The following is a 115031-nucleotide window of genomic DNA, read 5'->3' on the forward strand; positions in this document are numbered from 1 at the left end:
GACCTCGGCCTGCCGGACGACTACGGCCCGGCCGACAACAGCAACGAGCACTGGACCCTGATGGCCCAGAGCCGGCTCGGCGCCAAGAACGACGCCGGCATCGGCGAGCGCGGTGGCGACCTGGGCGCGTGGAACAAGCTCCAGTTGGGCTGGCTCGACTACGAGGTGGTCGTGGCGGGCCAGAAGCGCACGCTCAACCTGGGCCCGCAGGAGTACAACTCGAAGGACGCGCAGGCCGTGGTGGTGGTGCTGCCCCAACGGGAGTACACGTTCAACTACGGCGCACCGTACGAGGGCTCGAAGCAGTACTTCTCCGGGAACGAGGACGACCTCAACAGAAGCATGACGAGGACGTTCGACCTCACCGGGAAGACTTCGGCTGCGCTGTCCCTGAAGGGCAAGTACGCCATCGAGCAGGGCTTCGACTACCTCTACTTCGAGGGCTCGACGGACGGCGGGCAGACCTGGACCGACCTGGACGGCACGGTCAACGGCCGGCCGATGGGCCGGGACGGGGCCGACCGACCGGCCCTCGACGGCAGCAGCAACGGCGCCTGGGCGGACATCAACATCCCGCTGAACGCTCTCGCCGGCAAGGTCGCGCAGGTTCGCCTGCACTACGTGACCGACGGTGGCGTCTCCGAGGGCGGCTTCTTCGGTGACGCGATCACCGTGACGGCCGACGGCCAGCCGATCTTCAGCGACGGCGCCGAGACCGCGGACGCGGGCTGGGACCTCGGTGGCTGGGAGGTCGTCGGCGCGACCTACACCCGGCTGTTCGACAACTTCTACATCGCCGGCAACCGGTCGTACGTCTCGTACGACAAGTACCTGAAGACCGGCCCGTACTTCTTCGGCTACGCGAACACCCGCCCGGACTGGGTGGACCACTACGCGTACCAGGAGGGCCTGCTCATCTCGTACTGGAACACCCGCTGGCCGGACAACAACACTGTCGCCCACCCCGGCGAGGGCCGAAACCTGTACATCGACGCGCACCCGCGCCCGATCTACAACCTCTCCGGCCAGCCGTGGCGGGCCCGGGTCCAGGTGTACGACGCGCCGTTCAGCCTCAAGAAGGCCGACTCGTTCACGCTGCACCTGAACAGCCAGCCGAGCTACATCCGGGGCCAGGCCGCCGAGCCGCTGTTCGACGACACCAAGAAGTACTTCTACGAGGAGCTGCCGAACCACGGCGTCAAGCTCCCCGCGGCCGGTGTCAAGATCAAGGTTCTGGAGCAGGACGGCACTGCCATGAAGATCCGCGTTTCCTGATCCGGCAACGGTGACGACGGCGGCGGCGCCCGGGAATCCCCGGGCGCCGTCGTCGTTCCCGTTTCCGGCACGCCGGTCGCAACCCGTCGCCGTTCCGGCACGCCGGTCGCAACCCGTCGCCACGCCGCAGCGGCGGGGCGGGAACCGCCAGCGGCCCTCGCGCCGTCCAAGGACCGTGCCGAAACTTCCGCGCAGCGTTCTCGTCCTGCTCCCGGTGCTGGCGCTCACCGCGTGCGGCGGGGCCGGTGGCGTGACCCGCGACGGCCCGGCCACCCCTTCCGCCACCGGCGCCGCCCCGGTCAGCTCCGCTCCCCCTGACACGGTCGTCACCCCGACGCCCACCGCGAGCACCCCGCCGCCGGCCGCAACCCGTTCGCCCGCCCGGCCGCCGCTGTCGAGCACCACCCTGCCGACGCCGCGGCCGCCGGTCGTGAAGCCGAGCCCGCCCACCGACCTCGTGACCCGGCACGTCAGCGGGTTCGTGACCCGCGGCGGCGACGGGCCCTGCTACGGGATGGTCGCGGAGGACGGCACCGAGTACGCGCTGCACGGCCCGGACGTCGGTGAGCTACGCACCGGCTCCTTCGTCACGCTCCGCCTCACCACGCTGCAGGCACGCATCGACTGCGGTCCGGGCGTCCCCATGAGCATCGTCACCGACTGACCGACCCCTTTCCGGCCCGCTCACGGGGCGGCTGGGACCGGCACGATGTGCCGGGGTCCTAGGCTGAGGCACATGACCGACCAGCACGGCGGGCCCGTCGACGAGTCCTGCGTCCTCACCGAGGGCCCGTGGACGCACCGGTTCGTGGGCGCGAACGGCAGCCGGTTCCACGTGGTCGAGGCGGGCGCCGGACCCATGGTGCTCTTCCTCCACGGCTTTCCCGAGCACTGGTGGGCGTGGCACGAGCTGCTGCCGGCCGTCGCCGACGCCGGTTTCCGGGCGGTCGCGGTCGACCTGCGCGGCTACGGCGCCAGCGACAAGCCGCCCCGGGGGTACGACGGCTATACGCTCGCCGCCGACGTCGCCGGGCTGATCCGGGCCCTCGGCGAGCGCTCCGCCACCCTCGTCGGCACCGGGGCCGGCGGCATGGTCGCCTGGACGGTCGCCTCGTTCCACCCGCAGCTCGTACGCCGGCTTGTCGTGCTCGGCGCACCGCACCCGCTGCGCCTGCGCGCCGCCATCTTCGCCGACCCGCGCGGGCAGTTCGCCGCGTCCACGCCCGCACTGAAGTTCCAGATGCCCCGGTACGAGCACGTGCTGACCCGCGACGGGGCCACGGCCGTGGAGGAGCTGCTGCGCCGCTGGGGCGGGCCGGACTGGGTGGCCGGCCCCGACTTCCCCGAGTACGCCCGGCGCTGCCGGGAGGCGATGCGGATCCCGCAGGCCGCGTTCTGCGCCCTGGAGGGCTACCGGTGGGCGTTCCGGTCGGTGCTGCGGCTGCACGGCTACCGCTTCGTCAAACTCATGCAGAAGCCGCTGGTCACCCCGACCCTGCAACTGCACGGCGCCGCCGACCTCGCCTCCCTGCCGCGCACCGCGCAGGGTTCCGGCCGGTACGTGGTCGCACCGTACGAGTGGCGGCTGCTGGACGGCGTGGGGCACTTCCCGCACGTCGAGGCGCCCGAGGTCGTGCTCGGCGAGGTCCTGCGCTGGACGAAGTCCTGACCGGTCGCGGATTCGGCGTCAGATGCGCTGCTCGCGCAGGTCGGTCACCTCGGCGGCCGGCGCCCACCCCTGGTAGACGCCGAACTCGAACGCCTCCAGGCGCATCGCCTGCGCGACCGGCCACCGCCCGCCGGTGTACTCCACCCGCAGCCAGCCGTCGTGCTCCCCGAGCACGATGAACGGCTGCCCCTGCCAGGTGCAGGTCGTCCGCACGTACGCCAGGTCCTCGACCTCACCGGCCGGCAGCACCCGCACGTACCGGCCGGGCCGGACCTCCTCGAAACCCTCACCGGGCTCCGGCTGGTAGAGGCGCACGTCGTCGCCGTCGGGGCTGGCCTGGTACTCCCGGCCGCGCCAGCGGGCCACGTACCCGTCGCGCATCACGGCGTCTCCACCTCCCGCCAGCGGGGCGCGTCGGTGTCCAGGATCGCGATGACCCGCTCGGTGCCGTCCGCGCCGATCCGCCAGAGCTGGGCGCCATGCGGCAGCCGCGCGCTGTCCACCTTGAACTCCGCCACGACGTCGCTGCTCTCGCCGGGTGCGAAGCCGTTGCCGCGGAACGGCGGCCGCTCGATGACCCAGCCCTCCATGGCCCGCATGGCCGCCTCGTTCTGTCCGCCGTAGGGGATCCGGTAGAGGCTCGGCCGGTACGCCGGCCAGCGCAGGACGTAGATCTCGTCGGCGTCGCGCGAGAAGGGTGAGTCGGGGTGGTTGAGGCCCAGCGCGTCGTACAACTGGGCGGGCGTGTTCAGGTGGGCCAGTTCGTTGGCGCGGTGCACGAAGCCGGAGACCCGGTCGTAGCCGCGCTCCAGGTAGTAGGCGAGCTGGCTGGGCGCCACCGCCTTTTGCATGACGACCGGCCGCGTCGGGTCGACGGGCTTCGCCGCCGGGCGCGTACGCTCGGCCGGCTCAGCCGCCGCGGACGCCTCGTCGGTCTCGTCGTCGCCCAGACCCACGTCGGCGGCCCAGTTGGCGAGACCGACGATCTGTTCGCCGGGTAGTTTCGCGCCGACGGGCGTACCGGGGTTGACGCTGAACGACCACGAACTGTCCGGCCAGCGGCGGATCAGCTGGACGAACTTGACCCGTACCGTCTCGACCTCGCCGTCGACGTGGTCGGCGAGCCGCTCCGGCGAGGTGTAGACGACGACGAAGGTCTCGCCGTCCACCTCCTCGGTACGCCACACGAAGCCCGGGTCACCCGGCCGGCTGCCCGGCGACGACTCGGCCGCCACCGGCAGCAGCACACGGGCCAGCAGCAAGGTGGAGAGGAAGCTGTCGGTGCTTGCCGCCCCGACCGCTCCCAGCAGGTCCTCCTCGACCGCGTTGGCCGGCTGGAATTTCACGGCGGCGTCCGCGGCGTCCGCGTTGCCGCTGGCCAGGGCGTCCGCGTTGCCGCCGGCCAGGGCGTCCGCGCTGCCGGTGGCCGAGGCGCCCGCGGCGGGTGCGCCTCCCGTGGCGTCACGGCCGACGGTGCCCGCGAACGGGCCGGGGGCTTCCACCGGGTCGTCCGTCGGAGCGGCCGGCGACCGGCTCGACCGGGGATTCCAGAAGTCCGGCCCGGCACTTCCGTCGCGACCCGTCCCGGCGCTGCCGCCGGTCTCCGTCCCGGCGCCGCTGGCGGCGTGCGCTCCGGCGCCGCCGGTGACGTTCGCCCCGTTGGCGGCGTCCGGTCCCCCGCCCTCGGTGAAGATCCCGCCGCTGCCGGCGTCGCCTCCGAGGCCGCCGGTGAGGTGTGCGTCGGTGCGGGCGTCCGGTCCGACACCGCCGGGAGCGGTGCCCGTGCCCGGTGCGCTCCCCGCGCCGCCGGTGAAGAAGGCGCTGCCGGCGTCGTGCGGGCCGCTCGGCCGGGATCCACCCCACAGGTCGCCGCCGGCCGGTCCGGTCCCGGCGCCCGCGCCCGCCGCGCCACCGGTCGGGGGCTGGTCCCAACGGCTGCCCGCGTCCGCCGGCGCGGAGTCGTCCCAGCTTCCGGCGGGACGCGTCCCGAACGCGCCCGCGCCGAAGCGGTCCGGAACGGGCTCGTCGTCAGGCGGATCGAGGAGGTCCCGGGATTCGACGATCGTGCCCTCGATGACGATGGGCGTGAAGCCGCGGCGGGGCTCCGGCGGGCCGGACACCGGCTCGGCGACCGACGGCGGCAGCTCCTCGACCAGATCCTCGGGGTGGGTGCGGTAGCCGTGCCGAAGCGGCTGGGTCACCTCGTCGTCCGGGCCGGGACTCGGCCGGCCGGGTGAGGTGAACAGCGGGCCCGTCACGCCGAAGGCCCGGGTGGGTTCGTCGGCGTGCGGCCCGGGGCGCCGGGAGGGCAGCGGCTGCGTCGCGTCGACGCCGGGAGCCGCGGTGGGGCCCGGCCACGCCGGGTCGGCGGGTGGCCGCGGCGCGGGGGTGGGCTCGCGGTCGGGGGCGAGGAACGCCTGCGTGGGCTCGTTGTCCTGGCCGCGCCGGGGGAACGGCTGGCCGCCCAGGCCGAACCGGGACGGCGGTGTGGCCCGATCACCGGGCCGCAGCGGCCCGCGGGCGGAGGTCGACCCGCGACCGGACGCCGGTTCGAAGAAGGAGCGGCGGGCCGACTCCCCGCCCTCGCCCGTGGAACCGGCCTCGCGGCCGGCCATGGTCCGACCGTTTCCGGTGCTCGCGCGGCCGGTCTCCTCGACCGGGCCGCGACGCGCCGACGGCGGCCGGCCCGTGAACGCCGGCGGCGCGGACCGCGCGGCCCCGCGCACCTGCTCCGTCCCGGCGCGCCGGTCGATCGCGTCGCGCCCCTGCTCCGCGCCGGTGCGCCGGTCGGTGGCCTCGCGCCCCGTCGCCGGTGGAGCCGCGTCGGCGATCGACGACGGCCATCCGCTGGGCGCCGACTCGCCGGGCCGGCGGGGCAACGCGGCCGGCGTCGTGGGTGCCGGGCCCCTGGTCGCGGGCCCGTTCGCGTCGGTACCGAGCGGGGCTCCGGCGGCCGGACCGCCGCCACCGAACGCGGCACGGCCGGGCAGCCCGGAGAGCGGGCCGGTCTCCGGACGGCCGGCGGCCGGCGGGGCCTCCCGGCCCGACCCGCTGGCGCGGGCCCGGGCCAGTGACTCGGCACGTTCCAGGCGGGCGCGGGCGCCCAGCGTACGGCCGGGCAGCCGCACGTCGCCCCGGGAGAGCTGGGCCACGAACCAGGCGGGTAGATAGCCCTCCACGGGCAGGCCGGGGTTGACCGCGAGCCACCACTCCGGGTTCGGCCAGCCGGCGGCCAGGTCGGCGTACGGGACGCGGCGGTTGCTGCCGGCATGCTCGCCGAGACACGTCCGCAACGCGGTGGCGGAGGTGAACGCGAGCACGTGGGTGCGGCCGCCGCTGGTCCAGGTGCCCCACCCACCCGGTGCCTGGGCGCTCGCCTGCGCGACCGGGAGGAGGAGATCGGTGCGAGCCAGGATCCGGAAGTATCGCTCCTGGTCCTGGGCGCGTAGCGCGTCCCGCATGGCCGCCTCGGCCTCCGTGGCCGGCTCCCATTCGGTCACGGCCACCTCTCCTCCCGAGAACAGGCCATAGGCATCGCCTACAACCTACAAGGTAGTAACAAGATCACAATGGCAGCCCGGCGGCGGGCCGCCGGGGCGCCGCGGAGGGCGATAACATCCCGTCCCGGAGCCGACACGATACGGAGGCGGTCGATGTCCCGGTCGACGACGCGCCCGTTCCTCGCGACTCTGACCGCCGTTCTGCTGACCGGCGCGCCCGTCGCACTCGCACCGTCGGCCGGACCCGCGTTCGGCGCGCCGACCGGCGTGGCGGCGCAGGGGCAGGCCCTCGCGGCTCGCGGCGCACTCCGGGCGGCACCGGCCTGCCCCACACCCCTCGCTCCGGTCCGGACGGTCACGGCCACACCGTGGCCGCAGCAGCGGTACGCCCCCGAACGGCTGGCGCCGCTGGCCACCGGGGTCGGGGTCACGGTGGCGGTGGTCGACTCCGGCGTCGACCGGGACCATCCACAGCTCACCGGGCGCGTGCTCGACGGCACGGACCTGCTCGACGACGACGGCGACGGTACGCGGGACTGCGCCGGTCACGGCACCGGCGTGGCGAGCATCATCGCGGCGGCACCCCGGCCCGGCGTCGGGTTCCGCGGCCTGGCGCCGGGCGCCCGGATCCTGCCGGTGCGGGTGAGCGAACAGCAGGTGGTGGAGGGACGGGAGTCGGGGCGTACGGTCAGCGCCGCCGACTTCGCGCGGGCGATCCGCTGGGCGGTGGACCGGGGCGCCGACGTGCTGAACCTGTCCGTCGTGTTGTACACGGACAACCCGGCCGTGCGGTCGGCGGTGGACTACGCCGTGGCACGCGACGTGGTCGTGGTGGCCGCCGCCGGCAACCTGCACGAGGCCGGCGACCCGCGCCCCTACCCCGCCGCGTACGACGGGGTGCTCGGCGTGGGCGCGGTCACCGCACAGGGCATCCGGGCCGCCTTCTCCCAGACCGGCCCGTACGTCGACCTGGTCGCCCCCGGCAGCGACGTGTTGATGGCCGCACCCGGCCAGGGCCACCACCGCGCCGAGGGGACCAGTTACGCCGCACCGTTCGTTGCCGCCACGGCGGCGCTGCTGCGCGAGTACCGGCCCGAACTGACGGCCGCCCAGGTGATCGAGCGCATCACGGCCAGCGCCGATCCGGCCCCGGGCGGTGGGTACGGCGCGGGGGTGCTCAACCCGTACCGTGCGGTCGCCGAGACCGCCGGTGGCACGACCGGACGGACCCGCCCGGTGGCCGCCCTGGCCGACGAGTCGCCGAGCCCATCCCTGCTGGCGCGGCAGGCCCGGCGGGCGGCCGCCCGGGACCGGGCCCTGGTCGTGGCGGCGGCCGTCGCGGCGGTCGTCGTCGCGGTCGTGCTCGTCGCGCTGGTGGCACCCCACGGCGCTCGCCGGCGCTGGCGGCCGGGCGACCAGGACTGACCCGGGCCGGGCGACCACGGCCGACCACGGCCAGGCGACCCGGACCGACCACGGTCGGGCGGTCCGGGATGGTCTCGGCCAGGCCGGCAAACGGCCGGACCCTCGCGGCGGCACGCCGGTGACGCCGGCCCGGGACGAGCCGGCGTCACCGTCGGCGTGGCTCGCCGCCGGGCGCGACCGTGGCCACGCAGCGCGCGGCGGCAGGATCACTGGAACAGGCCGACGTTCTTCTTCTCGGTGTCGAGATAGTCGGCGGCGGAGTCGTCGACCGCGAGCTTGATGTCGCGCAGCATCGCCTGCAGGTCCTGCGAGGCGGCGCGCCACCGCGACTGCCGCTGCTCGTACGCCTGCTGGGCGTCGCCGGTCCAGCTGCTCACCAGCGGCGCGGCGTCGCGCTCCAACTGGCCGAGTTGCGAGTCGAGCGTGTTCAGCGCCTTCTGGATGTCCACGCTGGCCTGTTGCAGCGCGGCGAAGTTGACGACCAGTACACCGTTGTCCACCTGCGGAATCCCTCCCCTGGATCGATCGGTCAGAGTGGCAGCTGGATGCCGCCGCGGTTGGTGCCGGCGACGCGGCCGGCCGCCTCGGAGTCGGAGACGTCGTACTGGTGCCCGGCCGTGCGGATCGCCCCCGCGGTCTCCCGCAGGGCTCGCTGCAACGCCGCCTGATCCTGCGCCCACTGCTGCTTGACCTGCTCGAACGACCGCCCACCGGCGCCGCGCCAGGCCTGCTGCAACACCTCCAGCTCGGCCATCAGGCTGCTGAGCATCGACTGCAGGGACTGGTCCACCTGCTCGAACTTCGCGGCGGTCTGCTGCATCACCGCGGCTTCCGCCTGGGTCTGGGACACTCCGGACCTCACCTCGTTTCCTCGGTCGTGGCTGGCCGTCGGCGCGCCCACCCTGGGGAACGCGCCGCTCGCGCCCCGGGATGTCGCGCACGGCGGGCGCGGGGGTCAGCGGAACTCGTGGCTGACGGTAGCCGTCCGGTTGCAGTTCTGCTACCCCGCTCCGCTCCCCTGTGGACAACGCGGACGCCGCCGTTCGCTTACGATGTGCGGCAGCGACGTAGCGGGCAGTGACCGGCGGGGAGGCGCGGTGACGGCGACCAGCACCGTCGACCCGCGTACTGCGGGTCACGGCCACGCACCCGCCAGCCATGACGACTCCGGCCACGGTCCCGGCGCGGCGCCGGCCACGTCCCTGCGCGGCGGCCAGCCGGCCACACCGTCCCGCTGGGCCACCGTCACCCGCCGGCCGGCCCGGGTCCGGGCGGGTCAGATCGTCGCCGCGCAACTGGCGGTCGCGCTGCCCCTCGCCGCCCTCGGCCGCGGCGCCGGGCCCCTCACGGGTGCCCTGGTGGCGGCCGTGCTGCTGTTGGCACTTGCCTGGGTGCGGTTCCGGGGCCGGTGGCTCTTCGAGTGGTCGGGCACCCACCTGGCGTACCTCTCCCGGCGGCGTGCCCTGCCCGCGGAGGCCGGCGACGCGGCGCTGCTCGACCTGGTCGCCCCGGGCGCCGTGGTGCTCCCGTCGGACCTCGCCGGGGTGCCGGCCGCCGTCCTGGACGACGCCACGGGCGTCACGGCCCTGCTGGAGGTCGGCGATCCGGATGAGCTGCTCGGGGACGCGCCCCGCACGCTGCCGACCCCCGCAGCCCTGCTGTCGGCGGCCACATCGGACGGCCCGCCGGTGCGTGTCCAGGTCGTGCTCTCCGCCTCGCCGGCGCCCGCGCCGGAGGTGGGCGGCGCGGTCGGCACGTCGTACCGGCAGCTGACCGACGGCCGGCTGGCCGCGCGGGAGCGGGCGGTCCTGGCCGTACGCGTGCTACGCGTCGACGGATGGGCGCCGGACGAACTGCGGCAGGCCCTGTCCGGCGCGGTACGCCGGGTCGTTCGGCGGCTACGGCCGCTCGGCGTACGCCCGCTCGGCGCGGCCGCGGCGCTGCGGGTCCTCGCGGAGGTCGCCCACCACGACGCCGCGCCCATGCGGGAACACTGGGCGGCGGTGCGTACCGGCGGCTCGTGGCAGGCCACCTTCCAGCTGGACCGGTGGCCGGACGTGCGCGGCGACGGCGGGCGTGGCCTGGTGTCCCGACTGCTCGCGTTGCCGGCCACCGCGACGACCGTGGCGCTCTGCGCCGGCCCCGATCCGGGGTCGGCCACCCTGACCGTACGCCTCGCGGCCGGCTCGCCCGGTGCGCTCGTGCTGGCGACCCGGGCGTTGCACACCCTGGTCGAGGGCCTGGGCGCGGAGGTCCGCCGGCTGGACGGCGCGCACGGGCCGGGCCTCGCCGCGACGGTGCCGCTGGCCCTGGAGGGCCCCCCGCCCCGTCCGCAGGCCGCGGCGGAGGCCCTCGACCTGCCCCTCGGCGGCGCCGGGCTGCTGCTCGGCGCGAACCGGCACGGCACCGCGCTGGCCGTCCGGCTGTTCCGGCCGGAGGGCACCCGCGCACTGCTCGTGGGCGGGGTGCGGCTCGCCCAGCTCGTGGCGCTGCGTGCCATGGCGCTCGGGGCGCGGGTGGTGGTGCGGACGGCCCGCCCGCGCACCTGGGAGCCGTTCGTACGGGGCGTGGGAGCGCCGGGCGGGACGATCCCGCTGCTCCCGCCGGGTCGACCGGTGCCCGACGCGACGGCCACGCCACTGCGGCCACTGCTGCTGGTGGTCGACGTGGGGCCGGTGCCGGCCGACCCGGCGCCGGATCCGCCGTGGTCGTCGACGCTCGTCGTTCGCGACGGCCTCACCCCCTCCGACGTGGACGCGCTGGGTCGGGCCGATCTCGCGGTGCTGCAGCCGCTCACGGCGGGCGAGGCCGCGCTCGCCGGGACGGCGCTGGGGCTGGGCGACTCGGCGGAGTGGCTGACCCGGATCCGGGACGACATGGTGGCCGTCGTCAACCGGCGCGCACTGCGCTGGGCGCTGCTCTCCCTCTCGTCCGTCGAGGCGCACCTCGTGGGCCGTCCGTCCCGCCACTGACGGCCACCCACACACACCGGCCGCCGTCCACGCAGGGCTGCCCGCCTCACCGGCGGCCGCCGTCCCGCATGGACGGCCGGCACGGTCGACCCGGGGTGACCGCGCGCGCACCGCACGGTGACGGTCGAGGGGTCGAGGAAACTGGTCGATCTTCGCGCCTTCCGCGTGTCGACGGGGCGTGGCACGATCCCGGCCATGGATTTCCTGAAGGGCCTGCTGATCCGGCTTGCCACCACGGCCGTCGCCTTCTGGTTGGCCACCCTGCTGATCCCGGGCATCAGCCTTGAATCGGACTCCGCCGTCCAGACGGTCACCACCCTGATCCTGGTGGCCGCGATCTTCGGCGTGGTCAACGCGGTGCTCCAGCCGATCATCAAGACGGTGGGCTGCGGCCTGTACCTGCTGACCCTCGGCCTCATCGCGCTGGTGGTCAACGGGCTGCTCTTCCTGCTCACCAGCTGGATCGCCGGCCAGGCCGGGCTGCCGTTCCACGTGGACGGTTTCTGGCCGTCCGCCGTGCTGGGCGCGCTCTTCGTGGGCATCGTCACCTGGATCCTCGGGGCCGTCCTCGACCGCGACTGACCACCGGGCAGCTGCGTTCACCGGCGGCCGGCGGCGCGCCCGCCGGTGAACGCCCGCCGATGACGCCGGCCGGTGAGCGCCGGATGAGCCCGGCCGCCGGCCGGCGCGGCGGTGACCAGAGTCCGGGAATTGGCCGGCGCGGCGGGTGGGGGGCGGGACTAGCGTCGCAGGGGTGTTCACCCTGACCCGCGCCGACGGTTACCTGCTCACCACCGATCCGGCCCAGCTCGACCTGGATCGGGTGCACCACTGGCTCAGCACCGACGCGTACTGGGCGCTCGGGCGTGAGCGGGAGACGGTGGAGCGCGCCTTCGCCGGCTCGATCCCGTTCGGCGTCTACCGCCCCGCCGACGGACGCCAGGTCGCGGTCGCCCGGGTGGTCACCGACCGGGCGACCTTCGCGTGGCTGTGCGACGTCTACGTCGACCCGGCCGAGCGCGGCCACGGGATCGGCACCTGGCTCGCCGGGGCGGTGCGGGACCATCTCGCGGACCTCGGCGTGCGGCGGATCCTGCTGGCCACCAACGACGCGCACGGGGTGTACGCGAAGGTCGGCTTCACGCCGGTGCACCCGGAGCGGTGGATGGAGCTGGACCGGCGGAACACGCCCGTGACCCAGGTCACCGGAAAGGAACAAAACGGGGTTACACCCCTTACGGTGGAGGCGTGACTCCGCTTCGCCTGGGATACCTCTACGGCTTCGGCGCGTACCTGCTCTGGGGCTTCTTCCCGCTCTACCTCAAGCTGCTGCGCCCGGCCGGGCCTCTGGAGATCCTGGCCCACCGGATCGTCTGGTCGGTGGTCTTCGTGGCGCTGCTGCTCGCTGCGATGCGCAGCATCGGCTTCCTGCGGGCGCTCGCCCGGCGCCCCCGGGCGCTGGCCGGCATCGCCGTCGCCGCGGCCCTGATCGCCGTCAACTGGGGCACCTACATCTACGGGGTCAACTCCGACCGGGTCGTGGAGACGGCGCTCGGCTACTTCATCAACCCGCTGGTCGTCGTGCTGCTCGGCGTGACGGTGCTGCGCGAGCGGCTGCGGCCCGCGCAGTGGGCGGCGCTGGGCGTCGGCGGTCTCGCCGTCGCGGTGCTCACCGTCGACTACGGCCGGCTGCCGTACCTGGCGCTCACCCTCGCGCTGAGCTTCGGCGGGTACGGCCTGGTCAAGAAGCGGCTCGGCCTGCCCGCCGCGGAGGGCCTCTTCGTCGAGTCGGCGGTGCTGGCGCTGCCGGCGCTGGGCTACCTCGGCTGGCTGACCTTGAACGGCGACGCCGCCTTCGGGCACGTCTCGGCCGGGCACACCGTCCTGCTCGTCCTGGCCGGCGCGGCCACCGCGATCCCGCTGCTGCTCTTCGCCGGCGCGGCCAACCGGCTGCCGCTCACCAACCTCGGCATGATCCAGTACCTGGCACCGATCCTCCAGCTGGCCTGCGGCGTGCTCATCTTCCACGAGCCGATGCCGCCGGCACGGCTGGCCGGTTTCGCGCTGGTCTGGGTCGCCCTGATCGTCTTCACGGTCGACGCCGTCCGGCACACCCGCCGCACCCGAGCAACAGCCCGCGCCAAGACCCAGACCCCCGCCCTGGCCCCCCAGTAACCCCGCGCGCCGGGCCCTCGGCGGGAGAGGGACTACGGGACCTCGTACGTCAGGACGGGGGTTCCGTCGGCGCGGAGCAGTTCCAGGCGTACCAGCTCGGCGTCGGTGAAGCGGGTCGCGCCGCTGAACCGTACGTCGTCGCCGGGCGCGGCCAGCCACGAGCCGATCTGCTCCGTGGCGCCGTCCGGACCGTGCGCCACCAGCCGGAAGGTGTACGCCTTGCGGTAGCCGCTGCGCGGCTCGTACCCGCAGTGCATGGTCACCTCGGTGCCCCAGTCGGTGCCGGTCAGGCCGATCTCGGCGTGCACCGGCACCGTGCCGGCCACCGGCTGCATGGTCACCATCCGCACCGGCTCGGCGGGCGGGACGCCCTTCCCGGGCAGCAGCACGGCGATGCCGAAGCCGGCCAGCACGGCCAGTCCCGCCGCGGCGAGCGTGGTGAGCGCGTACCGGCGGCGGTTGGCCGCGCGCTCGCGGCGGCGGCGGTCGCGGGCCTCGTCGATCAGGGTCGGCAGCGAGGGCCCCGAGGTGGGTACGAGGAACTGTTCGAGGCCGGCCGGGTCGAGCCGGCCGAGCAGCCCGGGCAGGACGGCGATCTCGGCCACCGCCTCGCGGCACTCGGCGCAGCCGGCCAGGTGCCGCTCGTACGCGGCCCGCTCGGCGGGGGCGAGCGCGCCCAGCACGTACGCGCCGTCGTCGTGCGCGAACTCGCACCGTGTCATCCCGTCACCCCCATCTCGGCCAGGACCAACCGTAGTGAGCGCAGCGCGTAGTGCGTCCGGGACTTCACGGTGCCCGGCGGCACGCCCAGCCGCGAGGCCGCCTCGGTCACCGACCGTCCCTGGTAGAAGCACTCGATGAGCACCTCACGGTGGGTCGGGCTGAGCCGGTTCAGCGCCTCGGCGACGGTCCACGCCTCCACCGCCCGCTCGGCCTCGTCCACGGCCTCGGGCGGTTCCGGCAGCTCGTCCGTGAAGACCTCGCCGACCCGCGTCGACCGCCGCCGCCAGGCGTCGATGGCCAGGTTGCGGGCGGTCGTGAAGAGCCACGCGCGCACCGAGCCGCGTCGCGGGTCGAGCGCCTCGGGGTGCCGCCAGGCCCGCAGCAGGGTCTCCTGCACCAGGTCCTCGGCCCGCTGCCGGTCGCCGTTGACCAGCCGCAGGGCGTGCGCGTACAGCGCCTCCGCGTGCTCGTCGTGCAGCGCGCGGAGCAGTTGGGCGTCGTGGTCGGTGATGGCCCTCTCCTCGCTCCTCCCGCCCTCGGCGGGATCCGGCGGTGCGTCCGCCCGTGAATACGTGCGGTCACGCCGAACGGTTCAGCCCGAGGTCAACGTGGGTGCCCGGCCGGCGGTTCCGGCGATCTGTTCATGCGTGGTTCACATTGACGCCGACGATCGCTCACCACGTCCTCCTAGCGTCCGGCGGGTACGCGCGCGGACGCGTCGTCCGTGTGCCCAATCCCCTGTCAGGAAGGCATCCCCCCATGAGCGACCGTCCCCGGCTGCTCCCGTTGCTGGGCGCCACGCGCCACGGCAGCCGTGACGCCATGACCTGTCTCTACCGCTGCGGCAACGCCTGCGACCACCCGGTTCCGAACACCTCCGACAACGCGTACTTCGGGGACGTGGTGGACGCGGAGGTCTCGCGCCGCGGTGTCGTCCGGGCCGGCGCCGTCGGCGCGCTGGTGCTGGGCTTCGGCGGCGCGGCCGCCGGCGCGCTGGCCGGCGCGGCGCCCGCCTCGGCCGCCGGCGAGACCCCGGTGGTGCCCGAGGCCGCCAGTTTCGGACGCCCGTCCCAGGGTGTCGGCAACGGCGCGCTGACCTTCAAGCCGATCCCGCCGAACAAGCTCGACACCCTCGTGGTGCCGAACGGGTACGACCACGCCGTCGTGATCAAGTGGGGCGACCCGGTCGTGCCGGGCGCGCCGGAGTTCGACCTGCACCGGCAGACCGCGGCCGCGCAGTCGAAGCAGTTCGGCTACAACAACGACTTCGTGGGCGTGCTGCCGCTGGACAAGCAGGGCAAGCGGGCGCTGCTCGTGGTCAACCACGAGTACACCAACGAGGACCTCATGTTCCCGGGCTTCCCGGGCCTCGACAACCTCTCGGTCGAGCAGCTGCGGGTGGCGATGGCCGCGCACGGCATGTCGGTCGTGGAGCTGGAGCGGGTCGGGGGCACCGGCCAGTGGCGGCCCGTCGACAACGGCCGGCGGCCGTACAACCGGCGCGTCACGGCCCTCGCCACCAAGTTCGACCTGACCGGCCCGGCCGCCGGCTCGGCCTGGTTGAAGACCGCGGCCGACCCGAAGGGCCGTACCGTCATCGGCACGCTCAACAACTGCGCCGGCGGCGTGACCCCGTGGGGGACGGTGCTCTCCGGCGAGGAGAACTTCAACCAGTACTTCGTGGGCGGCGACGGCGCCCCGGCCGAGCTGAAGCCGAAGCTGGAGCGGTACGGCATCCCCACCACGACCCGCTACCCGAGCGGCAGCCGGAAGTGGGACCGCGCCGACGAGCGGTTCGACCTCGCCAAGCACCCGAACGAGGCGCACCGGTTCGGCTGGATCGTCGAGATCGACCCGTTCGACCCGGAGGCCCGCCCCCGCAAGCACACCGCGCTGGGCCGGGTCAAGCACGAGGGCGCGAACGTCATCATCGCGAAGGACGGGCACGTCGTCGCGTACATGGGTGACGACGAGCGGTTCGACTACCTCTACAAGTTCGTGTCGGACAAGAAGTTCATGAAGGGCAACTCCTGGGCTGCCCGTAAGCACAACCTGACCCTGCTGGAGTCCGGCACCCTGTACGTCGCGAAGCTGGACGAGACCAGCGCCGGCGAGATCGACGGCTCGGGCAGGCTCCCCTCGGACGGCGCGTTCAACGGCCGGGGCCGCTGGATCAAGCTGGTGAGCGGCAACCGCTCGTACGTCGAGGGCATGACCGCCGCGGACGTGCTGACCTTCACCCGCCTCGCCGGTGACAAGGTCGGCGCGACCAAGATGGACCGGCCGGAGGACGTCGAGCCCAACCTGCTCACCGGCAAGGTGTACGTGGCGCTGACCAACAACACCAACCGGGGTGTCGGCAGCAACCCGAAGGCGGACGAGGCCAACCCGCGCAACGCCAACAAGCACGGGCAGATCCTCGAGCTGGTGGAGGACCGCCACGACAACACGGCGGAGAGCTTCACCTGGTCGCTGCCGATCGTCTGCGGCGACCCGACCGACCCGTCGACCTACTTCGCCGGGTACGACAAGACCCAGGTCTCCCCGATCTCCTGCCCGGACAACGTCGCCTTCGACGCCACGGGCAACCTCTGGATCTCCACCGACGGCAACGCGCTGGGCAGCAACGACGGCCTCTTCGCGACGGCGCTGGAGGGCCCGGAGCGGGGTCACCTCAAGCAGTTCCTGACCGTGCCGCTCGGCGCGGAGACCTGCGGCCCGTTCATCACCGGCGACAACCGGTCGGTCTTCGTGGCCGTGCAGCACCCCGGCGAGATCACCGGCGCGTCGGTGGAGAAGCCGGCGTCGAACTGGCCCGACGGCGACTACGCCAAGCCGGGCGTGGTGGTCACCTGGCGTCTCGACGGCGGCCCGGTGGGCAGCTGACGTTCCTCCGGCGGTTCGACGCTGGACCGCCACCGCGGGGCCCTCTCCCACCCGGGGAGAGGGCCTCGTGGCGTACGGGCTCAGTGCTCGGCGGCCATGCTGTCGGCGATCGCCCGGGCCGCCGTGAGCAGCTTGGCGCGCACCACGCGCGCCGACGTCATCATCTCCCCGGCGGGAAGCGCGCAGGCGAGCACGAGCCGGCGTTCCATGTCCTTGTCGGGGCTCACCAGCACCGCGGCGCACGCCACCCCCTGGCGGAACTGCCCGAGCTCCAGCTGCATGCCCCGCCGGTCACCGGCGGCCAGGTCGGTCTCGAACGCCTCGGAGGTCGTCAGCGTGGCGCTGGTGAAGGGGCGCATGCCGTACTCCCTCAGGTAGCGGAAGCGCTGTTCGGCGGTGAGCGTGGCGAGCAGGGCCTTGCCGAGCGCCGTGGCGTGCGCTCCCTCGTCGAAACCCGGGACCAGGTCCTCCAGGTACGGTGAGCGCGCGCCCTCGGCGACCGCGGTGACCGCCACCTGGCCACCCACGAACCGGCCCAGGTAGTGGCTGTAGCCGGTGTCGGCGGCGGCCCGGCGCAGGGTCTCACCCACCGCGGCCGGCCCACGGAACGCGGTCACCAGCTCCCGGTAGCGGTCGGCGACCTCCAGCCCCACGATGTACGTGCCGTCCTCGCGGCGGATGACGTAGCCCTCGTACGCCAGCGTGCGCACCAGGTGGTAGGTGGTGGCAACGGTCAGCTCGCACCGCCGGGCGATCTGCTTCACGGTCAGGCCCTTCGGGGCGCGACCGACCGACTCGAGCACTCGTAGCGCGCGGGAGACGCTGCGGATCAGATCCGAAGGTTCCGCCAGGGGGTCGCGCACAACCACCTCCGCCGCCGGGGACTTACACCATATGAAATCCAGAGCCGGTGCGAAACGCCTGTTCGGGTCGAGGATGCCAGATCGTCATCAACCGTTCGTGCCCCGACGGACACGATCCGTGGTCCTCCGAGGGCTGGCGTAGGTTTGCGGGACGATGACCGACACCGCCACCACCCCCCTCACCGGCGCCGCGCCGAGCCGACCGGTCCGCGCCAGCGCCAGCGCCATCGCCGTCACGATCGCCTGCGTCCTGCCCGTCTTCCTGGTCGGCGGTCTCGCCGTCCAACTCGGCGACGACCTCGGTTTCTCGCCCGCCGGGCTGGGCCTCGCCGTGTCCGTCTACTTCGGTGTGGGCGCGCTGGCGTCGGTGCCGTCCGGCGCTCTCGCCGAGCGGTACGGGCCCGCAGTGGTGGCCCGCGCCGGCGTCCTGCTCTCCGCCGCCTGCCTGCTGGCCGTGGCCGGGCTGGCCCGCTCGTATCCCGTCCTGCTCGGGCTGCTGGCGGTCAGCGGCGTCGCGAACGCCCTCGGCCAGCTCGCCAGCAACGCCACGCTGGCCCGGCACGTCCCACCGCACCGGCAGGGCCTGTCGTTCGGGGTGAAGCAGGCGGCCATCCCGGTCTCGACGCTGCTGGCCGGGGCGGCGGTGCCGACCATCGCTTTGACCGCGGGCTGGCGCTGGGCCTTCGTGGCGGCCGCCGCGGCCGCACTGGCCACCCTCCCGGCCGTACCCCGGCGGGAGGCCGTGGCGGTGCGCGGGGCGGGCCGCGCGCGGGCCGGTCGCGGCACCGGGCCTCTCGTGGTGATCGGCGTGGCCGCGACGCTGGCCGCGGGCGCCGCCAACGCGTTGGGCACGTTCGTGGTCGACTCGGCCGTCGGGCGGGGGCTCCCGCCGGGGCTGGCCGGCCTCACGCTGACCCTCGGCAGCGCTGTCTGCGTCGCGGCGCGGGTCGGGTCCGGGTGGCTCGCCGACCGCCGCTCCGGCGGTCACGTGGCCGTCATCGCGGGCATGCTGGTGGTCGGCGCCGCCGGGCTGGGGCTGCTCGCGGTGGCCGGGCCGGTGGCCCTGGTGGCCGGCGTGGTGCTCGGCTTCGGCCTCGGCTGGGCCTGGCCGGGGATCCTGAACTTCGCGGTGGTCCGGCTGCACCCGCAGGCGCCGGCCGCCGCCACCTCGATCACCCAGACCGGGGTGTACGCGGGCGGCTGCATCGGCCCGCTCGGCCTCGGCGCGATCGCCGGCCGGGCCGGCTACCCGGCCATGTGGGGCACCGCGGCGGTGTCGATGCTCCTGGCCGCGGCCCTCATGCTGACCGGCAGCCGCCTCCTGACCCGCTCCTGACCCCCGGCGCGGCCTCCCGCCGGCCCCGCGCAGGCCTCCCGCCGGCCCCGCGTGGTGATCAAGAGGTTTGCGTCAGCGGGGCGCCGATTTCTGACGCAAAGCTCTTGATCAACTGAACGAGCGGGCGCAGCGGGGCGGGCGCGCGCCGGGCGGCCTCAGCTGGTGCGGTCGGCTATGTAGTCGCAGAGGGATTCCAGGGCGCGGCGCGCCGGGTTCTCCGGCAGCGGCGCGAGCTGGGCCCGGGCCTCCTCGGCGTAGCTGCGCACGGTCTCCCGGGCGCGCTTCAGGGCCGGGCTCTCCCGCAGCAGGCCGAGCGCCTCCGCGTGCAGGTCATCGTCGGTCAGGGCACCGGCGGCGAGGATCTCGCGGAGCCGCACCGAGGCCGCGTCGGAGTCGTCGCCGGCCTGGGCGTAGAGCACCGGCAGGGTCGGCACGCCCTCGCGCAGGTCGGTGCCGGGCGTCTTGCCCGACTGGGCGGACTCGCTGGCGATGTCCAGCAGGTCGTCGGAGAGCTGGAACGCCACGCCGATCGTCTCGCCGTAGCCCGCGAGGGCCTCGACGTGCTCCGGCGCCGCGCCGCCGAACAGACCGCCGAACCGGGCCGAGGTGGCGATCAGCGAGCCGGTCTTGCCGCCGATCACCTGGAGGTAGTGCGCCACCGGGTCCTCGCCGGGGCGCGGGCCGACGGTCTCGGCGATCTGGCCGTGCACCAACCGCGAAAAGGTACGCGCCTGGAGGCGTACGGCCTCGGTGCCGAGGTCGGCCGCGATGTCGGCGGCACGCGCGAAGAGGTAGTCGCCGACCAGGATGGCCACCGAGTTGGTCCACCGGGAGTTGGCGCTCTGCGCGCCCCGGCGCACGGCCGCCTCGTCCATGACGTCGTCGTGGTAGAGCGTCGCCAGGTGGGTGAGCTCCATCACCACCGCGGCCGGGACGACCGGGGGTGCCATCGGGTCGCCGAACTGGGCGCCGAGCGCCACCAGCAGCGGGCGGAACCGCTTGCCACCGGCCTCGACGAGGTGCCGGGCGGCCTCGGTGACGAACGGGTCGGCGCTGGCCACACTGGCCCGCAGCTCGACCTCGACCGCGTCGAGCACGGCCAGCACGGACGCTTCGAGGCGCGGATCGGCCAGATAGAGGCCGAGCGCCTCGAACTGACCCGTGTGCTGCCGGCTCCGACGGCCGCCGGAGCCGGTGGCACCTGTACGCTCGCCAGCCGGATTCACCACGCCTCAACCATGCCACACCCGTTCGACCAGTTCCGGGCGGGGGATGCGTGCCGGCCTCCGCCGTCGCGCACCGATCGAGCGGGGCGGATACGCCGGGGGGCCGGCACGCCGTGGCGTACCGGCCCCCGTCGGCCCGGGACCGTCATCTGACGAATTCGGCGGCCCCTGTGGCCAGGTCGAGCAGCGGGGCGGGGGCGATGCCGAGGACCAGCGTGGCCACCACCCCGATCATCAGCGCGGCCGAGGTGAGCGCACCCGGCACCGCCACGGTCGGGGTCGACTCGCCCGGCTCGGAGAGCCACATCATGACGACGACGCGCAGGTACGGGAACGCCAGCACCATGCTGGTCAGCACGCCGGCGACCACCAGCCACGCCCTCCCCTCGGCCAGCGCTGGGCCGAAGACCGCGAACTTGCTGGTGAAGCCGCTGGTCAGCGGGATACCGGCGAAGGCCAGCAGGATGAACGTGAACAGCGCCGCGTAGAACGGCGACCGGCGGCCCAGCCCCGCCCAACGGGACAGGTGGGTGGCCTCCCCGTCGCCGTCGCGGACCAGGGTCACCACGGCGAACGCGGCGAGCACCGAGAAGCCGTACGCCACCAGGTAGAACATCGTGCCGGAGAGGCCGTCCTTGGAGGGGGCGAGCACGCCGACCAACAGGTAACCGGCGTTGGCGATCGACGAGTACGCCAGCAGCCGCTTGATGTCCGTCTGGGTGACCGCCAGCACGGCGCCGACCAGCATGGTCAGCACCGCCACGACACCGAGCACCGGGGTGAAGTCCCAGTTGGCGCTGGCGAACGCCACGTGGAAGACCCGGAGCAGGGCGCCGAACGCGGCGACCTTGGTGCAGGCGGCCATGAAGCCGGTGACCGGCGTCGGGGCGCCCTGGTAGACGTCCGGCGTCCAGACGTGGAACGGCGCCGCGGCGGCCTTGAACAGCAGGCCGATGGCGAGCAGCGCCATCCCGGCGAACAGCAGCACCCGGCTGGCCGGGGACTCGGTCACGGCGGCGTTGATGGTGGCGAAGTCGACGCCGGACGAGCGGCCGGGAACACCGGCGGTGAACCCGTAGATCAGCGCCACGCCGAAGAGGAAGAACGCCGAGGCGTACGCGCCGAGCATGAAGTACTTCAGCGCCGCCTCCTGGCTCAGCAGCCGCCGGCGGCGGGCCAGCGCGCAGAGCAGGTAGAGCGGCAGCGAGAAGACCTCGAGCGCGATGAACATGGTCAGCAGGTCGTTCGCCGCCACGAAGATCAGCATGCCGCCGATCGCGAACGTGGTCAGCGGGTACACCTCGGTGGCCCCGCTGGCGCCCTCGGCCTGCCGCCGGTCGTCGGCCGACTCGGCGGTGACCGCGGCCTGGGCGACGAACGCCCCGCCGCGCTCCAGCGCGCGCTCGCCGATGAGCAGCAGGGCCATCGCGGCGAGCACGAGGATCGCGCCCTGGAGGAAGAGCGTGGGACCGTCCACGGCGATCGCCGTGCCGGCGGTGATCAGCCGGTCGTCGGCGTTGAGCACGACCATGGTGAGCGCGGCGAGCACCGCGAGCAGCGCCAGCGTGAGCTGCGCCAGGTGCCGCGAGCGCCGCGGGACGAACGCCTCGACCAGCACCCCGACCAGCGCGGCGCCCAACATGATCAGGATCGGGGCGACCGCCGCGTAGTCGATCGACGGCAGCTTGAGTTCACTCATTTTGCGGCCTCCTGGACGGTGCCCACCGAGGGAGCGGGGTCGGTCCTGCCGATGTCGTCCATGGTCGCCTGGACGGCGGGGTTGATCACGTCCGTGACCGGCTTCGGGTAGAAGCCGAGCAGCACGATCAGCGCGATCAGTGGCGCGACCACGACCTTCTCGCGCAGGTTGAGGTCACGGCGCATCCCGTCGACCTCGGTGAGCGCCGGGTTGAGCGTGCCCTGGGTGGTGCGCTGCACCATCCACAGCACGTACGCGGCGGCGAGGATGATGCCGACGGTGGCGATCACGGCGACCGGCTTGTTCACCGTGAAGGAGCCGATCAGCACCAGGAACTCCGAGACGAAGGGCGCGGTGCCGGGCAGCGCCAGGGAGGCCAGACCGGCGAAGAAGAGCACGCCGGCCAGCACCGGGAGGAGCTTGCCGGCCCCGCCGAAGTCGGTGATCAGGGCCGAGCCGCGGCGCGCGATGAGCATGCCCACGACCAGGAAGAGCAGACCGGTCGCGAGGCCGTGGTTGACCATGTAGAGCACCGCGCCGGTGCCGGCCTGGGTGGTGAAGGCGAAGATGCCCACGCCGATGAACCCGAAGTGGGCGATCGAGGTGTACGACACCAGCCGCTTGAGGTCGTTCTGCCCGACCGCGAGCAGCGCCGCGTAGATGATGCCGATCAGCCCGAGCGCGAGCGCCCACGGCGCGAACCACTTGGCCGCGTCGGGGAAGAGCGGCAGGCAGTACCGAAGGATGCCGAAGGTGCCGACCTTGTCGAGCACACCGACCAGCAGCGCGGCCGCGCCCGCCGGAGCGGCGCCACCGGCGTCCGGCAGCCAGGTGTGGAACGGGAAGAACGGCGCCTTGATCGCGAAGGCGAGGAAGAAGCCGAGGAACAGCCAGCGCTCGGTGCCGGTGGAGATGTCCACCTGGGAGAGAGCCTGCCAGTCGAAGGTCTTCCCGCCGACCACCCAGAGGCCGATCACCGCGGCGAGCATGAAGAGCCCACCCACCAGCGAGTACAGGAAGAACTTGACGGCCGCGTACTGCCGCTGGTGGCCGCCGTAGCTGCCGATGAGGAAGTACATCGGCACCAGCATGACCTCGAAGAACACGTAGAACAGGAAGACGTCGGCGGCGGCGAAGACGCCGATCATCGTGCATTCGAGGACGAGCAGCAGCGCGAAGTAGACCGGCACGGACCGCTTCGACGACTCGGCGTCGTGCCAGGACGCGAGGATCACCAGCGGCACGAGCACCGCGATGAGCATCAGCATGACCAGCGCGATGCCGTCGGCCGCGAACGTGAAGTGGACGCCCCAGTTCGGGATCCACGGGTACGACTCCCGGAACTGGAAGCGGTCACCGCCGACCTTGAAGGTGATCCACATCAGCACCGAGAGCACCAGCACGAGCAGCGACCAGACGAACGCCACCTGCTTGGCCAGCTCCGGCCGGTGGCGCGGCAGGAGGGCCACCACCAGGGCGCCCACCAGCGGCGCCACGGTGAGCACCGAGAGGAACGGGAAGTTGGACATTATGCGGCCTTACCTCCGTCGTCACTGCGTGGTCCGCCGGCGGGGGCGGCCGGGAAGAGGTCGATCACGCCAGCCACCCCGCCTGTACGGCCAGGAACGCCGCCACCACGAGCAGCGCGCCGGTCAGGATCGAGGTCGCGTACGACCGGACGAAGCCGGTCTGCAGCCGCCGGAGCCGGCCCGAGCCCCCGCCCACCGCGGCGGCCAGGCCGTTGACCAGCCCGTCGACGCCCCGGTTGTCGAGGAACACCAGCGCCCGGGTGAGGAAGATGCCCGGCTTCTCGAAGACCGTCTCGTTGAAGGCGTCCGTGTAGAGGTTGCGGCGGGCGGCGGTGACCAGCACCCCGGCCGGCTGCGGCGCGGTGGCCGTGCCGTTGCGGAACAGGAACCAGGCCAACCCGGCGCCGAGCACGGTGACCACCAGCGACAGGGTGGTGATGACGCCGTGCGACAGGACCGCCTCGTGTCCTTCCTCCTGACCGCCCAGGCCGGCGGTGGCCTCCAGCCAGTCCGGCACGGAGGTGGAGAGCAGGAAGCCCGCCCCGACCGAGCCGATGGCCAGCAGGATCAGCGGGATGGTCATGAGGGCCGGCGACTCGTGCGGGTGCTCGATGTCCTCGGTCCAGCGCTTCGGCCCGTGGAAGGTGAGCACGAAGAGGCGGGTCATGTAGAACGCGGTCAGCCCGGCGCCGACCAGCGCGGCCCCGCCGAACAGCCAGGCCGTCCAGTCCTCCCGCTCGAACGCGGCCACGATGATCGGCTCCTTGGAGAAGAAGCCGGAGAACGGGAACATGCCGATGATGGCGAGCCAGCCCATCATGAACGTGATCCAGGTGACCTTCATGTACTTCGACAGCCCGCCGAAGCGACGGATGTCGACCTGGTCGTGCATCCCGTGCATCACGGAGCCGGCGCCGAGGAACATGTTGGCCTTGAAGAAGCCGTGCGCCAGCAGGTGCACGATGGCCAGCGCGTACGCGGCGCCGCCCAGGCCCACGCCGAGGAACATGTAGCCGATCTGGCTGACCGTCGACCAGGCCAGCACCCGCTTGATGTCGTCCTTGGCCGCGCCGATGATGCAGCCGATCAGCAGGGTGAGCGCACCGACGCTGACCACCACGAGCTGGAGCGTCGTGTTGGCCGAGAAGATCGGGTTCGACCGGGCGATCAGGTAGACGCCGGCCGTGACCATGGTGGCCGCGTGGATGAGGGCCGAGACCGGGGTCGGGCCCTCCATGGCGTCCGGCAGCCACGCCTGGAGCGGGAACTGACCGGACTTGCCGGTCGCGCCGAGCAGCAGGAGCAGGCCGAGCACCAGCACGGTGCCGCCGGCCAGCCCGCCGACGCCGGAGAAGACCTCGTCGTACTGGGTGGTGCCGAGCGTGGCGAACATGATGAAGATCGCGATGGCGAGGCCGGCGTCGCCGACCCGGTTCATCAGGAACGCCTTCTTGCCGGCGGTGGCGGCGCTCGGCCGCTCGTACCAGAACGAGATCAGCAGGTACGACGCCAGACCGACGCCCTCCCAGCCGACGTAGAGCATCACGTAGTTGTTGCCGAGCACCAGCAGCAGCATGGCGGCGACGAACAGGTTGAAGTAGCCGAAGAACCGCCGGCGACCCGCGTCGTGCGCCATGTACTCGACCGCGTAGAGGTGGATCAGGAAGCCCACCCCGGTGATCAGCAGGACGAAGACGGCGGCCAGCGGGTCGAAGAGCAGCCCGAAGTCCACCCGCAGCCCGCCGACCGAGATGAAGTCCCAGAGGCTCAGCTCGACGGACTTGTTCTCCAGACCGCGTAGCTGGAAGAACGAGGCGAGGCCGAGCACGAACGACACGCCGATCGCGGCCACCCCGAGCCAGTGCCCCCAGCGGTCGGCCCGCCGGCCGAGCAGCAGCAGGATCGCCGCGCTGACCAGCGGGATCGCCACCAGCAGCCAGACGCTGCTGAGCAGACCGTCCGCCGCCGCGTAGGTGACGGCCCCCGCCGGCTCCGCCGGGGCGTTCGTCAGAATCTCTCCCACCGCAGGCCCCTCTTAGTACTTGAGCAGGTTGGCGTCGTCGACGCTCGCCGAGCGCCGGGTCCGGAAGATCGCCATGATGATCGCGAGCCCGACCACGACCTCGGCCGCGGCCACCACCATCACGAAGAACGCCATGATCTGGCCGTTGAGGTCACCGTTGATCCGGCTGAAGGTGACCAGCGCCAGGTTGGCCGCGTTGAGCATCAGCTCGACGCACATGAACAGCACGATCGCGTTGCGGCGGACGAGCACGCCCGAGGCGCCGATGGTGAACAGCACCGCCGCGAGGACCAGGTAGTACTCAGGAGTCACTTGTCCGTACCCTTCGGCGAGACCTCCTGCGCGGTCAGTTCCCGGACCGGCAGGATGTCGGGCGTGCTCCGCTCGGTGAGCCGGCCGTCCGGCAGCCGGGCGGGCGTGGCCACCGAACTGGAGGTGGCGAAGACACCCGGGCCGGGCTTCGGACCCGGGTAGTTGCCCGGCGCGAAGCGGGCGTTCATGGTGGCGATCTGGTCCATCTTGTCCTGCTTGCGGCGCTCGATGTGCGCCAGCACCATCGCGCCGACCGCCGCCGTGATGAGCAGCGCGGACGTCAGCTCGAAGGCGAAGACGTACTTGGTGAACAGCAGCCGGGCGATGCCCTGGACGTTCCCCTCGGCGTTGGCCTGGTCCAGGCCGACCGCCGTGACGCCCTTCAGCGCGCGGTAGATGCCGGTGCCCACCAGGCCGGCGAAGCCGAGGCCGAGCAGGATCGCGGCGGCCCGCTGGCCGCGCAGCGTCTCGATGAGCGAGTCGGACGCGTCCCGCCCGACCAGCATCAGCACGAACAGGAAGAGCATCATGATCGCGCCGGTGTAGACGATGATCTGCACCATGCCGATGAACGGCCCGGCCTGGAGCACGTAGAACACGCCCAGGCAGAGCATCGTGAGCACCAGCCAGAGCGCCGAGTGGACGGCGTTGCGGGCGGCCACCATCCCGATCGCGCCGATCAGCGCGAGCGGGGCGAGGATCCAGAAGGTGACCTGTTCGCCGCCGGACACCCCGCCCGCCGCGGCGAGCACGGTCTGCGTGGTCATGCCGGCTCTCCCTTGCCTGCTGCGGCGCGCTGGGCGTGCTGCTCGGCGCCCGGGAAGGTCACACCGGGGTGCTCCTCCACCTGGTACCGGCCCGGGCTGTTGGCCGCGTGCTCCGCGCCGGCCGAGGTGCCCGGGTTGGTCAGCCCGCCGACGTAGTAGTCCTTCTCGCTGTCGCCCAGCCGCATCGGGTGCGGCGGCTGCTCCATGCCCGGCAGCAGCGGCGCGAGCAGCTGCTCCTTCGTGAAGATCAGGTCCTGCCGGTTGTCCCGGGCCAGCTCGTACTCGTTGCTCATGGTCAGCGAGCGCGTCGGGCAGGCCTCGATGCAGAGCCCGCAGAAAATGCAGCGGGCGTAGTTGATCTGGTAGATGCTGGCGTACCGCTCACCCGGGGAGAAGCGGTTCTCCTCGGTGTTGTCGCCACCCTCCACGTAGATCGCGTCCGCCGGGCAGGCCCAGGCGCACAGCTCACACCCGATGCACTTCTCGAGCCCGTCCGGGTGCCGGTTGAGGATGTGCCGCCCGTGGTAGCGCGGCGCCGAGACCGGCGGCTTGAACGGGTAGTCGGTGGTGACGACCTTCCTGAACATGTGCGAGAAGGTGACCCCGAAGCCCTTGAACGTTCCGGTGATCGCGCCCACGTCACACCTCCCTGGACTCGGGGCCGGCGGCGATGTTGGCCGGCTCCCGCTCGGCGACCACGCGCCTGGTGCGCGGGCTCGGTGGAACCTGAAGGTCCATCGGCGGCAGCGGGAAGCTGCCGTGCGGACGGTTGTTGACCCGCTCCTGGAGGCTGGGCTGCGGCTGCGGCTTGCGGCTCGGCCAGAAGAGCGTGGCGAGCAGCAGGACGCCAGCGCCGATCGCGGTCCAGAGCAGGCGGGACCGGGTGTCGAAGTGGTCGATCGAGCGCAGGCCGCTCAGCACCAGGATCCAGACCAGGTTGATCGGCAGCAGCACCTTCCAGCCGAGCCGCATGAACTGGTCGTAGCGCAGCCGGGGCAGCGTGCCGCGCAGCCACACGAAGACGAAGACCAGCGTGATCACCTTGCCGAAGAACCAGAGCAGCGGCCACCAACCGGAGTTGGCGCCCTCCCAGAGGGTGATCGGCCAGGGCGCCCGCCAGCCGCCGAGGAACAGCGTGGTGGTGACCGCCGACATGGTCACCATCGACACGTACTCGGAGAGCATGAAGAGCGCGAACTTCAGCGAGCTGTACTCGGTCATGAAGCCCGCCACCAGCTCGGACTCCGCCTCGGGCAGGTCGAACGGCGCCCGGTTGGTCTCACCGACGGTGGCGATGAAGAAGATGATGAAGCTCGGCAGCAGCAGGATGGCGTACCAGCCCGGTGCCGGGATGTCCGTGCCGAACACGGTGAGCTGGGTGGCGTCGCCCTGCGCGGCCACGATCCCGCTGGTGCTCATCGTGCCCGCGGTCATGAAGACCGCCACGATGCTCAGCCCCATCGCGACCTCGTACGAGATCATCTGGGCGCTGGAGCGCAGGCCGCCCAGCAGCGGGTAGGTGGACCCGGACGCCCAGCCGCCGAGCACGATGCCGTAGATGCCCATCGACGAGCAGGCCAGCAGCACCAGCACCGCCACCGACACGTCGGTGACCTGCAACGGCGTCCAGTGGCCGAAGATGCTCACCATCGGCCCGAACGGCACCACCGACAGCGCGGTGACCGCACAGATCACCGAGATGGTCGGGGCGAAGAAGTAGACCACCTTGTCCGCGGTCCGCGGGAGGATGTCCTCCTTGAAGGCCATCTTCAGGCCGTCCGCGAGGGTCTGCAGCAGACCCAGCGGGCCGACCTGGTTGGGGCCGGGCCGCACCGCCATGCGGGCCACGACCCGGCGCTCGAACCAGACGCCGAGCAGCGTGGCGAGCACCGCGAGGACGAAGGCGAACAGCACCTTGCCGACGACCAGCCACCACGGATCCTTGCCGAAGTCGGCCAGCGTCGGGTCCTGGGCCAGGTAGATCACTGGACACCCCCAGTGTTGAGGAGCGGGCCCGGGCGGCCGGCGGCGTCGGCGGCCACCGGGGCGGCCGAGATCCGCACCACCGTGCCGGAGCTCGCGCCGAGGCTGCGCCGGATGGTCGAGCCGGGCGAGTTGGTCGGCAGCCAGACGACGCCATCCGGCATCTCGGTGATGGCCGCCGGCAGGGTGATCCCGCCGCGGTCGGTGCCGACGGTGACCGGGTCGCCGTCCGCGACGCCCAGCGCCTCGGCCGTGCCCTTGCCCAGCCGGACCACCGGCGTGCGGGCGGTGCCGGCCAGGTGCTCGTCGCCCTCGGTGAGGCGGCCCAGGTCGATCAGCTGGTGCCAGGTCGCGAGCACCGCCTCGCCGGCGCCCGGCTGCGGGACCGCGGTCGGCTCCACCATGGGGGCGCCGGGCCGGGTGGTCCGGGTGGGCGGCAGGCCGCCCAGCTCGCGGCGGACGCTGAGCACGTCGCCGGTGCCGAGCCGCACGTCGAGCTGCGCGGCGAGGGCGTCCAGCACGCGACCGTCGGTCATCGCGCCGGTGTTCAGCACCGCCTCGAAGGTGCGCAGCCGGCCCTCCCAGTCCAGGAAGCTGCCGGCCTTCTCGTCCACCGGGGCGACCGGGAAGACCACGTTCGCCCGGCGGGTCACCGCGCTGGCACGCAGCTCGATGCTCACCAGGAACGGCACCGTGTCGAGGGCCTTCTCGGCCAGTCGCGGGTCGGCCAGGTCGGCCGGGTCGACACCGGCCACGACCAGGGCGCCGAGCTGGCCGGCGGCGGCCGCCGCCACGATGCCGTCGGTGTCGCGGCCGGTCTGGCTCGGGATCACCCCGGCCGGGATGTCCCACGCCTCGCCCAGCTCCGCGCGGGCGGCCGGCTCGTTGACGAGGCGGCCACCGGGCAGCAGGTTCGGCAGGCAGCCGGCGTCGACCGCGCCGCGGTCACCCGCGCGCCGCGGCACCCAGGCGAGCTTCGCGCCCGTACGCCGTGCGACGTCCGCGGCGGCGGAGAGGCCGCCCGGCACCTCGGCCAGACGCTCGCCGACGATCAGGATGGCGCCCTCGGCGCTCAGCGCCTCGGCGACCGTGGCGTGCTCGGCGAGCACGCTGGCCTCCTCGCCCGGCACCACCCGGGCGAGCTTCGCGCCGAGCTTCTCCAGGCCGCGGGTGGCGAACGGGGCGATCGCGTACACCGTGAGGCTCTTCTTCAGGTACGCCTTGCGCAGCCGCAGGAAGAGGATCGGGCACTCCTCCTCCGGCTCCAGCCCGACCAGCACCACCGCGGGCGCCTTCTCGACGTCCGCGTACGTGACGTCGGTGATCCCGGCTACCGAGCTGGCCAGGAAGTCGGACTCCTCGCGGGAGACCGGCCGGGCCCGGAAGTCGATGTCGTTGGTGTTGAGCGCCACCCGCGCGAACTTCGCGTACGCGTAGGCGTCCTCGACGGTCAGCCGCCCGCCGGTGAGGACCGCGGCGCCCTGCCCGTTGTCCCGCGCGGCGCGCAGCCCCTCGGCGGCCACGGTGAGCGCCTCGCTCCAGGACGCCTCCCGCAGCTCGCCCGTACGCTCGTCGCGGACCAGCGGAGTGGTGAGCCGGTCGGTGGCGCGGGTGTACTGGAAGCCCCAGCGACCCTTGTCGCAGTTCCACTCCTCGTTCACCGCGGGCTCGTCGCCGGCCAGCCGGCGCAGCACCTTGCCCCGCCGCCAGTCGGTGCGCTGGGCGCAGCCCGCCGAGCAGTGCTCGCAGACGCTCGGGCTGGAGACCAGGTCGAACGGGCGGGCCCGGAACCGGTACTGGGCGCCGGTCAGCGCACCCACCGGGCAGATCTGCACGGTGTTGCCGGAGAAGTAGGAGTTGAACGGCACGTCACCGGCGTCGCCCTCCTCGCCGTACGCGTCGTCCCGGTAGATGTTGATCTCCTCGGCGGACGACCGGTTCATCAGGTCGATGAACTTGTCGCCGGCGATCTCCTCGGAGAACCGGGTGCACCGCTGGCAGAGCACGCAGCGCTCCCGGTCGAGCAGCACCTGGCTGCTGATCGGAAGCGGCTTCGGGTACTCCCGCTTGTGCTCGTGGAACCGGGAGTCGGTGCGCCCGGTGGACATGGCCTGGTTCTGCAGCGGGCACTCGCCGCCCTTGTCGCACATCGGGCAGTCGAGCGGGTGGTTGAGCAGCAGCAGCTCCATGACCCCCTCCTGCGCCTTCTTGGCGACCGGGGAGGAGAGCTGGGTGCGCACCACCATGCCGTCGGCGACGGCCTGGGTGCAGGAGGCGACCGGCTTGCGCTGCCCCTCCACCTCGACCAGACACTGCCGGCAGGCGCCGGCCGGGGCCAGCAGCGGGTGGTCGCAGAACCGGGGGATCTCGATGCCCATCTGCTCGGCGACCCGGATCAGCAGCGCCCCCTTCGGGGCGGTGACCTCGACGCCGTCGATGGTGAGCGTGACGGTTTCCGGGGCCTTGACGACGTCGGTCATTAATGGGCTCCCACCAACTGCTTGTCGGACAGCTTCGGCGCGGTGCGCCCCTCGATGTAGTCGAGGTAGTCCTGCTTGAAGTACTGCAGGGACGAGGTCACCGGGCTGGTCGCGCCGTCTCCCAGACCGCAGAACGACCGGCCCAGGATGTTGTCGCAGGTGTCGAGCAAGGTGTCCAGGTCCTCGTAGGTGCCCTGGCCGGAGAGGATCCGCTGGTACACCCGGACCATCCAGTAGTTGCCCTCCCGGCACGGGGTGCACTTGCCGCACGACTCGTGGTGGTAGAACTCCAGCCACCGGTAGGTCGCGTAGACCGGGCAGTCCTGGTCGGAGAAGATCTGGGTCGCCGTCGTGCCGAGGATCGAACCCGCCGCGGCCACCGACTCGAAGTCCAGCGGCACGTCCAGGTGCTCGGCGGTGAGCAGCGGCGTCGACGAGCCGCCCGGCGTCCAGAACTTCAGGTTGTGCCCGGGCTGCATCCCGCCGGCCAGTTCGAGCAGCTCCCGCAGCGTGATGCCCATCGAGCACTCGTACTGGCCGGGGTTGGCGATCCGGCCGGAGAGCGAGTAGATCATCGGCCCGGACGACTTCTCCGTGCCCATCGTCTTCCACCAGGCGGCGCCGCCCAGCACGATGTACGGCACGCTCGCGATGGTGCCGACGTTGTTGACCACCGTCGGGCTCGCGTACAGGCCGTGGGTCGCCGGGAACGGCGGGCGGAGGCGGGGCTGACCCCGGAAGCCCTCCAGCGAGTCGAGCAGCGCCGTCTCCTCGCCGCAGATGTACGCCCCGGCGCCCGAGTGCACCACCAGCTCCAGGTCGAAGCCGGAGCCGAGGATGTTGCGGCCGAGGTAGCCCTTGGCGTACGCCTCCTGCACCGCGTTGCGCAGCCGGCGGGCCGCGTGCACGGCCTCACCGCGGATGTAGATGTACGCCCGGTTGGCGCGGATCGCGTACGAGGCGATGATGACGCCCTCGACCAGCGAGTGCGGGTCGTGCGTCATCAGCGGCAGGTCCTTGCAGGTGCCCGGCTCGCCCTCGTCGGCGTTCACCACGAGGTAGTGCGGCTTGCCGTCGCCCTGCGGGATGAAGCCCCACTTGAGACCGGTGGGGAAGCCCGCCCCGCCGCGACCGCGCAGCCCGGAGTCCTTGACCAGCTGGATCAGGTCGTCCGGGTGGGCCTTGAGCGCCTTGCGCAGCGCCGCGTAGCCGTCCAGCTTCTCGTAGGTGCCGATCCGCCAGGCGTCCGGCGACAGCCAGCGCTTGGTGAGCACCGGCGTGAGCTTGGCCAGGGTCTCCGGCCGAGGAGTGGTCACTTCTGGACCCCCGTTTCGTTCGCGCCCGTCGAGCCCGCGCCACTGGCGCCCGCCCCGGCCTCCGCTTGCTTGAGGTTGCGCTCCTGCGCCCCGGCCTCGTCGCCGGCGGGCTTGCCGTCACCGGCCGGCGGGTTGGCGGCCGCACCGGCGGCCTCCGCCTCCTGCGCGTCCCGGGGCGCCGGCGGCACCGCGTCCGACGGCACCTTCGTCCCGGGGGCGTCCGGCACGGCGGTCGCCGCGTCCGGCTGCCGGGTCTCGGCGGTACGCACCTGCGGCGACTTGTCGTCGGGTGCCTTCACGTCCGGCGCGGTGCTGCCGGTGGCCTGCTCCGGCCGGGCCGGCTCGGTCCCGGGCGGCGTGCCCGTCGGGGCGGACGCCCCGTCGCCGCCCTTCACCGGGGCCGTCGGGGCCTGCTTCGCGGCGGCCTCGGCCTTCGCCTTCTCGGCCGCCTCCGCCCTGGCCTTCGCCTCGGCGGCGGCCTTGTCGGCGTCCGCCTTGCTGCGGATCGGGGTGTTCGGGTCGAAGCCCGGCACCGAGATGTTGTGCTGCTGCGCGAGGAGCAGGCCGCGGAGGCTCGCCTCGCCCGGCCCGCCGTCGGCGACCGCTCCCTCACGTTCGTCGGCGAAGCCGGCGAGCTGGACGGCCATCTCCTTGAGCGTGCAGAGCCGGGCGCCCCGGGTCGGCATCGGCCGGCCACCCGCGCGCAGCTCGTCCACCACGCCGACCGCGGTCTGCGGGTCGACCTTGTCGAAGAAGTCGTAGTTGACCGTCATGACCGGGCCGTAGTCGCAGGCGGCCAGGCACTCGGCGTGTTCGAGGGTGATCGTCCCGTCGGCGGTGGTCTCGTCGTGCCCCACGCCGAGGTGCTCGACGAGGGTGTCGTAGACCTCCTGGCCGCCGAGCACGTTGCACATCGTGTTGGTGCAGACGCTGACCAGGAAGTCACCGGTCGGCTTGCGCTTGTACATGGTGTAGAACGTGGCGACCGCGCCCACCTGGGCCTTGTTCAACCCCAGCACCTCGGCGCAGAACTCCACGCCGGCCGGGGAGACGTAGCCCTCCTCGGCCTGCACCAGGTGCAGCAGCGGCAGCAGCGCCGAGCGGGACCGGTCAGCCGGGTAGCGGGCGACGATCTCCCGCGCCCGGGCCCGGGTCTCTTCGGTAAAGACGTTCATCAGAGCCGCCCTCCGTTCGCGACTGCGGGGCTCGCAAGCTCACTCCTCGCGCTCACCGGTCACAACCTCCCATTACCGGGTCCAGCGAGGCGCCACCGGCGATCACGTCGGCGATCAGGCCGCCCTCGGCCATCGCCGGGAGGGCCTGGAGGTTAATGAAGCTCGGCTCCCGGTAGTGCACCCGGTACGGGCGGGTGCCACCGTCGGAGACCGCGTGCACGCCCAGCTCGCCGCGGGGCGACTCGATGCCGACGTACACCTGGCCCGGCGGGACCCGGAAGCCCTCGGTGACCAGCTTGAAGTGGTGGATCAGCGACTCCATCGACTGACCCATGATCTTGGCCACGTGCTCGAGCGAGTTGCCCATACCGTCGACGCCGATGGCCAGCTGGGCCGGCCAGGCGATCTTCCGGTCGGCGACCATCACCGGGCCGGGCTTGGCCAGGCGGTCCACCGCCTGCTCGACGAGCTTCAGCGACTCGCGGATCTCGGCGAGCCGGACCAGGTAGCGGCCCCACACGTCGCCGTCGGTGTGCGTCGGGACGTCGAACTCGTACGTCTCGTAGCCGCAGTACGGCATGGTCTTGCGCAGGTCCCAGGCGAGGCCGGCGGACCGCAGTACCGGGCCGGTCACGCCGAGCGCCAGGCAGCCGGTGACGTCGAGCACGGCGACCTTCTTGGTCCGCTCGATCCAGATCGGCTGGCCGGACAGGAGGTCCTCGTACTCCTTGAGCCGCTTCGGCATCAGCTTGAGGAACTCGCGGATCTTGATGATCGCGTCGTCCGGCACGTCCTGCGCCACGCCGCCGGGACGGACGTACGCGTGGTTCATCCGCAGGCCGGTGACCAGCTCGAAGATCTCGAGGATGTACTCCCGCTCGCGGAAGCCGTACAGCATCATGTTGATCGCGCCGAGTTCCATGCCCGTGGTGGCGAGCCACACCAGGTGCGAGGAGATCCGGTTGAGCTCCATCATGAGCACCCGGATGGTGGTGGCCCGCTCGGTCACGTCGTCGGAGATGCCGAGCAGCTTCTCCACGGCGAGCGAGTACGCGGTCTCGTTGAACAGCGGCGAGAGGTAGTCCATCCGGGTCACGAACGTGCTGCCCTGGACCCAGTTGCGGTACTCGAGGTTCTTCTCGATGCCGGTGTGCAGGTAGCCGATGACCGAGCGGGCCTCGCGGACCGTCTCGCCCTCCAGCTCCAGGATCAGCCGCAGCACGCCGTGGGTGGACGGGTGCTGGGGACCCATGTTCACGACGATCCGCTCGTCGTTGATCGGGTCGGTGCCGGAGACGACCGTGTCCCAGTCGCCACCCGTGACGGTGAAGACCTTGCCCTCGGTGGTCTCGCGCTCGGTCGCGTAGTTGGACGTGGTCACTGGTAGGACCTCCTACGGTCCGGCGGGGGAATTTCCGCACCCTTGTACTCGACGGGAACGCCGCCGAGCGGGTAGTCCTTGCGCTGCGGGTGCCCCTCCCAGTCGTCCGGCATGAGGATCCGGGTCAGGTTGGGGTGGCCGTCGAAGACGATGCCGAACATGTCGTACGCCTCGCGCTCCTGCCAGTCGGCCGTCGGGTAGACCGCCGTGACGCTGGGCAGGTGGGGGTTCTCGGCGGGGACCGCGGTCTCCAGCCGGACCCGGCGGCGGTACGTCATCGAGGTGAGCTGGTAGACGACGTGCAGCCGGCGCTCGTCCGCGCCGAGGTAGTCCACCCCGGACACCGACGAGCAGAGCTCGAAGCGCAGCGCCAGGTCGTCGCGCATCACCTGGCAGACCTCGGCGATCCGCTCCGGGCGTACGTGCAGCGTCAGCTCGCCGCGGTCGACCACGACCTTCTCGATGGCGTCGGCGAAGCCCGGGTACGCCTCTTCGAGCGCGTCGTGGACCTCGTCGAAGTAGCCACCGAACGGCCGCGCCGCCGACTCCACGGACCGGCGCGGGCGGACCAGGCCGCCGTAGCCGGAGACGTCACCCGAGCCCTGGTTGCCGAACATGCCGCGACCGGCGGGGCTCGACGGCGGGTGCTCGGCGGGCGCCCCGCTGCTGGCCCCGGCCGGGGTCACGGGGACCGGCACGCCGCCGTCGTTCGGCTTGTCGTGAGGTGCGGTCACTTCTTCATGCCCCCGTACTGCTGAAGATGGTTCTGGGCCTTCATCCAGTTCTCGATCCGCAGCTGCTCCTCGCGACCCTCGCGGACGGCCTTCGTCCACTCGGCACGGCGGGCCTTGTCACTGCGGTACGACGACGGCATCGAGCCGTAGGGGACGACCGGGACGTCGCCGCGCTCCTTGCGCGCCTCGAGCATCTTGCGGCCGTTCGGGCCGAGCGGCTCGTGCATGATCTTCTCGCGGAGCTTGAGGATCGCGTCGATGAGCATCTCCGGCCGGGGCGGGCAGCCGGGCAGGTACATGTCGACCGGCACCACGTGGTCGACACCCTGCACGATCGCGTAGTTGTTGAACATCCCGCCGCTGCTCGCGCAGACGCCCATCGACAGCACCCAGCGGGGCTCGGCCATCTGGTCGTAGATCTGGCGCAGCACCGGCGCCATCTTCTGGCTGACCCGGCCGGCCACGATCATCAGATCCGCCTGCCGGGGCGAGGCGCGGAAGACCTCCATGCCCCAGCGGCCCATGTCGTAGTGCGGGCCACCGGCCGCCATCATCTCGATGGCGCAGCAGGCCAGGCCGAAGGTCGCCCCCCAGAAGGACGACTTCCGAGACCAGTTGACCAGCTTCTCCACCGAGGTGAGCAGGACGCCGGCGGGGAGCTTCTCCTCGATGCCCATCTGACGTTCCTTCCTCAGTCCCAGTCCAGGCCGCCGCGCCGCCACACGTAGGCGTACGCGACGAAGACCGCGACGATGAACAGGACCATCTCCACGAAGCCGAAGATCGGCAGGGCGTCGAACGAGACCGCCCAGGGGTACAGGAAGATGATCTCGATGTCGAAGACGATGAAGAGCATCGCCGTCAGGTAGAACTTGATCGGGAACCGCCCGCCGCCGACCGGCTGGGGGCTGGGCTCGATGCCGCACTCGTACGCCTCGAGTTTGGCCTTGTTGTAACGCCGGGGACCGGCGAAGCGGGCGGCGGCCACGGAGAACAGCGCGAACGCCGCGGCGAGGGCGAACAGCCCGATGATGGGTGCGTAAGGCGAGAGCGACATCTTCTTCTCCTGCTCGTCCTTCCCTGCCCTCGTGCTTGACGAAAATCACACTATTCACGTCCCCCGCGGTGGCTGCCGCCGGGGGCGGGTCTGTCGGTGGCCCGTTCCCGTCGCCGGTCACGAACCCCCTGCTCACACGGCTGGCGCCACCTTCGTCATCGCGTTGATGACCCGGTCCATCGCGTCTCCACCGCGCGGATCGGTCAGGTTGGCCAGCAGCTTGAGCACGAAGCGCATCAGCGTCGGGTGCGGCATGCCGTGCTTGGTCGCCATCCGCATCACCTCCGGACGGCCGATCAGCTTCACGAAGATGCCGCCGAGCCGGTAGTAGCCGCCGAAGCGCGCCTTCAGCTCGGCCGGGTAGGCGTGCAGCGCCCGCTCGCGGTCGGCGCCGGCCGGCCGGGCCAGCGCCTGCACGGCGATCTCGGCGGCCAGTTCGCCGGACTCCATGGCGTACGCGATGCCCTCGCCGTTGAACGGGTTCACCATCCCGCCGGAGTCGCCGACCAGCAGCACGCCCCGGGTGTAGTGCGGGACCCGGTTGAAGCCCATCGGCAGCGCGGCGCCGAGGATCGGGCCGTCCGCGTTCGCCTCGTCGGTCATCCCCCAGTCCGCCGGCGTGTTGGCGAGCCAGTCGGTGAGCAGCCGCCGGTAGTTGGTCTTCCCGAACGCGGACGACGAGTTGAGGACGCCGAGGCCGACGTTCACCCGGCCGTCGCCGAGCCCGAAGATCCAGCCGTAGCCGGGCAGCAGGTTGTCGCCGCCCTCCTTGCTGCGCAGCTCGAGCCACGACTCCAGGTAGTCGTCGTCGTGCTTGGCCGGCGAGCGGTAGTAGCGCCGCACGGCCACGCCGATCGGCCGGTCCTCCCGCTTGGCGAGGCCGAGCGCGAGCGGGAACCGGCCGGAGACGCCGTCGGCCGCCACGACCAGCGGGGCGTGGAAGGTCCCCAGGGCCTTCTCCTCGCCGACCTCGGCCTGCACGCCGGTCACCCGGCCGTCGTCGTCGAGCACCGGCCCGGTGACGTTCACGCCGGTGCGCAGCACGGCGCCGGCGGCCACGGCCCGCTCGGCGAGCAGCTGGTCGAAGTCCAGGCGGGTGCGGACGAGCCCGTAGTTGGGGAAGCTCGCGAGGTCGGGCCAGTCCAGTTCGAGCCGGACGCCACCACCGATGACGCGCAGCCCCCGGTTGTGCAGCCAGCCCGCCTCGGGCGAGGTGTCGACGCCCATCCGGATGAGCTGGCGTACGGCCCGCGGGGTCAACCCGTCGCCGCAGACCTTCTCCCGCGGGAACTCGGTCTTCTCCAGCAGCAGCACCCGCGCCCCGTGGCGGGCGAGGTGGTACGCGGTCGCCGAGCCACCGGGACCGGCGCCCACGACGATCACGTCGGCGTCGTGCTCCACCGCGGTCATCCGCGCCTCCTCCCGCATGCTCGTGAAATGCTTCACAAGCCAGACGCTGGGAGTCTATGACCGACGTCTCAACCCCGCCCGACCAGGGGTACCTAAGTTGCGTCTGTGACGGCTGGGGCGCTGTTCGGGGCGTCGGGTGTCAGGCGTGGCTGGGTGCGTCCAGGCCGGCGTCGACGCGGATCGTCTCGGGCAGATGCTCGCGCAACGCACCGCCGGCTGCCCGGTCCAGGGCGGCGAGCACCTCGGCCACCACCTGACGGACGTCGGCCGGATCGGCACCGGCCAGCTCCCGCAGCTGCGCGATGAGTTCGGCCGCGTCGTCGTCGGTGGCGTCCACCCGGTCCGCCGGCTCTGGTCCCGTCATGGGGGCGAGCCTACGGCGCAAAGTGGACGAAAGTCGGAAATTCACGAAATAGGGTTGACCGGCACCGGACCGTCACAGGTGACCGAATCCGGCGCGTCGGGAGGCGGCCGGTGTCGGCGGTCCGGTGTGGATCTGGTCTAGTCGCGGACCGCCCGGTGCAGCGCGACCACGCCACCGGTGAGGTTGCGCCAGGCGACGCTCCGCCAGCCGGTCGCGCCGATCCGCCCGGCGAGCGCCCGCTGGTCCGGCCAGGCCCGGATCGACTCGGCGAGGTAGACGTACGCCTCGGGATTGCTGGAGACCGCGCGGGCCACGGCCGGCAGGGACCGCATGAGGTACGACAGGTAGACCGTGCGGAAGGCCGGGTTGACCGGGGTGCTGAACTCGCAGACGACGAGCCGGCCGCCGGGCCGGGTGACCCGGGCCAGTTCCCGCAGGGCGGCGTCGGTGTCGGTGACGTTCCGCAGTGCGAACGAGATCGTGACCGCGTCGAAGCTCGCGTCGGCGAAGGGCAGTCGCAGCGCGTCCCCCGCCAGCAGCGGCACGCTGGGACGGGTGCTCTTGCCGGCGTACAGCATGCCGAGCGACAGGTCGGCGCCGACCGCGTACGCCCCCGACTGGGCCAGTTCCTCGGTGGAGACCCCGGTGCCGGCGCCCACGTCGAGCACCCGCTCGCCCGGCCGCAGCCCGAGCGCCGCCCGGGTGGCCCGCCGCCAGGAGCGGTCCTGCCCGAAGGAGAGGACCGTGTTCGTCAGGTCGTAGCGCGCCGCAACGCCATCGAACATCGCGGCGACCTCGTGCGGCTGCTTGTCCAGGCTGGCGCGCTGGCCCTGCGGGGTGCGACTCACCCCTCCACTCTGCCAGCCGGCCGGCTCTGGTCCGGCGGTGGGTCCGCGTACGGCGGGGGCGGGGCGGCCCGGCCGCCCCGCCCCCGCCACGCGTCGGCGTCAGTCGGTCGACGTCTCGTCGGCCGGCGCCACCAGCACGACCCGGCGCCGCCGCGAGATCAGCAGCAGGACGCCGCCGGCCAGCAGGACGGCCGCACCGATCCCGCCGATCAGGCCGACCTGCACGCCGGTCACCGGAAGGCCACCGTCGCCGTCGCCCGCGCCGCCACCGCCGGTGCCCGGCGTGGCCGTGGCGGTCGGCGTGGCCGTGGCGGTCGGCGTCGGGGTCGCGGTCGGTTCGCCGGTCGGCGTGACCGTCGGCGTCGGGGTGGGCGTCGGCTGGGCCGACAGGTCCACGAAGACGTCGAACTGGGCGGTGTTGTCGACCGGGTCGGTCTCGGTGAACGTCCTGCGCTGGGTGCCGCTGGCGATCTGCGGAGCCTCCTCCGCCGGTCCCGCGGCGCCGTCGAGCCCGCCCGCCCAGAGGATCCCGGGGCGGAGCACCGGCTCGGTGACGTCCGCGCCGACCGTCACCCGCACGTCGTCGGTGTAGTACTGCCCCTTCGGCAGCACGGCGCCGGAGTCCTCGCAGTACGCCTGCGCGAGACCGTCCACGAGCTCCGGGTCGGCGAGGACGCAGGTCTCCGGCAGGTGGGCGAACGTCACGCCGCGCGGCAGGGTGATGCCGTACGCGATCCCGGTCGCCTTGCGGCTGCCGTCGTTGTAGATCGCCCAGTCGACCGGCACCGTCTCGCCGCGCGGGACGGGCTTCAGGTCCGGCTCGTCGACGACCGCGCCGTTGACCACCACGTTGGCCTGCACGTCCTGCACCCACGTCGTCAGGTCGTAACCGGGCTTCGCGACGATGACCCGGTGGTCGACCGAGTCGCCCGTGGCGTTGGCGGCGGTGATCGTCACCGTCATGGTGCCGGCCTCGCCGCGCTTCCCGGTCGAGAAGACCGGGATGCCGAAGTCCTCGGTCGTGCCCGCGGCGAGATCGCCGAGGACGCAGGTGAAGGACTTCTTCTTCACCTCGCAGCCGTCCGGCGCCACGACACCGACCCGCTTGCGGTCGAGCTCGGACGTGTTCACCGTGACGGTCACGTCCCTGGCGTCGACGCCGCTGGTGTTGGCGACCTGGAACTTGAACGGCTTGGCCGTGGCCTGCTTGACGCCCTTGGCCACCTCGTAGCTCAACGGGATGAGCTGCAGCGTCGCCCGGTCCTCCGCGTGAGCGGGAGCGGCGACCGTGCCCAGGCCCGCCGTCGCGAGTAGAGCCACGGCGCCGAAGCGGGCCAGGGTGGAGCGGTGGAACGGTTTCATCGGTCCCCCGGGGTAGGGAAGGAAGAATGCGTTCATGGACCGGGCGGACGTTAGCGGAGGTCGATGGCCGACGCCAGTAGTGGGCTGCGGATGTCGTCCCTTCGTACCGGCCCGGACAGACAGTGCGGGCGGGATGGCATGACCATCCCGCCCGCACCGCCCTGCGTTATGTGAACGGCCCTCACGGGCCGATGGAGGACGTCTCAGGCCGTCGGCCGCTCGTCCGAGGGAACCACGACCACCACCCGGCGCCGGCGCGCGACCAGCACCATCACACCACCGCGAGCAGCACCGCGATACTGATTCCGCCGCTGAGGCCGGCCTGGGGGCCGGTGTACGAGGCGGCACGTTATCCGCCGCGGACCATCTCCGCCATCCCGTACGTAGACGTTTTCGGCGCACACTCGGTCCGCCGGCCGGCCAGGGCCGCCGGGCGTACGCCTGGGACCCGCCCGGCCGGACGGGCGACCCGGGCCTGCGTCAGCTCGCCTCGACCAGCGGCAGCGAACGGCCCGCACCGCCGCCCGGCATCGCGATCGACGAGAAGTGCGACACGACCCGCTCGTCGGTCGGGTCGTCCGCCGGCGTCCAGTGCACCGCGAGCCGGTGGTAGAGGGTGTCCCGCTGGGCCGGGATCCGGCCGGCCGTACGGATCATGCCGATCAGCTCGTGCAGGTTGGACCGGTGCCGCGCGCCCGCGGAGGAGATGACGTTCTCCTCCAGCATGATGGAGCCGAGGTCGTCCACGCCCATGTGCAGCGCGAGCTGGCCCACGTCCTTGCCGGTCGTCAGCCAGGACGCCTGCAGGTGCGGGACGGTCTCGAAGAAGAGCCGGGCCACCGCGATCAGGCGCAGGTACTCCATCGTGGTCGCCTGCGTACGCCCCTTGAGGTGGTTGTTCTCGGGCTGGTACGTCCACGGGATGAAGGCCCGGAACCCGCCGGTGCGGTCCTGCACGTCGCGGATCATCCGCAGGTGCTCGATGCGCTCGGCGTTGGTCTCGCCGGTGCCCATCATCATGGTGGCGGTCGACTCGAGGCCCTGCCGGTGCGCCAGCTCCATGACCTCCAGCCACCGCTCGCCGGACTCCTTGAGCGGGGCGATGGCCTTGCGCGGCCGCTCGGGCAGCATCTCGGCGCCCGCCCCGGCGATCGAGTCCAGGCCGGCCGCCTTGATCCGGGCGATGGCCTCGTCCAGGCTCACGCCCGAGACCTTAGCCATGTGCAGGATCTCGCTCGGGCCGATGGAGTGGATGGCGAGCTGCGGGTACGCCTTCTTGACGGAGGAGAACAACTCCTCGTAGTACTCCACCCCGTAGTCCGGGTGGTGCCCACCCTGGAGCATCACCTGGGTGGCGCCCAGCTCGACCGCCTCACCGCAGCGGCGCAGGATCTCCTCGGTCGGGTGCGTCCAGCCCTCGCGGTGCTTCGGAGCGCGGTAGAAGGCGCAGAACTTGCACGCCGTCACGCAGACGTTGGTGTAGTTGATGTTGCGGTCGATCAGGTACGTGACGATGTTGTCGGGGTAGCGCCGGCGTCGTACCGCGTCGGCCGCCTCACCGAGGGGGTGGAACGGGGCGTCGGTGTAGAGGAGCAGGGCCTCCTCGGGCGTGATCCGCCCGCCGTCCGCACCGCGCTGCAGAATGTCGTCGATCTCCCGGCTCACCGTCACGCCTCCGAGCCTACGTCCCCGGGCGGCCCGCCCGGACCGGGTGCCCCGCGCCGTGTCACGCATCCCACGCCCCTCTCCCCCGCGATCTTGCACTTTCTGCCCCTCTTTTGTCCCGAACTGCACCAAAGGCCGGGGCACAAACTGCAAGATCGCGGGGAGAAGGGGGGCGGGGCGGTTACGCGTCGTAGTCCACTGTCAGGGTGTCGGTCGTGGGGCTGGACTGGCAGGTCAGGACGTAGCCGGCCGCGATCTCGTCGGGCTCCAGCGCGTAGTTGCGGGCCATCGTGACCTCGCCGTCCACCACCTTCGCCTTGCAGGTCGAGCAGACCCCGCCCTTGCAGGCGTACGGCAGCTCACCCCGGACCTTCAGCGCGGCGTCCAGCACCCGCTCGTCCCGGCGCATCGTGAAGCTCGACGACCGCCCGTCGAGCACGATGGTCACCTCGGCCCCGGCCCCGGAGTCCTCGGCCGCGCGGCGCGGCGGCTCGGGTGGCGCGTCGACGTGGAACAGCTCGGTGTGCACCGCGCCCTCCGGGACGCCGCGCCCGTCGAGCACCCCGCGGACGTCCAGCACCATGCCGTACGGGCCACAGAGGAACCACTCCTCGATGTGCTCCCCCGGCACGATCGTCTCCAGCAACCGGGTCAGCCGGTCGGCGTCGATCCGCCCCGAGAGCAGCGGCGACTCGCCCTGCTCCCGTGAGAGGACGTGCACGAGGTGCAGCCGGGTGGGGTACCGGTCCTTCAGGTCGGCCAGCTCCTCGGCGAACATCACCGTGTTCGCGCGGCGGTTGCCGTACACCAGGGTGAACGTGCTGGCCGGCTCGACGGCGAGTGCGGTCGCGACCAGCGCGAGCACCGGCGTGATGCCGGAACCCGCGACCACCGCACCGTAGTGGCGGGCCCGGGCCGGGTCGAACGCCGTGGTGAAGTGCCCCAGCGGCGGCAGCACCTCGACGGTGTCGCCGTCGCGCAGGGCGCCGCAGGCGAAGGCGGAGAACGCGCCGCCGGGCACCTCCCGCACGCCGATCCGCAACCGGCCGTGCCGGGCCAGTTCGTCCGGCGTGGAGCAGATGGAGTACGACCGGCGGACGTCCGTGCCGTCGTCGGCGACGCGCCGGACGGTGAGGTGCTGCCCGGCACGGAACGCGAACGTCTCCCGCAGATCCTCGGGCACGGCGAACGTGATGGCCACCGCGTCGTCGGTGAGCCGGTCCACGCGGGCGACCGGCAGGGGGTGGAAGACCGGCCGGCGACGGACCGGCCGCTTGATGGTGACTGTCACAGCGCCTTCAGGTGGTCGAAGGGTTCGGAGCAGGAGCGGCACCGCCAGAGCGCCTTGCACGCGGTGGAACCGAAGCGGCTGAGCTGCTCCGTCTCCGGCGAGCCGCACCGCGGGCAGCGCACCGCGAGGGTCAACGCGACGACGCCCGGCGCACCTACGGGCGACGGCGGGGCGATGCCGGCGGCCGCGAGCTTCGCCCGCCCGGACTCGGAGATCCAGTCGGTGCTCCAGGCCGGGTGGTGGACCGTGCGGATCTCCGCCTCCGGGTGGCCGGCCGCGGCCAGGGCCCGCCGGATGTCGGCACGGATCACGTCCATCGCCGGGCAGCCCGTGTACGTGGGGGTGATGGTGACCACCACCCGGCCGCTGGCCGGGTCCTCGTCGACCGCCCGCAGGATGCCCAGCTCGTCGATGGTGAGCACCCGGATCTCCGGGTCCACCACCGCCGCCACAGCCGTCCTCGGGTCCGTCACCACGCCACCCTTCCGTTCGCGACTGCCGGGCTCCGCTTCGCTGCGCTCCTCGCGCTCACCACGCCGCTCCGGGGTGGGCGCGGTGCAGCACCTGCATCTCGGCCAGCAGGTACGACAGGTGCTCGGTGTGCACGCCGTCCCGCCCACCGGCCGGCGCCCAGGACGTCTCCGGCGGGGTGAGCGTGGCCTCGGCGAGCACGTCCGCCACGGTCGCGTCGAACTCCGGCCGCAGCGTGGCCGGGTCGATGGGGGCGGCCGGGTCGGGCGCGAAGAGTTCGGCCACGTACGGCCAGACCTGGTCGACCGCCGCCTGCATCCGGCGGTGCGACTCCTCGGTGCCGTCGCCGAGCCGCTTCACCCAGAGCGAGCTGTGGTCCAGGTGGTACGCCGACTCCTTGCGTGCCTTCGCGCCGATGGCGGCCAGCCGCTCGTCGGCGCAACCGGCCAGCGCGGTGTAGAGCGGCAGTTGGTACGCGGACAGGACGAGCAGCTTCGCCATGGTCACCGCGAAGTCGCCGTTGGGCAGCTCGACCAGGAGGCAGTTGCGGAACTCCCGGTCACCGCGCAGGTACGCGAGCGCGTCCTCGTCCCGGCCGGCGCCCTCCAGCTCGCCCGCGTACGTGAGCAGCAGCCGGGCCGCGCCGAGCTGGTCGAGGGCGATGTTGGCCAGGGCCACGTCCTCCTCCATCTCCGGCGCGCGGGTCGTCCACTCGGCCAGCCGCTGCGCCGCGATGAGCGCGTCGTCGCCCAGCCGGAGCGCGAACTCGAAGGGGCCGTTCACAGGTGCGCCACCCCGTCCGGCACCTCGTAGAAGGTGGGATGGCGGTAGACCTTGTCGGCCGCCGGGTCGAAGAAGGCGTCCTTCTCGTCGGGGCTGGACGCGGTGATCGCGCCGGCCGGCACCACCCAGATCGAGACGCCCTCCTGCCGGCGGGTGTAGAGGTCGCGGGCGTTGCGCAGGGCCAGCTCGGCGTCGGGGGCGTGCAGGCTCCCGACGTGGGTGTGCGACAACCCGCGCCGGGCCCGCACGAAGACCTCCCACAGAGGGCTGTGTTCCTGGCTCATGCCGCGACCGTCTCCTTCTTCTCCGCCCGCTTGGCGGCGTACGCCGCGGCGGCCTCGCGTACCCAGGCGCCGTCGGCGTGGGCCCGGCGCCGGTGCTCCATCCGCTGCCGGTTGCACGGCCCGTCGCCGGAGATCACCCGCATCAGCTCGTCGTAGTCGGGCTGGGTGTAGTCGTACGCCTGCCGCTCCTCGTTCCAGCGCAGGCCCTCGTCGGGGATCGTGAGGCCCAGGACCTCGGCCTGCTGCACGCACATGTCGACGAAGCGCTGGCGCAGCTCGTCGTTCGAGAAGCGCTTGATCTTCCAGGCCATGGACTGGGCCGAGTGCGTCGACTCGCCGTCCGGCGGGCCGAACATCGCGAGCGACGGGTACCACCAGCGGTCGACCGCGTCCTGCGCCATCGCCTTCTGCTCCGGGGTGCCGTGCGACAGCGTGTGCAGGATCTCGTAGCCCTGCCGCTGGTGGAACGACTCCTCCTTGCAGACGCGGATCATGGCCCGCGCGTACGGCCCGTACGAGCACCGGCACAGCGGCACCTGGTTGACGATCGCGGCGCCGTCCACCAACCAGCCGATGGCGCCGACGTCGGCCCAGGTGAGCGTCGGGTAGTTGAAGATCGAGCTGTACTTCTGCCGGCCGCTGAGCAGCAGGTCGACGAGCTCGTCCCGACTCACCCCGAGGGTCTCGGCCGCGGCGTAGAGGTAGAGGCCGTGGCCGGCCTCGTCCTGGACCTTCGCGAGCAGGATCGCCTTGCGCTTGAGCGAGGGCGCCCGGCTGATCCAGTTGCCCTCCGGCTGCATGCCGATGATCTCGGAGTGGGCGTGCTGGGCGATCTGCCGGATCAGCGTCTTGCGGTACGCCTCCGGCATCCAGTCGCGGGGCTCGATCTTCTGGTCCGCCTCGACGACCCCGGCGAAATACGCCGCCAGGTCGTCGTCCGGCGCGGGGCCGCCGCGGCGCTGTCGGGCCGCCGCCTCCCGCAGTGCGGCTTCCGCCGCCTCGACCTCGCCGAGCAGGCCGCCGCCGGGTGCCTCCTCCGGGGCGCCGAAGTCGTTGCCATACATGGGGTCAAGTGTTACAGCTTGCTCCCCAAGAAACCAGAGGGTGTAACAGGAATGCGACGTCGCCTTCCGTACCGCATCGCCGGTTCGCCGGTTCCGGGTCCCTCTCGGACACCTATGACCTGAGTCACGCCGCAAAGATGAACCCCCGCAGAAGCCCCATAACGGCTTGATATCCCGCCTTCATGGCAACTTGCCAGCCAGCGGGTTCTGGCATACGCCACATTCGGACGTAGACTTTCCGCGTCACACCGATCGGCTGCTGGCGATCGCCGCCACCACTCGGGCCGTCGACCCCCGGCCCCGGCGACGAGCCGGTCCGTTCCTGGCAACAAGCCCGGTCCCCCCGGCCTGACATCTGGAGCTCACCCACTCATGCGTTCCCGCGTGACCATGGTGCTCGCCGTCGTGGCGGTTCTCCTCGGTGGCGTCCTGCTGGTCCCCGCCGCGTACGCCCGGCTCTCGGCCGGCGACGACGCGGGGAACGGCGGTGGCGGCGGAGGCAGCAGCGTCGCCGCGCCCGCACCCACCCCGCCGCCCCCGCCGACCCTCGCCGCGGGCCCGGTCTCGGTGAACTTCACCGGAGAGTTCTTCTCCTGGGCCCTCATGGACCGGAAGACCGGGGCGATCTCCGGGTCGAAGAACATGGCGTCGACCAGCTCCACCGAGTCGATGATCAAGGCCTGGATCGTGAGCGACTACCTGCGCCAACTCGGCGACAAGGAGCCTCCGGAGTCCATGCTGAAGGCGGCCAGTCTCGCCATCCGGGACAGCAATGACAAGGCGGCCAACCAGGTCTACTCCGCCGCCGGCGGCTCGTACCGGATTCCCGCCGGTACGCAGCCCGGGCCGGTGATCAAGCGAGCCATCTCCATCTGCGGCCTCACCGACACCAAGCGCGGCGACGTGAAGCCCTACGAGGGTTACTGGAGCTTCACCCGGATGTCCCCCCGCGACGCCGTCCGACTCGGCGACTGCATCGCCGACGGCAAGGCGGCCGGGAAGAAGTGGACCAAGTGGGTGCTGGACGAGATGAGCAAGGTCCGCGGCAGCGTGAAGGACCAGCAGACGACGTCCGGCGGTGGCAAGTGGGGGATCATCGACGGCCTGCCGGCGTCGATCAAGGCGCAGGGACCGGTCAGCATCAAGAACGGCTGGACCATGCTCAACTACGACGGTAACTGGCACGTGAACTGCCTCGCCGTCACCGGCAAGTGGAGCCTCGCCGTGATGATGCGCTACCCGCAGAAGAATGGCCTCTCCTACGGCGCGAAGGTCTGCGCCAGCGTGGCCACCCAGCTCGTGACCCCGCAGCCCGGCGCCGCCCTCAAGGTGCCGCAGCAGCCGGTCGGGAAGCTCTGATGGCTGGTGCCCGTCGTAGCGGCGAGGCCTCGCCCCTGCGGCTGATCGCCATCGCGGTGATCCTCATCGGACTGGTCCTGGTGTCGCTGCGCCTGCTGCCGGGCTCCCCGTTCCAGTCGGAGGCCGCGGCCCGGTGGGGCGCAGGCGCGGGCCAGGAGGACAGGTCCACCAACGCCCCCAGCGACCGCAGCAGCCGGCCGTCGGCGCAGCCGAGCCCCAGCCCGTCCCTGGAACCGCTGCCGTTCGCCGCCAAGGACCTCGACCTGGACATCGAGGGGTGGTACAGCTGGTCCGTCCTGGACCGGCGTACCGGCGCGATCATCGGCTCGGACAACATGGACGAGACCAGCACCACCGCCTCGATGATCAAGTCCTGGATCGTGGCCGACTACCTCCGCCGGGCCGACGAGAACGGCCAGACGCCGAGCGACGCCAAGCTGGCCGACGCCACCAGGATCATCCGGGACAGCGACAACACCCGGGCCGAGCAGTTCTACAACAACGTGGGCCGGTCCGCGTCGATCAAGCGGCTCATCTCGATGTGCGGCCTCACCGACAGCAAGGTCGCGCCCGACGGCGGCTGGAGCCGCACCGCCCTCTCGCCCCGCGACACGGCGCGGATGGCCAACTGCATCGCCGAGGGCAAGGCCGCCGGCCCGAAGTGGACCAAGTGGCTCCTCAACGAGATGCGCCTGGTCCGGGGCGCGGGTGACTTCGGCATCCGGAAGGCGTTCCCGGCCGCCGAGCAGAAGCAGATCGCCATCAAGAACGGGTGGATCGACCGGACCAAGGAGCAGGAGATGCACATCAACTGCCTGGCGATCGGGGACACCTGGACGATGGGCGTGATGGTGCGCTACCCGATCGACATGGGCTACGAGTACGGCATGAAGAACTGCCAGAAGATCACCGAGGCGCTGCTCCGCCCCGGCGTCTGATCGACTCCGCTCCCGTCCGGCCGGCTCGCGGTCGGGCCGGACGCGGCGGCGGGCTCAGCCGGCGAAGAACGCCGGCCCGCCCTCCGGCAGCGCCGGGGCCTCGCCGAGGGCCGCGGCCCGCCGGGCGAACTCCCGCAGACCGGCCACCTGCCGCTCGCCCAGGGAGAAGTCGAGGGTACGGAAGTACGTGGCGAGGGTGTCCGCGTCGAACGGCTCCCACCGGGCGCCGGCCTCGGCCACCTGGTCCAGCTCCGAGAGGCAGAGGTCGCGCGAGCGCAGGAACGCCTCGTGCACCTCCTTCACCACGCCCGGGTGGGCGGCGGCGAAGTCCCGGCGTACGGCCCAGACGGCGAAGACCATCGGCAGGCCCGTCCAGTCGCGCCACGCCTGCCCGAGGTCGGTGACCTCGAGGCCTTGGCGCGGCGCCTCGTACAGGGCGCGCAGGGCCACGTCGCCGATGACCACGGCGGCGTCCGCCTCCAGCAGCATCTGGTTCAGCTCGGGCGGGCAGCGGAAGTACTCCGGGCTCACGCCGTACCGCTCCTTGAGCAGCAGCTGCGCGAGCAGCACCCCGGTACGCGAGGTGGAGCCGAGGGCGACCCGCGCCCTGTCCAGGTCGGCCAGCGGCCGGGTCGAGACGATGTTGACCGAGAGCACCGGGCCGTCGCTCCCGACCGCCAGGTCGGGCAGGAGCAGCAGCTCGTCGGCGTGCCGCAGGTACTCGAGCTGCGAGATCGGCCCGATGTCGAGGTCGCCGGCGACCAGCGCGGAGTTCAGGCGGTCCGGCGTGTCCTTGTGCAGGTCCACGTCGATGAGCGCCCCGGATCGCATGAGCCCCCAGTAGATCGGCAGGCAGTTCAGGAACTGGATGTGTCCGACCCGAGGGCGGGCGATGCGATCAGCCATGCCCTGACCGTATCCCCGCCCCCGGGTGCCGGCTCAGCGGCCCGGCGCGGGAGTGGCCAAGCCCGCACCCGGCGTCCGTGCCGCCCCGGCGCGCTCCTCCGGGTCGGGCGGCTCCGCGCCGCTCCCGGCCGCGGTGAGGCCGCCGCGCTCCGCGCGCGCCGCCCGGGCGACGGGTACGGCCAGCACGGCGACCGCGACCACGCCGGCGATCCCGGCGGCGGCCACCAGTGGCCGGGGGGCGAACAGTTCGAGCAGGAACCCGCCAGCCAGGTAGCCCACCATCGACGCGCCCTGCACCGCGCCCACGAACACCGCGAACGCGCGACCGCGGGACGCCTCGGGCACCCGGCGGGCCATCAGCACGTTGCCGAAGACGTTCTCGCCTCCGTTGCAGATGCCCCCGGCGAGCCAGATCGGCACCACCAACGCCGCCGACGGCACGGCCGCCGACGCCAGGACCGCCACGCAGCATCCACCGAGCAGGGCGAGACTGGCGCCGGCCATCGCGCCGTCGCGGCGCAGCCGCCCGGCCAGGCGCGCGAAAAGCCACGCCCCGGCCAGGACGCCGAGCGTCCAGGCGCCGGTGACCAGCCCGTACATCGTCGTGGTGCTGTGCAGCGTCTCGCGGATGAAGAAGACCTCCACGACGTTGATGGCACCGACCGCGCCGACCACCCCGGCCACCCCGACGACCGTGGCGAGCAGCAGCGGATCCCGGCGCAGCCGCCAGCCGGTCGAGGCGGGACCGCCGCCGGAGGGGCTGGCCGCCACCCGCCGGCCGCCGCCCCGCCGGGTACGGATCAGGAGCCCGGCCCCCACGAGGGCGAGGTAGCTGGCCGCGTCGATCAGCAACGGGAGGCGCACCCCGAACCCGCCGACCAGCACGCCGGCGAGGGCCGGGCCGGCGAGCGCGCCGAGCGTGCCGGCCGACTGTTGCAGGGCGCTGGCGCGGGGCAGGTCCTCCGGCCGGACCATGGCGGGGACCAGGGCGGCGAGCACGGGTTGGGTCACGGCCAGGCCGGTGGCCAGGAGACCGACGAGGACGATCACCAGCGCCGGCTGCCCGGTGTGTGCGAGCGCCAGGCAGATGCCGGCCTGCGCGAGACCGACAACCACCAGCAGGGTGCGGCTGTCCACCCGGTCGGCGAGCCGCCCGGTGAGCGGGACCAGCACCACCAGCGGCAGGGTCGCGGCCATCAGCAGGCCGGAGACCGCCAGGCCGCCGGCGCCCGCGCTCTGGAGCGCGAGGGTCAGCGCGCTCGCGGCGAGGAAGTCGCCGCAGCTGGAGACGCCTCGCGCCATCGTGACGAGCCAGACGTCCGACCAGCGCGACCGAGCAGTTGTGAAGGACATACTTCGAAAGTAATCCTTCACAACTGCCGGAGGCAACCCCCTACTCCAAGGGCAGCGCCTTGTAGTGGACGGAGACCGTCCGCGCGCCCGCCGGCGGGTCGGTGCGCGTCCGCTTCCGGTAGGGCTCCAGCAGCCGGTCCACCGCGTCGTTCAGCTCGGCGAGCTCCTCCGCGGTGATCAGCAGTTGGCTGTCGAAGAGCCGCGCCGCGTCGTACCACTCGGGCGGCTCCGCCGACGCGCGTCGCAACCAGGCCCGGCTGCGGTCCAGCTCCCGGGCCAGCCACGCCTCGACGAGGGCGGTCTGCGCCGCCACCGCGTCCGGCTCGGCGTCGCGCCCGGCGTCCACCGACCAACTGGAGCTGACCGCGCGCCAGATGCGCTCGCGCGCGTCGCCCCGGCTCGGCGCCGGCTCGACGAGGCCGGCCTTGGCCAGCTCGCGCAGGTGGTAGCTCGTGGCGCTCGGCGACTGGCCGACGATCTCGGCGCATTCGGTGGCCGTCGCGCCCTCCGGGAGCGAGCTGAGGTGTTCCATGATCGTGAGTCGGGCCGGATGAGCCAGCGCCCGCATCACCTGCGGGTCGCTGATCCTCACCCCACGCCGCTCGGCACGCGGCTCGGTCATACCTCCATGATCCCGGCCCACCACCGGCCCTGTCACCGACCCCGACGCCACGTCCCCGCAGGCAAGATCGACACAGGATCGAGGAAGGTGCAGTGACGCGCACGCCCCCGGTGGGGGCGCGCACGGAAATTCCGTGGCCCGGCGCGCGGCGGGCGGCGTAGGGTGGACGACCGCGCGCGTCGCCGCGCGCCATCCTGCCTACGGGCACAGCCGACACCGCGTCGACGGAGCGCCGGGCGGCCCAGGTCAACCGATCACACGAAACGCACCGGAAGGTCGCCTCGGATGACCCTTGCTGCCCAGACCTCGCACGATCCCGCCGAGCCGGACGCGCTCGACGAGGAACTCGCCGCCGAACGTACCCACCTCGAATCGTCCCGGGCCGCCCTGCGCGTGATGCGCGAACGCGCCCAGGCCCTCTTCGCCACGGGCGACAAGGTCGCCGGTGACGCCTACACCGCCGAGCAACTGGGTCGCCACATGGCACGGCGGGTCAAGGAACTGGCCGACGACCCCACCACGCCCCTGTTCTTCGGCCGGCTGGACTTCGGTGACGCCGATCCGGACCATGCGGGCCGCCGGTACCACGTCGGGCGGCGGCACGTCACCGACGAGGCGGGCGAGCCGATGGTGCTGGACTGGCGGGCGCCGGTCTCCCGGTCGTTCTACCGGGCCAGCGCCCGCGATCCGCAGGGCGTGGCGGTGCGCCGCCGCTTCGGTTTCAGCGCTGGGGTGCTGACCAGCTTCGAGGACGAGCGCCTCGACCGGGGCGAGGAGCTGGGTACGGCCAGCCGCATCCTGACCGCCGAGATCGAGCGCCCCCGCGTCGGGCCGATGCGGGACATCGTGGCGACGATCCAGCCGGAGCAGGACGAACTGGTCCGGGCCGACCTCGCGGACTCGATCTGCGTCCAGGGGGCGCCGGGCACCGGTAAGACGGCCGTCGGGCTGCACCGCGCCGCGTACCTGCTCTACGTGCACCGGGAACGGCTGCGCCGCGCCGGCGTGCTCATCGTCGGCCCGAACCGCGCCTTCCTGTCGTACATCGCCGCGGTGCTGCCCGCGCTCGGCGAGGTGGAGGTCGACCAGTCCACGGTGGAGGACCTGGTCGCGGGGGTGCCGGTGCGGGCGGTCGAGGATCCGGGCACGGCCGCGCTGAAGCACGACGTACGGATGGCGGAGGTGCTGCGCCGCGCGGTCGAGGTCCACATCGGTGAGCCCACCGAGCCGATCATGGTGTCGGACGGCTCGTTCCGCTGGCGCATCGGCCTGGACCCGCTGCACCGGGTCGTCGAGGAGACCCGGCGCGAGGGACTGCCGTACGGCACGGGCCGGGAGCGGGTCCGGGCCCGGGTGGTGAGCCTGTTGCAACGGCAGGCCGAGGCGCGCCGCGCCGAGTCGCCGGGCGACGCCTGGCTGCGGCGGATGGCGAAGTCCCGGCCGGTGACCGCCTTCCTCGACGCGGTCTGGCCGGCGCTCACCCCCGAGGGGCTGGTGCACACCCTGCTGAGCGACCCGGCCGTGCTCGCCACGGCGGCCGACGGCCTGCTGAGCCCCGAGGAGCAGGCGCTGCTCCAGGGCCGGTCGACCGGGGGCGCTACCGGCACGAAGCTCGGCCGCACCCCGAAGGCGACCCGGTGGACGGCGGCCGACGCGGTGCTCATCGACGAGGCGTCGGGCCTGCTCGAGCGGCCCGCAGGGTACGGCCACGTCGTGGTGGACGAGGCCCAGGACCTGTCCCCCATGCAGTGCCGGGCCATCGCGCGCCGCAGCGAGCACGGGTCCATCACCCTCCTCGGCGACCTCGCCCAGGGCACCGCGCCGTGGGCGGCCACCGACTGGCGGGAGACCCTCGCACACCTGGGCAAGCCGGACGCCGCGGTGGTCCCGCTGACCGTCGGGTTCCGGGTGCCGGCCGCGGTGGTGGCGTTCGCGAACCGGCTGCTGCCGGCGCTCGCCGTGGACGTACCCCCGGCCGAGTCGCTGCGCCGCGACGGTGGCCTGGACGTGCGTACCGTGACCGACCTGACCACCGCGACGGTGGCCGAGGTGCGGGCGGCGCTCGCGCACGACGGCTCGGTCGGTGTGATCGCCGCGGACGACGCCGTGGACGGCCTGCGGGCGGCGCTCGCCGCGGCCGGCGTGCCGACCGCGACCGCCGACGACGTGGGCGCCGCGGAGCGGGTCACGGTGGTCCCCGCGACGCTGGTCAAGGGCCTGGAGTACGACCACGTGGTGGTGGTCGAGCCGGCGGCGATCGTGGCCGCCGAGCCCCGGGGCCTGCACCGGCTGTACGTGGTGCTCACCCGCGCGGTGTCCCGCCTCGCGGTGCTGCACACCGCTCCGCTGCCCGCACCGCTCGGCTGAGCGGGGGCCGCGAGGGCTGGCTCCGGGGTCCTACCGTGATGCCGGCACAGCCGTTGCCGGCTGGCGTCCGTCGAGACCGCCGGAGCCACCCGAAGGAGCAGCCATGATCCTCGCCCGGGCCGTGCAGGCCAGCCGCCGGTACGGCGACGTCCTCGCCCTCGACCGGGTCGACGTCGAGGTACGGGCCGGCGAGCTGGTCGGCCTGCTCGGGCCCAACGGCGCCGGCAAGAGCACCCTCATGAACCTGTTCGTGGGGTTGCGCCGGCCCACCTCCGGCCGGGTCGAGCTGTTCGACGGTGACCCGCGCGACCCGGCGTCCCGGCGGCAGATCGGCGTGACCCCGCAGGAGACCGGTCTGCCGGGCACGCTGCGGGTCGGCGAGGTGGTGGACTTCGTCTCCGCCCACTACCCGGCCCCGATCCCCCGTGACGAACTGCTCGACCGGTTCGGCCTGGCCGACCAGGCCCGGCGGCAGACCGGCGGTCTCTCCGGCGGCCAGCGGCGTCGGCTCGCGGTGGCGCTGGCGTTCGTGGGCCGTCCCCGGCTCGTGCTGCTCGACGAGCCGACGACCGGCCTGGACGTGGAGGCGCGCCACACGCTCTGGGAGGCCATCCGCGCGTTCCACGCCGACGGGGGCACCGTGCTGCTCAGCAGCCACTACCTCGAGGAGGTGGAGGCGCTGGCCAACCGGGTGGTGGTGATCGGCCACGGTCGGGTGCTCGCCGACGACACCGTGGACGCGATCCGGGCCGTGGTCGGCGTCCGCCGGGTCAGCCTCGTGGCCGACGACCTGCCCGCGCTGCCCGGCGTGGTGCGGGCCGAACGGGTCGACGGTCGTACGCACCTGCTCACGACCGACGCCGACCAGCTCGTCCGGGACCTGGTCACCGCCGGGGTGTCCTTCTCCGGGCTGGAGGTGCGCCCCACGTCGCTGGAGGAGGCGTTCCTCGCCATCACCGCCGAACAGCAGGAGCCGAGCGGCACGGCCGGCGGCGACGGCACGCGGACGGGTAGGCCCGGCGGTTCGCCCGTCGCTCCTCGGCCGGCCGGCGCCGACGGCACACCGACCACCGCCGCCACGGGCGGCCGACCGACCACCGCCTGAGGAGGCGACAGCCGTGCAGCTCGCCCTGGTACACACGCGCTACCAGCTGCTGGAGATCATCCGCATTCCGGTCGCCGTCGTCGGCAGCGCGTTCTTCCCGGCCGCCGCGATGCTCTTCTTCGTGGTCCCGTTCGCGGGGAAGGACCCCGTGGGCGCCACCTACGCCACGGCCGCGATGGTGACGTTCTCGGTGATGAGCAGCAACATCTTCCAGTACGGCATCGGGGTCGCCGAGGACCGTGACCAGCCCTGGAACCCGTACACCCGGACCCTGCCGGCCGGGCCGGCGCCCCGGTTCGCCGGCCGCGTGCTCGCGGGCCTGGTGCTCACCTACCTGTCGCTGATCCCCGTGGTGGTCATCGGCGCGACGCTGACCGCGGCGGAAATCAGCCTCGCCGCGTTCCTCCTGGCCGCGGCCACCGTCGCCGTGGTGGCCGTGCCGTTCACGCTGATGGGGCTCGCCATCGGATACTCGCTGCCCAGCAAGGCGGCGATCGTGGTGGCCCAGGTCGTCTTCTTCCCGCTCGCCTTCGGCGGCGGGCTGCTCTCCGCACCGGACGAGGCGCCCGGGTTCATCGAGGTGATCGCGCCCTACCTGCCGACCCGGGGCGCCGTCGAGCTGATGTGGGCGGCCGTCGGCGACTATCCGGTGCGGCCGCTGTCGCTCGTGATGCTCGTGGTCTGGGTCGTGGTGCTGGCGGCGCTGGCCGGGTGGGCGTACCGGCGTGACGAGGGTCGCCGGTTCAGCTGACGATTCGTCCGTTTCCGCCCCGTACGTCGGCGGGACGGTGCCAGGATTCCCGGCAGGGGGCCGATCGAGGCCACCCGGAGCCGAGAGGGGTCGCCGTGAGCACCGTCCCGCCCGGTACGCCCTGCTGGGCCGACCTGGCCACGCCCGACCTGGACGACGCCCGGCGCTTCTACCCGGAGCTGTTCGGCTGGACGGGCCGGGTGGCGCCGGAGCCGGAGGCGGGCGGCTACACCGTCTTCCTGCTGGGTGGGCGCGCGGTGGCCGGGGTCGGTCCGCCGGCCATCCCGGACCAGGTGCCGATCTGGTCGACGTACATCGCCACGGACGACGCCGACCTGGTCGCGGGCCGGGTGGAGCGGGCCGGCGGGCAGGTGGTGGTGCCGCCGTTCGAGGTGTTCGACCGGGGGCGGATGGCCGTCTTCGCCGATCCGGCGGGCGCGTCGTTCAGCGTCTGGCAACCGATGGCCATGGCCGGCGGCGAGGTGTTCAACGTGCCGGGCGCGATGAGCTGGAACGAGCTGGTCACCCCCGACCCGGAGGGGGCCAAGGTCTTCTACGAGCTGGTCTTCGGCTGGCAGCCGGACGAGCAGGAGGTCGGCTCGATGACGTACACCGGCTGGCGGTTGGGGGCCCGGATCGTGGCGGGGATGATGCCCCCGCTGGCCGACGACTTCCCGGACGACCTGCCGGCGTACTGGACGGTCTACTTCGCGGTCGCCGACGCGGACGCGGCCGCGGCCCGGGCCGCGGAGCTGGGCGGGACGATCCTGGTGCCGCCGCGGGACGTGCCGGCGGGCCGGTTCGCCGCCCTGCGCGACCCCCAGGGCGCCCTGTTCTCGGTGATCGACCTGGGCGACGCCGCCGCCTGAGCCCCCCGCGATCTTGCACTTTCGGCCCCGGCAAAAGGGGCGTACCAGCCCGAAACAAGGGCAGAAACTGCAAGATCGCGGGGGTCAGGGGGTGCGGCGGACCGGGACCACCAAGGGGCCGTGGTCGCCGTCGACCACCCGCACGCTGGCCCGGTAGTGCTCGGCGAGCAGCCGCTCGGTGAGCACCTCCCGGGGCGTCCCGGCGGCGACCACCCGGCCGGCGGCGAGCAGCACCATCCGGTCGGCGTACTCGCCCGCGATGGAGAGGTCGTGCATGGTGGCCAGCACGGTCAGCCCGTGCTCGCCGCGCAGCCGGTCGACGAGGTCCAGCACCTCCTGCTGGTGCCCGATGTCGAGGGCGCTGGTCGGCTCGTCGAGCAGCAGGAGCGTGGCCCCCTGGGCGAGCGCCCGCGCCAGGAAGACCCGCTGCCGTTCGCCACCGGAGAGGGTGGCCAGCTCCCGGCGGGAGAAACCCCCGAGGTCCAACCGCTCCAGCACCTCGTGGACGACGGCCAGGTCGGTGGCCGACTCCCGGCCGAGCGCCGGGATGTACGGGGTACGGCCGAGCAGCACGTAGTCCAGTACGGACATGCCCGCCGGCACCACCGGGGACTGGGCCACGGTCGCCACCACCCGGGCGCGCTCGCGGCGGCGCAGCGCGGCGATCGGCGTACCGAAGAGGGTGACGGCGCCCGGCGCGGGCAGCAGGCCGCCGACGGCGCGCAGCAGGGTCGACTTGCCGGCGCCGTTCGGGCCGATCACCGTGACCCACTCGCCGGCGGCCACCGTGAGGTCCACACCGGCGAGGATCGGCGTGCCGCCGAGCGCGACGCGCAGGTCGCGCACCTGGACGGCGGGCGCGGCGCTCACGTGAGCACCCGCCGGGCGGTGCGCAGGACCAGGATGAAGAACGGGCCGCCGAGCAGCGCGGTCACCACGCCGATCGGGATCTCGGCCGGCGCGGCGGCGGTACGGGCCACCACGTCGGTGAGCGCCAGGAAGGCGGCGCCGAAGAGCAGGGACAGCGGCAGGATCACCCGGTAGCTCGACCCGGCGAGCAGCCGTACGGTGTGCGGCACGATGATGCCCACGAAGCCGATCAGCCCGGTGGCGGAGACCGCCGCGGCGGTGCCCAGCGAGGCGGCCGCGATCAGCAGGTAGCGGGAGCGCTGCGGGTGCAGCCCGAGGCTCGTGGCCTCGTCGTCGCCGACGGACAGCACGTCCAGCTCGCGGCCGTGCAGCAGGACCACGACGGTGGTGAGGACGGCGTACGGCAGGACGAGCAGCACGTCGTGCCAGCCCGCGGTGGCCAGCCGGCCGAGCAGCCACGAGTAGACGGCCTGGATGCTGTCGGAGTGGCGTTGCAGCAGGTACGTCTGGCCGGCGGAGAGGAACGCCGAGACCGCCACCCCGGCGAGGATGAGCATGGCCGGTGAACGGCCCCGGCCACCCGCGGCGCCCAGCGCGTAGGTCATGCCCACGGCGCCGAGCGACCCGACGAACGCGGCGAGCGGGATGGTCACCGGCAGCCCGGTGAGCGCGCCCTCGGTGCCGACGCCGCCGAGGGCGATCACGGCGGTCACCGCGAGCCCCGCGCCGGCGGCCACGCCGAGCAGGTACGGGTCGGCCAGCGGGTTGCGGAACACGCCCTGGTAGCACCCGCCGGCCAGGGCGAGCATGCCACCGACCAGCAGGCCGAGCACCACGCGGGGCAGCCGCAGCTCGGTCACGATGGCGACCTCGCGCTCGCTGAGCCCGCTGTCGAGGTGGACGCCGGGCAGCAGGTTGAGCAGTTCGGCGGCCACGCTGCCCGGCGGGAGGGTGACCGGGCCGAGCGACACCCCGACCACCAGCGCGACGAGCACCGCGGCCACCCCGGCGGCCAGCCAGACCGGACGCAGGCCGGCCGGCCGGGACGCGGGTGGCACCCCGGCCGGCCGGGCGGACCGCGCCGCGGGAGTCACGGGAAGGAGCCTGGTCACGGACGGGCCGTCACGCGGGCACCTTCGCGACCGCGTCCACGATGGCCCGCAGCAGGTCGACCACGCGCGGCCCCCAGCGGGAGGCGATGTCGTCGTCGAGCGCCACCACCTGGTTGTTCTTCACGGCGGTGATCCCGGACCAGCCGCTGCGGGCCTTGACCGTGTCGGCGCTCTGCTGGCAGCACTTGGTGTCGGCCAGGAAGACGAAGTCCGGGTCGGCCTTGACGATGACCTCCTGGGAGAGCTGCGGGTAGCCCCCGTTCTTGCCGTCGGCGTCCGCCGGGTCGGCGATGTTCTCCAGGCCGGCGAGCGCGTAGAGCGAGCCGATGAAGGTCTTGCTGGTCGCGCTGTACAGCTCCGGGCCCAGCTCGTGGTAGTAGGTGAGCTTCTCGGGCCGCTGCGGCAGGTCCTTCACGAGCTTGTCGATGTCGTCGCGCATCCGCTTGGTCACGTCGGCCGCCTCCGTGGCGTGGCCGGTGAGCGTGCCCAGGTCGGTGATCTGCCGGTACGAGTCGTCCAGCGTGGTCGCGGCGGGGGTGAGGTACACGGGGATCTTCAGCTTGCCGAGCTGGTCGACGATCTTGTTGCGGTCGTCGGAGATCACCACCAGGTCGGGGTTCTTGGCGGCGATCGCCTCGGCGTTCGGCTGGAAGCCGGACAGGTCGCTCTTCGGCGCCTCGGCCGGGTAGTTCGAGTTGTCGTCGACGGCCACCACCTGCGGGCCGGCGCCGATGGCGAAGATCATCTCGGTGGCGCTCGGTGAGAGCGAGACGATCTTCTCCGGGCGCTTGTCGAGGGTGACGGCGCCGACCGTGGCCGGGAAGGCGGCCGCCGACGAGCCGCTGCCGGCCGCGGGCGTGTCGTCGGCCTTCTCGGCGCAGGCACCGAGGGTGAGCGCGGCGACCGCCAGGGTCGCGGCGAAGAGCCGGGGGGTACGTCTGGACATCGGTCCTCCTGTCGGTCGAGGAGCGTGGTGCTTCGCCGACAGGAACACTGCGCCCGTCCGCGAGGCGCCCTTCCTCGAGAGCGCGGGTCGCGACCGATCCGCAGGCGACCTGGCTCATCCCCGCCGACGAGGCGGCGGGGCATCACAGTTGCGGGACAGCGCCGGGGTCACACCGGCTTCGCTGCGGAACGGTCGGTAAGACGGTAGCGCACCACCTGGGCGGGACCGAGAGCCGAAAACGCCCATCGAGGCCAGACGATGATCCGGCCCGCGACGGCACGGGCCGGATCGTTCGTTGCTACCGGTATGTCCGGTCCAGCCTGGGTGGTGGGGCCCCGCCGGGGGCGTGCGGGGCCCCACCGGCTCAGGAGGACGTGATGGTGACGTTGTCCACAGCCGCCTCGACGAGGCTCGCGCCCGAGGCGTCCGCCGCCTGCACCAGGATCCGGATCGACTGGCCCGCGTACGGGGTGAGGTTGAGGTTCGAGACCGTCCAGGCGCCGTTGCGGTTGGTCGCCGCGCCGGCCTGGTTGAGCAGGGTGGTGGTGCCGCCGCTGTGCACCACGCTCACCCGGAAGTAGTCGGCCGACGACGCGTTCGAGCCGTGGGCCAGGTACCAGGCGAGCGAGAGCGTGAGCGTGCCGCTGGCGGGCAGCGTCACCGCGGGCGACTGGGCGGTGGTGACGCCGCCGTCGAGGTCGTAGTCACCCGCCGCGGTACCGGCCAGCCGGCCGGTGACCAGGTCGTTGCTCCCGGCGTACGGGGTGAGCTGCTTCGCCCCGCTGGACGTGGTCGCCTGCGCGGCGCCCCGCTCCCACACCCCGAGGGTCGCCGTGTCGGTGCCGGCCGGGTTGACCGTCCACCCGGTGGCCGTCTCGAAGGTGTCCGACCACACCGTGGTGCCGCCGCCACCGCCGCAGTACTGCGCCTGCTTGCCGATGGCCCGGTACGGGCAGTCGGCGTACTCGCTGAGCATCAGCACCGCCTCCCGGTTGCGGGAGGTCTGCGCCGGGATCACCTCGTCGGGCGGGTAGAAGCCGCCGCCGCTGGCCGAGCCCGGGTACATCTCGAAGGTGTACGCCCAGATGCCGTGCGCCGCCCACATCCAGTCGATGCTGGTGCCGTCGGCGATGTAGAGGTCGCTGGACTGCTCCGGCGTGTAGCCGTTGGTGGCCGCCATCTGCTGGCCGATGGTGGCGAACGTGTTGTACTGGTCCGCGCTCATCCCGGTCGGCGTGTTGGCGGTCGTGTAGCCGAAGGGCCAGAGCACGAGCTGCGAGTACGTGTGGAAGTCGATGTTGGCCTTGATCTGCTGGACGCCGCCGACCACCCGGCTGTTCACGAAGTTGCGCAGCGCCTGCGTCTCGGGGGCCGAGAACGCCGACGGGCCGCGGTAGGTCTCCGACGACGTGGAGCCCGACGAGCCGCCGCAGCAGCCCCACTGGTAGCCCCAGTTCCGGTTGAGGTCGGTGCCGACGTACGACGAGCCGCTGTTCGGCTGCCGGTTCTTCCGCCAGGACCGGTACGACCCGGTGGCGATGTCGTACTCGCTGCCGTCGGGGTTCACCGTCGGCACGATCCAGATCTCCCGGCCGTTGACGATGTTGGTGATCCGCGAGTCGCTGCCGTAGCCGTCGGTGAAGAGGTTCAGCAGGTAGATCGCCATCTCCACGGTGAGGTGCTCACGGGCGTGCTGCTGGGCGTTGAAGAGGATCTCCGGCTCGTTCTCGTCGGTGCCCACGTTGTCGGAGATCTTCACCGCCATCAGGTCCCGGCCCTCGTAGGAGCTGCCGATGCTCAGCTTGCGGGCGATCGACGGGTGGTCGGCCACGACCTGGTTCACCACCGCCGTCAGCTCGGCGTAGTCGTGGTAGTTCGAGTCGGCGGGCGGGAAGGCGAGGGTGCCCACGTCCCCGGCGCCCTCCGGTGCGGCCGGTGGGGCGGCGACCCGCTCCAGCCGGAAGCCGAGCCGGGCGATCGCCGCGGCCTCGGCCGACGTGGCCGAGACGTGCAGCACGCCGTGCTCGCTGTAGTCGATGGCCGCGCCGGTGCGGGCCACCGCGTTGCGGTCGGCGAGGGCGCGGGGGCCGAGGACCCGGTACTCGGCGGCGGCGGAGCCGCCGGGTTCCGGGGCCGGCCGTGCGGAGACCGGCCCGGTGGCGACGGTGACGAGTCCCAGCCCAGCGGCGACGGCGAGCGCCAGGGCACGACGGAGACGGACGGGTGTGCGGAAGGCCATGGACAACCTCCTCGGAGGGCGGGAGATCCCGCTCGGTGGAGGACACTTCACCACCCGTCACATGGTCATATCAATATGGATCGTTGCCTATTCCATGCCAAGCGGATCATCATCCCGGCAAGGATTTTCCATCCATCTAGATATGGCGAAACTTCTCTCCGAGCGGGAGACTGACCGGCAACCGCCCTACCTCTCCACACCCGCGGAGCACCCATGGCCAGATCCCGCCTGAGCGTGGTCGCCCTCGCCGGCGTCACCGCGCTCACCCTCCTCAGCACCGCGCTACCCGCGAACGCGGCCGCGCCGGCCGCGGTCGATCGCGCGGCCGCCGTCCTGCCGATCACCCACGACGAGCAGATCACCTTCCACGACTGGTCCCGGTACCCGGACTGGCGCCGCGGCAGCCACGACGGCACCCGCGCGGTCCCCGGCGCCCGCCCCGGCATCACCCTGGCCCGCCCCACCGGCACCATCGACTACACCGACCCGCACACCGGGGTCACCCGCACCTGGGAGCGCGCCACCTGGACCTCGCCGGTCACCGCGGTCGGTTTCGACGCGACGGAGCTGGTCGCGTCGTGGAACGCCGAGACCCCGGCGGGCACCTGGATCCAGGTCGAGCTCCAGGGCAGCTACAACACCGGCGAAAAGACCAAGTGGTACGTGATGGGCCGCTGGGCCTCGGGTGACGAGGACATCAAGCGGACCAGCGTCAACCGGCAGGGCGACCCGTGGTCGACCATCCTGACCGACACGTTCAGCATCGACGACCCGGCCGCCGGGGTGCTGCTGCGGTCGTACCAGCTCCGGCTCACCCTCTACCGCGCGCCCGGGCAGACCGCCGCGCCCGTGGTGCACACGCTCGGCGCCATGAGCTCGAACGTGCCCGACCGGTTCACCGTGACGCCGAGCGCCGGGCACATCGCCTGGGGCGTCGAGCTGCCGGTGCCGCGCTACTCGCAGAACGTGCACGCCGGGCACTACCCGGAGTACGACGGCGGTGGCGAGGCCTGGTGCTCCCCCACGTCGACCGAGATGGTCGTCGAGTACTGGGGTCGGGGGCCGTCGGCGGCCGACACGGCGTGGGTGGACCCGACCTACCCGGACCCGACCGTCAACCACGCGGCCCGGATGACCTATGACTACGCGTACGACGGCGCCGGCAACTGGCCCTTCAACACCGCGTACGCCGCCAGCTTCCCCGGCCTGGAGGGCCGGGTGACCCGGCTGCACTCCCTGGACGAGCTGGAGCGCTTCATCGCCGCCGGCATCCCGGTGGTGACCAGCCAGTCCTTCCTCGCCAGCGAACTGGACGGGGCGAACTACGGCACCTCGGGGCACCTGTTCGTGGTGGTCGGCTTCACGGCCGACGGTGACGTGATCGTCAACGACCCGGCCTCGTCGAGCAACGACGTGGTGCGCAACGTCTACCAGCGGGAGCAGTTCGAGCAGATCTGGCTGCGGACCAAGCGGATCAACGCCAGCGGCGGGGTGTCCGGCGGCTCCGGCGGCATCGCGTACCTGATCAAGCCGGTCAACAAGCCGTGGCCGCAGGTGCCCGGCTCAACCAACTGGTGAGCTGAACGACCCACGCCCCGGCCGTCCCTCGGACGGCCGGGGCGTGCTCGTCGACAGGCGTCAGCGTGACGGGTCGGAGTCCCGAGGCGTTTCCGACCGCTCGGTCTGGTCCTCGCCGGCCAGCGCAGAGCGGAGACGCTCCTTCTCGTCGCGCCGGCGCTGCGCGGCGCCGGCCATCTCCTCGGCCATCTCGTCCCGCCAGCCCTTCAGCAGGAAGAACGAGAGCGCGGCCGAGAACACCAGCGCCAGCATCAGCTTCAGGAACACGTTCATGTCGATCAGCCAGAGGGCCGCCAGCACGACGACGAACAGCCCGATCCGGCCCAGCGTGTACTTGACCGCCGCGCTCACCCGCACCACTCCGTTCCCGCGCCACCGGTAAGCCCGGCGCGCCCCTCAGCCCGCCCGGCGGGCCGTCCGGCCCCTCCGGTGGGCATCTCAGCCCGTCCGGCGGGCCAGCCAGCGCACACCGGGAAACCACACCACCGCGTACACGACGGTGAAGGTGGCCGCCGCCAGCGCGCCCGTCAGCAGCGACGGCAACCCCGCGGCCAGGCCGGCCACCAGCAGCCCGGTGACCACGGCGACCGCGAGGGCGCCCACCGCCGCCACCACCCGGGCCGCGCCGAACTCCCAGGCGCGGAAGTCCTCCCAGAACAGCCAGGCCGGGAGGATCACCGCGAGCCAGCCGTTGGCCCGCCCGAAGTCACCCGCACCGAACGACGCGAACGCCCAGTCGAACAGCAGGAGGGCGAGCACGCCGATCAGCCAGCCGGCGAGACTCACCCCGAGCAGGTCGCCCAGGGTGAGCACCCGCCCCTCGGCGTCGCGCCGGGGAAAGCCGCTCTGCTGCTCAGTCATCGCCCAACAGGGTACGCGAGGCGCCCGTCACCTCCCGCACGCAGGACCGGCCGGCCCGGACCCGGCGGCCCGGACCCGGCGGCCCGTGCCCACCCCCGCGGGGGTCAGGCCCAGACCTGCTGCGGCTCGGCCCGCCGCTGCGCCAGCGTCGGCGGGGCGTCGTACTCGCGCACCACGTTGTACCGGGTGTCCCGCTCGACGGGGCGGAAACCGGCGTCCCAGATGAGGTCGAGCAGATCCTCGCGGTGCATGGTGCTCGGCGTGCCGTACGCGTCCGCGTCGTGCGTGATCTTGTATTCGACGACCGAGCCGTCCAGGTCGTCCGCACCGAAGTTCAGCGAGAGCTGGGCGACCGAGAGGCCGTGCATCACCCAGAAGCACTTCACGTGCGGCACGTTGTCGAAGAGCAGCCGGGACACCGCGAAGGTCTTCAGCGACTCGGCCGGCGAGGCCATCGTCGTCCGGGCCTGGATCCGGTTGCGGATCTTGCCGTCCGCGGAGTCGACGAAGTCGTGCTGGTAGCGCAGCGGGATGAACACCGCGAAGCCCCCGGTCTCGTCCTGGAGCTCCCGCAGCCGCAGCACGTGGTCGACGCGGTGCCGCGGCTCCTCGATGTGGCCGTACAGCATCGTGGCCGGCGTCTTCATGCCCTTGCGGTGCGCCAGCGCGTGGATCCGCGACCAGTCCTCCCAGTGGCAGTCGTGGTCGACGATGTGCTGGCGGACCTCCCAGTCGAAGATCTCCGCGCCGCCGCCGGTCAGCGACTCGAGGCCCGCGTCCATCAGCTCGTCGAGGATCTCGTCGGCGGACAGGCCGCTGATCTTCTCGAACCACTGCACCTCGGTCGCCGTGAAGCACTTGAGCTTGACGTTCGGCAGCGCCGCCTTCAGCTCGCGCAGCACCTTGGGGTAGTAACGCCAGGGCAGGGTGGGGTGCAGGCCGTTGACGATGTGCAGCTCGGTGAGCTGCTCGTCCTCCATCTCCTTGGCCTTGCGCACCGCCTCGTCGATCCGCATCGTGTAGGCGTCCTTCTCGCCCGGCTTGCGCTGGAACGAGCAGTACGCGCAGGACGCGGAGCACACGTTGGTCAGGTTCAGGTGCCGGTTGACGTTGAACATCACGCGGTCGCCGTTGAGCTCGGTGCGCCGGTGGTGCGCGAGCCGCCCCAGCCAGGCCAGGTCGTCGCTCTCGTAGAGCGCGATCCCGTCCTCCCGGGTCAGCCGCTCACCGGCGTACACCTTCGCTTCGAGCTCACGCTTGAGTCCGGCGTCCATGGCACGTCCCTTCCACCTGCGGTCCCGGTCGAGCGTACGTCGGGAGGCCGGCGGGACCGGCGGCACGGTCGCCGGGCGCGACCCGGTTCACCACATTCTCAGCCAGCCGTTACCCGGCCACGCATCGACAATGTTGCCCCGGCTGAGGTAAGACAGGATGGGGCGCGCGACACACTGGTAGCGTCCCACGGGCCGCGTCCCACCGGGCGCGGCGACTGTCTGCCGGGGCGGGGAGCGGAATGGTCTACAGCGGGCGCGGGCGACGGCATCGACGACGGAGCCCGGTGGTCTCGCCGGTCCTGCGTCCGAAGCTCTGGGCCGCCCTGCTCGGCGCGATCGCGGCCGCGGTGCTGGCCACCCCGGTCTACGCCGACCCCGCGCCGCCGGCCGCCGTGCCGGACACCGGTTCCCGGCCCACCGTCACGGGCTCGCTCACGCTGCCGGGCGCGCCGGCCACCGGCGTCACGCCGACCCCGGGCGTCCCGGTCGGCAACCTCGGCACCGGGCCGCTGGCCAGCCAGATCTACGCCGCGGAAGCCCAGGTCGGTCTGCTCGGCGACACGTTGCTCCAACTCAGACAGAAACGCACCGACGCCGAGGCCCAGCTCACCGCGGCCGACCAGGGTCTGCGGCTCGCACGCGACACTCTGGTCCGCGCACAGGAGCAAGCCGACCAGGCCGCCGCCGACGAGATCAAGGCCGCCGCGGCGCTGCCGCCGGGCGCGCTCGCCGACGACATCCAGGGGCTGAGCCGGCTCCAGCGGATCACCCGCGGCGAGAAGATCGAGGGGTTCACCACCGCCGCGGCCGGCGAGCTGTCCCGGGCGCGGACCGCCGAGCAGAACGCCTACCAGGCGTACGCGGACGCCGAGACCGCCCTGCGCACCGCACGGGAGCAGTTCGACGCGGGCGAGAAGGCGCTGCACGCCGAGGAGGCGAAGCTTCTCAAGCTGCGCAAGGACAACGCGGCGCAGCTCGTCGAGATCGAGCGCCAGCAGGAGGCCGCCGAACAGCGGATCGGCGCCGGCTACGTGCAGGGGCAGAGCGCCAACGGGCTCTCGGCCCACCCGCGCGCGCTTGCCGCCGTCCGCTACGCCCTCGACCAGCTGGGCGACCCGTACCTGTGGGCCGCCGAGGGGCCCAACCGGTTCGACTGCTCCGGTCTCATGTGGGCGGCCTACCGCTCCAAGGGCGCCGACTACTTCGACCTGCCGCGGGTCTCCCGCGACCAGTACTACGCGACGCGCAGCCGCACCGTGGACCGCACCGCCCTCCTCCCCGGCGACCTGCTCTTCTTCGCCTCGGGCAGCAGCTGGACGTCGATCCACCACGTCGGCATGTACATCGGCAACGGCAAGATGGTGCACGCCCCGACCACCGGCGACGTCGTGAAGATCTCGACGGTGTCGTGGTCCCGGCTCTACGCCGCCACCCGCGTCATCGGGGCGGTGCCGGGCCCGTCGACCACGCCCAGCCCCACCCCGAAGCCCACCGGCTCGCCCACTCCGACGACGCCGCCGACCACCAAGCCGCCGACGACGCCGCCCACCACGAAGCCGCCGACGACGCCGCCACCGACCACCAAGCCGCCGACGACGCCGCCGCCGACCACGACCCCGCCCACGACGACGCCGCCGACCACCAACCCGCCGACCACGCCGCCGCCGACGACGACGCCGCCGACCACCAACCCGCCGACCAGCACCCCGGACACGTCGCCCACGACGTCCCCCTCGACCACGGGCAGCGCGGAGACGAGCGAGAGCGCGTCGGCGGATGGCTCGGCGTCCGCGAGCGCCGGTAACTGACCCGCAAGCCGGCACTCGGCTGTGCGTCCGGGCCGGAATGTGGCACCGTGACACCCAGGCACGCCCGGTCCGCGGCCGGGTAGGGGTGTGAGCGTGGTGCGGAGGGCGGACATGGCCGAGCAGAAGGTTCCGGCGGAAACGAGCGACCCCGGCACCACGTCCGTGGACCCGACCGACGCCCCACCCACCGCCGTGGCCGCCGCCGACCGTAGGCAGGACGGGCTGGCCACGACCGGCGACGACCACGCCACCAGCGCCCCGGAATCCGCAGCCGGCACCTCGGCCGACAGCCTCGCGGGCGCGAGCGACGCCACCGACACCCCGGAATCCGCCGCCAGGACGTCGACCGACGGCGCGACCGACGCCCCGGAATCCGCGGCCGGCACCTCGGTCGACAGCCTCGCGGGCCCGGCCGGGGCCGCGGGGTCCCGGGCCGGTACGCCGGCCGACCCCGCCGAGGCGCCGACGTCCACGGCCGGGGCCGCGACCGCCGGTCCGGCGACCGCGACTGACGGCGCTGCCGACGGTGGCGCGGGCGACGGAGGCGGGTCGACGCCGGGGTCGACCGGCGGCGGGACCGCGACTCCCGCGAGCCCGGTCCGAGCCCGCGCCAGCGTCGCCGCCCCCGCCGCCGCGACGCCGTCGGCTGGGGCCAGTCCCAGCTACCGGGCCGTGGTCTCGGCGACCGCCGCGGCGGGCCTGCCGACCCAACGGGACGGATCCGGAACGCCGGCCCGCGCCAGCGCCGTCGTACCCGGGGCCAGCCCGGTCACGGCCGGCGAGGCCGCGGCCGCCGGGGCCCGCGCGAGCGCCGTCGTACCCGGAACGAGCCCCGTCACGGCCGGCGAGGCGAGGGCGACCGGCGGCACCCGTTCCCCGGCGGTGTACCGCTCCGGGCCGGTCAACCCGGAGCCTCCCGAGCCGGCACAGCCCCCGGAGCCGGCGCAGCCGCCGAAACCGCCGAAGCCACCCGTACCGGAACCGGAGCCGGAGCCGGCCCCGACACCGGTGCCCGGGCCCACCCCGCCCTCACCCGCTCCCCCGTCGCCGGAGCCGACGCCGCCGGCCCCCGGTCCGTACCCGCCGGGGCCACGTCCGGCGCCGCCTCCGGGGCCGGTGCCGCCCCTGCCGGGGCCGCCGGTACCGCCGCCGGGCCCACCCGTGCCCCCGCCACCGCCTCCGCCCGGTCCGATGCCGGCACCGCCGTTCCCACCGCCGCCGGCCACCTCACCCGCACCGGCCGCCCGCAGCGCGGCACCCGTGTCGGCCCCGCCCGGACGCGCCGCCGTACCGGTGTCCGCACCCCCTGGACAGGCCGCCCGGCCGCTGTCGGCGGCGCCGGAGCCGACCGTGCCCGGCTGGGCTCCCGTGGGTCCCGCCGAGCCGGGTTCCGGCGGCACCCTGGCCGCTTTTTGGTCGGGTGGGCCGTCCAGCGCGTCGTCGCCGGCGACCGGCGGGACGCCGGCCGGAGGGCGCGCGGGCCGGTACGACGGCGGCCCCGACCTGGCCGGGACGGTCTACGGCGGCGGCGAGGGTGCGGGCTTCACGACCGTGGCGCTGCCGAGCGCGGTGGAGACCTCCGGCTCGCTGACCGGTCACATCCTCGCCCAGGGCTGGGCCGAGACGCCGGCCGCCGAGCGCTCCCGCACGGCCCGGGTGGTGATCGTGCTGGCCGCCGCCCTGGGCCTGCTCGTGCTGATCAGCGTGCTGCTCGTCCTGCTCGCCGGCGACGCGGTGAGCGGCCTGATCAACAACGTCCTGAGCACCTAACCCCCCGGCCCCCTCCGCCCGCCGCCCCCGCACCGGTCACCGAGTTGATCAAGAGGTTTGCGTCAGATTCCGCGCCGAAACCGACGCAAACCTCTTGATCACCGGTCGAGGGCAGATCACCGGACGAGGGTGGGGGTGGGGGCGGTGGGGAGGCCCGGGGTGGGGGTGAGTCGGCCCACTACGGTTCGCGGCCGGATGGCGGCTCGCGGCAACCGCCGTACACTGGTAACGATCATTTGACCTGGCGCGCCTCCCGCGCGCTCATGGGCGGTCTTGCGGGCGATTCCCGCGGCAGCGTGCCGCGGCGGGCCATCGCGAAGATGCGCCCCGCTTGAAAGGCACTTCTTGACCATCTCTGCTGACCCCAGCACGTTCCCGTCCGCCTTCGACCCGGAGCACCACGCGCCGGAGCACCACGCCCCGGAGCACCACGCCCCGGCCCAGGACCCGGCCGCCACCGCCGCCGGCGACCACGCCACCACGGACACCAGCACCACCGCCGGCGACGCCACCCCGGCCAGCGACACCACCACCGCCGACGCCACCGCTGCCGTCGACGCCAGCCCGGCCGGCGACGCCACCCCGGCCCTCGACACGCCGGACTTCGCCGCGCTCGGCCTGCCCCAGCCGCTGGTCCGCGCGCTCGCCCGGCAGGGCATCACCGCGCCGTTCGAGATCCAGCGCGCGACCGTGCCGGACGCGCTCGCCGGCCGGGACGTGCTCGGCCGGGGCCAGACCGGCTCCGGCAAGACCCTTGCCTTCGGGCTGCCGCTGCTCGCCCGGGTCGCCGCCGGCGAGCGGGCCCGCCCGCTGCACCCGCGTGCCCTCGTCCTGGTGCCGACCCGCGAGCTGGCCATGCAGGTCAACGACGCCCTGCTGCCGCTGGGCAAGGCGGTCGGCGTCTTCCTCAAGACCGCCGTGGGCGGGGTGCCGTACGACCGGCAGATCGACGCGCTGCGCCGTGGCGTGGAGATCGTCGTGGCCACCCCGGGGCGGCTCGGCGACCTCATCGACCGGGGCGTGTGCAACCTCGACGACGTCGAGGTCACGGTGCTCGACGAGGCCGACCAGATGGCCGACATGGGCTTCCTGCCCGAGGTCACGGAGCTGCTCGCGAAGACCCCCGCGGGTGGGCAGCGGCTGCTCTTCTCGGCCACCCTGGACGGTGACGTCGATGCCCTGGTGAAGCGGTTCATGACCGACCCGGTCACGCACTCCACCGCCCCGCCGACCGCCGCCGTGTCCACCATGGACCACCACGTGCTGCTCATCCCGCCGCGCGACAAGTTCTCCGTGGTGGCGTCGATCGCCGCCCGGGACGGCCGCACGATGGTCTTCGCCCGTACGCAGCTCGGCGTGGACCGGCTGGTCAACCAGCTGGCCGCGGTGGGCGTACGGGCGGGTGGCCTGCACGGCGGCAAGACCCAGCGGATGCGTACCCGCACGCTCGCCGAGTTCCGCGAGGGACGGACGAACGTGCTGGTCGCCACCGACGTGGCCGCCCGTGGCATCCACGTGGACGGTGTGTCGCTGGTGCTGCACGTCGACCCGCCGAAGGACCCCAAGGACTACCTGCACCGTGCCGGCCGCACCGCGCGGGCCGGCGAGTCCGGGGCGGTCGCCACGCTGGTGCTGCCCAAGCAGCGCCGAACCACGCTCGCCATGCTGGAGAAGGCCGGTGTCGAGCCGGCGGAGACCCGGGTCCGGGTCGGTGATTCGGCACTGGCCGAACTGACCGGTGCCCGCGAGCCGAGCGGCGTGCCGGTCCGGGACGAGCCGCCGGCACCGCGCCGTTCCGGCGACCGGCCCGGCGGCCCGCGCCGCTACGGCGACCGGCCGACGGGCGAGCGCCACGGCGACCGGGGCCCCGGCGAGCGCCGCTTCGGTGGCCGCGACGACCGCCGCCACGGGGACCGGCCGCACGACGACCGCCGCCACGGTGACGGGCCGCGCGACGAGCGCCGCTTCGGCGACCGGCCGGCGGGCGACCGCCGCTACGGCGACCGGCCGGCGGGCGACCGCCGCTACGGCGACCGGCCGGCGGGCGACCGCCGCTACGGCGACCAGCCCCGCGACGAGCGCCGCTACGGTGACCGGCCGGCCGGCGAGCGGCGGTTCACCGACCACGGCGGTGACGGCCGCGGTGAGCGTCGGGGCGGCTTCCGCCCCGAGGGTCGGGGGCGCGAGGACCGGCCCCGCGACGAGCGCCGGGGCTTCGGCGGGCGGTCGCCCGCGCGTACGCACTGACGCCCTGGTCATCGACGTGACCGACGCCGCCGCGGAGCCCGCGCTCCGCGGCGGCGTTTCCGCATGCGCTGCCGTCGTCGATCCGGTCGCGTAACGTCCGGCTCATGCCGAGCATGCCGAAGTCGCTGTTCTGGAGCCGGACCGACACCGCGGGCGCCGAGCACGCCCTTCTCGACGACGGTCAGGGGCTCGCGGCCCGGGGCACGATGCTCGCCGTCGACCCGATCCCGTGGACCGGCCGCTACCAGGTGACCACCGCACCGGACTGGACGACCAGCCGTGTCGAGGTCGAGGTGGAGGGGGCGGGGTGGCTGCGCAGCGTACGCCTGGAACGGGCGGCCGACCGGTGGCGGGTGACCACCGCCGAGCAGGGTGACCTGGATGCGGCGCTGGCCGCGGCCGGGCACCGGCCGGCAGGGTTGCCCGGCACCGACGACCCGGACCGGCTCGGCGACGCGCTCGACGTCGACCTGGGCGGCTCGCCGCTGTTCAACGCGCTGCCGGTGCGCCGGCTCGGGCTGACGGGCCGGCCGGCCGACACCGCCTACCGGATCACGGTGGCCTGGGTGCTGGTGCCCAGCCTCGCGGTGGTGCCCGCCGAGCAGGTCTACACGTCGCTGGGGCCGGGCCGCATCCGGTTCAGCAGCGGCACGTTCACGGCGGACATCGACCTGGACGCCGAGGGGTACGTGCTGCGCTATCCCGGGGTGGCCGAGCGTGGCGACGCGGGCTGAGCCCGGGTGGCCGGCCGCGCTGCTCAGGCCGGCCAGGCGCCGCTGCTGAGGAACCGGTCGATGGTGGCCAGGTGCGGGGTGAGGTTCAAACCCTGCGCGGCCACCCAGTCGTCGGCGTAGTACGTGTCGGCGTACCGATCGCCGGCGTCGCAGATGAGGGTGACCACCGAGCCCGTCCGGCCCTCGGCGATCATCTCGGCGATGAGCCCGAAGGCGCCCCACAGGTTGGTGCCGGTCGAGCCGCCCAGCCGGCGGCCGAGCAGCGCCGAGCCGGCCCGCATGGCGGCCAGCGAGGCGGCGTCCGGCACCTGCACCATCCGGTCGACGACCGAGGGCAGGAAGGACGGCTCCACGGCCGGCCGGCCGATCCCCTCGATCCGGGAGCCCTTGCCCGTGCGGATCGACCAGTCGGCGGCCACCCAGGCGGGGTAGAACGCCGAGTTGTCCGGGTCGACCACGCACAGCTTCGTGGGCAGCCGGCGGTAGCGGGCGTAGCGGCCGACGGTCGCGCCCGTGCCGCCGGTGCCCGCGCCCACGACGATCCAGGCGGGGACGGCGTGCCGTTCCCGGGCGAGCTGGGAGTAGATCGACTCGGCGATGTTGTTGTTGCCCCGCCAGTCGGTGGCCCGCTCGGCGTAGGTGAACTGGTCCATGAAGTGCCCGCCGAGGTCGGCCGCGAGCCGCTGGGCCTCGGCGCACACCCGCGCCGGGTCGTCGACGAGGTGGCAGCGCCCGCCCTGGAACTCGATCTGGACGATCTTCTCGGCCGAGGTCGAGGCCGGCATCACCGCGATGAACGGCAGCCGCAACATCCGCGCGAAGTACGCCTCGGAGACCGCCGTCGACCCCGAGGACGCCTCGACGATCGTGGTCCGGGGCCCGATCCAGCCGTTGCAGAGCCCGTAGAGGAACAGCGAGCGGGCGAGCCGGTGCTTCAGCGAACCGGTCGGGTGCACCGACTCGTCCTTCAGGTAGAGGTCGATCCCCCACTCCACGGGCAGCGGGAACGGCAGCAGGTGGGTGTCGGCCGAGCGGTTCGCGTCGGCCTCCACGGCCGCGATCGCCTCGGTCACCCACGTGCGGCTGGCCTCGTCGCCCCGGTCGAGGTGGGTCACGCCGGAAACGTAGCAGGCCAGGTCACGGTCCGTCCGCCCCCGCGCGGCGGCGCTGCCGGCGCTGGCCGGCCCGGCCCACGGCCCGTACGACGGGGGTCAGCCCCAGGGCGAGCCGGGGTGCCGCGTCCAGCAGCCGCACCTGGACACCCCGCCATCGTGGCAGGGTCACCACCGGGCGGGGCCGTCGGGCCAGCCGGACCGCCCGGGCCGCCACCCGCTCCGGGGCGAGCATCGCGCCCGTGAACGAGGCCAGCGCGCCCGGGTCGTCCAGCCGGTCGTGCAGCATGGGCGTCCAGATGCCGTCGGGGCAGAGGCACGAGACGTGGACGTCGCGGTGCCCGGCCATGCGCAGGTCGGCGAGGGTGCCGAGGCTGAACGCGAGCAGGGCGTGCTTGCTGGCCGCGTAGACCGTCTCGCCGGGCGGGGCCACCAGCCCGGCGAGCGACACCACGTTGAGGACGTGCCCGCGCCCCTGGGCCCGCATCACGGCGAGCGCGGCGAGGGTGCCGTTCATGGCGCCGTACGCGTTGACGTCGAACATCCGGCGCCGGGTCGGCGCGTCCTGCTCCCAGGCCGGGCCGGTGACCAGGATCCCGGCGTTGTTCACCCAGAGACCGAGGCCCCCGGACCGCTCCGCGGCCTCCGCCGCCACGGCGGCGCAGCCCGCCTCGTCGCGCACGTCCAGCGGGCGGGACCAGCCGCCCAGCGGGGCGGCCGCGGCGGCCACCCCGGCCGCGTCGAGGTCGGTGAGCAGGACCGGCCAGCCGTCGGCGTGCAGCGCCGCGGCGATGGCGCGGCCCAGCCCGCCGGCAGCACCGGTCACCACGGCCGCGCCGGGCGCTGGTGAGATCACCGGCGCAAGGTACCGCCGCTGGCGCCGGCCACGCCAGAGCCGGCCGGCGCCAGCGAGGTCGGGCGGACGGCGAGGTCGGGCGGCCGTGATCGACTCCGTTTCGCCGATGTGGCGGGGTCCCGCGGCGGTGGACACCGCCACATCGCCGATGTGGTGTCGATCAAGCGCCCACGCCGGCCACGCCAGGCCGGCCGGGCGCGGCGGACCCGGTCAGACCTGCGGCGTCGGCAGCGGCTGCGGCCGGTTCTCCCACTTCGTGGAGAGCGCGATCCCGGTACGCGTGGACGCCACGCCGGGCGTCCGGTTCAGCCGTACGATGAGCTGCTCCAGTTCCGCGATCGTGCCGACCCGGGCCTTGAGCAGGAACGACTCGACCCCGGCCATGAAGTAGCACGACTCGATCTCGGGCATGGCCCGGAACGCGGCCAGGACGTCGTCGGTGTCGGCGCCGGAGTCCTCGACGATGCCGATCAGGGCGGTCACGCCCAGCCCGACCGCCTCCGGCGCCACGTCGGCCCGGTAGCCCCGCAGCACACCGCCGGCCTCCAGCTTCCCGACCCGCTCGTGCACGGCGGGGGCGGAGAGGCCCACCTGCCGGGCGAGTTCGGCGTAGGAGAGGCGGGCGTTGCTGCGCAGCAGCTCCACGAGGCTCAGGTCGATGGCGTCCACGGAAAGTAGACCCTAGCCCCTTGGGCGTAACGCCCGGACTCCGGCATCCGTTGCACATGACAGCAGGTGACAGTTCGCGTACGGAGAGTCAAGGGAGTGCGACGCCGGTACCATTGACTAACTTCCCACTCAGTGCGTTTTTCGCGTTTGGCGGACAGGCCAGGTCGCTGGTGCTGTAATTGCCATACGTCCCTCATGACGGCTCTGGGCTCGCACCGGCCGGGGGCAGTGTGTTCAGCCGGGGGCTTCGTCGACGCGAGGAGGGGGCTGTGGACACTGGAGATCGCCTGCTGACACCGGGTGAGGTCGCCGCGCTGTTTCGGGTTGACCCGAAGACTGTGACGAGATGGGCGGCGGCGGGTCGGATCGGCAGCATCCGGACTCCAGGAGGGCATCGCCGGTTTCGGGAATCCGAGGTGCGAGCCCTGCTTGAGGGGGAGGGCATGCTGGACGAGACCGACGACATGGGAAGGTCACGAAACGCCGGTCCGGCCGCCTCGACCGGCCCCGGTCCGGCCAACGCCGGCATGTACTGAACGTCGCCAGCGCGGGCCGGGCGGAGCCGTCCGGTCCGCGTCCCGGGACCACGACCGTCAGGCCCGGCCGGTGCCGAGTTCGCCCGACCAGCGCCGGAACAGGGTGTGCGGCACACCGAGAGCGTCCAGCACCTTGCCCGCCACGAAGTCGACCAGCTGCTGCGCGGTGGCCGACGCTCCCGCGCCGTAGAAGCCGGGACTGGCCGGCAGGACGACCGCACCGGCGTCGTGCAACGCGATGAGGTGCTCCAGGTGGCTACGGGTCACCGGGGTCTCCCGGGGGACCACCACCACCGGTCGCCGCTCCTTGAGGTTGACCTCGGCGGCCCGTTGCAGCAGGTCCTTGGAGAGGCCGATCGCGATGCCGGCGCAGGCCGCCGTGCTCGCGGGCACGACGGCCATCCCGCGGGCCCGGTACGAACCGCTGCTCGGCCCGGCCGCCAGGTCACCGGCCGGCCAGTGCCGGACGTCGGCGCCGGCCAGGTCACGGCCGAGCCATCCGGCGAGGTCCTCCGCCCAGTGCGCGTCCCGGAACGGGCGGCCGGTCTCGTCGAGCAGGGTGAGCCGGGCGGCCCGGGAGACCACGAGGTCCACCGGCTCACCGGCGTCGAGCAGTCCCCGTACGACGGCGGCCGCGTACGGCGTGCCGGACGCGCCGGAGACCCCGACCACCCACGGTTCGCGCATGCGTGCAGCCTCCCGGTCAGGCCCTCAGGCCGAGCCGGATCACCAGGTCGAGCAGCGCGAACGCGAACAGCGCGATGCCGACGAACCCGTTGGCGGTGAAGAACGCCCGGTTGACCTTGCTGAGGTCGGTCGGGCTCACCACCACGTGCTGGTACGCGAAGGCGACCGCGGTCAGCACGAGGCCGATCCACCACAGCCAACCGAAGCCGACCAACGCGCCGAACCACAGGAAGAGACCGAACGTCACCACGTGCGCCACGGTCGAGGCGTGCAGCGCGAAGCGTGCGCCGTACCGGGCCGGGACGCTGTGCACCCCGATCTGCCGGTCGATCTCGATGTCCTGGCAGGCGTAGATCAGGTCGAAGCCGCCGATCCAGAGGCCGACGGCCGCGCCGAGCAGCCAGGCCGGACCGGATCCGGCGAAGGTGCCGGTGACCGCGAGCCACGCGCCGACCGGCCCGACCGCCTGGGCGATCCCCAGGATGGCGTGCGGCCAGTTGGTGAACCGCTTGCCGTAGGGGTAGACGACCAGCGGCACCACGGCGAGCGGTGCGAGCGCCAGGCAGAGCGGGTTGAGCAGCGCGGCGGCGGCCAGGAAGACCACCACCGCGACCACCGCGCCGGTCCAGGCCGTCCGCACGCTGACCGCCCCGGTGACCAGCTCACGCCGGGCCGTACGCGGGTTCCGCGCGTCGATCCGCCGGTCGAGGATCCGGTTGGCGGCCATCGCGAACGTCCGCGCCCCGACCATCGCGATCGTGATCAGCAGCAGGTCGAGCCAGCGCACGTGGCCGCCGTTCACCTGCATCGCGGTGAGCGCCGAGAGGTACGCGAAGGGCAGCGCGAACACCGAGTGTTCGATGGTGACCAGCCGGAGGAACGACTTCACCCGGCCCGGGCGTTCCGCCGGCGCGTCGAGAACCGCCATCAGATCCCGTACTCCTTCCAGCGTTTGTCGACCAGCGAGACCACCTCGGGCGACATCCGCATCTCCTCCGGCCAGCCCCGGGTGTAGCCCTCCTCGGGCAGCTTGCGGGTCGCGTCGATGCCCGCCTTGCCGCCCCAGAACTGCTGGTACGACGAGTGGTCGAGGTGGTCCACCGGCCCCTCGGTGAGGAGCAGGTCCCGGGCGTAGTCGACGTTGCCGAAGGCCCGGAAGGCCACCTCGTTGTAGTCGTGCACGTCGCAGTCCTCGTCGACGATCACGATGAGCTTGGTGAGCGACATGAGGTGCGCGCCCCAGATCGCGTTCATCACCTTCTGGGCGTGCTTCGGGTAGCGCTTGCGGATCGACACGATGGCGCAGTTGTGGAAGACACCGGCGGCGGGCAGGTCGTAGTCGACGATGTCGGGGATGAGCAGCTTGAGCAGCGGCTGGAAGATCCGCTCGGTGGCCTTGCCGAGGCCGTGGTCCTCCTGCGGGGGCTTGGAGGTGACGATCGAGTGGTACACCGGCTCGCGCTGCATGGTCATCGTCTCGACGTGCAGCACCGGGAACGGCTCGACCGGGGTGTAGAAGCCGGTGTGGTCGCCGAACGGCCCCTCCGGCATGCGCTCGCCCGGCTCCAGGTAGCCCTCCAGCACCACTTGGGCGTGCGCCGGCACCTGCAACGGCACGGTGAGGCAGTCGACCATCTCGACGCGCTCGCCGCGTAGGAACCCCGCGAACAGGTACTCGTCGATGTCGCTGGGCAGCGGCGCGGAGGCCGCGTACGACACGACCGGGTCGCAGCCGATGGCCACGGCGACCGGTAGCCGCTGGCCGAGCCGCTCGGCCACGGCGTGGTGGGCCGTGGAGTCCTTGTGGATCTGCCAGTGCATGCCGAGGGTGTTGTGCGAGTGCTGCTGGAGCCGGTAGAGGCCGAGGTTGCGCTTGCCGGTCTCCGGGTGCTTGGTGTGGGTCAGCCCGAAGTTGTGGAAGATCCCACCGTCGCCGGGCCAGACCTGGAGGCCGGGCAGCCGGTTCAGGTCGACGTCGTCGCCGCGGTAGACCACCTGCTGGCAGGGCGCGGTCTTGACCTTGCGCGGCGGCAGTGACTTGAGCTGCATGACCTTGCCGAGCCCCTCGCGGATGCCGGACCAGCCGACCGGCAGCTCCGGCTTGATCAGCTCACCGATGCGGGCGCCGACCTCGTCGAGCGACTCGACGCCGAGCGCCATGGCCATCCGCTTCTCGGTGCCGAAGAGGTTGATGGCGACCGGCATCTCACCCCGGGTCGGGCGCTCGAAGAGCAGCGCGGGGCCGTCCGCGCGGACCGTCCGGGAGACGACCTCGCTGATCTCCAGGGTGGGGTCGACCGGCACGGTCACCCGCCGCAGTTCGCCCGCGCGCTCGAGCGCCGCGAGGAAGTCCTTGAGATCGGTGTACGGGAAGCCGTGAGCCGCCATGCCCGCCAGTCTCCCGCACCCGCACCCCGCCCGCCCCAGCCGGGTCGGGTGATGTCGCCGGCCACTGTGCGTTCCGCCACACGTCCCCGCCATGGGGGCGGGTCTGTCGGTGCTCGCGGGCAGCATGCGGAGACCCCGAGCGAAGGAGATTCCGGATGCCCCGCCGTACGTCGGTGTCGTTGAACGTCGTCGAGCGGGGCGAGGGCCTCCCCGTGCTGGCGCTGCACGGCTGGACGCCGGACCACCGGCTCATGCTCGGGTGCCTCGAACCCGTGTTCGCCGGCCGCCCCGGCTACCGCCGCCTCTACCCGGACCTGCCCGGCATGGGCGCGTCGCCGGCCCCGCCGGAGATCGCCAGCTCGGACGACGTGCTCGCCACGGTCCAGGATCTCGTGGACGACCTCCTCGGCGACGCGCCGTTCCTGCTCGTCGGCGAGTCGTACGGCGGCTACCTCGCGCGCGCTCTGGCCCGGTCGCGGCCCACGCAGGTGCGCGGGCTGGCGCTGATCTGCCCCATCGGCACGGCCGTGGAGAACGCGGACCGGCGGGTGCCGCCGCCGGAGGTGCTGCGGCCTGATCCGGGGCTGCTCGCGTCGACCGACGCCCGCACCGCCGCCGAGTTCGCCGAGATCGCCGTCGTGCAGACCCCGGAGACGCTGCGCCGGTTCCGCGAGGAGATTTTGACCGGTCTCGACGTGGCGGACCGGGAGGCGATGGCCCGCATCCGGCGGCGGTGGACGCTGACCGAGGCCCCGGAGGACGGCGCGCCGTTCCCGCGGCCGACCCTGATCCTCACCGGCCGGCAGGACAGCTCCACCGGCTACCTCGACCAGTTCGCGCTCCTGCCGCACTACCCGCGCGCGACGTTCGCGGTGCTCGACGTGGCCGGCCACAATCTCCAGATCGAGCAGCCCGGGCTGTTCGACGCGCTGGTAGGCGAGTGGCTGGACCGGGTCGCGGCCGAAGCCGGCTGACGGCGGCTACCGGGCGTGTGACGTTGCCGGCGGGCCGGGCGGGCGCGCGGTCAGCGACCGGCGGTGGCCGTGACGAAGGCCCGCCACGCCTGCGGGGTGAAGGTCAGGACACCGCCGGCCGGGTCCTTCGAGTCCCGGACGTGGACCCGGCCGGGCAGGTTGTCGGCGACCTCGACGCAGGCACCAGCGTCGTTGCCGCTGCGGGTGGATTTGCGCCAGCGGGCGCCGGTCAGATCCATGGCTTCACGATCTCCTCGATCAGGCCGATCGACTGCTGCCGGGGCAGCGCGTCACTGCGCAGACTCTCCCACCTTCCGAGCAGCGTCGCCACCTCGTTGATGTCGTCCACGGCGGTGCCGCCGGTCTGGTTGTCGAGGAACCCGACCCAGCTGCCGTCGGCCGAGCGGCCGAGGATGAACGGGCCGAAGAGACCGGCGTGCAGCCCGACGCCCTGCGGCAGCACGTGCACGCTGATGTGCGGGCGCCGGGCGCACGCCACCAGGTGGCGGAGCTGGCCGGCCATCACCCCGGCGCAGCCCTCCGCGAAGCGGTGCAGCGCGGACTCGTCGATGACCGCGGTGAGCTGCGGCGGGTGTTCCCGGTCGAGGATCACCTGCCGTTCCAGCCGGGCGGACACCAGCTCCTCCACGCGCTCGGCGGTGAGCCCGAGGTCGAGCCGGAACACCGCCCGGGCGTAGTCGGCGGTCTGCAACAGGCCGGGGATCATCGTCGCGCCGAAACAGCGCAGTTGCGTGGCCGCCCGTTCCGCCTCCAGCCACGGCCGGAACCAGACCGGCTCGCCCTCGCGCCGGCCCAGCTCGCGGAGCGAGACCAGCAGGCCGCCGGTGCCGAGCACCTCGTCGGCCCGGCTCAGGTAGGCGTGGTTGGGCACGACCTGCCCCAGCTCCACGGCCGACACCATCGAGGCCGAGTAGTGGGCCCGCTTGCCGTACTCCTCCTGGCTCAGCCCGGCCGCGAGCCGCGACCGGCGGAGCTGGTCCCGGATCAGTTCCGCCGTGGATACCGGTGAGGTCATCCGTGCCCGCCCTCCGCGTCCCGCGCCGGCCGCCCGTCGCGGCCGGCCCAGGTCGGACGGTAGCGGTACGGCGACCGTGCGTCAGTCCCGCGACACGCCGTGGCCCGCCGGCTCCCAGGCGTACGGCGCCAGCGGCGGGTCGAGCGGCGCGTCGACGAGCCGGTTGGCGAAGGTGGAGATGGTGTACGTCCCGACGCCGAGCACCACGTCCAGGGCGTGCCGGGGCTGGTAGCCGGCGGCCAGGAACGCGGCCAGGTCGTCGTCCGGGACGGCGCCCCGCCGGTCGAGCACGGCGAGCGTGAAGCGTCGCAGCGCCTCCAGCCGGTCGTCAGGCAGGGGCGTGCCGGCACGCAACGCCGCGATCAGGTCGGGGGCGGCCTCGCGCCGGGTCAGGGTCGCGGTGTGCATGGCGACGCAGAGGTGGCACTCGTTGCGGGTGGCGACGGTCAGCACGACGACCTCGCGCTCGACCGGGTCGAGCCCGCAGTTCTCGAAGATGCCGTTGACGGTGAGGAACCCCTTGAGCAGCTCCGGGGACTCGGCCAGGAGGCCGACGGCGGCGGGCAGGTGACCGAGCGTGCGGCGCACCCCCTCGATGGTGGGCCGGGCGGCGGCGGGGGCGGTGTCGGCGGTGTGGGGTGTGAAGACGGGCACGGAGAAGCCCTTTCGGTCGGAGGGTGCGCCGGGACTGGTTCGGCATCGACGCTGGCGTACGATCGTCAACGTGGTTGACGAAATAGTAAACGCGGTTGTCGAAGATGGCAACGGCTGACCCCGACCGGCCCGGCTTCCTCCTGCCCCTGCTGCTGCTGGCCGGCTTCCGTACGCTCATCGACGACCTGCACGCCGAGCTGGCCCGCCAGGGGCACTCCGACCTACGGCCGCTGCACGGCTTCGTGCTCCAGGCCGTCGGCCCCGACGGCACGACCGCCAGCGAGCTGGGCCAACGGCTGGGCGTCTCGAAGCAGGCGGCCGGCAAGACGGTGGACCGGCTGGTGGCCCTCGGCTACCTGGAACGGGCCGACGACCCCCGCGACGCCCGGCGCAAGCTGGTGCGGATGACCGAGCGCGGGTACGACGGGCTGCGCCGCTCGGCGGTCATCTTCGACCAGCTCCGCGACCGGTGGGCGGCCACGCTCGGGCCGGAACGCGTCGCCGCCATCGAGGACGACCTGCGGGCCGTCACCCCGGCGAACTGGTTCCGCCTCGACGTGCCCGGCTGGTTCGGCGCCTGACCTCGCCGGCGGATCGCGCCCGGCCGGGAGAGTCGCCGCCGGATCGCGCCCCGGCCGGAGAAATGTCACCGGCCCTGGCGCGCCGCGCCGGCCGCGGCGGAACCTGGAGGCATGTCGGACGCGTACGTCGTGGGAGACCCGGACGGCCTGTCGCCGCTGCAGGCCGAGCTGCGCGACGCGGTCGCCCGGGAGCTGCACGCCCAGCTCGCGCTGCGCGCGGAACGCCTCGAACTGGCCGACGTGCCGGAGGTGGCCTACCAGGTCACGTTACGGATCGACGAACTGCTCAGCCGATGGATCCCGTCGCGCGGTCGTCACTCGCCCGCGTAGAGGCGGTCCGGGTCGGCAAGGATCACATCCGACCGGTGGCTGGCGAGTTGCCGCAGTTCGTCGGTGAAGCCCGCCGCGCTGGCCAGCAACAGCCGGACTTCACGTGCGTCGACCCCGGGACGGGTGATGAGCAGATCGCGGGCGCGTGCCAGCCGATCCAGGTCGGGCTGGCCCAGTGTCCGCCCCCACTTGACCTCGCCGATGGCGAGCAGCGGGCGCGGACCGTCGCCGAGCGGCGGCTCCCCGAGCGCCACCAGGTCAAGCTCGTGGCTGGTGCGACTCGCCGGATCGGTGAGGACGGCGGGGCTCGCCTCGGCCACGATCCCACCGAACGTCTCCAGGGGCGCAAAACGCAACGCCCACTGCCGGACGGTCTCCTCGAACCCCGGTCCGAGCACGGCACTGGCGTAGCGACGCTGCGATCGCCGCCACACATCCGCGCCGCGCCGCTGTTCGAGAGCCGTCCAGGCCGGACGCATGACCGCCTGGTAGAAGGTGATCAAAGGCTCGGCGATGCGGTAGCGACTCCGTCCGCTGCGCAGCGGGTCCGGGTCGCGGGCCAGCAGGCCGGCATCCTCCAGGACGACGAGGGGATGCTGCAGGTCGGTCGCTTTGCGGCCGATGTAACCGGCGATGCCGCCCCGGGTGCCGTTGCCTTCGGCGACCGCGGCGAGCACCGAATGGTAGAGGGCGATGTCCCGCAGGTCCGGATCCTCGGCCAGCAGGTAGCGCGCCTCGCGGAAGAGCGGCCGAGCGGGATTGAGCACCGCCCGTACCACCCAGTCGTCGAAGTCCGACGGGCCGTCCGGGACGTCGTCCTGGACGTACTCTCGCCGGTACGCGGGCGTGCCACCGACGATGGCGAACACCTTCGCGGCCAGTAACGGATCGCTGATGCCCCAGAATGCCGCCGCCGTGCGGTAGTCGAGCGGTGGAACCGAAAGCTCCAGGCCGGCACGGCCGCGCAACGGTGCCGACCCGGCGAGCAGTCCGCCCATGAACGAGAGCGCTGATCCGCAGAGGAGAAGCCGGGTGCGGGAGCTCGCGCGCTCCGGGCGGCCGGGGGTCAACGCGTGCTGGATGATCGACGGCAGGTCCCGGCTGGCGCGTGCCAGGTAGGGGAACTCGTCGAGCACGACCGTCACCGGCCGTTCGCGCCCCAGGGCCAGCAGGGCATCAACGGCCTTGGGCCAGTCGGCAAGATGCACCGGGCCAGGGGCCGAGGTGTGCGCACCGAGCGCATCGCCCAGCCGCCGCAGCGACTCCGCCGGAGTCGCCTCGGTCGCCCCGAAGTAGAAGCCACCAGTGGCCCGCGCCAGCTCGTAGAGCAGGAGTGTCTTGCCCTGTCTCCGGCGACCGCTGACCACGCCCAGGGTGGCGCCGGGGCGCTCGTCGGTGGCGAACCGCGTCAACTCGGCCCACTCGGTGTCGCGGTCGAAGATCTCCGCTGGCTTGTCGGGCCGCACAACGCACCCCAATTTGTAGGACTACAGTTCTTATAAGTGTAGTCCTACAAATTGCGGATCAGCTCAGGCCGCCGTACGAGTGCAGGCCGGTGAAGAAGATGTTCACGCCGAACAGGTTCATGAGCATGGTGAGGAAGCCGACCACGGCGATCCAGGTCGCCACGTTCCGCTTCACGCTCGGCGTGGCCCGGGCGTGCAGGTAGCCGGCGTACACCACCCAGGAGATGAACGCCCAGGTCTCCTTCGGGTCCCAGCCCCACGGCCGGCCCCAGGCCGCCTCGGCCCAGATCGCCCCGGCGATCACCGCGAAGGTGAAGACGGGGAACGAGAAGGCGTGCAGCACGAAGGTCAGCCGCTCCAGCGCGGCCGCCGCCGGCAGCCGCTTGGCCAGGGTGTACGGGAAGCTGCGCTTGCCGGCCTCGAAGCCGCGACGCATCAGGAACGCCACCGCGGGCACCGCGCCCAGCAGGAAGATGCCCGACGAGAAGACGATCGTCGAGACGTGGATGACGAACCAGTACGAGTTGAGCGCCGGCACCAGCGGCACCACCGGCACGTAGAGCACCAGCTCGGCGGTCGCCACCAGCAGCACCATCACGAGGGTGAGGAACAGCCCGAGCTTGCGCAGCGACGGCCGCTTGGCGAGCACCACCAGCCAGGCGGCGACACCGATGAAGGTGACCGTGAGCACGAACTCGTACATGTTGCCCCACGGCATCCGGTCGGCGGCGATGCCGCGGGTGACCAGTGCCACGAGGTGCAGCACCGCGGCCACCACCGTGGCCACGACCGCGAACCGGCCGGCGAACCGGGCCCGGTCGGCGGAGCGGCCCGCCACCGGCGCCACCGGCGGAGCGGGCTCGGCCGGCGCCACGACCGTCCCGCCGGGCGCGCCAGCGCCCGCTCCCACGAGTTCCCGTTCCCGGGCGGGCGACGGCGTGGCGACCCGGACCCGGGTGTTGCCGAGGGCGTACTCGACGGCGTGGCCGATCATCGCGACCAGGTACGCCAGGATCGCGAACGTCACCATCTGGTCGGAGAGTGCGGACATCACTCGGTCCCTTCCCGGTCGCTGCGGTCGCGATCCGTGCCGGCCCGCTCGTCCCGCCGCCCGTCACCGCTCACCGCGGCGACGACCTGCGTGAACTCGTCAGCGAACCCTGGATAGTCGGTGCGCGGCAACCCACCGGCCTCGACCAAACTACTACCGGCCGTCGGAGTTTGTCCTGTGGGGTCCGCGGATTCCGCGGGCGTCACCCGGAAGAAGATCCGGCGACGCCGGCCGAACAGCGACCCCATGAGGCCGACGAGCAGGAACCCGCAGCTCACGAGCAGGATGCCGGAGCCGGGATCGTGGCGTACGGAGAGGGTCACGTAGCGCGTGGTGCCGAGGAACTCGACGGTGGTGCCGTCGTCCAGCTTCCAGGTCTCGCCCGGCTTGAGCACCTTGTCGCCGACCTGCTTGACCTTGCCCGTACGGATCTGCCGCTGGTCCAGCTCGTAGACCGAACCGGGGATGCCGGCGTCCAGACCCAGGTTCCCCCGGTACGCCACCAGGTTGAGCGCGGGGTTGCGTTCGGTCGGGTACTCCGAGCGCACGAACGGCGGTGCGTCCGGCGCCGTCGGCAGGTAGAGCCCCGTGAAGGCCACCTGGAGGTTCGGGTCCCGCTGGCGCGTCTTCGGGTCGACGTTCGCGTCCGGGAAGGCGGCCAGCCCCTCGCTCGTGAGCCCCATGTCGCCGGTCGTGAGGAACGGCAGGTTGCTGACCTGGCTGCGGCCGTACCGGTCGGTGTAGCGGATGACCGGGGCGTACCCGTGGCCGAGCAGGTAGACGTTCGCGCCGTCGAGCCGCAGGGGCGAGTTCACCGAGAACTTCTCGGTCCGGTTCGCCCGGCCGGGCTCCTCCACGGTGACCGTCGCGTTGAAGTACTCCGGCTGGCCCGAGTCGAGGAAGCGCGCGTCGAACTTGTCCAGGGTCAGGCAGAACGGCGGCAGGTCGGCGCTGTCCACCTGCGGGCCGAGCTTCGCCTCCGCGTACTGCTGGCGGGTGTTGCAGAAGGCGTTCTCCGCGCCCGCGACCAGCAGGCGGTTGCCGCTCCAGCCGTACCAGTGACCCAGCGCCACCCCGGCCAGCACGACCACCAGCGTGGTGTGGAAGAGCAGGTTGCCGGTCTCCTTGAGGTAGCCCTTCTCGGCGGAGACCACGTCGCCGCGCACCGCCACCCTCCACCGCCGCCGGCGCAGCACCTCGGCGATGGCCGCCGCGCCGCCGGCCGGGCCGGTGAAGACGGTGTGCTGCGGCAGCCGGTCCAGCCGCTTCGGCGCCACCGGCGGCTTCGACCGCAACGCGCGCACGTGGTCGCGCATGCGCGGCGTGATGCAGCCGATCAGCGACGTGAAGAGCAGCAGGTAGATGGCGGAGAACCAGACCGAGCCGAACACCTCGAAGGCGCCGATCCGGTCCAGCGTCGGAGCCAGGTCGGGGTGCTCGACGAAGTACTCGTTGACCTTCTCCGGGCTGACGTTCCGCTGCGGCAGCACCGAGCCCGGGATGGCCGCGACCGCCAGCAGGAAGAGCAGCACCAGCGCCGTACGCATGCTGGTGAGCTGCCGCCAGGAGTTCCGCAGCAGGGCCAGCACCCGGTTGGGCCGGCGTCGGGGCGCCTCGGCGGGCGTGGCGGGCCGCTCGTCCACGACGGTCATCAGATGCTCACCTCACCCACCCCGACGGTGGTCTGCAGCCAGATCACGATGTTCGTCCATCCGCCGGTGACCAGCGCGAGGCCGATCAGGATCAGCAGGGCGCCGCCCACGCGGGTGACCCAGCGGCTGTTGCGGCGGATGAAGCGGAAGACCCCGAGCAGGCGCTGGAAGCCCAGCCCGAAGACGACGAACGGTACCCCCAGCCCGAGGCAGTACGCCACGGCGAGCACCACGGCCCGGTCCGTCTGGCCGCTGACCGTGGCCATCCCCATCACGGCGGCGAGCGTGGGGCCGACGCACGGCACCCAGCTCAGCGCGAAGACCGCACCGAAGATCGGCGCGCCGAGCAGGCCGGCGGCGGGCAGCCGGTGGATCCGGAACTCGCGCTCCATGCCGGGGATGAGGCCCACGAAGGCCAGACCCAGCACGATGACGAGCGCGCCGATGACGATCTCCATGGCCCGCTCGTACGTGAAGAAGACCTTCCCCACGCCGGCGAAGAGGACCGCCGTGGCGGTGAACACGACCGTGAAGCCGGCGATGAAGAGCAGCGTCCCGGCGAGCACCCGGCCCTTGACCGCGGCGGCCGGTCGCGCCTTCTCCCGCACGGCGACGGCCACACCCCCGCCGGGGTCGGGCGGGGAGCCGTCCGGCGTACCGCCGCGGACCCGGCCCTCCAGGTCGGCGCCGGCCAGCCCGGTCACGTACGACAGGTAGCCGGGGACCAGGGGCAGCACGCACGGGGACAGGAAGCTCACGAGGCCGGCGAGGGCCGCCGCGCCGATGGCGAGCAGCAGCGGGCCGGACAGGGCCGTCTGCCGGAACGTCTCGCCCATCAGCGGGAACCGGACGCGGGCTGCTCGGCAGCGATCCGCTCGACGATGGGTTGCAGGCCCTCCTGCTTCACCGCGGCGCGGATCACCACGGCCGTCCGGCCCTCTCGGTCGAGCACCACGGTGGCCGGGATGGTGTTCGGCGGGATGTCGAGGGCGAGCGCGAGTCGGCTGGGCGGGTCGAAGAGGCTCGGGTAGGTCACCCGGCCCTCCTCGAACGCGAGCGCCTTGTCCTTGCTGTCCTGGATGTTGATGCCCAGGAAGGTCACTCCGGAGCCCTTGGTGGCCTGGTAGGTGGCCTCCAGGTCGTCCGCCTCGGCCCGGCACGGCGCGCACCAGGAACCCCAGAAGTTGACCACCAGGACCTGGCCGCGGGCCTGGGAGATGTCGTAGCTGCCGCCGGTGAGCAGCTCACCGGAGATCTTGGGCGGCGCCGACCGCTGGTCGGGCGCGCACTCGATCACGCCGTCGGTGGTGGTGGCGCACGCCTTCTCCTGGCTCTGCGACGTGCAACCGGCCAGCGCCACCGCGGCCACGGTGGCGAGCAGACCGGCGGTCCACCTCCGCGCGTGCATTCAGGCCCCCTTGGCCGTCCGGGCCGTCGGCGACATGGCGATCAGGTGGGCGGCCGGCTCGGTGTAGCCGATGCCCACCACCTTCGCGCCGTCGAAGTGGAAGGAGGTGAGGCTCGCCAGGCCGCACTGGCGCCGGCGCGGGTCGTGCCAGAGGCGCTTGCGCTCGACGTACCGGCGCAGGGTCCAGATCGGCAACTGGTGCGACACCAGCACCGCCTCGCGCCCCTCGGCGGCGATCCGCGCGGCGTGCAGCGCCGCGAACATCCGCTCGGCGATCGCCCGGTACGCCTCACCCCACGACGGGGTGACCGGGTCGCGCAGCACCCACCAGTTGCGCGGGTCGCGGAAGGACCCGTCGCCGGGCGAGACGCGCTTGCCCTCGAACCAGTTGGCGCTCTCGATCAACCGCTCGTCCACCCCGACGGGCAGGCCGAACTGCGCGGCGATCGGCTCGGCGGTCTGCTGGGCACGTTCGAGCGGACTGGCCACCACGTGCACCACATCACGATCGGCGAGCCCCTGCGCGGCGGCCTTCGCCATCTGCACACCGAGCTCGGAGAGGCGGAACCCCGGCAGCCGCCCGTAGAGGATCTTGTCGGGGTTGTACACCTCACCGTGCCGCAGCACGTGGACCACCGTCTTGCTCACCGCGCCTACCCCCCGTGACCGGCCGCTGCCGCTGCCCGCGCCGCCACCGGCAACGCGGCGGCGATCTGCTCCAGGGCGGCGTCGTCCAGCGCCGCCGAGACGAACCAGGATTCGAAAGCGCTCGGCGGCAGGTAGACGCCGGCGGCGAGCATCGCGTGGAAGAACGCCTTGAAGGCGGGCACCTGCTGCGTCCGGGCGCTGTCGTAGTCGACCACGTCGGCGTCCGTGAAGAAGATCGAGAACATGCTGCCCGCGTACGACAGCTGGTGCGGGACCCCGGCGGCGGCCAACGCGTCGGAGGCCAGCTTGCCCACGGCGGCGGCCGTCTCGTCCAGCCGGCGGTACAGCGCGTCGTCGGCCAGCCGCAGGGTGGCCAGGCCGGCGGCGCAGGCCAGCGGGTTACCCGAGAGCGTGCCCGCCTGATAGACCGGGCCGGCCGGGGCGAGCCGGGACATGACCTCCGCGCGCCCGCCGAACGCCGCGGCGGGCAGGCCGCCACCCATGACCTTGCCGTACGTCCACAGGTCGGCGTCGGACGGGTCGAGGCCGTGCCAGCCGGAGCGCGACACCCGGAACCCGGTCATCACCTCGTCGACGATCAGCAGCGCGCCGTGCGCGTGCGCGATCCGGGCCAGCTCCTGGTTGAAGCCGCCCCGGGGCGCGACGACGCCCATGTTGCCGGCCGCGGCCTCCGTGATGACCGCCGCGATGTGCCGGCCCTCGGCGGCGAACGCCTCCTCGACCGCGCGCAGGTCGTTGTACGGCAGCACGATGGTCTCGCTCGCGGCGGCGCCGGTGACACCCGGCGAGTCGGGCAGGCCGAGCGTCGCCACGCCCGACCCGGCGGCGGCGAGCAGCGCGTCCACGTGCCCGTGGTAGCAGCCGGCGAACTTGATGATCTTCGACCGGCCGGTGAAGCCGCGGGCCAGCCGGATGGCCGACATGGTGGCCTCGGTGCCGGAGTTCACGAGCCGGACCTGCTCGACCGGGGTGCGGTCGACGATCTCGGCGGCCAGCTCCACCTCACCCGGCGTCGGCGTGCCGAAGCTGGTGCCCCGGGCGGCGGCGGCCTGCACGGCGGCGACCACCTCCGGGTGGGCGTGACCGAGGATCAGCGGCCCCCAGGAGCAGACGAGGTCGACGTAGCGCCGATCGTCGGCGTCGTAGAGCCAGGGACCCTCCCCCCGGACCATGAAGCGCGGGGTGCCGCCGACCGCGCGGAAGGCGCGCACGGGGGAGTTCACCCCGCCCGGCACGATGGCGCGGGCGCGGTCGAAAAGGGCCTCGGAGGCCGGCGCGTCGACCGGGTAGCGGCCGGATCCGGCGGAAACGGTATCGGTCACGATGCCGCCATTGTGTCAGCGCGGGCGGGCGAACTGGCAGGCACCCCGGCCCGGGGTTACCCGGCTCACCCGCCGGGCCGCTGCGGGTGCACGCCTCGGCGGGCCGGGTCGACCGGATCGCGTTAGGCTGACCGGGTGGATCGTGCCGAACTGTCCATCACGCTACACCGGACGGGCGACGAAGCCGTGCTGCGCCTGGCCGGCGAGATCGACATGCTCACGGCCGCCCAACTCTCGACCGTCGTGAACGAGGTGCTCACCGATCCACCACCGCGTATCGTGCTCGACCTCGGCGGGGTCACCTTCTGCGACTCGCAGGGGCTGGGCACGCTCGTGGTGCTCAGCCGCAAGGCCAGCCACGCCCAGAGTCTGCTGGTCCTCACGCACGTGGGCGATTTCCTGCTCCGCGTCCTGGACATCACCGGCCTGCGCTCGGCCCTGATGATCCGCAACGACCAACCAGCAAGCTGACCCGTCCCGCGCCCGCTCCCGCATTTCTGAGCGTCCCGCTTTCTGCGCGTTGATCATGAAGTTATTGCCTCCTGGCGCCCGATCTGTCGGCAATAACTTCATGATCAACGGGGGAAGCCCGGCCTTGGTCAGGGTTGGTTGCCCCAGCGGGCCTGTTCCAGCAGTTCCACGGCGCGGTCCCGGCCGTCCGGGTCGTCGCCGCGCAGCAGGGCGGACGCCTCGTCCACCGCGTCGGTGAGCATCCGCCACTGCGCCTCGCGCTCCCGCACCAGGTCGGACTGCGCGGCCAACTGCCGGGTCTTCACCCACAGCTCCACGAAGACCGACACCTTGGCGCGCAGCACCCACGGGTCGAACGGCTTCGTGAGGTAGTCGACCGCGCCCACGGCGTAGCCGCGCAGGGCCAGCTGGGCGTCCCGGTCGGCCGCCGTCAGGAAGATGATCGGTACGTGCCGGGTCCGCTCCCGGCGCTTGATGTGGCTCGCGGTCTCGAAGCCGTCCATGTCGGGCATCTGGGCGTCGAGCAGGATCACCGCGAAGTCGTCCACGAGAAGCTGCTTGAGCGCCGCCTCGCCGCTCTCCACCGCCACCGACTGGACCGGCAGGCCCTGGAGGATCGCCTCCAGGGCCATCAGGTTCTCCCGGCGGTCGTCCACGAGCAGCGCCTTGGCCATCTGGGTCACGAGTTCTCCTCGGTGCTGCTGCCGCTGATCCAGGACGACATGAGTTCGATCAGTTCGTCCAGGTCGACCGGCTTGGTGATGTAGTCGCTGCCTCCGGCGGCGAGCGCGGACTCGCGGTCACCCGGCATCGCCTTCGCGGTCAGGAAGACGATCGGCAGGTCCGCGAAGCGGTGGTTACGCCGGATCTGGCGGGTCGTCTCGTACCCGTCCTGGTCCGGCATCATGGCGTCCATCAGGACGATGTCCACCTCCGGGTGCTCGGCCAGCAGGCGGACGCCGTCCGCCCCGTTGTCCGAGTACAACACGGTCATCCCGTGCAGTTCCAACGCGCTGGTCAGGGCGAACACGTTCCGGACGTCGTCGTCGACGATCAGCACGGTCGCGCCGTCGAGCTGACGGCTCGTCGGGGCGGCCGGCGGCTCCGGCAGCTCCAGTGGCGGCATGAGCAGCGACGACGGCAGCCCGGCGCGGGCCGGCGACGGCGGCAACGGCGCGATTACCGCGTCCGGGGCGAGCACGTCCGGCACGAAGAGCGTGAACGTGGAGCCCTGCCCGGGCGCCGAGCTGACCGTGATGGTGCCGCCCAGCAGCCGGGCCAGGTCACGGCTGATCGACAGGCCGAGACCCGTCCCGCCGTACCGGCGGCTCGTGGTGCCGTCGGCCTGCTGGAACGCCTCGAAGATGATCGACAGCTTGTCGTCGGAGATGCCGATGCCGGTGTCGATCACGGTGAACGCGATGACCTGCTGGGCGTTGGTCAGCGTCGGCACGTCGAAGACGGCGCTCTCGGCCGCCGGGGCGATCCGCAGGGTCACCGCCCCGTTGTCGGTGAACTTCACGGCGTTGGACAGCAGGTTGCGCAGGATCTGCTGCAACCGCTGGGCGTCCGTGACCAGCGACGGCGGCAGCTCCCTGCTCACCCGCACCTGGAAGTCCAGGCCCTTGTCCTCGGCCTGCGGCGCGAACGCCTGCTCGACGTACCCGCGGATCTCGGCGAACCGCACCTCGGTCGGCTCGACGTCCATCCGGCCCGCCTCGATCTTGGACAGGTCGAGGATGTCGTCGATCAGCGAGAGCAGGTCGGAACCGGCGCTGTGGATCGTCCGAGCGAACTCGATCTGCTTCGGGCTGAGGTTCTGCTCCGGGTTCTCGGCGAGCAGCCGGGCCAGCAGGAGCAGCGAGTTCAGCGGCGTACGCAACTCGTGGCTCATGTTGGCGAGGAACTCCGACTTGTACGCCGAGGCCCGGGTGAGCTGCTGCGCCTTCTCCTCCAGGCCGAGCCGGGCCAGCTCGATCTCCCGGTTCTTGGTCTCGATGTTGCCCTTCTGCTCGGAGAGCAGGGTGGCCTTCTCCTCCAGCTCGGCGTTCGTACGCTGCAGCTCCGCCGACTGCTCCTGAAGCTCGTGCGCCAGGCGCTGCGACTGCGCCAGCAGCTCCTCCGTACGCCGGTTGGCCTGGATCGTGTTGACCGCGATGCCGATGGTCAGCACCAGCCGCTCCAGGAACGACAGGTGCAGGTCGGAGAACGCGACCACGCTCGCGAACTCGATCACGCCGAGCAGCTCGCCCTCGAACAGGACGGGGAGCACCACCAGGTCGGACGGCGGCGTGTCGGCCAGCCCCGAGCGCAGCGTCAACGCGCCCTGCGGCGAGGCGCTGACGCGGATCGTCCGGCGGGAGAGGGCGGCCTGACCGACCAGCCCCTCGCCGGGCCCGAACGTGACGTCGTGCCCACGGGCCACGTACCCGTACGAGGAGGTCAGCCGCAGCCGCATGCTCCCCTCGGAGGTGTCCGCCAGGAAGAACGCGCCGAGCTGCGCGTCCACCAGCGGGGTCACCTCCATCATGATCATGCGGCAGACCTCGCCGAGGTCCCGCTGCCCCTGGAGCAGGCCGCCGATCCGGGCCAGGTTCGAGTCGAGCCAGCCCTGCTCGGCGTTCTTCTTGGTCGTCTCCCGGAGGGTGACGATCATCTGGTTGATGTTGTCCTTCAGCTCGGCGACCTCGCCCTGCGCCTTCACGCTGATCCGCTGCGTCAGGTCACCGCGGGTCACCGAGGTGGAGACCTGGGAGATAGCCCGGAGCTGGGTGGTCAGGGTGGACGCGAGCTGGTTGACGTTCTCGGTGAGGTCGCGCCAGGTGCCGCTGACCCCCTTCACCTGGGCCTGGCCGCCCAGCTTGCCCTCGATGCCGACCTCGCGCGCCACCCGGGTGACCTCGTCGGCGAACGAGGAGAGCTGGTCGACCATCGTGTTGACGGTGTTCTTCAGCTCCAGGATCTCGCCCTGGGCGTCCACGGTGATCTTCTGGCCCAGGTCGCCCTTGGCCACTGCCGTGGTCACCGAGGCGATGTTCCGCACCTGGGCGGTCAGGTTCGACGCCATCGAGTTCACGTTGTCGGTCAGGTCCCGCCAGGTGCCCGACACGCCCTTCACCTCGGCCTGGCCACCGAGCTTGCCCTCGGTGCCCACCTCGCGCGCGACCCGGGTCACCTCGTCGGCGAACGACGACAGCTGATCCACCATCGTGTTCACCGTCGACTTCAGCTCCAGGATCTCGCCCTGCGCGTCCACGGTGATCTTCTGTGACAGGTCACCCTTCGCGACCGCCGTCGAGACCTGGGCGATGTTCCGCACCTGGGCCGTCAGGTTCGACGCCATCGAGTTCACGTTGTCGGTGAGGTCGCGCCAGGTGCCGGCCACGCCGCGCACCTGGGCCTGGCCGCCCAGCTTGCCCTCGGTGCCCACCTCACGCGCCACGCGCGTCACCTCGTCGGCGAACGACGACAGCTGGTCCACCATCGTGTTCACCGTCGACTTCAGCTCCAGGATCTCGCCCCGGGCGTCCACGGTGATCTTCTGGCTCAGGTCGCCCTTCGCCACGGCGGTGGTCACCGAGGCGATGTTCCGCACCTGGCTGGTCAGGTTCGACGCCATCGAGTTCACGTTGTCGGTCAGGTCCCGCCAGGTGCCCGACACGCCCTTGACCTGGGCCTGGCCGCCCAGCTTGCCCTCGGTGCCCACCTCACGGGCCACCCGGGTCACCTCGTCGGCGAACGACGACAGCTGGTCGACCATCGTGTTCACGGTGTTCTTCAGCTCCAGGATCTCGCCCTGGGCGTCCACGGTGATCTTCTGCGACAGGTCGCCCTTCGCCACCGCCGTGGAGACCTGGGAGATGTTCCGGACCTGGCTAGTCAGGTTGCCGGCGAGCTGGTTCACGTTCTCGGTGAGGTCCCGCCAGGTGCCGGAGACACCGCGTACCTGGGCCTGGCCGCCCAGCTTCCCCTCGATGCCCACCTCACGGGCCACCCGGGTCACCTCGTCGGCGAACGACGACAGCTGATCCACCATCGTGTTCACGGTGTCCTTGAGTTCCAGGATCTCGCCCTGGGCCGCCACGGTGATCTTCTGGGACAGGTCACCCCGGGCGACCGCCGTGGAGACCTGGGCGATGTTCCGCACCTGGGCGGTCAGGTTCGACGCCATCGAGTTGACGCTGTCGGTCAGGTCCTTCCAGGTGCCCGCGACGTTCGGCACCTCCGCCTGGCCGCCCAGCTTGCCCTCGGTGCCCACCTCGCGGGCCACCCGGGTCACCTGCTCGGCGAAGAGCCGCAGCGTGTCGGTGAGCGAGTTCATGGTGTCGGCCAGCTCGGCGACCTCGCCCCGCGCCCCCACGGTGATCTTCTGCGACAGGTCGCCCTTGGCGACGGCCCGCGCCACCTGCGAGATCGACCGCACCTGGCCGGTCAGGTTCGAGGCCATGGTGTTCACCGAGTCGGTGAGGTCCTTCCAGGTGCCGGCGACCCCCCGTACGTCGGCCTGGCCGCCCAGCTTGCCCTCGGTGCCCACCTCACGGGCCACCCGGGTCACCTCGTCGGCGAACGACGACAACTGGTCCACCATCGTGTTCACGGTCCGCCCGATACGCAGGTACTCACCGCGCAGCGGCCGCCCGTCGATCTCCAGCGCCATGTGCTGGGAGAGGTCACCGTCGGCGACCGCCACGATCACCCGGGCGATCTCCGTCGTCGGCCGGCCCAGGTCGTCGATCAGCGAGTTGACCGCCCGGTTCCCCTCGGCCCAGGAGCCGTCCAGCCCCTCCTCGTCCAGCCGCTCGGTGAGCCGGCCGTCCCGACCCACCACCCGGCTGATCCGACGCAGGTCCAGGAACTGCCGCTCCTGGAGCGACGCCACCTCGTTGAACGCGTCCGCGACCTCCCCGGCCCGACCGGCGCGCCGGGGCAGCCGTACCTTCAGGTCGCCGCGGCGTACCCGCCGCAGCGCCTCGGTCAGTTCGTCGAGGAGCGCCTCGTTGTCGGGCGCGGACGGATCCGCCACCGCCTGCTTCGCCGTGGTCATTCTTCCTCGTCTCAGCTCGGGGGCCACCGGCTCGTGCCAAGATGCCGGCCATCCCCCATTGTGCCCGCGTCCGCGTCGATGGCTGCCCGTGCGACCGCCCGCCACGCCCGACAGCCGCGGGACGTACCCGGTGTGACCGGCGACACCGCGTGGACGCTGGCGCGGCGGCCGCGTCCGCCGGCCCCGGCGGTGGCGTCCGCCGGACCGGCTTGGCGGTCGCGTCCGCCGGACCGGCTTGGCGGTGGCGTCCGCGGACCGGCTTGGCACCCGCCCGGTTTGCGGTGGAGGATACGAGGGTGTCGGCGGAGACGAGGCCCGCGACGGCCGGGGGCCCGAACGGGCACGTCCGGCGCGTCCGCCTACCCGCCGACAGGCGTACGCCGGCCGCCGCCCGTGCCGTCGTCCGCTCGGTGCTGGACGAGACACACCTGGACGACCTGCTCAACGAGGCGCTTCTCCTCACCACGGAACTCACCACCAACGCCGTGGAACACGCCGGCACCGAACTGGACATCGAGGTCGTCGCGGACGATGTCGGTCTGACGGTCACCGTCTCCGACTTCGCGTCCGGGCCCGTCGAGGAGCTGATCGTCGGCGTACGCAACGAGGCCAGCGAGATCGCCGAGGTGGCCGAGCGGGGCCGCGGCCTCCTGCTGGTCGACCACTTCGCGAGCCGCTGGGGCACCACCTACCTGCCCACCGGCAAGGGCGTCTGGTTCCGGCTGGACCGGTCGGGCGCCACCGACGCGGGGCCGGACGAGGCCGAGGCCACCGGCGGTCTCGGCGCCCCCGGGGCCACGGCCAGCGGTTCCGGCGGCGACCCGGCGCCGGGCGCCAGCTCCGCGCCGAGCGCCGCGGCGGTGAGCGAACTCATGCAGATCAGCCCCGACGCGTACGCCGACGACCCGCTGCCGGACTTCGCGGCGAGCCTGCTGGGGCGGGTGGCCGAGATGGTCGGCGCGGCCGGCGGGCTGGTACGGCTGGACCGGGGCGACGGCAGCGGCCCGCAGGTGCTCGCCCGCTACGGCCGGCAGCCCCGCCCCGGCAACGAGCTGCTCCACGTGCCGCTGACCGTGCACCGCCCGTACGCCGGTGAGCTGGAGCTGGACGCGGCGCCGTCGGCGTACGCCCGGCCCCTGGCCGTGCTGGCGGCCGAACGGCTCTCCCTGCACCTGGAGAACGACCGGCTGCGCCGGGCCGACGTCCGGCGGCAGGCCTGGCTGACCTTCCTCGCCGAGGCCAGCGAGCTGCTGGCCCAGTCGCTCGACGTCGAGCTGACCATGGCGCTCATCCCGCAGCTCGTCGTACCCCGGCTCGGGCAGTGGTGTGCGGTGCACACCACCGACGAGTGGGGGCGGCTGCGCCTCGCGGCGGCCACCCACGCCGACGAGGCGGTCCTGCCCCAGCTGCACAAGGTGCTCGCCGAGACCGGCCCGGACTCGATCCAGGCGCGGCTGCGCGAGGCGTCCCGCAGCGCCGCGCAGGTCCCGCTCGGCGGCCCCATGGAGGGCTTCGCCGTACCGCTGATCGCCCGCGGCCAGCGGCTGGGCACCCTGGCCGTCGGCCGGCATCAGCGGCACCGGCACGACCCGGACGAGGTCGCTGTGCTGGAGGACGTGGCACGCCGCGCCGCCCTCGCGATCGAGAACGCGCGGATCCACGCCGAGCGCCGGCGGGTCGCGCAGGCGCTCCAGCAGTCGCTGCTGCCGCCGGTGCTGCCCGTGGTCGAGGGCATCGGCTTCGCCGCCGAGTACGTCCCGACCGGCGGCGACGCCGACGTCGGCGGCGACTTCTACGACGTGGTGCCGCTGCCCGACGGCCGGTGGCTCGTGGTGATCGGCGACGTCTCCGGCAAGGGCGTGCAGGCCGCCGCCGTGACCGGCCTGGTGCGCGACGTGATCCGGGTGCTCGTCGGCGACGGGAAGCCGCTGCCGGAGGTGCTCACCCGGCTCAACGAGACGCTCGTCGAGCGGGGCGGCGGCCGGTACTGCACGCTGGCGCTGGCGGCCGTCGGGCCCGGCGACGGCGACCGTCTGGACGTCTCCCTGCACCTCGCGGGGCACGACCGGCCGGTGCTGCTGCGCGGCACGGGCGGCGGCGGGTTCGTCGGCACCGGAGGCACGGCGCTCGGCCTCCTCGACACGATCAGCACGCCCACCGCCAATGTGCCGCTCGGCCCCGGCGACGCACTGGTCTTCTACACCGACGGCGTGACCGAACGCCGCCGCGGCCGGGAACTGTTCGGCACCGACCGGCTCCGCGAGGCCGCCGCGCCGCTGGCCGGCTACTCGGCCGACGTGGTGGCCGCACGACTGCGGTCGACCGCGCTCGGCTTCTCGGTCGAAGCACCCCGCGACGACATCGCGATCCTGGTGCTCCGCAACGACGCCGCCTGATTCCGCGGTATACGGGCGGCCGAGTCTGTCGGCGTGCCAGGAGTCGTCGCGTGACGGGTCGGCGCCTCGCCGGTCGGCGTGTCGGGGGTGGGCGGCCTTGCGGCGCTTGATCGACTCAACTTCCTTGAAGTCGCGGTGTCCCACCGCCAGTGACAGCCCGACTTCAAGGAACTCGAGTCGATCACGTCCCACCACCCCGTGGCACCCTGCCGATCGAGGCGCCCGCCGACCGAGGCGACCCGATCTCGCTTGATCAACACCATTCCGCCGATCTGGCGGTGTCCCGGCGCACTCGATACCGCCACATCGGCGATCTGGTGTCGATCACCCGCGCTCCGGGCGACACGGACCCGCAGGCGCAGAGCCTGGCACGCTCGATCATCAGGCCAGGGCAGCGCCAGGTGGGCACGGCCGACGGCGCAACGCCGACAGGGCGGGGCAGCGCCGACGGCCGACAGACCAACGCCGACAGGGCGGGGCAGCGCAAGATGAGCCCGGCCGACAGAGCAACGCCGACAGGGCGGGGCGGTGCCGGATGGACACTGCCGACAGAGCAACGCCGACAGGGCGGGGCGGTGCCACGGCCGACGGAGCAACGCCGACAAAGCTGGGCAGCCCCGGATGGGCCTGGCCGACCGAGCAACGCCGACAGGGCCGGGAGGCGGTGCCGGATGGGCCCGGCCGACGAGGCCCAAGGCCGGCAGGGGCGCTGCCTAGCCGTCACGGCCGACAGGCCTGATGGTCGACTCGGCTTCACGGAAGTCGCGGTGTCCCACCGCCAGTGACAGCCCGACTTCAAGGAACTCGAGTCGATCACCCTCAACCACCCCGCGACCCCCTGCCGATCGAGCTGCCCGTCGATCGAGGGCAGGTCGATCGGCGGCCTGGGCAGCGCGCCCGGAATCACCCAGCCCGGACAGGCGGAGGGGCACGCTCCCTTACGGCGAGGCCGGGGCGGGCCGCCGGCGGTCGGGTCAGCCGCCGCCGGGGAGGCGGCCGGGGGCGAGCCGGTGGTGTGGGTCGAGGTGTTCCTTGGCGGCCCGCAGGCGGGGCAGGCCGGTCAGCTCGCCCCACAGGTCGACCGCCCGGCGGACGGGCGGCGGCGCGGACAGGACCACGCACCGGCCGCGGCGCGCGAGCAGCACCCCGCGGACGGCGGCGACGATCGAGGCCACCCGGTCGGCGGGCAGCGTGCCGGGCAGCGCGGCGTGTACGACGCCCAGCCCGGCGGAGCCGCGTACGGGCACGGGCGCGCCGGCCGCGTCGCGCAGCGCGTAGACGGCCGCGTGCAGGTCGGTGATCGGCACCTCGATGCGCAACGCCGTGTCGCCCGGCCCGAACGGGTAGCGCCGCCACCACGTGGGCGGCGAGTGGGTGACCGTCGCGTCGCCGTCGAGGACGGACACGAGCCGCTCGGCCCGCTCGACGACGTCGGCCGGGCCGCCCTCCAGCAGCACCACGAGGCTGCCCGCCCGCGACGGTACGCGGGCCCGCCCGGCCATCGACGGGTGGCGCGCCCGCGCGGCGGCGGACGGATCGGCGGGATCGATGGGCCGGCGCGGCCGGGGCCCGCTCGCCGCAAGATCCAGCTCGACGGCGGACGGGTCGAGGTGTGCCGCGAGGATCGTCCGCACCAGGTCGTTCACCTCGAGCGGCGTCCAGACCGGACGGGAGACCCATAGCCGCATGGCGGGCACGGGCTGCACCCGCAGCGTGGCGGAGACCAGCACGCCGAGCGCGCCCTGCGACCCGCAGAGCAGCCGGGCCAGATCCAGCCCCGGCGCGCCGCCCCCGGCGCTCACCAGCTCGCCCTCGGCGGTCAGGTAGCGAACGCCGACGAGCTGGTCGCAGGGGGTGCCGTGCCGGTGCCGCAGCGGGCCGGCCTCGCCCGCGGCCAGTACGCCACCGAGGGTCGCGCCCGGGGAGGGCGCGTCGACGGCGAGCCGCTGGCCGGTGCGCTCCAGCGTGGCCTGCACCGCCCGCAGCGGCGTGCCGGCGCCCACCTCGGCCGCGGCGGCGCCGACCGGCTCGTGGCCGATCCCGGCGAGCCGGCCGGTGTCGAGCAGGATGTCGACCTGCTCCGGTGCGGCTCCCCAGTCGATTTTGGTGCCCGCGCCGCGCGGCACCACCGTGAGGTCGTGCGCGGCCGCCAGCCGCAGCACCTCGGCGGCAGCGTGCGGGCCACCGGGGACGGCGACCCAGCGCGCGGCCCGCCCGGCCACCTCGTCGGCGGGGCCGGCGAAGCGGGCGAAGGGCGGCCCGCAGATCTCCGTCAACCGTTGCGTGATCTCGAGGGCTCCGGACCGGTCGATGGAACTCGCTGCAGCCGCCATGCCGGCTATCGTACATGTGTTCGAAAAGTCGTGGCGGCATGTTCTCCGAAGTCGGCGTACGCATGCCCACGCCGACCCGAGGTCGGCCGGTAACGTGGCGCCGTGACCACCGAGACTTCCCCGCCCGCGGCCAAGCGCGTCCCCGCCGAGCGCGTCCACCACGGCGACACCGTCGTCGACGAGTACGCCTGGCTGGCAGCCAAGGACGACCCGGAGACGATCGCGTACCTCAGAGCGGAGAACGCGTACACCGAGGCCCGCACCGCGCACCTGGCCGAGCTGCGTGAGCGGCTGTTCGAGGAGACCCGCCGGCGTACGCAGGAGACCGACCTCTCGGTGCCGACCCGCAAGGACGGCCACTGGTACTACACGCGCACGGTCGAGGGGCAGCAGTACGGCGTCCACTGCCGACGCGCCGTCCGCGACGGCGAGACCGAGCCGCCGGTCAGCGCCGACGGCGCGCCGCTGGACGGCGAGGAGGTGCTGCTCGACGGCAACCTGCTCGCCGAGGGGCACGACTTCTTCTCGCTCGGCGCGTTCGACGTGAGCCCCGACGGCCGCTGGCTGGCCTACTCCACCGACTTCTCCGGCGACGAGCGCTTCACCCTCCGGGTCAAGGACCTCACGACCGGGGAACTGCTCCCAGACGAGGTGCCCGACACCTTCTACGGCACCGCGTGGTCGGCCGACGCCTCGGTGCTCTTCTACGTGACGGTGGACGACGCCTGGCGGCCGTACCGGGTCTGGCGGCACGTCATCGGCACGCCCGCCAGCGACGACGTGGTGGTGCACCAGGAGGACGACGAGCGCTTCTGGGTGGGCGTCGAGCTGACCCGCTCGGAGAAGTTCGTCGTCATCGACATTCACAGCAAGATCACCAGCGAGGTACGGGTCATCCCGGCCGGCAACCCGACCGGTGTGCCCGCCGTCGTCGCGCCCCGCCGGCAGGGCGTCGAGTACACGGTGGAGCACCACGGCCACCGCTTCCTGATCCTGCACAACGACGGCGCCGAGGACTTCGCGCTCGCGTACACCTCGGCGGACGCCCCGGGCGACTGGGTGCCGCTCATCGACCACTCCCCCGGCACCCGGCTGGAGGCGGTGGACGCGTTCGCCGACCACCTGGTGGTCTCGCTGCGCACCAATGGTTTGACCGGGCTGCGGGTGCTGCCGATCGGCGGCGGCGACCCGCACGACATCGACTTCCCCGAGCCGCTCTACAGCGTGGGGCTGGACGCCAACCCGGAGTACCGGACCGGCCAGATCCGGCTGCGCTACACCTCGCTCGTCACCCCGGACTCGGTGTACGACTACGACCTGGTTACCCGGCGGATGGTGCTGCGCAAGCAGAAGCCGGTGTTGCCGGGGCCCGACGGCCGGCCGTACGACCCGGCCGAGTACGAGCAGCACCGTGACTGGGCACTCGCCGACGACGGCACCCGCGTGCCGATCTCCCTGGTCTTCCGCAAGGGCACCCCGCGCGACGGCTCGGCCCCCTGCGAGATCTACGGGTACGGCTCGTACGAGGCGAGCATGGATCCGTGGTTCTCAGTGGCCCGGCTGTCCCTGCTGGACCGTGGAGTGATCTTCGCGGTGGCGCACATCCGGGGCGGTGGCGAGCTGGGTCGGCGCTGGTACGAGCAGGGCAAGCTGCTGGCCAAAAAGAACACCTTCACCGACTTCGTGGCCTGCGCCCGGCACCTCGTGAAGGCCGGCTGGACCTCCGGCGACCGGCTCGTGGCCCGGGGCGCGTCGGCGGGCGGCCTACTCATGGGCGCGGTGGCGAACCTCGCGCCGGACGCGTTCGCCGGGATCGTCGCGCAGGTGCCGTTCGTGGACGCGCTCACGTCCATCCTCGACCCGTCGCTCCCGCTGACCGTCACGGAGTGGGAGGAGTGGGGCAACCCGCTCGACGACCCCGAGGTGTACGCGTACATGAAGTCGTACACGCCGTACGAGAACGTGGCGACGCGCGACTACCCCGCCATCCTCGCCGTGACCAGCCTCAACGACACGCGGGTGCTCTACCACGAGCCGGCCAAGTGGATCGCCCGGCTGCGGGCCGCCGCGCCGCAGGGTGACTACCTGCTGAAGACCGAGATGGGCGCCGGCCACGGCGGCCCCAGCGGCCGGTACGACGCGTGGCGCGAGGAGGCGTTCATCAACGCCTGGATCCTCGACCGCCTCGGCCGCGCCTGAGGCGCCAGGAGGGGCCGGCCAACCGGCCCCTCCACGGCCCGGCGCCGGCCGGTTGAGCGCCGCCCGCCACCGAACGCCGCCCAGTTGAGCGCCGCCCGGAGCCGGCCGCCGCTCAGCCGAGCGCCGCCGCCAGCACCGCCGGGTCGACGTTGCCGCCGGTGACCACGGCGACGGTACGGCCCGCCGGCAGCTCACCGGCGTGGAACAGTCGCGCGGCGGCGGCCACCGCGCCGCTCGGCTCCGCCACCAGCCGGGCGTCCCGCGCCAGTCGCGCCATCGCGAGCGCGATCTCCTCCTCGGTCACCGTGACGATGCCGTCGAGGTGGGCCCGCAGGTGGGCGAGGGTCAGCTCGGACAGGTTGGTGCGCAGCCCGTCCGCGCTGGTGCGGTAGGTGCGCTCCACGTCCCACACGACCACCTCCCCGGCGGCGAGCGAGTCGCGGGCGTCGGCGGCCAGCGCCGGCTCCACACCGACGACGGCCGCGGACGGGCGCAGCGCCCGGACGGCCGTGGCCACGCCGGACGCGAGGCCACCGCCGCCCACCGGCACGAGCACCACGTCCACGTCGGGCAGGTCCGCGACGATCTCCAGCCCGAGCGTCCCCTGGCCGGCGATGATCCGCGGGTCGTCGAAGGGCGGCACCAGCGCGCCCCCGCTCTCCGCGACGATCCGCTCGGCCTCGACGAGCCGGCGGGCCGGCGGGACGAGCCGCACGTCGGCGCCGAGCGCCCGCATCCGGTCCACCTTGACCTGCGGCGCGCCCTCGGGGACCACCACGGTGCACGGGACGCCGGCCGCGCGGGCCGCGTACGCGAGGGCCTGCCCGTGGTTGCCGGACGAGTGGGTGACCACGCCCCGGGCGCGGACCGCCGGGTCGAGCCGGGCCACGGCGTGGGTGGCGCCGCGCAGCTTGAACGAGCCCACCGGTTGCAGGCTCTCCGGCTTCAGCCACAGCGCGTCGTCCCAGAGGGCCGGCAGCAGCGGCGTACGCACCACGGTGCCGGCGACGTCGGCCGCGGCGACCATCCTGCCCCGGGCCGCACCGGACCCGCCGCCCCTCATGATCGCGCTCCGCCACCCGAGCGCCGACGGCCGGCGAGGCGCCAACCGCCGGCGAGGCGCCGACGGCCGCCGTCCGGATCGGGCGTGCACATCCGGCGTCGGCGTGCCGGGGCCGTACGCCACCTAGACTGCCCGGGTGAGCGAGGCCGAGGAGCAGCCCGGCGACCGGCCGGAGGACGACCCGCCTCGCCGCCGCCCGGCGCTCGTCATCCTCGCCGTCGTGGTCGCCGCCCTGCTCGTCTGCTGCTGCTCGGCGGCGGTCGGCCTGCTCATCTCCTGGTCCGCGGGCCTCTTCCACCCGGGCGCCTGACCACTCAGCGCCAAAGCCGGCCGCCGGGCACGCCGGCGAAACCAGGAGCAGCCGGCGAAAACAGGCTCAGCCGGTGCGCCCGGCCGTCGCCAGGGCGGCCGCCTCGCCGGTACGGACCATCCGGTGCCACCGCAGCCGGTTGCCGATCACGGCCGTGACCGCCGACTGGATCACCACGAGGTACATGAGCTGGCGGTAGACCACCTGCTGCAACGGCAGCGCCCAGAGCGGGCCCAGGCGCTCCCGGTCCAGCCGCAGCGCGTAGCCGGCCGTCGCGGCCTGCAACAGCAGCAGCCCGAACCAGGCGAGGGCGAGCGTCGACCAGGGCAGGAAGAGCAGCCCGTACAGGGCGAACACGTCGACCGCGGGCGCGGTCAGCGGCAGCAGGATCTGGAAGACCGTCAGGTACGGCAGGCCACGGCGACCCAGCTTCCCGCCCGCGCCGGACTCGCGCAGCGCGTGCCGGTGCTTCCACATCGCCTGCATCGTGCCGTAGCACCAGCGGTACCGCTGCCGCCAGAGCTGCCGCAGGGTGGACGGCGCCTCGGTCCAGGCGATCGCCGCCTCCTCGTACACCACCCGCCAGCCGGCACGCAGCACCGCCATGGTGAGGTCGGTGTCCTCGGCCAGGGTGTCTCCCGGCACCCCTCCGACGGCCATCAGCACCTCGCGGCGGAACGCGCCGATGGCGCCCGGGATGGTCGGCATGCACTCCAGCACGTCGTACATCCGGCGGTCGAGGTTGAACCCGATGACGTACTCCAGGTGCTGCCAGCGGCCGAGCAGGCGACGCCGGTTGGCCACCTTGGTGTTGCCGGAGATCGCACCCACCGACCGGTCGGCGAAGCCCTGCACCAGCCGGTACACGGTGTCTGACTGGAACACCGTGTCCCCGTCCACCAGCACCAGCAGCTCGGCCCGGGCCGCCCGGATACCCGTGTTCAGCGCGGCCGGCTTGCCCGCGTTGTCCTGTCGGATGACCCTCACCCCGCGCAGCCGCAGGCGTTCGACGATGTCGGCGGTGCCGTCGGTGGAGCCGTCGTCCACCACGATCACCTCGAGCGCCGGGTACGCGCTGGCCACCAGCGAGCGGACCGTCGCCGCGATGTTCGCCGCCTCGTTGTACGCGGGCACGATCACCGAGACCGGTGCGCGGACCTCGGGCCGGTGACCGGTACGGCGGCGTACCCGCCGGACGTGCCGCTGGGCGCAGACGACCTGGACCGCGAGCCGGGCGACACCGAGGACCAGGGCGATCCCGAGCAGCAGGTTCATGCCGTCGGCCACCCAGCCGGCGCCGGCCTGCGTCCAGCGCAGCGCGGTGCCGCTGAGCCGGCTGCCGGCGCTCGCCGGGAGCATCGACGCCGGCGCCCCGATCCCCGCCGACACGGTGGTGAACCGGTACCCGCGCCGGGTCAGGTCCGGCAGCAGCCGGTCGAGCGCGGCGATCGTCTGCGCGCGGTCACCGCCCCCGTCGTGCATGAGCACCACGGCGCCGCCACCGCGGGCGGGTGTGGCGGCCTTGACGATCGCGTCGACACCGGGCCGCTGCCAGTCCCGCGTGTCGTGGTCGGCCAGCACGGCGACGTGGCCGTCCCCGGCCGCGGCGCGCAGCGCGTCGTACTCGGGCCCGTCGAGGGCCGACGGCACGGACGAGAAGGGCGGCCGCAGCAGGGTGACCTCACGACCGGTCGCCGCGGCCACCGCCTTGCGGGTCAGCGACAGCTCCAGGTCACGCCGCCAGGCGGGGACGGCCGCGAGGTCGGCGTGGGTGAACGTGTGCGACCCGATCTCGTGCCCCTCGGCGAGGATCCGCCGGACCAGTTCGGGGTGCTCGTTGACCCGTGCGCCGACCACGAAGAAGGTGGCGTGCACGTGGTGCCGGCGCAGCACGTCGAGCACCTGCGGCGTCCAGCGGGGATCCGGACCGTCGTCGAAGGTGAGCGCGACCGTCCGGGCCGGCATCGCCCGGGTCACCGGCTCGGACTGGTCGAGCCGGAGCACCGGCCCACCGGCGGTGACACTCTTCGGCGGACCGACGGCGGTGCCAGAGGCGGAGGTGACACCAGGGGCCGGGCCGGAGCCACCGCCGAGCCCGCTCACCATGCCGTGCGCGGTGAGCGTCGCGAGCAGCAGCGTGAGGCCGAGCACGAGCAGGAACCAGTGGGCCCGCGGATCGCGGCGGGCGGCGTGTCGCGCAGTGATCACTGCGGCTTGCCCGGTGACCTGCTCGGCTTCGGCGTGTTGCGCCGCTCGTCGCCCTGGCCCGGGCGCTCGGAGCCGGTCGGGCGGGCGGCGCCCGTAGGAACCGTGGTGGCGCGCACGGCGGTCGGGCTCGGGGACCGGGAGGGCATCCCGGCGGGCGAGGTGCTCGTGGTGGCCGGCGAGGGACCCGCGGAGGGTGACGTGCCGATGCCGTCCCGGCCGTCCAGGCCCGCCTCGATCGGCCGCGCCGGCCGCGAATCCGGCCAGCCGGGCACCGGCACCGGGGATTCGAAGAAGAGGCCGGCCAGGATCAGCACGACGCTGGCGAGCAGGCCTACTCCCATGGCGGTGCCGGCGATCACCGTGAGCCGGCGCCGGCGACCGGTGCGGTCGACGAAGACCGGTGGCTCAGCACCGGGCTGGTTGTGCATCTCTGACTCCCACACGCCGACGCCACCGAGGCCGTCCGGGCCTCGGCGCGGGACCGTCCAGGCCCCGACGCAAACAGCGCGCCCGTCGGCTGCGGCGTTACACGATTCAGGTTGTCCTAAGTTCCTCGACCGCGGTGCTCGCCTGCAGGAAGAGCAGGCCGACCGCGACCGTGAGGAGCACCGCGGCGAGGGCGCCGGCTCCGAGCAGCGCCAGGTGTTCCAGCGGTACGTCCGCCGTCCGGCTTACCTCCGGGCCGGACACCATGCGGGTGTACTGCTGCCGGGTCACGGGGTCGGCGCAGAGGTCGGCGCTCGCGTCGCAGATCTCGGTGGACGTGACGCCCCGGCTGACGTCGCCGAAGAGCGCCCGGCCCAGGAAGGTGCCCACCGCCAGGGCCGCGAGGATCGCCGGGACGGCGGGCAGCGTCGACTGCCAGGCGATCGACCGCGCGATCGTGGCCCGGGGCACGCCGGTCGCCACCAGCGCCGCGTACGCCCGCCGCCGCGCCACGATGCCCTCGACCACGGCGACGAGCAGGCCCGCGGCGGCGATCGCCACGGCCACCGCGATCGCGAGATCCACCAGGTCCATGGTGGCCAGGTAGAACGGGTTGTCGCCCGCGTCGACGCCGCTGAGCCGGTTCTGCTCGCGGGCCAGCTGGTCCTGGAGGACGAAGTACGCGCGCAGCACGGCCGCCCCCGCGCCGAAGGTCACCGCGGCCAGCAGGGCGGCGAAGGTGCGGCTGCCGGCCCACGGGTCGGCCATCAGCCGGCCGGCCGCGAGCAGCGGGGCGGGCCGCCGGGCGTACCGGTGCAGCAGCCGCCCGGTGGTGTGCGAGATCCAGCCGGCGCCGAGCACGACCCCGACCATGGCGGCCAGTCCGCCGCCGACGTAGAGCACGCCCAGCAGCCACACGGTCGCCTCGCTGGAGCCGTCGTACGAGCGCAGCACCCGACCGCCGGCGACGAACGCGACCAGGCCGGAGGCGATCACCACGCCCGCCCAGGGGCCGGGGCCACGGTCACGGGCGGCCCGGCGGGTCACGCCCAGCGGGCTGGTGGTCACCCGGCGCAGCATGAGCGCGGTGGCCAGCGCGGCGACCAGCGGCAGCCCGAGCACCACGGCCGCCAGCGCGCCGGGCGACGGCAGCACGTCGGTGGGGAGGGCGAGCCGCCCCCGGTCGTCCGGGCGGCCGATGAGGACCCGGGCGCCCAGGTAGAGCCCCAGGCCGCCGAGCGTGCCGAGGAGGCTCGCGACGCCGGTCTCCAGCATCGCGAGCCGCGTCACCTGGCCGGGCGTGGCGCCGGCGAGCCGGAGCGCCGCCAACCGGCGGTCCCGGGCCGGGGCGCCCAGCCGGGCGCACTGCGCGGCCAGGGCCAGCACCGGGATCACGAGCAGCAGCAGCGCGAACGCCGTGCCGCCGCGCAGCCCGGGCTCCCGGAGCAGCGCGTTGCCGTACTGCTCGGCCTGGGCGTACGGGTCGCCGACCGGCTCCGGGATGGCCAGCACGGTGAGCGCCGCCAGCGCGGCCAGTGCGGCGAGCGCCGCGCTGAGCCCGGTGAGCAGCACCCGGGCGGTGTCGGTGCGGGTGCCGGCCAGGGCGAGCCGGAGCAGCGCGGCGGCCCTCACCGGTGGCCGCCGGCCAGCGGCGTGTCCAGGCCCAGCCCCGTGTGGTCGACCATGCCGTCGCGGAGGACCACCTCCCGGTCGGCGTACGCGGCGATCCGCGGTTCGTGGGTGACCAGCACGACCGACGTGTTCTGCTGCCGGGCGAGCCGGACCAGGGTGGTGAGGACCTGCTCGCCGGCGAGCGTGTCGAGTGCGCCGGTGGGCTCGTCCGCGAAGAGCACCCGCGGCTCGGTGACCAGCGCTCGGGCGGTGGCGCACCGCTGCTGCTGCCCGCCGGACATCTCACCCGGCCGGACGTCGGCCACCTCCGCCACGCCGAGCCGTTCCAGCCAGGTCAGCGCCGCCGTCCGCGCCTCTCGCCGCCCCGTGCCGGCGAGAAGCAGCGGAAGGGCGACGTTCTCCGCCGCGGTCAGCTCGGCGACGAGCTGGCCGAACTGGAACAGCACCCCGAACTCGGTGCGCCGCAGCCGCGAGCGTGCCGCCTCGGACCAGGTGTCGATCCGGTGGCCCTGCCAGGTCACCTCGCCAGCGTCCGGGCGCAGGATCCCGGCGAGGCAGTGCAGCAGGGTGGACTTGCCGCAGCCGCTCGGCCCGGTCACCGCCACGATCTCGCCCTCGCCGATCTCGACGGTGACGCCGCGCAACGCGGGCGTCGGCCCGTACGACCTGACCACGCCGCGAGCCTGAAGGGTCATGCATGCACCTCCCGGTGCCAGTCGGCGACCCGGGCCAGGGTGGTGTGCAGCCACCGCAGGTCGGCGTCGAGGTGAGCGATGGCGAAGTCGGCCGCCACGACGTCGTCGACGGTGGCCGACGGCTCGTTCTTCACGGCGGTCAGCTCGCGGAGCCGCGCGGTGTGCGCCTGGCGCTGGGCGACCAGGTAGGACCGGGCCCGGTCGACGTCGGCGACCAGCAGCGCGACGACCACCTTGGCGAAGAGGGTGCTCGCCACGTACGGCATCGGAGGCTCGACGGTGGTGAGCCACCGGTCCAGCGCGGCGTGCCCCTCCTCGGTGAGCGCGTACGCGGTGCGCTCCGGCCCGCCGTCGCGCCCGTGCCCGGCGGGTGCCACCAGGCCGTCGCGTTCGAGCCGCCCGAGCGTGGCGTAGACCTGCCCGAACGCGAGCGGACGGGCGCGCGGCAACCGCGCGTCGTGGGCACGCTTGAGCTCGTAGCCGTGTTTGCTGCCGGCGGCGAGCAGCCCGAGCAGGACGTGCGGTGTGGACACCCCGTCACTATTCATTCGATGAATAGTGGACGTCAAGCAACCGGGCCCGCCGAACCGCCCCGCGGATGCGTCACCAGGCCGGGGCGGTCGGCGGGTTCCGGGTCAGCGGGCGGTGGACCAGGCGGGGTCGCGGCCGGTGACACCGAGCAGGCGGTGCAGCTCCGGCACGGTCCCGTCGGTCGGGACGGGTTCGCCGAAGACGCCCATCTTCCGTGCCGTCGGGCCGAGCTGTTCGGCCAGCTCGTGCAGCGCGGCCGTGGCCTCGGGCGCCGGCGCGTACGGCTGACCGGTGGCGACGGCCAGGTCCCAGCCGTGCACCACCAGGTCCAGCAGCGCCATGCCGCCCACGGTGCTCTGCGGCATCCCCATCCCGGGCGAGACGCCCTCCAGGCTGGCCGGGTCCGCCCAGGCCGTGACCAGCCGCCCGGTCTCCGCCTCGAAGCGGTCCCGCCAGCCGTCGGCGAGGAAGTCGGGCTTGTCCGCCCACTCCACCGGCCGCTTCGAGGCCAGGTCCTGAAAGTTGACCACCACCTGGAAGAGGTGATTCAGCAGGTCCCGTACGGAATAGTCCTGGCAGGGCGTCGGCAGGTCGAGCTGGTCGTCGGCGATGCCTCGCACCACCGCGGCCGTCGGCGCTGCCGCCGCCGCCAGCAGATCGCTAGTCTGTGTGGCCATAGGGCCAGCGTATGAGGGTGGTCTTGAAGAAATGCGACAGCAGCCGCGCGGTGACAGCCGGGGAATCCTGCACCCCGGCCGGCTGCTCCGGCAGGTCCGGTTCCGCCGGCACCTGCCCGCCCCGGCGCTGCGGCCCTGGGTCGAGCACTACTGGTTCGTCGACTGGGACCTCACCGAGCCGCTGGAGCAGCAGGTCGTACCGCACCCGGCGGTGAACGTCGTCTTTCAGCGCGACGGCGACGGCCCCGAGCGCGCCGAGGTGGCGGGCGTGGGCCTGAAGCTGTTCTCGATCACCCTGTCCGACACGGGCCGGGTCAGCGGGGTGCAGTTCCGCCCGGGCGGCTTCCACCCGTTCTGGGGCGGGTCGGTCGCCGAGCTGACCGGCCGGCGGTGGCCGTTCCCCGACCTCGCCGACCGCTGGCCGCGAGCCCGCGACCACACGGGCGGCGCCTGCGACGGTACGGACACCGAGCGCCGCCGCGTCCTGGACGGCCTGCTCACCGGCTGGGCACCCGAGCCGGACCCGGTGACCGACGAGGTGATCCGGCTGGTCGGGGAGATCCGCTCGGACCGCACGGTGCTGCGGGTGGACGCGTTCGCCCGCCGGCACGGGCTCACCACCCGCCGGCTGCAACGCCTGTTCCTCGACCGGGTGGGCGTCGGTCCGAAGTGGGTGATCCGTCGCTACCGGCTCCAGGAGGCCATCGAGCAGGCCGCGGGCGGCCCCCCGCCGGACTGGGCGCGGCTCGCCGCCGACCTGGGCTACAGCGACCAGGCGCACCTAATCCGCGAGTTCACCGCGGTGACCGGCACGTCTCCCGCCGCCTACGCGCGTTCGCTCGGCTGAGCCCGATCCTCGACGCCGAGCGTGCTCAGCGGCGCCGGAGCGCGACCACCGCGACGTCGTCCTGGATCTCGGGCGGGGCCAGCTCGACGAGCAGGCGCTCGCAGAACCGGTCCAGGTCGTCGTCGACCTGCGCGGCCGCGGCGGCCAGCGCGGCCAGCCCGTCGTCGATCGTGGCGTCCCGCCGCTCGATCAGCCCGTCGGTGTAGAACACCAGCGTGGCGCCCGCCGGCAGCACGAACTCCAGGTCCTCGGGACGCTCGGCCCGGACGCCGAGCAGCGGCGCCGAATGCTGGACGAACTCGACCTTGCCGTCCAGCGTGAGCACCGGGGGCAGGTGGCCGGCGCTGGCCAGCCGCACCCGCCCGGTGGCCGGTTCCAGCAGCAGCACGCAGAGCGTGGCCAGCTCGGCCGGCAGCAGCGTACGCATCAGCTCGTTGACCCGGTGCAGGATCGCGCCCGGCTGGTGCCCCTCCACGGCGTACGCCCGCACGGCGTGCCGCAGCTCGGCCATCACCGTGGCCGCGTGCAGCGAGTGCCCCGCCACGTCGCCGATGGCGAGCAGCAGGTGCCCGTCGAGCATCACCAGCTCGTAGAAGTCGCCGCCCACCTCCGTGCGGGCGCTGGCCGGCTCGTAGCGCACCGCGAGGTCCAGGCCGTTGATGTCGGGGATCCGCCGCGGCAGCAGGCTGCGCTGGAGGGTGACGGCGATCCGGTGCTCCTCGTCGAAGGAGCGTTGCGCCTCCACCGCGGCCGCCACCGTCTGGGCGAGCTGCACCAGCACCGGCGTACGGTGGGTCTGCGTGCTCGTGGGCACGACCACGTAGAGCGGAGGGCGGTCGTCGCGCAACCGGGCGGCGGCCACCGTCACCGTGTCGTCCGCCGGCCAGGGCAGCAACGCCCACTCGGCGGGGTCGGTGACCCGGACGGTCGCACCGATCGGTACGCCCCGGTCGTCGACCGTCCACGGCACGATCGTGGCGTCCCCGTACGGCTCCGTCACGATCCCCGCGAGGCAGTCACCGTCGGAGGTCTCGGCCACGACCGCGGCCGGGCTCTTGAAGATCCGCGCGGCGCCGGCCGCGGCCTCCTGGATCAGCCGGGCGAACGTCTTCGCCGTGTGCACGGCGACCGTGGTGTCGGCGAGGCCCAGCAGCCGCTCGGCGAGGAACTCGGCCCGCTGCCGGGCTTGGTAGTAGCGGAGCACGGCGTGCGCGGTGGCCACCAGTTCGTCCGGCTCGATCGGCTCGGCGAGGTAGGCGTCCGCGCCGCGGGTGAGCCCCTGCGCCCGGTCCTTCACGTCCACCGCGTGCGCCGACACATGGATCACCGGCATCGCCGGGTGCGCTTCCTTGATCCGCTCGCAGACCTCGAACCCGCTCACGTCGGGCAGCCGGACGTCGAGCACCACGAGGTCGATCGGTTCGGTGTCGACGCGTGCCAGCGCCTCCGCGCCGCTCTGCGCCTCCAGCACCCGGAACCCGGCGCGCGTCAGCCAGCTGACCAGCAGATACCGCTTGGTCCGGCTGTCGTCGACCACGAGCACCGTCGACTGGGCCGCCACGTCAGGCTCCGCCCGCCGGCAGGGTCACGGTGAAGGTGCTGCCCCGGCCCGGTTCGCTGTGCAGGTGCAGGCTGCCGCCGAGCAGGCTGGTCAGGCGTCGGGCGTACGGAAGGCCCAGACCCGTCCCACCGACCCGGGTGGCGCCCGGCACCTGGTAGAACTCCTCGAAGATCCGCTCGTGGAGCTCCGGCGCGATGCCGGGGCCGGTGTCGGTGACGGTGAGCAGCCAGGTGTCGTCCTGTCGCCGTGCGCGGAGCCGGACCTCGCCGCGCTCGGTGAACTTCAGCCCGTTGTGCAGCAGGTTGCGCAGCACCTGACCGAGCAGCACCTCGTCGGTGCGCAGCGTGGCGGGGCTCGGCGGCTCCTCCACCACGAGCTGCACCTCGGGACGGGTGGCGACCGCGCGCAGCGTGCCCCGGAGCTGACCGAAGACGGGCCGCAGGTCCACGTCGGCCCACTCCGGCTCGATCCGGCCCGACTCGGCCTTGGCCAGGTCGAGCAGCTCGTTGACCAGGGTCAGCAGGTCGGACGCCGACGAACGGATCAACCCCACCTGCTCGGCCTGCTCCTCGGTGAGCGGGTCGGACGCGGAGTCGGCCAGGAGCCGGCCCAGGCCGATGATCGCGGTCACCGGCGCCCGCAGCTCGTGGCTCACGTTCGCCAGGAAGCGGCTCTTGGACTCGCTGGCCGCCCGCAGCTGGGCCGACTTCTCGTCCAGTTCGGCGTAGAGGGCCACCACGCCGCGATTGGTCTCCTCCAGCTCCTCGGAGAGCTGGCCGTAGAGCGCCATCACGCCCCGGTTCGTCTCCTGGAGTTCCTCGTTCAGCACGGCCAGTTCGTCCCGCTGGCTGCGTACCTCGTCGAGCGCCGCGATCAGCTGCTGGTTCTGCGCCGCCAACTCGTCGAGGGCGCTCCCCGGAGCGCTGCGGCCGAGTTCCGTACGAAGCTCGGCGAGCCGCTCCTGGGTCAGCGCCTGCGCGGCGACCGGGACGCGTCGGGACATCCTCACGACCGTATCCCGACCGACCCCGATCACGCCCAGTCTGTCGACCAGCCGCGCCACGGCGCCCGACTGGGGCTCGTACCGGTCGCTGGGCAGCGGGCGGGTCGGGGCGAGGTCCACCCGGAGGTGACACCGGCCGTCCGAGCCGTCGTCGACGTGGAAGCTCACGTCCGCGCCGCCGACGCCGTGCAGCAGGTCGCGGGCCACCTCGCTCAGCGCGGTGGCGATCCGGACCTGGTCCTGGTGTTCCAGTCCCACCGCGGCGGCGACCTCCCGGCCGCGCTGCCGGACGAGGAAGATGTCGTGCTCGATCCGCAGCGCCATCTGGAGCAGCGGCGGGCGGGCGAGCGGGTCGGTCATGCCCGTGTCCTCGCGACCACCACGCAGGCGTCGTCGCGCCGTGTGCCGGCGTCGCGCAGCACCGTCGCCGCCACCACCACGGGGGACCGCTCGGCCAGCCCCGGGTAGTCGTCGAGCTCCCACCGGTCCACCACACCGTCACTGTGCATCACCAGCAGGGCGTCCGCGTCGACGGGATAGTCGTACTCGCGTACCACCGGACGCTGGTGCCCGGCGATGCCGGGCAGCGAGACGAGCCCCCGGGGCCGGCCGCCCGGGCTCACCAGCCGCCCGACGATGTTGCCGAGGCCGGCGTAGCGCAGCACGCCGGACGCCGGGTCCGGCTCGGCCACGGCGAGCGCGGCGCCGCGGGTGTGCGACATGGCCCGGTGCAGGTGTTGGACCACCACCGCCGGCGAGCTGGCCGGCGCCGAGTGGAAGGCCGTGATCGCCGCGTCGCTGGCGGCCGACGCGAGCGGGCCGTGCCCCAGCCCGTCGCAGACGAGCACCTGGCGGCGGCCGTCGGCCACCCGGACGGCGTACCCGTCGCCGCTGACCGTCTCGCCGCTGAGCGGCCGGGTCAGGCCACCCGCCCACGGCGTGTCTTCGGCCGGGGAGGGCCAGACCTGGACGGCGAGGACCGTGCCGCGCCCGGGCAGCGAATAGCCGTCGTACCAGCTGGACTGGCGGGCGATCGCACCGAGGCCGATGCCCAGGGTGCCGACGGTGGAGTGCCCGTCCCGGGAGGAGACGGTCAGGTCCGCCATGCCGGGCCCCGAGTCGATGGCGATCAGCTCCACGCCCGCCTCGCGCTCGCGGCGCACCGGGCGGAGCAGCAGCACACCGTCGTCGGCGTGCTTGACCAGGTTGCTGGCCAGCTCGGCGGTCACGATGGCCAGATCGGCGGTGCGGGCCTCACCCAGTTGCAGATGGTGGCCGAGCCGCTCGGCGGCACGCCGGACGGCACTGCCCGTGCTGCCCGCCTCGACCCGGAACCAGGCTCCCCGTTCCGCGACGGCGTCCTCGTTCACCGGGCCCACTTGGTGACCGTCACCCGGGTGCCCTTGCCGGCGCCGGTGTCGATCTCGAACTCGTCGACGAGCCGGCGCGCGCCGCTCAGCCCGAGGCCGAGACCGCCCCCGGTGGTGTAGCCGTCGGTGAGGGCCAGATCCAGGTCGACGATGCCGGGCCCCGAGTCGGCGAACAGGATCCGCACCCCCCGGCGGCGGCCGTTGTCCACCGTCGTCACCTCGACGGTGCCGCCACCGCCGTAGACCAGCGTGTTGCGGGCCAGCTCGCTGGCCGCGGTCACCAGCTTGGTCTGGTCGACCAGCGACAGCTTCGCGGCCACCGCCACCGTACGCACCAGCTGCCGGACGCGTACGACGTCCTCGTCGCTCTGGATCGCCTGCGCCTGCGGGTGGCCCAGGTCGACTCCCGCGGTCATGGCGACGCCGTCGTCTCGGCGTCCGCGGCGTCGTCGAGCTGGTCGTCCTCCTCGAACTCGTCGCTTCGGGCCGCCGCAATCAGCTCCATGCCCCGCTCGACGTTGAGCGCCGTACGGATGCCGTTGAGCGACAGGCCCAGCTCGACGAGGGTGATGGCGACCGCCGGCCGCATCCCCACCACGACCGTCTCGGCGTCGAGGACCTTGGAGATCGACGCGATGGTGGAGAGCATCCGCCCGACGAACGAGTCGACGATGTCCAGCGCCGTGATGTCGATGATCACGCCGTGGCTGCCGGTCGCCACGATCCGCTCGGCGAGATCCTCCTGGAGCTGGAGGGCCGTCTGGTCGGACATGTCGACCTGGATCGAGACCAGCAGGATGTCGCCGATCTTGAGGATCGGCACGCGCTCCATCAGGCGTCCCGGCGTGACTGGCGACGGGCGGTCTCGACCCCGGAGAGCCGCAGCACGTGCCGGAGCGCGTCGGCGAGGCTCGCCTTGGTGGCGATGTCGCCGAACTCGATCCCGAGGGCCACGATCGTCTGGGCGATCTGCGGTCGGATGCCGGAGATGATGCAGTCCGCGCCCATGAGCCGGGCGGCCACCACCGTCTTCAGGATGTGCTGGGCGACCTGGGTGTCGACGGCCGGGACGCCGGTGATGTCGATGATCGCGTACGGCGAGCCGGTGTCGACCAGC

General features: G+C 73.1%; 104 protein-coding genes, 1 pseudogene and 1 riboswitch (2 of these 106 running past the window's edge). Of the genes and pseudogenes, 30 read left to right on the forward strand and 75 right to left on the reverse strand.

The window, feature by feature from the left end; all coding sequences use genetic code 11:
* The 3 genes from D7193_RS09640 to D7193_RS09650 form a co-directional block, all read left to right on the forward strand.
* A protein-coding gene (locus tag D7193_RS09640) for an immune inhibitor A domain-containing protein (protein WP_120778924.1) crosses the window boundary here: on the forward strand, nt 1-1275 show its 3' portion. Its footprint begins 1149 nt before the window's first position; 1275 of the gene's 2424 nt are visible here — the last part of the coding sequence; its start codon lies off the left edge, out of view; its stop codon occupies nt 1273-1275.
* A gap of 175 nt (nt 1276-1450) precedes the next feature.
* Entirely contained in the window at nt 1451-1939 is a 489-nt protein-coding gene (locus D7193_RS34125) for a hypothetical protein (protein WP_241562864.1), read from the forward strand.
* 72 nt (nt 1940-2011) lie between these two features.
* Nucleotides 2012-2944, forward strand: coding sequence for an alpha/beta fold hydrolase (locus D7193_RS09650; RefSeq protein WP_120778925.1), 933 nt, complete (start codon nt 2012-2014; stop codon nt 2942-2944).
* A gap of 18 nt (nt 2945-2962) precedes the next feature.
* Here the strand turns inward: D7193_RS09650 and D7193_RS09655 are convergent, their stop codons facing one another.
* The gene (locus tag D7193_RS09655) at nt 2963-3328 is read right to left on the reverse strand and encodes a hypothetical protein (RefSeq protein WP_120778926.1); all 366 of its coding nucleotides are present in this window, start codon (nt 3326-3328) and stop codon (nt 2963-2965) included.
* Nucleotides 3325-6444 (reverse strand): annotated as a pseudogene (locus D7193_RS34130) (SseB family protein). Before D7193_RS34130 ends, D7193_RS09655 begins: the two are co-directional and overlap by 4 nt.
* Before the next feature lie 153 nt (nt 6445-6597).
* Here D7193_RS34130 and mycP point away from each other — a divergent pair.
* Entirely contained in the window at nt 6598-7869 is a 1272-nt protein-coding gene (mycP, locus tag D7193_RS09670) for a type VII secretion-associated serine protease mycosin (protein WP_120778927.1), read from the forward strand.
* A 206-nt stretch (nt 7870-8075) separates the two neighbouring features.
* Here the strand turns inward: mycP and D7193_RS09675 are convergent, their stop codons facing one another.
* On the reverse strand, nt 8076-8369 hold the full coding sequence (locus tag D7193_RS09675; RefSeq protein ID WP_120778928.1) for a WXG100 family type VII secretion target: 294 nt from the start codon (nt 8367-8369) through the stop codon (nt 8076-8078).
* Between the two features lie 29 nt (nt 8370-8398).
* On the reverse strand, nt 8399-8719 hold the full coding sequence (locus D7193_RS09680; RefSeq protein WP_120778929.1) for a WXG100 family type VII secretion target: 321 nt from the start codon (nt 8717-8719) through the stop codon (nt 8399-8401).
* A 202-nt stretch (nt 8720-8921) separates the two neighbouring features.
* Between D7193_RS09680 and eccE the strand changes: the two genes are divergently transcribed.
* The 4 genes from eccE (at nt 8922) to rarD (ending at nt 13016) form a co-directional block, all read left to right on the forward strand.
* On the forward strand, nt 8922-10841 hold the full coding sequence (gene eccE, locus D7193_RS09685; protein ID WP_120778930.1) for a type VII secretion protein EccE: 1920 nt from the start codon (nt 8922-8924) through the stop codon (nt 10839-10841).
* A gap of 195 nt (nt 10842-11036) precedes the next feature.
* Complete coding sequence (locus D7193_RS09690) at nt 11037-11423, forward strand: phage holin family protein (RefSeq protein ID WP_120778931.1); 387 nt, start codon at nt 11037-11039, stop codon at nt 11421-11423.
* 172 nt (nt 11424-11595) lie between these two features.
* Nucleotides 11596-12093, forward strand: coding sequence for a GNAT family N-acetyltransferase (locus tag D7193_RS09695; RefSeq protein ID WP_120778932.1), 498 nt, complete (start codon nt 11596-11598; stop codon nt 12091-12093).
* On the forward strand, nt 12090-13016 hold the full coding sequence (rarD, locus tag D7193_RS09700) for an EamA family transporter RarD (protein ID WP_120778933.1): 927 nt from the start codon (nt 12090-12092) through the stop codon (nt 13014-13016). The genes D7193_RS09695 and rarD overlap by 4 nt, the downstream gene beginning before the upstream one ends.
* Nucleotides 13017-13048: 32 nt before the next feature.
* Here rarD and D7193_RS09705 read toward each other — a convergent pair whose 3' ends face one another.
* The gene (locus tag D7193_RS09705) at nt 13049-13738 is read right to left on the reverse strand and encodes an anti-sigma factor family protein (RefSeq protein ID WP_120778934.1); all 690 of its coding nucleotides are present in this window, start codon (nt 13736-13738) and stop codon (nt 13049-13051) included.
* Nucleotides 13735-14229, reverse strand: a complete 495-nt coding sequence (locus D7193_RS09710; protein ID WP_241562925.1) for a sigma-70 family RNA polymerase sigma factor — start codon at nt 14227-14229, stop codon at nt 13735-13737. The genes D7193_RS09705 and D7193_RS09710 overlap by 4 nt, the downstream gene beginning before the upstream one ends.
* 269 nt (nt 14230-14498) lie before the next feature.
* On the opposite strand from D7193_RS09710, the gene D7193_RS09715 reads away from it, so the two are divergent.
* Nucleotides 14499-16625: a PhoX family protein gene (locus tag D7193_RS09715; RefSeq protein ID WP_120778936.1), complete on the forward strand. Its 2127-nt coding sequence runs from the start codon at nt 14499-14501 to the stop codon at nt 16623-16625.
* An 80-nt stretch (nt 16626-16705) separates the two neighbouring features.
* On the opposite strand, the gene D7193_RS09720 is transcribed toward D7193_RS09715, so the two are convergent.
* Entirely contained in the window at nt 16706-17488 is a 783-nt protein-coding gene (locus D7193_RS09720) for an IclR family transcriptional regulator (protein ID WP_120778937.1), read from the reverse strand.
* Between the two features lie 154 nt (nt 17489-17642).
* On the opposite strand from D7193_RS09720, the gene D7193_RS09725 reads away from it, so the two are divergent.
* The gene (locus tag D7193_RS09725) at nt 17643-18824 is read left to right on the forward strand and encodes an MFS transporter (protein WP_120778938.1); all 1182 of its coding nucleotides are present in this window, start codon (nt 17643-17645) and stop codon (nt 18822-18824) included.
* Between the two features lie 155 nt (nt 18825-18979).
* On the opposite strand, the gene D7193_RS09730 is transcribed toward D7193_RS09725, so the two are convergent.
* From D7193_RS09730 to paaA, 25 genes are all read right to left on the reverse strand, one after another.
* Nucleotides 18980-20053, reverse strand: coding sequence for a polyprenyl synthetase family protein (locus D7193_RS09730; RefSeq protein ID WP_120778939.1), 1074 nt, complete (start codon nt 20051-20053; stop codon nt 18980-18982).
* A gap of 142 nt (nt 20054-20195) precedes the next feature.
* Nucleotides 20196-21749 (reverse strand): NADH-quinone oxidoreductase subunit NuoN, encoded by a 1554-nt coding sequence (nuoN, locus tag D7193_RS09735; protein WP_120778940.1) that lies wholly within the window; start codon nt 21747-21749, stop codon nt 20196-20198.
* Complete coding sequence (locus D7193_RS09740; protein ID WP_120778941.1) at nt 21746-23278, reverse strand: NADH-quinone oxidoreductase subunit M; 1533 nt, start codon at nt 23276-23278, stop codon at nt 21746-21748. Before D7193_RS09740 ends, nuoN begins: the two co-directional genes overlap by 4 nt.
* 64 nt (nt 23279-23342) lie before the next feature.
* Entirely contained in the window at nt 23343-25301 is a 1959-nt protein-coding gene (gene nuoL / locus D7193_RS09745) for an NADH-quinone oxidoreductase subunit L (RefSeq protein ID WP_120778942.1), read from the reverse strand.
* Between the two features lie 12 nt (nt 25302-25313).
* Complete coding sequence (nuoK, locus tag D7193_RS09750; RefSeq protein ID WP_120778943.1) at nt 25314-25613, reverse strand: NADH-quinone oxidoreductase subunit NuoK; 300 nt, start codon at nt 25611-25613, stop codon at nt 25314-25316.
* The gene (locus tag D7193_RS09755) at nt 25610-26380 is read right to left on the reverse strand and encodes an NADH-quinone oxidoreductase subunit J (protein ID WP_120778944.1); all 771 of its coding nucleotides are present in this window, start codon (nt 26378-26380) and stop codon (nt 25610-25612) included. Before D7193_RS09755 ends, nuoK begins: the two co-directional genes overlap by 4 nt.
* Nucleotides 26377-27018, reverse strand: a complete 642-nt coding sequence (gene nuoI / locus D7193_RS09760; protein WP_120778945.1) for an NADH-quinone oxidoreductase subunit NuoI — start codon at nt 27016-27018, stop codon at nt 26377-26379. Before nuoI ends, D7193_RS09755 begins: the two co-directional genes overlap by 4 nt.
* Nucleotide 27019: 1 nt before the next feature.
* On the reverse strand, nt 27020-28366 hold the full coding sequence (gene nuoH / locus D7193_RS09765) for an NADH-quinone oxidoreductase subunit NuoH (protein WP_120778946.1): 1347 nt from the start codon (nt 28364-28366) through the stop codon (nt 27020-27022).
* A complete protein-coding gene (locus D7193_RS09770; protein WP_120778947.1) occupies nt 28363-30843 on the reverse strand; it encodes an NADH-quinone oxidoreductase subunit G in 2481 nt (826 codons plus the stop codon). Before D7193_RS09770 ends, nuoH begins: the two co-directional genes overlap by 4 nt.
* Nucleotides 30843-32159 (reverse strand): NADH-quinone oxidoreductase subunit NuoF, encoded by a 1317-nt coding sequence (gene nuoF, locus D7193_RS09775; protein ID WP_120778948.1) that lies wholly within the window; start codon nt 32157-32159, stop codon nt 30843-30845. Before nuoF ends, D7193_RS09770 begins: the two co-directional genes overlap by 1 nt.
* Complete coding sequence (gene nuoE, locus D7193_RS09780; RefSeq protein WP_120778949.1) at nt 32156-33334, reverse strand: NADH-quinone oxidoreductase subunit NuoE; 1179 nt, start codon at nt 33332-33334, stop codon at nt 32156-32158. The genes nuoF and nuoE overlap by 4 nt, the downstream gene beginning before the upstream one ends.
* Nucleotides 33335-33386: 52 nt before the next feature.
* Nucleotides 33387-34715: an NADH-quinone oxidoreductase subunit D gene (locus D7193_RS09785; protein WP_120778950.1), complete on the reverse strand. Its 1329-nt coding sequence runs from the start codon at nt 34713-34715 to the stop codon at nt 33387-33389.
* On the reverse strand, nt 34712-35449 hold the full coding sequence (locus D7193_RS09790) for an NADH-quinone oxidoreductase subunit C (protein ID WP_120778951.1): 738 nt from the start codon (nt 35447-35449) through the stop codon (nt 34712-34714). Before D7193_RS09790 ends, D7193_RS09785 begins: the two co-directional genes overlap by 4 nt.
* The gene (locus D7193_RS09795; RefSeq protein ID WP_120778952.1) at nt 35446-36126 is read right to left on the reverse strand and encodes a NuoB/complex I 20 kDa subunit family protein; all 681 of its coding nucleotides are present in this window, start codon (nt 36124-36126) and stop codon (nt 35446-35448) included. Before D7193_RS09795 ends, D7193_RS09790 begins: the two co-directional genes overlap by 4 nt.
* Before the next feature lie 14 nt (nt 36127-36140).
* Complete coding sequence (locus D7193_RS09800) at nt 36141-36506, reverse strand: NADH-quinone oxidoreductase subunit A (protein WP_076469129.1); 366 nt, start codon at nt 36504-36506, stop codon at nt 36141-36143.
* A gap of 132 nt (nt 36507-36638) precedes the next feature.
* A complete protein-coding gene (locus D7193_RS09805; protein WP_120779376.1) occupies nt 36639-37916 on the reverse strand; it encodes a geranylgeranyl reductase family protein in 1278 nt (425 codons plus the stop codon).
* 139 nt (nt 37917-38055) lie between these two features.
* Nucleotides 38056-38280 carry a hypothetical protein gene (locus D7193_RS09810; RefSeq protein WP_120778953.1) on the reverse strand — a complete coding sequence of 75 codons (225 nt, stop codon included), beginning with the start codon at nt 38278-38280 and terminating at the stop codon, nt 38056-38058.
* Nucleotides 38281-38417: 137 nt separating this feature from the next.
* Entirely contained in the window at nt 38418-39128 is a 711-nt protein-coding gene (locus D7193_RS09815) for a demethylmenaquinone methyltransferase (RefSeq protein ID WP_120778954.1), read from the reverse strand.
* Nucleotides 39129-39227: 99 nt separating this feature from the next.
* The gene (locus tag D7193_RS09820; RefSeq protein ID WP_120778955.1) at nt 39228-40490 is read right to left on the reverse strand and encodes a cell wall anchor protein; all 1263 of its coding nucleotides are present in this window, start codon (nt 40488-40490) and stop codon (nt 39228-39230) included.
* Between the two features lie 480 nt (nt 40491-40970).
* Nucleotides 40971-42161 (reverse strand): cyclic dehypoxanthinyl futalosine synthase, encoded by a 1191-nt coding sequence (mqnC, locus tag D7193_RS09825; protein ID WP_120778956.1) that lies wholly within the window; start codon nt 42159-42161, stop codon nt 40971-40973.
* Nucleotides 42162-42336: 175 nt separating this feature from the next.
* On the reverse strand, nt 42337-43446 hold the full coding sequence (gene paaE, locus D7193_RS09830) for a 1,2-phenylacetyl-CoA epoxidase subunit PaaE (protein ID WP_120778957.1): 1110 nt from the start codon (nt 43444-43446) through the stop codon (nt 42337-42339).
* Nucleotides 43443-43919 carry a 1,2-phenylacetyl-CoA epoxidase subunit PaaD gene (paaD, locus tag D7193_RS09835; RefSeq protein WP_120779377.1) on the reverse strand — a complete coding sequence of 159 codons (477 nt, stop codon included), beginning with the start codon at nt 43917-43919 and terminating at the stop codon, nt 43443-43445. Before paaD ends, paaE begins: the two co-directional genes overlap by 4 nt.
* A 55-nt stretch (nt 43920-43974) precedes the next feature.
* Nucleotides 43975-44700 (reverse strand): 1,2-phenylacetyl-CoA epoxidase subunit PaaC, encoded by a 726-nt coding sequence (gene paaC, locus D7193_RS09840; RefSeq protein ID WP_120778958.1) that lies wholly within the window; start codon nt 44698-44700, stop codon nt 43975-43977.
* Nucleotides 44697-44984, reverse strand: coding sequence for a 1,2-phenylacetyl-CoA epoxidase subunit PaaB (paaB, locus tag D7193_RS09845; RefSeq protein WP_120778959.1), 288 nt, complete (start codon nt 44982-44984; stop codon nt 44697-44699). Before paaB ends, paaC begins: the two co-directional genes overlap by 4 nt.
* A complete protein-coding gene (gene paaA, locus D7193_RS09850) occupies nt 44981-46048 on the reverse strand; it encodes a 1,2-phenylacetyl-CoA epoxidase subunit PaaA (RefSeq protein WP_120778960.1) in 1068 nt (355 codons plus the stop codon). The genes paaB and paaA overlap by 4 nt, the downstream gene beginning before the upstream one ends.
* Nucleotides 46049-46420: 372 nt before the next feature.
* Between paaA and D7193_RS09855 the strand changes: the two genes are divergently transcribed.
* Both D7193_RS09855 and D7193_RS09860 read left to right on the forward strand, forming a co-directional pair.
* On the forward strand, nt 46421-47407 hold the full coding sequence (locus tag D7193_RS09855; RefSeq protein WP_120778961.1) for a hypothetical protein: 987 nt from the start codon (nt 46421-46423) through the stop codon (nt 47405-47407).
* Nucleotides 47407-48345, forward strand: a complete 939-nt coding sequence (locus D7193_RS09860) for a serine hydrolase (RefSeq protein WP_120778962.1) — start codon at nt 47407-47409, stop codon at nt 48343-48345. Before D7193_RS09855 ends, D7193_RS09860 begins: the two co-directional genes overlap by 1 nt.
* Before the next feature lie 54 nt (nt 48346-48399).
* Here D7193_RS09860 and D7193_RS09865 read toward each other — a convergent pair whose 3' ends face one another.
* Genes D7193_RS09865 through D7193_RS09875 form a run of 3 tightly spaced genes read right to left on the reverse strand, consistent with a single transcriptional unit; the run spans nt 48400 to nt 51226 of the window.
* Nucleotides 48400-49251, reverse strand: coding sequence for a menaquinone biosynthetic enzyme MqnA/MqnD family protein (locus tag D7193_RS09865; protein WP_120778963.1), 852 nt, complete (start codon nt 49249-49251; stop codon nt 48400-48402).
* A gap of 33 nt (nt 49252-49284) precedes the next feature.
* The gene (locus tag D7193_RS09870) at nt 49285-50604 is read right to left on the reverse strand and encodes an MFS transporter (protein WP_120778964.1); all 1320 of its coding nucleotides are present in this window, start codon (nt 50602-50604) and stop codon (nt 49285-49287) included.
* A gap of 40 nt (nt 50605-50644) precedes the next feature.
* On the reverse strand, nt 50645-51226 hold the full coding sequence (locus tag D7193_RS09875; RefSeq protein ID WP_120778965.1) for an ArsR/SmtB family transcription factor: 582 nt from the start codon (nt 51224-51226) through the stop codon (nt 50645-50647).
* Between the two features lie 285 nt (nt 51227-51511).
* Here D7193_RS09875 and D7193_RS09880 point away from each other — a divergent pair, with 285 nt between their 5' ends.
* The 4 genes from D7193_RS09880 (at nt 51512) to D7193_RS09895 (ending at nt 56318) form a co-directional block, all read left to right on the forward strand.
* Nucleotides 51512-53593, forward strand: coding sequence for a HelD family protein (locus D7193_RS09880; RefSeq protein ID WP_120778966.1), 2082 nt, complete (start codon nt 51512-51514; stop codon nt 53591-53593).
* Between the two features lie 103 nt (nt 53594-53696).
* On the forward strand, nt 53697-54698 hold the full coding sequence (locus D7193_RS09885; RefSeq protein ID WP_120778967.1) for an ABC transporter ATP-binding protein: 1002 nt from the start codon (nt 53697-53699) through the stop codon (nt 54696-54698).
* 13 nt (nt 54699-54711) lie between these two features.
* Entirely contained in the window at nt 54712-55449 is a 738-nt protein-coding gene (locus D7193_RS09890) for an ABC transporter permease (protein WP_120778968.1), read from the forward strand.
* A gap of 95 nt (nt 55450-55544) precedes the next feature.
* Nucleotides 55545-56318 (forward strand): VOC family protein, encoded by a 774-nt coding sequence (locus D7193_RS09895; RefSeq protein ID WP_120778969.1) that lies wholly within the window; start codon nt 55545-55547, stop codon nt 56316-56318.
* Nucleotides 56319-56402: 84 nt separating this feature from the next.
* Here D7193_RS09895 and D7193_RS09900 read toward each other — a convergent pair whose 3' ends face one another.
* The 4 genes from D7193_RS09900 to D7193_RS09915 form a co-directional block, all read right to left on the reverse strand.
* Nucleotides 56403-57188 carry an ABC transporter ATP-binding protein gene (locus D7193_RS09900; protein ID WP_120778970.1) on the reverse strand — a complete coding sequence of 262 codons (786 nt, stop codon included), beginning with the start codon at nt 57186-57188 and terminating at the stop codon, nt 56403-56405.
* The gene (locus tag D7193_RS09905; RefSeq protein ID WP_241562866.1) at nt 57185-58282 is read right to left on the reverse strand and encodes a FecCD family ABC transporter permease; all 1098 of its coding nucleotides are present in this window, start codon (nt 58280-58282) and stop codon (nt 57185-57187) included. Before D7193_RS09905 ends, D7193_RS09900 begins: the two co-directional genes overlap by 4 nt.
* Nucleotides 58283-58310: 28 nt before the next feature.
* Nucleotides 58311-59246 carry an ABC transporter substrate-binding protein gene (locus D7193_RS09910; protein WP_120778971.1) on the reverse strand — a complete coding sequence of 312 codons (936 nt, stop codon included), beginning with the start codon at nt 59244-59246 and terminating at the stop codon, nt 58311-58313.
* Between the two features lie 108 nt (nt 59247-59354).
* A riboswitch (cobalamin riboswitch) is annotated at nt 59355-59423 on the reverse strand.
* Between the two features lie 187 nt (nt 59424-59610).
* On the reverse strand, nt 59611-61485 hold the full coding sequence (locus tag D7193_RS09915) for a M14 family metallopeptidase (RefSeq protein WP_120778972.1): 1875 nt from the start codon (nt 61483-61485) through the stop codon (nt 59611-59613).
* Between the two features lie 213 nt (nt 61486-61698).
* On the opposite strand from D7193_RS09915, the gene D7193_RS09920 reads away from it, so the two are divergent.
* A complete protein-coding gene (locus D7193_RS09920) occupies nt 61699-63063 on the forward strand; it encodes a C39 family peptidase (RefSeq protein ID WP_120778973.1) in 1365 nt (454 codons plus the stop codon).
* A gap of 60 nt (nt 63064-63123) precedes the next feature.
* Here D7193_RS09920 and D7193_RS09925 read toward each other — a convergent pair whose 3' ends face one another.
* The 3 genes from D7193_RS09925 to mqnE all read right to left on the reverse strand — a co-directional run bounded on the left by D7193_RS09925 (nt 63124) and on the right by mqnE (nt 65198).
* On the reverse strand, nt 63124-63414 hold the full coding sequence (locus D7193_RS09925) for a DUF4229 domain-containing protein (protein WP_120779379.1): 291 nt from the start codon (nt 63412-63414) through the stop codon (nt 63124-63126).
* Between the two features lie 87 nt (nt 63415-63501).
* Nucleotides 63502-63924, reverse strand: coding sequence for a hypothetical protein (locus tag D7193_RS09930; RefSeq protein ID WP_120778974.1), 423 nt, complete (start codon nt 63922-63924; stop codon nt 63502-63504).
* Between the two features lie 104 nt (nt 63925-64028).
* Nucleotides 64029-65198, reverse strand: a complete 1170-nt coding sequence (gene mqnE / locus D7193_RS09935) for an aminofutalosine synthase MqnE (protein ID WP_120778975.1) — start codon at nt 65196-65198, stop codon at nt 64029-64031.
* 239 nt (nt 65199-65437) lie between these two features.
* Here mqnE and D7193_RS09940 point away from each other — a divergent pair, with 239 nt between their 5' ends.
* Nucleotides 65438-67006: a C40 family peptidase gene (locus tag D7193_RS09940; RefSeq protein WP_120778976.1), complete on the forward strand. Its 1569-nt coding sequence runs from the start codon at nt 65438-65440 to the stop codon at nt 67004-67006.
* 662 nt (nt 67007-67668) lie between these two features.
* Here the strand turns inward: D7193_RS09940 and D7193_RS33390 are convergent.
* The gene (locus D7193_RS33390) at nt 67669-67911 is read right to left on the reverse strand and encodes a hypothetical protein (protein WP_158674787.1); all 243 of its coding nucleotides are present in this window, start codon (nt 67909-67911) and stop codon (nt 67669-67671) included.
* Between the two features lie 445 nt (nt 67912-68356).
* Here D7193_RS33390 and D7193_RS09950 point away from each other — a divergent pair, with 445 nt between their 5' ends.
* From D7193_RS09950 to D7193_RS09960, 3 genes are all read left to right on the forward strand, one after another.
* Nucleotides 68357-68776 carry a hypothetical protein gene (locus D7193_RS09950; RefSeq protein WP_147434352.1) on the forward strand — a complete coding sequence of 140 codons (420 nt, stop codon included), beginning with the start codon at nt 68357-68359 and terminating at the stop codon, nt 68774-68776.
* A 345-nt stretch (nt 68777-69121) separates the two neighbouring features.
* The gene (locus D7193_RS09955; RefSeq protein ID WP_241562867.1) at nt 69122-71023 is read left to right on the forward strand and encodes a DEAD/DEAH box helicase; all 1902 of its coding nucleotides are present in this window, start codon (nt 69122-69124) and stop codon (nt 71021-71023) included.
* 113 nt (nt 71024-71136) lie between these two features.
* The gene (locus D7193_RS09960) at nt 71137-71757 is read left to right on the forward strand and encodes a putative glycolipid-binding domain-containing protein (RefSeq protein WP_120779380.1); all 621 of its coding nucleotides are present in this window, start codon (nt 71137-71139) and stop codon (nt 71755-71757) included.
* A gap of 23 nt (nt 71758-71780) precedes the next feature.
* Here D7193_RS09960 and cds1 read toward each other — a convergent pair whose 3' ends face one another.
* The 3 genes from cds1 to D7193_RS09975 all read right to left on the reverse strand — a co-directional run bounded on the left by cds1 (nt 71781) and on the right by D7193_RS09975 (nt 74394).
* Nucleotides 71781-72872 (reverse strand): L-cysteine desulfhydrase Cds1, encoded by a 1092-nt coding sequence (gene cds1 / locus D7193_RS09965; RefSeq protein ID WP_120778980.1) that lies wholly within the window; start codon nt 72870-72872, stop codon nt 71781-71783.
* Nucleotides 72873-72894: 22 nt separating this feature from the next.
* On the reverse strand, nt 72895-73725 hold the full coding sequence (locus D7193_RS09970) for an SDR family oxidoreductase (RefSeq protein WP_120779381.1): 831 nt from the start codon (nt 73723-73725) through the stop codon (nt 72895-72897).
* 210 nt (nt 73726-73935) lie between these two features.
* Nucleotides 73936-74394 carry an Lrp/AsnC family transcriptional regulator gene (locus tag D7193_RS09975; protein ID WP_120778981.1) on the reverse strand — a complete coding sequence of 153 codons (459 nt, stop codon included), beginning with the start codon at nt 74392-74394 and terminating at the stop codon, nt 73936-73938.
* Between the two features lie 269 nt (nt 74395-74663).
* Here D7193_RS09975 and D7193_RS09980 point away from each other — a divergent pair, with 269 nt between their 5' ends.
* Nucleotides 74664-74930 (forward strand): BldC family transcriptional regulator, encoded by a 267-nt coding sequence (locus D7193_RS09980; RefSeq protein WP_120778982.1) that lies wholly within the window; start codon nt 74664-74666, stop codon nt 74928-74930.
* A 57-nt stretch (nt 74931-74987) separates the two neighbouring features.
* On the opposite strand, the gene D7193_RS09985 is transcribed toward D7193_RS09980, so the two are convergent.
* Genes D7193_RS09985 through D7193_RS09995 form a run of 3 tightly spaced genes read right to left on the reverse strand, consistent with a single transcriptional unit; the run spans nt 74988 to nt 78005 of the window.
* Nucleotides 74988-75617 carry a UbiX family flavin prenyltransferase gene (locus D7193_RS09985; protein ID WP_120778983.1) on the reverse strand — a complete coding sequence of 210 codons (630 nt, stop codon included), beginning with the start codon at nt 75615-75617 and terminating at the stop codon, nt 74988-74990.
* Nucleotides 75618-75633: 16 nt separating this feature from the next.
* A complete protein-coding gene (mqnP, locus tag D7193_RS09990) occupies nt 75634-76545 on the reverse strand; it encodes a menaquinone biosynthesis prenyltransferase MqnP (RefSeq protein ID WP_120778984.1) in 912 nt (303 codons plus the stop codon).
* Nucleotides 76545-78005, reverse strand: coding sequence for a menaquinone biosynthesis decarboxylase (locus D7193_RS09995; RefSeq protein WP_120778985.1), 1461 nt, complete (start codon nt 78003-78005; stop codon nt 76545-76547). Before D7193_RS09995 ends, mqnP begins: the two co-directional genes overlap by 1 nt.
* A gap of 155 nt (nt 78006-78160) precedes the next feature.
* On the opposite strand from D7193_RS09995, the gene D7193_RS10000 reads away from it, so the two are divergent.
* On the forward strand, nt 78161-78979 hold the full coding sequence (locus D7193_RS10000) for an alpha/beta fold hydrolase (protein ID WP_120778986.1): 819 nt from the start codon (nt 78161-78163) through the stop codon (nt 78977-78979).
* A gap of 50 nt (nt 78980-79029) precedes the next feature.
* On the opposite strand, the gene D7193_RS10005 is transcribed toward D7193_RS10000, so the two are convergent.
* The 3 genes from D7193_RS10005 to D7193_RS10015 form a co-directional block, all read right to left on the reverse strand.
* Complete coding sequence (locus D7193_RS10005) at nt 79030-79218, reverse strand: DUF397 domain-containing protein (protein ID WP_120778987.1); 189 nt, start codon at nt 79216-79218, stop codon at nt 79030-79032.
* A complete protein-coding gene (locus D7193_RS10010; RefSeq protein ID WP_120778988.1) occupies nt 79209-80015 on the reverse strand; it encodes a helix-turn-helix domain-containing protein in 807 nt (268 codons plus the stop codon). The genes D7193_RS10005 and D7193_RS10010 overlap by 10 nt, the downstream gene beginning before the upstream one ends.
* 81 nt (nt 80016-80096) lie before the next feature.
* Nucleotides 80097-80669 carry a carboxymuconolactone decarboxylase family protein gene (locus tag D7193_RS10015; protein ID WP_120778989.1) on the reverse strand — a complete coding sequence of 191 codons (573 nt, stop codon included), beginning with the start codon at nt 80667-80669 and terminating at the stop codon, nt 80097-80099.
* Nucleotides 80670-80773: 104 nt separating this feature from the next.
* On the opposite strand from D7193_RS10015, the gene D7193_RS10020 reads away from it, so the two are divergent.
* Together D7193_RS10020 and D7193_RS10025 are read left to right on the forward strand one after the other, a co-directional pair.
* Complete coding sequence (locus tag D7193_RS10020; RefSeq protein ID WP_120778990.1) at nt 80774-81250, forward strand: MarR family winged helix-turn-helix transcriptional regulator; 477 nt, start codon at nt 80774-80776, stop codon at nt 81248-81250.
* Nucleotides 81251-81361: 111 nt separating this feature from the next.
* Complete coding sequence (locus tag D7193_RS10025; RefSeq protein WP_120778991.1) at nt 81362-81580, forward strand: hypothetical protein; 219 nt, start codon at nt 81362-81364, stop codon at nt 81578-81580.
* On the opposite strand, the gene D7193_RS10030 is transcribed toward D7193_RS10025, so the two are convergent.
* Genes D7193_RS10030 through hemL form a run of 7 tightly spaced genes read right to left on the reverse strand, consistent with a single transcriptional unit; the run spans nt 81565 to nt 89148 of the window.
* Nucleotides 81565-83046: an AAA family ATPase gene (locus D7193_RS10030; protein WP_120778992.1), complete on the reverse strand. Its 1482-nt coding sequence runs from the start codon at nt 83044-83046 to the stop codon at nt 81565-81567. The two genes, D7193_RS10025 and D7193_RS10030, sit on opposite strands and share 16 nt — an antisense overlap.
* 58 nt (nt 83047-83104) lie before the next feature.
* On the reverse strand, nt 83105-84097 hold the full coding sequence (gene ccsB, locus D7193_RS10035; RefSeq protein WP_120778993.1) for a c-type cytochrome biogenesis protein CcsB: 993 nt from the start codon (nt 84095-84097) through the stop codon (nt 83105-83107).
* Entirely contained in the window at nt 84097-85749 is a 1653-nt protein-coding gene (gene resB, locus D7193_RS10040) for a cytochrome c biogenesis protein ResB (protein ID WP_120778994.1), read from the reverse strand. The genes ccsB and resB overlap by 1 nt, the downstream gene beginning before the upstream one ends.
* A complete protein-coding gene (locus tag D7193_RS10045; protein WP_120778995.1) occupies nt 85749-86585 on the reverse strand; it encodes a cytochrome c biogenesis CcdA family protein in 837 nt (278 codons plus the stop codon). The genes resB and D7193_RS10045 overlap by 1 nt, the downstream gene beginning before the upstream one ends.
* Nucleotides 86585-87157: a TlpA family protein disulfide reductase gene (locus tag D7193_RS10050; RefSeq protein ID WP_120778996.1), complete on the reverse strand. Its 573-nt coding sequence runs from the start codon at nt 87155-87157 to the stop codon at nt 86585-86587. The genes D7193_RS10045 and D7193_RS10050 overlap by 1 nt, the downstream gene beginning before the upstream one ends.
* The gene (locus D7193_RS10055; protein WP_120778997.1) at nt 87158-87805 is read right to left on the reverse strand and encodes a histidine phosphatase family protein; all 648 of its coding nucleotides are present in this window, start codon (nt 87803-87805) and stop codon (nt 87158-87160) included.
* Nucleotides 87806-87810: 5 nt separating this feature from the next.
* Nucleotides 87811-89148 (reverse strand): glutamate-1-semialdehyde 2,1-aminomutase, encoded by a 1338-nt coding sequence (gene hemL, locus D7193_RS10060; RefSeq protein ID WP_120778998.1) that lies wholly within the window; start codon nt 89146-89148, stop codon nt 87811-87813.
* Nucleotides 89149-89283: 135 nt separating this feature from the next.
* Between hemL and D7193_RS10065 the strand changes: the two genes are divergently transcribed.
* Nucleotides 89284-89619: an STAS domain-containing protein gene (locus tag D7193_RS10065; RefSeq protein WP_120778999.1), complete on the forward strand. Its 336-nt coding sequence runs from the start codon at nt 89284-89286 to the stop codon at nt 89617-89619.
* 128 nt (nt 89620-89747) lie between these two features.
* On the opposite strand, the gene D7193_RS10070 is transcribed toward D7193_RS10065, so the two are convergent.
* Both D7193_RS10070 and D7193_RS10075 read right to left on the reverse strand, forming a co-directional pair.
* Nucleotides 89748-90302, reverse strand: a complete 555-nt coding sequence (locus tag D7193_RS10070) for a response regulator (protein WP_120779000.1) — start codon at nt 90300-90302, stop codon at nt 89748-89750.
* Nucleotides 90299-94663, reverse strand: coding sequence for a HAMP domain-containing protein (locus D7193_RS10075; RefSeq protein WP_120779001.1), 4365 nt, complete (start codon nt 94661-94663; stop codon nt 90299-90301). Before D7193_RS10075 ends, D7193_RS10070 begins: the two co-directional genes overlap by 4 nt.
* Before the next feature lie 296 nt (nt 94664-94959).
* Here D7193_RS10075 and D7193_RS10080 point away from each other — a divergent pair, with 296 nt between their 5' ends.
* Entirely contained in the window at nt 94960-97059 is a 2100-nt protein-coding gene (locus D7193_RS10080) for a SpoIIE family protein phosphatase (protein WP_120779002.1), read from the forward strand.
* A 974-nt stretch (nt 97060-98033) separates the two neighbouring features.
* Here the strand turns inward: D7193_RS10080 and D7193_RS10085 are convergent.
* A complete protein-coding gene (locus tag D7193_RS10085; protein WP_120779003.1) occupies nt 98034-99392 on the reverse strand; it encodes an FAD-binding oxidoreductase in 1359 nt (452 codons plus the stop codon).
* Between the two features lie 102 nt (nt 99393-99494).
* Between D7193_RS10085 and D7193_RS10090 the strand changes: the two genes are divergently transcribed.
* A complete protein-coding gene (locus D7193_RS10090; protein ID WP_120779004.1) occupies nt 99495-101591 on the forward strand; it encodes a S9 family peptidase in 2097 nt (698 codons plus the stop codon).
* A 112-nt stretch (nt 101592-101703) separates the two neighbouring features.
* Here D7193_RS10090 and D7193_RS10095 read toward each other — a convergent pair whose 3' ends face one another.
* Nucleotides 101704-102654 (reverse strand): threonine ammonia-lyase, encoded by a 951-nt coding sequence (locus D7193_RS10095; RefSeq protein WP_241562868.1) that lies wholly within the window; start codon nt 102652-102654, stop codon nt 101704-101706.
* Nucleotides 102655-102790: 136 nt separating this feature from the next.
* Between D7193_RS10095 and D7193_RS33675 the strand changes: the two genes are divergently transcribed.
* A complete protein-coding gene (locus D7193_RS33675) occupies nt 102791-102964 on the forward strand; it encodes a hypothetical protein (protein WP_174242571.1) in 174 nt (57 codons plus the stop codon).
* A gap of 66 nt (nt 102965-103030) precedes the next feature.
* Here D7193_RS33675 and D7193_RS10105 read toward each other — a convergent pair whose 3' ends face one another.
* The 6 genes from D7193_RS10105 to D7193_RS10130 all read right to left on the reverse strand — a co-directional run bounded on the left by D7193_RS10105 (nt 103031) and on the right by D7193_RS10130 (nt 109133).
* Nucleotides 103031-105172 carry a bifunctional polysaccharide deacetylase/glycosyltransferase family 2 protein gene (locus tag D7193_RS10105; RefSeq protein WP_241562869.1) on the reverse strand — a complete coding sequence of 714 codons (2142 nt, stop codon included), beginning with the start codon at nt 105170-105172 and terminating at the stop codon, nt 103031-103033.
* Entirely contained in the window at nt 105169-105600 is a 432-nt protein-coding gene (locus D7193_RS10110) for a hypothetical protein (protein ID WP_120779007.1), read from the reverse strand. Before D7193_RS10110 ends, D7193_RS10105 begins: the two co-directional genes overlap by 4 nt.
* A gap of 106 nt (nt 105601-105706) precedes the next feature.
* The gene (locus D7193_RS10115) at nt 105707-107230 is read right to left on the reverse strand and encodes an FtsX-like permease family protein (protein ID WP_120779008.1); all 1524 of its coding nucleotides are present in this window, start codon (nt 107228-107230) and stop codon (nt 105707-105709) included.
* The gene (locus D7193_RS10120) at nt 107227-107925 is read right to left on the reverse strand and encodes an ABC transporter ATP-binding protein (protein WP_120779009.1); all 699 of its coding nucleotides are present in this window, start codon (nt 107923-107925) and stop codon (nt 107227-107229) included. The genes D7193_RS10115 and D7193_RS10120 overlap by 4 nt, the downstream gene beginning before the upstream one ends.
* Entirely contained in the window at nt 107922-108458 is a 537-nt protein-coding gene (locus D7193_RS10125) for a PadR family transcriptional regulator (RefSeq protein ID WP_120779010.1), read from the reverse strand. The genes D7193_RS10120 and D7193_RS10125 overlap by 4 nt, the downstream gene beginning before the upstream one ends.
* Nucleotides 108459-108560: 102 nt before the next feature.
* On the reverse strand, nt 108561-109133 hold the full coding sequence (locus tag D7193_RS10130; protein ID WP_120779011.1) for a TIGR03086 family metal-binding protein: 573 nt from the start codon (nt 109131-109133) through the stop codon (nt 108561-108563).
* Between the two features lie 31 nt (nt 109134-109164).
* Between D7193_RS10130 and D7193_RS10135 the strand changes: the two genes are divergently transcribed.
* Nucleotides 109165-109980, forward strand: coding sequence for a helix-turn-helix domain-containing protein (locus D7193_RS10135; protein ID WP_120779012.1), 816 nt, complete (start codon nt 109165-109167; stop codon nt 109978-109980).
* 25 nt (nt 109981-110005) lie between these two features.
* On the opposite strand, the gene D7193_RS10140 is transcribed toward D7193_RS10135, so the two are convergent.
* The 6 genes in view from D7193_RS10140 to D7193_RS10165 are tightly spaced (at most 1 nt apart) and all read right to left on the reverse strand, a layout consistent with a single transcriptional unit that may run on beyond the window.
* Entirely contained in the window at nt 110006-111541 is a 1536-nt protein-coding gene (locus tag D7193_RS10140; protein WP_120779013.1) for a SpoIIE family protein phosphatase, read from the reverse strand.
* Nucleotide 111542: 1 nt separating this feature from the next.
* Nucleotides 111543-112904, reverse strand: coding sequence for a sensor histidine kinase (locus D7193_RS10145; RefSeq protein WP_120779014.1), 1362 nt, complete (start codon nt 112902-112904; stop codon nt 111543-111545).
* Nucleotides 112901-113914, reverse strand: a complete 1014-nt coding sequence (locus D7193_RS10150) for a SpoIIE family protein phosphatase (protein WP_120779383.1) — start codon at nt 113912-113914, stop codon at nt 112901-112903. The genes D7193_RS10145 and D7193_RS10150 overlap by 4 nt, the downstream gene beginning before the upstream one ends.
* Nucleotides 113911-114330 (reverse strand): ATP-binding protein, encoded by a 420-nt coding sequence (locus D7193_RS10155; RefSeq protein WP_120779015.1) that lies wholly within the window; start codon nt 114328-114330, stop codon nt 113911-113913. Before D7193_RS10155 ends, D7193_RS10150 begins: the two co-directional genes overlap by 4 nt.
* Complete coding sequence (locus D7193_RS10160) at nt 114327-114746, reverse strand: STAS domain-containing protein (protein WP_120779016.1); 420 nt, start codon at nt 114744-114746, stop codon at nt 114327-114329. The genes D7193_RS10155 and D7193_RS10160 overlap by 4 nt, the downstream gene beginning before the upstream one ends.
* Nucleotides 114746-115031, reverse strand: the 3' end of a protein-coding gene (locus D7193_RS10165) for an STAS domain-containing protein (protein ID WP_120779017.1). Its footprint extends 575 nt past the window's final position; the window shows 286 of its 861 coding nt (coding positions 576-861); its start codon lies beyond the right edge, outside the window — the gene reads right to left on this strand; the stop codon is at nt 114746-114748. Before D7193_RS10165 ends, D7193_RS10160 begins: the two co-directional genes overlap by 1 nt.

It is taken from the genome of Micromonospora costi, assembly GCF_003626655.1.
GTDB classification, from domain to species: Bacteria; Actinomycetota; Actinomycetes; order Mycobacteriales; family Micromonosporaceae; genus Micromonospora; species Micromonospora costi.

Bases quoted from the DNA above. Each gene is read 5' to 3' on its own strand.
- nuoE (WP_120778949.1), bottom strand. From the start codon at position 33,334: ATGAACGTCTTTACCGAAGAGACCCGGGCCCGGGCGCGGGAGATCGTC.
- D7193_RS09915 (WP_120778972.1), bottom strand. From the start codon at position 61,485: ATGGCCTTCCGCACACCCGTCCGTCTCCGTCGTGCCCTGGCGCTCGCC.
- D7193_RS10160 (WP_120779016.1), bottom strand. From the start codon at position 114,746: ATGGAGCGCGTGCCGATCCTCAAGATCGGCGACATCCTGCTGGTCTCG.
- D7193_RS10155 (WP_120779015.1), bottom strand. From the start codon at position 114,330: ATGACCGCGGGAGTCGACCTGGGCCACCCGCAGGCGCAGGCGATCCAG.
- D7193_RS09855 (WP_120778961.1), top strand. From the start codon at position 46,421: ATGCGTTCCCGCGTGACCATGGTGCTCGCCGTCGTGGCGGTTCTCCTC.
- D7193_RS09930 (WP_120778974.1), bottom strand. From the start codon at position 63,924: ATGACTGAGCAGCAGAGCGGCTTTCCCCGGCGCGACGCCGAGGGGCGG.
- D7193_RS09650 (WP_120778925.1), top strand. From the start codon at position 2,012: ATGACCGACCAGCACGGCGGGCCCGTCGACGAGTCCTGCGTCCTCACC.
- D7193_RS09875 (WP_120778965.1), bottom strand. From the start codon at position 51,226: ATGACCGAGCCGCGTGCCGAGCGGCGTGGGGTGAGGATCAGCGACCCG.
- D7193_RS10045 (WP_120778995.1), bottom strand. From the start codon at position 86,585: ATGGGCGAGACGTTCCGGCAGACGGCCCTGTCCGGCCCGCTGCTGCTC.
- D7193_RS10005 (WP_120778987.1), bottom strand. From the start codon at position 79,218: ATGGATCTGACCGGCGCCCGCTGGCGCAAATCCACCCGCAGCGGCAAC.
- D7193_RS09985 (WP_120778983.1), bottom strand. From the start codon at position 75,617: ATGCGCGAACCGTGGGTGGTCGGGGTCTCCGGCGCGTCCGGCACGCCG.
- D7193_RS10025 (WP_120778991.1), top strand. From the start codon at position 81,362: ATGTCGGACGCGTACGTCGTGGGAGACCCGGACGGCCTGTCGCCGCTG.
- D7193_RS09770 (WP_120778947.1), bottom strand. From the start codon at position 30,843: ATGACCGACGTCGTCAAGGCCCCGGAAACCGTCACGCTCACCATCGAC.
- D7193_RS10010 (WP_120778988.1), bottom strand. From the start codon at position 80,015: ATGACCTCACCGGTATCCACGGCGGAACTGATCCGGGACCAGCTCCGC.
- D7193_RS09725 (WP_120778938.1), top strand. From the start codon at position 17,643: ATGACCGACACCGCCACCACCCCCCTCACCGGCGCCGCGCCGAGCCGA.
- D7193_RS10085 (WP_120779003.1), bottom strand. From the start codon at position 99,392: ATGGCGGCTGCAGCGAGTTCCATCGACCGGTCCGGAGCCCTCGAGATC.
- D7193_RS09885 (WP_120778967.1), top strand. From the start codon at position 53,697: ATGATCCTCGCCCGGGCCGTGCAGGCCAGCCGCCGGTACGGCGACGTC.
- D7193_RS09920 (WP_120778973.1), top strand. From the start codon at position 61,699: ATGGCCAGATCCCGCCTGAGCGTGGTCGCCCTCGCCGGCGTCACCGCG.
- D7193_RS10050 (WP_120778996.1), bottom strand. From the start codon at position 87,157: ATGCACGCGCGGAGGTGGACCGCCGGTCTGCTCGCCACCGTGGCCGCG.
- D7193_RS09705 (WP_120778934.1), bottom strand. From the start codon at position 13,738: ATGACACGGTGCGAGTTCGCGCACGACGACGGCGCGTACGTGCTGGGC.
- D7193_RS10075 (WP_120779001.1), bottom strand. From the start codon at position 94,663: ATGACCACGGCGAAGCAGGCGGTGGCGGATCCGTCCGCGCCCGACAAC.
- D7193_RS09960 (WP_120779380.1), top strand. From the start codon at position 71,137: ATGCCGAAGTCGCTGTTCTGGAGCCGGACCGACACCGCGGGCGCCGAG.
- D7193_RS10020 (WP_120778990.1), top strand. From the start codon at position 80,774: ATGGCAACGGCTGACCCCGACCGGCCCGGCTTCCTCCTGCCCCTGCTG.
- paaA (WP_120778960.1), bottom strand. From the start codon at position 46,048: ATGTATGGCAACGACTTCGGCGCCCCGGAGGAGGCACCCGGCGGCGGC.
- D7193_RS10110 (WP_120779007.1), bottom strand. From the start codon at position 105,600: ATGCACAACCAGCCCGGTGCTGAGCCACCGGTCTTCGTCGACCGCACC.
- mqnP (WP_120778984.1), bottom strand. From the start codon at position 76,545: ATGGCGGTTCTCGACGCGCCGGCGGAACGCCCGGGCCGGGTGAAGTCG.
- D7193_RS10120 (WP_120779009.1), bottom strand. From the start codon at position 107,925: ATGACCCTTCAGGCTCGCGGCGTGGTCAGGTCGTACGGGCCGACGCCC.
- nuoN (WP_120778940.1), bottom strand. From the start codon at position 21,749: ATGAGTGAACTCAAGCTGCCGTCGATCGACTACGCGGCGGTCGCCCCG.
- D7193_RS09940 (WP_120778976.1), top strand. From the start codon at position 65,438: ATGGTCTACAGCGGGCGCGGGCGACGGCATCGACGACGGAGCCCGGTG.
- D7193_RS09805 (WP_120779376.1), bottom strand. From the start codon at position 37,916: ATGACCGCGGTGGAGCACGACGCCGACGTGATCGTCGTGGGCGCCGGT.
- ccsB (WP_120778993.1), bottom strand. From the start codon at position 84,097: ATGTCCGCACTCTCCGACCAGATGGTGACGTTCGCGATCCTGGCGTAC.
- D7193_RS09865 (WP_120778963.1), bottom strand. From the start codon at position 49,251: ATGGCTGATCGCATCGCCCGCCCTCGGGTCGGACACATCCAGTTCCTG.
- mqnE (WP_120778975.1), bottom strand. From the start codon at position 65,198: ATGGACGCCGGACTCAAGCGTGAGCTCGAAGCGAAGGTGTACGCCGGT.
- D7193_RS10135 (WP_120779012.1), top strand. From the start codon at position 109,165: ATGCGACAGCAGCCGCGCGGTGACAGCCGGGGAATCCTGCACCCCGGC.
- D7193_RS09795 (WP_120778952.1), bottom strand. From the start codon at position 36,126: ATGGGCATCGAGGAGAAGCTCCCCGCCGGCGTCCTGCTCACCTCGGTG.
- D7193_RS09910 (WP_120778971.1), bottom strand. From the start codon at position 59,246: ATGTCCAGACGTACCCCCCGGCTCTTCGCCGCGACCCTGGCGGTCGCC.
- D7193_RS09740 (WP_120778941.1), bottom strand. From the start codon at position 23,278: ATGTCCAACTTCCCGTTCCTCTCGGTGCTCACCGTGGCGCCGCTGGTG.
- D7193_RS10095 (WP_241562868.1), bottom strand. From the start codon at position 102,654: ATGAGGGGCGGCGGGTCCGGTGCGGCCCGGGGCAGGATGGTCGCCGCG.
- eccE (WP_120778930.1), top strand. From the start codon at position 8,922: ATGTGCGGCAGCGACGTAGCGGGCAGTGACCGGCGGGGAGGCGCGGTG.
- D7193_RS09690 (WP_120778931.1), top strand. From the start codon at position 11,037: ATGGATTTCCTGAAGGGCCTGCTGATCCGGCTTGCCACCACGGCCGTC.
- mycP (WP_120778927.1), top strand. From the start codon at position 6,598: ATGTCCCGGTCGACGACGCGCCCGTTCCTCGCGACTCTGACCGCCGTT.
- resB (WP_120778994.1), bottom strand. From the start codon at position 85,749: ATGACCGTCGTGGACGAGCGGCCCGCCACGCCCGCCGAGGCGCCCCGA.
- D7193_RS09870 (WP_120778964.1), bottom strand. From the start codon at position 50,604: ATGTCCTTCACAACTGCTCGGTCGCGCTGGTCGGACGTCTGGCTCGTC.
- D7193_RS10000 (WP_120778986.1), top strand. From the start codon at position 78,161: ATGCCCCGCCGTACGTCGGTGTCGTTGAACGTCGTCGAGCGGGGCGAG.
- D7193_RS09810 (WP_120778953.1), bottom strand. From the start codon at position 38,280: ATGACGGGACCAGAGCCGGCGGACCGGGTGGACGCCACCGACGACGAC.
- D7193_RS09860 (WP_120778962.1), top strand. From the start codon at position 47,407: ATGGCTGGTGCCCGTCGTAGCGGCGAGGCCTCGCCCCTGCGGCTGATC.
- D7193_RS09755 (WP_120778944.1), bottom strand. From the start codon at position 26,380: ATGACCACGCAGACCGTGCTCGCCGCGGCGGGCGGGGTGTCCGGCGGC.
- D7193_RS09800 (WP_076469129.1), bottom strand. From the start codon at position 36,506: ATGTCGCTCTCGCCTTACGCACCCATCATCGGGCTGTTCGCCCTCGCC.
- D7193_RS10145 (WP_120779014.1), bottom strand. From the start codon at position 112,904: ATGACCGACCCGCTCGCCCGCCCGCCGCTGCTCCAGATGGCGCTGCGG.
- D7193_RS09715 (WP_120778936.1), top strand. From the start codon at position 14,499: ATGAGCGACCGTCCCCGGCTGCTCCCGTTGCTGGGCGCCACGCGCCAC.
- D7193_RS09995 (WP_120778985.1), bottom strand. From the start codon at position 78,005: ATGGCGGCTCACGGCTTCCCGTACACCGATCTCAAGGACTTCCTCGCG.
- D7193_RS10130 (WP_120779011.1), bottom strand. From the start codon at position 109,133: ATGGCCACACAGACTAGCGATCTGCTGGCGGCGGCGGCAGCGCCGACG.
- D7193_RS09880 (WP_120778966.1), top strand. From the start codon at position 51,512: ATGACCCTTGCTGCCCAGACCTCGCACGATCCCGCCGAGCCGGACGCG.
- D7193_RS09820 (WP_120778955.1), bottom strand. From the start codon at position 40,490: ATGAAACCGTTCCACCGCTCCACCCTGGCCCGCTTCGGCGCCGTGGCT.
- paaB (WP_120778959.1), bottom strand. From the start codon at position 44,984: ATGAGCCAGGAACACAGCCCTCTGTGGGAGGTCTTCGTGCGGGCCCGG.